The 115,343-nt window shown below is 50.1% G+C and carries 99 protein-coding genes; 33 read left to right on the top strand and 66 right to left on the bottom strand.

Going from position 1 to position 115,343, the window contains the following annotated elements:
* The first annotated feature begins 154 nt into the window (after window positions 1-154).
* Both SPL68_RS04410 and SPL68_RS04405 read left to right on the top strand, forming a co-directional pair.
* Window positions 155-766 (top strand): hypothetical protein, encoded by a 612-nt coding sequence (locus tag SPL68_RS04410; RefSeq protein WP_323813859.1) that lies wholly within the window; start codon window positions 155-157, stop codon window positions 764-766.
* Window positions 767-815: 49 nt separating this feature from the next.
* A complete protein-coding gene (locus SPL68_RS04405) occupies window positions 816-1,739 on the top strand; it encodes a hypothetical protein (RefSeq protein ID WP_323813858.1) in 924 nt (307 codons plus the stop codon).
* Window positions 1,740-1,776: 37 nt separating this feature from the next.
* Here the strand turns inward: SPL68_RS04405 and SPL68_RS04400 are convergent, their stop codons facing one another.
* The gene (locus SPL68_RS04400) at window positions 1,777-3,300 is read right to left on the bottom strand and encodes a S8 family serine peptidase (RefSeq protein WP_323813857.1); all 1,524 of its coding nucleotides are present in this window, start codon (window positions 3,298-3,300) and stop codon (window positions 1,777-1,779) included.
* Between the two features lie 209 nt (window positions 3,301-3,509).
* Between SPL68_RS04400 and SPL68_RS04395 the strand changes: the two genes are divergently transcribed.
* Both SPL68_RS04395 and SPL68_RS04390 read left to right on the top strand, forming a co-directional pair.
* The gene (locus SPL68_RS04395; RefSeq protein WP_323813856.1) at window positions 3,510-4,007 is read left to right on the top strand and encodes an RNA polymerase sigma factor; all 498 of its coding nucleotides are present in this window, start codon (window positions 3,510-3,512) and stop codon (window positions 4,005-4,007) included.
* Window positions 4,008-4,016: 9 nt separating this feature from the next.
* Entirely contained in the window at window positions 4,017-4,745 is a 729-nt protein-coding gene (locus SPL68_RS04390) for a hypothetical protein (protein ID WP_323813855.1), read from the top strand.
* A gap of 89 nt (window positions 4,746-4,834) precedes the next feature.
* Here the strand turns inward: SPL68_RS04390 and SPL68_RS04385 are convergent, their stop codons facing one another.
* The 3 genes from SPL68_RS04385 to SPL68_RS04375 all read right to left on the bottom strand — a co-directional run bounded on the left by SPL68_RS04385 (window position 4,835) and on the right by SPL68_RS04375 (window position 9,062).
* Window positions 4,835-5,716, bottom strand: coding sequence for an SMP-30/gluconolactonase/LRE family protein (locus tag SPL68_RS04385; RefSeq protein ID WP_323813854.1), 882 nt, complete (start codon window positions 5,714-5,716; stop codon window positions 4,835-4,837).
* 152 nt (window positions 5,717-5,868) lie between these two features.
* Window positions 5,869-7,596, bottom strand: coding sequence for a bifunctional protein-serine/threonine kinase/phosphatase (locus SPL68_RS04380; protein ID WP_323813853.1), 1,728 nt, complete (start codon window positions 7,594-7,596; stop codon window positions 5,869-5,871).
* Window positions 7,596-9,062 (bottom strand): MFS transporter, encoded by a 1,467-nt coding sequence (locus SPL68_RS04375; protein WP_323813852.1) that lies wholly within the window; start codon window positions 9,060-9,062, stop codon window positions 7,596-7,598. The genes SPL68_RS04380 and SPL68_RS04375 overlap by 1 nt, the downstream gene beginning before the upstream one ends.
* A 560-nt stretch (window positions 9,063-9,622) precedes the next feature.
* Between SPL68_RS04375 and SPL68_RS04370 the strand changes: the two genes are divergently transcribed.
* The 3 genes from SPL68_RS04370 to SPL68_RS04360 all read left to right on the top strand — a co-directional run bounded on the left by SPL68_RS04370 (window position 9,623) and on the right by SPL68_RS04360 (window position 14,502).
* A complete protein-coding gene (locus tag SPL68_RS04370) occupies window positions 9,623-11,101 on the top strand; it encodes an MFS transporter (protein WP_323813851.1) in 1,479 nt (492 codons plus the stop codon).
* A gap of 77 nt (window positions 11,102-11,178) precedes the next feature.
* A complete protein-coding gene (locus SPL68_RS04365) occupies window positions 11,179-12,897 on the top strand; it encodes a bifunctional protein-serine/threonine kinase/phosphatase (RefSeq protein ID WP_323813850.1) in 1,719 nt (572 codons plus the stop codon).
* Window positions 12,898-13,074: 177 nt separating this feature from the next.
* A complete protein-coding gene (locus tag SPL68_RS04360) occupies window positions 13,075-14,502 on the top strand; it encodes a response regulator (protein WP_323813849.1) in 1,428 nt (475 codons plus the stop codon).
* Between the two features lie 39 nt (window positions 14,503-14,541).
* Here the strand turns inward: SPL68_RS04360 and SPL68_RS04355 are convergent, their stop codons facing one another.
* Together SPL68_RS04355 and SPL68_RS04350 are read right to left on the bottom strand one after the other, a co-directional pair.
* Window positions 14,542-15,309, bottom strand: coding sequence for a hypothetical protein (locus tag SPL68_RS04355; protein ID WP_323813848.1), 768 nt, complete (start codon window positions 15,307-15,309; stop codon window positions 14,542-14,544).
* Between the two features lie 86 nt (window positions 15,310-15,395).
* Window positions 15,396-16,856 carry an alkaline phosphatase D family protein gene (locus tag SPL68_RS04350; RefSeq protein WP_323813847.1) on the bottom strand — a complete coding sequence of 487 codons (1,461 nt, stop codon included), beginning with the start codon at window positions 16,854-16,856 and terminating at the stop codon, window positions 15,396-15,398.
* Window positions 16,857-16,914: 58 nt separating this feature from the next.
* Here SPL68_RS04350 and SPL68_RS04345 point away from each other — a divergent pair, with 58 nt between their 5' ends.
* Window positions 16,915-18,237 carry a GGDEF domain-containing protein gene (locus tag SPL68_RS04345; RefSeq protein ID WP_323813846.1) on the top strand — a complete coding sequence of 441 codons (1,323 nt, stop codon included), beginning with the start codon at window positions 16,915-16,917 and terminating at the stop codon, window positions 18,235-18,237.
* Between the two features lie 41 nt (window positions 18,238-18,278).
* On the opposite strand, the gene SPL68_RS04340 is transcribed toward SPL68_RS04345, so the two are convergent.
* From SPL68_RS04340 to SPL68_RS04320, 5 genes are all read right to left on the bottom strand, one after another.
* Window positions 18,279-19,520, bottom strand: a complete 1,242-nt coding sequence (locus tag SPL68_RS04340; protein WP_323813845.1) for a glycoside hydrolase family 27 protein — start codon at window positions 19,518-19,520, stop codon at window positions 18,279-18,281.
* A gap of 167 nt (window positions 19,521-19,687) precedes the next feature.
* Entirely contained in the window at window positions 19,688-21,019 is a 1,332-nt protein-coding gene (locus tag SPL68_RS04335; protein WP_323813844.1) for a mannanase, read from the bottom strand.
* Between the two features lie 112 nt (window positions 21,020-21,131).
* Window positions 21,132-22,370 (bottom strand): AGE family epimerase/isomerase, encoded by a 1,239-nt coding sequence (locus tag SPL68_RS04330; protein WP_323813843.1) that lies wholly within the window; start codon window positions 22,368-22,370, stop codon window positions 21,132-21,134.
* Window positions 22,371-22,373: 3 nt separating this feature from the next.
* Entirely contained in the window at window positions 22,374-23,555 is a 1,182-nt protein-coding gene (gene mgp130 / locus SPL68_RS04325; protein ID WP_323813842.1) for a 4-O-beta-d-mannosyl-d-glucose phosphorylase Mgp130, read from the bottom strand.
* Window positions 23,556-23,696: 141 nt separating this feature from the next.
* Complete coding sequence (locus SPL68_RS04320) at window positions 23,697-25,568, bottom strand: sodium:solute symporter family protein (RefSeq protein ID WP_323813841.1); 1,872 nt, start codon at window positions 25,566-25,568, stop codon at window positions 23,697-23,699.
* 317 nt (window positions 25,569-25,885) lie between these two features.
* On the opposite strand from SPL68_RS04320, the gene SPL68_RS04315 reads away from it, so the two are divergent.
* Window positions 25,886-26,887 (top strand): LacI family DNA-binding transcriptional regulator, encoded by a 1,002-nt coding sequence (locus SPL68_RS04315; RefSeq protein WP_323813840.1) that lies wholly within the window; start codon window positions 25,886-25,888, stop codon window positions 26,885-26,887.
* A gap of 62 nt (window positions 26,888-26,949) precedes the next feature.
* Here the strand turns inward: SPL68_RS04315 and SPL68_RS04310 are convergent, their stop codons facing one another.
* A complete protein-coding gene (locus SPL68_RS04310) occupies window positions 26,950-29,394 on the bottom strand; it encodes a hypothetical protein (protein ID WP_323813839.1) in 2,445 nt (814 codons plus the stop codon).
* Between the two features lie 165 nt (window positions 29,395-29,559).
* Here SPL68_RS04310 and SPL68_RS04305 point away from each other — a divergent pair, with 165 nt between their 5' ends.
* Window positions 29,560-29,694, top strand: coding sequence for a hypothetical protein (locus SPL68_RS04305; RefSeq protein ID WP_323813838.1), 135 nt, complete (start codon window positions 29,560-29,562; stop codon window positions 29,692-29,694).
* Window positions 29,695-29,844: 150 nt separating this feature from the next.
* Here the strand turns inward: SPL68_RS04305 and SPL68_RS04300 are convergent, their stop codons facing one another.
* The 23 genes from SPL68_RS04300 to gspC form a co-directional block, all read right to left on the bottom strand.
* A complete protein-coding gene (locus SPL68_RS04300) occupies window positions 29,845-30,999 on the bottom strand; it encodes an AGE family epimerase/isomerase (protein WP_323813837.1) in 1,155 nt (384 codons plus the stop codon).
* Between the two features lie 434 nt (window positions 31,000-31,433).
* Window positions 31,434-32,414 (bottom strand): AgmX/PglI C-terminal domain-containing protein, encoded by a 981-nt coding sequence (locus SPL68_RS04295; protein WP_323813836.1) that lies wholly within the window; start codon window positions 32,412-32,414, stop codon window positions 31,434-31,436.
* 1 nt (window position 32,415) lies between these two features.
* Window positions 32,416-32,934: an ExbD/TolR family protein gene (locus SPL68_RS04290; protein WP_323813835.1), complete on the bottom strand. Its 519-nt coding sequence runs from the start codon at window positions 32,932-32,934 to the stop codon at window positions 32,416-32,418.
* On the bottom strand, window positions 32,931-33,479 hold the full coding sequence (locus SPL68_RS04285) for an ExbD/TolR family protein (RefSeq protein ID WP_323813834.1): 549 nt from the start codon (window positions 33,477-33,479) through the stop codon (window positions 32,931-32,933). Before SPL68_RS04285 ends, SPL68_RS04290 begins: the two co-directional genes overlap by 4 nt.
* 41 nt (window positions 33,480-33,520) lie before the next feature.
* On the bottom strand, window positions 33,521-34,198 hold the full coding sequence (locus tag SPL68_RS04280; protein WP_323813833.1) for a MotA/TolQ/ExbB proton channel family protein: 678 nt from the start codon (window positions 34,196-34,198) through the stop codon (window positions 33,521-33,523).
* A 65-nt stretch (window positions 34,199-34,263) separates the two neighbouring features.
* Window positions 34,264-34,638, bottom strand: a complete 375-nt coding sequence (locus SPL68_RS04275; protein ID WP_323813832.1) for a hypothetical protein — start codon at window positions 34,636-34,638, stop codon at window positions 34,264-34,266.
* Window positions 34,631-35,377 (bottom strand): tetratricopeptide repeat protein, encoded by a 747-nt coding sequence (locus tag SPL68_RS04270; protein WP_323813831.1) that lies wholly within the window; start codon window positions 35,375-35,377, stop codon window positions 34,631-34,633. Before SPL68_RS04270 ends, SPL68_RS04275 begins: the two co-directional genes overlap by 8 nt.
* Window positions 35,364-38,267: a tetratricopeptide repeat protein gene (locus SPL68_RS04265; protein WP_323813830.1), complete on the bottom strand. Its 2,904-nt coding sequence runs from the start codon at window positions 38,265-38,267 to the stop codon at window positions 35,364-35,366. The genes SPL68_RS04270 and SPL68_RS04265 overlap by 14 nt, the downstream gene beginning before the upstream one ends.
* Window positions 38,264-40,225, bottom strand: coding sequence for a hypothetical protein (locus SPL68_RS04260; RefSeq protein ID WP_323813829.1), 1,962 nt, complete (start codon window positions 40,223-40,225; stop codon window positions 38,264-38,266). Before SPL68_RS04260 ends, SPL68_RS04265 begins: the two co-directional genes overlap by 4 nt.
* Complete coding sequence (locus tag SPL68_RS04255) at window positions 40,213-40,740, bottom strand: AraC family transcriptional regulator (protein WP_323813828.1); 528 nt, start codon at window positions 40,738-40,740, stop codon at window positions 40,213-40,215. Before SPL68_RS04255 ends, SPL68_RS04260 begins: the two co-directional genes overlap by 13 nt.
* A gap of 300 nt (window positions 40,741-41,040) precedes the next feature.
* Window positions 41,041-42,030: an FAD:protein FMN transferase gene (locus SPL68_RS04250; protein ID WP_323814307.1), complete on the bottom strand. Its 990-nt coding sequence runs from the start codon at window positions 42,028-42,030 to the stop codon at window positions 41,041-41,043.
* Entirely contained in the window at window positions 42,030-42,824 is a 795-nt protein-coding gene (locus SPL68_RS04245; RefSeq protein ID WP_323813827.1) for a type II secretion system protein N, read from the bottom strand. Before SPL68_RS04245 ends, SPL68_RS04250 begins: the two co-directional genes overlap by 1 nt.
* 58 nt (window positions 42,825-42,882) lie before the next feature.
* Window positions 42,883-43,359 (bottom strand): type II secretion system protein M, encoded by a 477-nt coding sequence (locus SPL68_RS04240; RefSeq protein ID WP_323813826.1) that lies wholly within the window; start codon window positions 43,357-43,359, stop codon window positions 42,883-42,885.
* 37 nt (window positions 43,360-43,396) lie between these two features.
* A complete protein-coding gene (gene gspL / locus SPL68_RS04235) occupies window positions 43,397-44,668 on the bottom strand; it encodes a type II secretion system protein GspL (protein WP_323813825.1) in 1,272 nt (423 codons plus the stop codon).
* A 42-nt stretch (window positions 44,669-44,710) separates the two neighbouring features.
* Window positions 44,711-45,832, bottom strand: a complete 1,122-nt coding sequence (gene gspK / locus SPL68_RS04230) for a type II secretion system minor pseudopilin GspK (RefSeq protein WP_323813824.1) — start codon at window positions 45,830-45,832, stop codon at window positions 44,711-44,713.
* Entirely contained in the window at window positions 45,795-46,499 is a 705-nt protein-coding gene (gene gspJ / locus SPL68_RS04225) for a type II secretion system minor pseudopilin GspJ (RefSeq protein WP_323813823.1), read from the bottom strand. The genes gspK and gspJ overlap by 38 nt, the downstream gene beginning before the upstream one ends.
* A gap of 11 nt (window positions 46,500-46,510) precedes the next feature.
* Window positions 46,511-47,002 (bottom strand): type II secretion system minor pseudopilin GspI, encoded by a 492-nt coding sequence (gene gspI / locus SPL68_RS04220; protein ID WP_323813822.1) that lies wholly within the window; start codon window positions 47,000-47,002, stop codon window positions 46,511-46,513.
* Window positions 46,999-47,571 (bottom strand): prepilin-type N-terminal cleavage/methylation domain-containing protein, encoded by a 573-nt coding sequence (locus tag SPL68_RS04215; RefSeq protein ID WP_323813821.1) that lies wholly within the window; start codon window positions 47,569-47,571, stop codon window positions 46,999-47,001. The genes gspI and SPL68_RS04215 overlap by 4 nt, the downstream gene beginning before the upstream one ends.
* Before the next feature lie 16 nt (window positions 47,572-47,587).
* Complete coding sequence (gene gspG / locus SPL68_RS04210; RefSeq protein WP_323813820.1) at window positions 47,588-48,031, bottom strand: type II secretion system major pseudopilin GspG; 444 nt, start codon at window positions 48,029-48,031, stop codon at window positions 47,588-47,590.
* 68 nt (window positions 48,032-48,099) lie between these two features.
* Complete coding sequence (gspF, locus tag SPL68_RS04205) at window positions 48,100-49,338, bottom strand: type II secretion system inner membrane protein GspF (RefSeq protein WP_323813819.1); 1,239 nt, start codon at window positions 49,336-49,338, stop codon at window positions 48,100-48,102.
* Between the two features lie 12 nt (window positions 49,339-49,350).
* The gene (gene gspE, locus SPL68_RS04200; protein WP_416377414.1) at window positions 49,351-50,874 is read right to left on the bottom strand and encodes a type II secretion system ATPase GspE; all 1,524 of its coding nucleotides are present in this window, start codon (window positions 50,872-50,874) and stop codon (window positions 49,351-49,353) included.
* Window positions 50,875-50,904: 30 nt separating this feature from the next.
* On the bottom strand, window positions 50,905-52,980 hold the full coding sequence (gene gspD, locus SPL68_RS04195) for a type II secretion system secretin GspD (protein ID WP_323813818.1): 2,076 nt from the start codon (window positions 52,978-52,980) through the stop codon (window positions 50,905-50,907).
* A 7-nt stretch (window positions 52,981-52,987) separates the two neighbouring features.
* Window positions 52,988-54,022 (bottom strand): type II secretion system protein GspC, encoded by a 1,035-nt coding sequence (gene gspC / locus SPL68_RS04190; RefSeq protein WP_323813817.1) that lies wholly within the window; start codon window positions 54,020-54,022, stop codon window positions 52,988-52,990.
* 542 nt (window positions 54,023-54,564) lie between these two features.
* On the opposite strand from gspC, the gene SPL68_RS04185 reads away from it, so the two are divergent.
* From SPL68_RS04185 to SPL68_RS04160, 6 genes are all read left to right on the top strand, one after another.
* On the top strand, window positions 54,565-54,822 hold the full coding sequence (locus tag SPL68_RS04185; protein ID WP_323813816.1) for an exodeoxyribonuclease VII small subunit: 258 nt from the start codon (window positions 54,565-54,567) through the stop codon (window positions 54,820-54,822).
* Window positions 54,822-55,739, top strand: coding sequence for a (2E,6E)-farnesyl diphosphate synthase (ispA, locus tag SPL68_RS04180; protein WP_323813815.1), 918 nt, complete (start codon window positions 54,822-54,824; stop codon window positions 55,737-55,739). Before SPL68_RS04185 ends, ispA begins: the two co-directional genes overlap by 1 nt.
* A 93-nt stretch (window positions 55,740-55,832) precedes the next feature.
* Window positions 55,833-57,743, top strand: a complete 1,911-nt coding sequence (gene dxs, locus SPL68_RS04175; protein WP_323813814.1) for a 1-deoxy-D-xylulose-5-phosphate synthase — start codon at window positions 55,833-55,835, stop codon at window positions 57,741-57,743.
* A 78-nt stretch (window positions 57,744-57,821) separates the two neighbouring features.
* Window positions 57,822-58,712, top strand: coding sequence for a chemotaxis protein (locus SPL68_RS04170; protein ID WP_323813813.1), 891 nt, complete (start codon window positions 57,822-57,824; stop codon window positions 58,710-58,712).
* A gap of 50 nt (window positions 58,713-58,762) precedes the next feature.
* On the top strand, window positions 58,763-59,128 hold the full coding sequence (locus SPL68_RS04165) for a hypothetical protein (RefSeq protein WP_323813812.1): 366 nt from the start codon (window positions 58,763-58,765) through the stop codon (window positions 59,126-59,128).
* 2 nt (window positions 59,129-59,130) lie between these two features.
* A complete protein-coding gene (locus SPL68_RS04160; protein ID WP_323813811.1) occupies window positions 59,131-59,865 on the top strand; it encodes a hypothetical protein in 735 nt (244 codons plus the stop codon).
* On the opposite strand, the gene SPL68_RS04155 is transcribed toward SPL68_RS04160, so the two are convergent.
* The gene (locus SPL68_RS04155; protein ID WP_323813810.1) at window positions 59,859-60,779 is read right to left on the bottom strand and encodes a LysR family transcriptional regulator; all 921 of its coding nucleotides are present in this window, start codon (window positions 60,777-60,779) and stop codon (window positions 59,859-59,861) included. The two genes, SPL68_RS04160 and SPL68_RS04155, sit on opposite strands and share 7 nt — an antisense overlap.
* A gap of 231 nt (window positions 60,780-61,010) precedes the next feature.
* On the opposite strand from SPL68_RS04155, the gene SPL68_RS04150 reads away from it, so the two are divergent.
* The 4 genes from SPL68_RS04150 to SPL68_RS04135 all read left to right on the top strand — a co-directional run bounded on the left by SPL68_RS04150 (window position 61,011) and on the right by SPL68_RS04135 (window position 65,965).
* Entirely contained in the window at window positions 61,011-62,120 is a 1,110-nt protein-coding gene (locus SPL68_RS04150; protein WP_323813809.1) for an S-(hydroxymethyl)glutathione dehydrogenase/class III alcohol dehydrogenase, read from the top strand.
* Between the two features lie 25 nt (window positions 62,121-62,145).
* A complete protein-coding gene (gene fghA, locus SPL68_RS04145; RefSeq protein ID WP_323813808.1) occupies window positions 62,146-62,994 on the top strand; it encodes an S-formylglutathione hydrolase in 849 nt (282 codons plus the stop codon).
* 338 nt (window positions 62,995-63,332) lie between these two features.
* Entirely contained in the window at window positions 63,333-64,145 is an 813-nt protein-coding gene (locus SPL68_RS04140; RefSeq protein ID WP_323813807.1) for a formate/nitrite transporter family protein, read from the top strand.
* A gap of 83 nt (window positions 64,146-64,228) precedes the next feature.
* A complete protein-coding gene (locus SPL68_RS04135; RefSeq protein ID WP_323813806.1) occupies window positions 64,229-65,965 on the top strand; it encodes a protein kinase domain-containing protein in 1,737 nt (578 codons plus the stop codon).
* Between the two features lie 336 nt (window positions 65,966-66,301).
* Here the strand turns inward: SPL68_RS04135 and SPL68_RS04130 are convergent, their stop codons facing one another.
* The 7 genes from SPL68_RS04130 to SPL68_RS04100 form a co-directional block, all read right to left on the bottom strand.
* Window positions 66,302-67,516: an MFS transporter gene (locus SPL68_RS04130; RefSeq protein WP_323813805.1), complete on the bottom strand. Its 1,215-nt coding sequence runs from the start codon at window positions 67,514-67,516 to the stop codon at window positions 66,302-66,304.
* A gap of 49 nt (window positions 67,517-67,565) precedes the next feature.
* Window positions 67,566-68,711, bottom strand: a complete 1,146-nt coding sequence (locus tag SPL68_RS04125) for a Gfo/Idh/MocA family protein (RefSeq protein WP_323813804.1) — start codon at window positions 68,709-68,711, stop codon at window positions 67,566-67,568.
* 134 nt (window positions 68,712-68,845) lie between these two features.
* A complete protein-coding gene (locus SPL68_RS04120) occupies window positions 68,846-69,898 on the bottom strand; it encodes a sugar phosphate isomerase/epimerase family protein (RefSeq protein WP_323813803.1) in 1,053 nt (350 codons plus the stop codon).
* Window positions 69,899-70,159: 261 nt separating this feature from the next.
* Window positions 70,160-70,360: a CPBP family glutamic-type intramembrane protease gene (locus tag SPL68_RS04115; protein WP_323813802.1), complete on the bottom strand. Its 201-nt coding sequence runs from the start codon at window positions 70,358-70,360 to the stop codon at window positions 70,160-70,162.
* 12 nt (window positions 70,361-70,372) lie between these two features.
* Window positions 70,373-70,918 (bottom strand): hypothetical protein, encoded by a 546-nt coding sequence (locus SPL68_RS04110; protein ID WP_323813801.1) that lies wholly within the window; start codon window positions 70,916-70,918, stop codon window positions 70,373-70,375.
* Between the two features lie 29 nt (window positions 70,919-70,947).
* Entirely contained in the window at window positions 70,948-71,751 is an 804-nt protein-coding gene (locus SPL68_RS04105) for a hypothetical protein (protein ID WP_323813800.1), read from the bottom strand.
* Window positions 71,752-72,146: 395 nt separating this feature from the next.
* A complete protein-coding gene (locus tag SPL68_RS04100; RefSeq protein ID WP_323813799.1) occupies window positions 72,147-73,829 on the bottom strand; it encodes a RecQ family ATP-dependent DNA helicase in 1,683 nt (560 codons plus the stop codon).
* Between the two features lie 188 nt (window positions 73,830-74,017).
* Between SPL68_RS04100 and SPL68_RS04095 the strand changes: the two genes are divergently transcribed.
* The 3 genes from SPL68_RS04095 to SPL68_RS04085 are packed head-to-tail and all read left to right on the top strand — an operon-like array spanning window position 74,018 to window position 76,295.
* Window positions 74,018-74,842, top strand: coding sequence for an AraC family transcriptional regulator (locus tag SPL68_RS04095; protein WP_323813798.1), 825 nt, complete (start codon window positions 74,018-74,020; stop codon window positions 74,840-74,842).
* Between the two features lie 40 nt (window positions 74,843-74,882).
* Window positions 74,883-75,329: a carboxymuconolactone decarboxylase family protein gene (locus tag SPL68_RS04090; RefSeq protein WP_323813797.1), complete on the top strand. Its 447-nt coding sequence runs from the start codon at window positions 74,883-74,885 to the stop codon at window positions 75,327-75,329.
* A 27-nt stretch (window positions 75,330-75,356) separates the two neighbouring features.
* Window positions 75,357-76,295: a TlpA family protein disulfide reductase gene (locus SPL68_RS04085; protein WP_323813796.1), complete on the top strand. Its 939-nt coding sequence runs from the start codon at window positions 75,357-75,359 to the stop codon at window positions 76,293-76,295.
* 69 nt (window positions 76,296-76,364) lie between these two features.
* On the opposite strand, the gene SPL68_RS04080 is transcribed toward SPL68_RS04085, so the two are convergent.
* From SPL68_RS04080 to grpE, 6 genes are all read right to left on the bottom strand, one after another.
* Window positions 76,365-76,868 (bottom strand): RDD family protein, encoded by a 504-nt coding sequence (locus SPL68_RS04080; RefSeq protein WP_323813795.1) that lies wholly within the window; start codon window positions 76,866-76,868, stop codon window positions 76,365-76,367.
* 153 nt (window positions 76,869-77,021) lie between these two features.
* Window positions 77,022-77,354: a DMT family transporter gene (locus tag SPL68_RS04075; protein ID WP_323813794.1), complete on the bottom strand. Its 333-nt coding sequence runs from the start codon at window positions 77,352-77,354 to the stop codon at window positions 77,022-77,024.
* A 201-nt stretch (window positions 77,355-77,555) separates the two neighbouring features.
* Complete coding sequence (locus SPL68_RS04070) at window positions 77,556-77,951, bottom strand: Fis family transcriptional regulator (RefSeq protein WP_323813793.1); 396 nt, start codon at window positions 77,949-77,951, stop codon at window positions 77,556-77,558.
* Between the two features lie 72 nt (window positions 77,952-78,023).
* Entirely contained in the window at window positions 78,024-79,136 is a 1,113-nt protein-coding gene (dnaJ, locus tag SPL68_RS04065; RefSeq protein ID WP_323813792.1) for a molecular chaperone DnaJ, read from the bottom strand.
* Between the two features lie 212 nt (window positions 79,137-79,348).
* On the bottom strand, window positions 79,349-81,277 hold the full coding sequence (dnaK, locus tag SPL68_RS04060) for a molecular chaperone DnaK (RefSeq protein WP_323813791.1): 1,929 nt from the start codon (window positions 81,275-81,277) through the stop codon (window positions 79,349-79,351).
* Window positions 81,278-81,488: 211 nt separating this feature from the next.
* Window positions 81,489-82,055 carry a nucleotide exchange factor GrpE gene (grpE, locus tag SPL68_RS04055; protein ID WP_323813790.1) on the bottom strand — a complete coding sequence of 189 codons (567 nt, stop codon included), beginning with the start codon at window positions 82,053-82,055 and terminating at the stop codon, window positions 81,489-81,491.
* Window positions 82,056-82,484: 429 nt separating this feature from the next.
* Here grpE and SPL68_RS04050 point away from each other — a divergent pair, with 429 nt between their 5' ends.
* Window positions 82,485-84,104: a methyl-accepting chemotaxis protein gene (locus SPL68_RS04050; protein ID WP_323813789.1), complete on the top strand. Its 1,620-nt coding sequence runs from the start codon at window positions 82,485-82,487 to the stop codon at window positions 84,102-84,104.
* 140 nt (window positions 84,105-84,244) lie between these two features.
* A complete protein-coding gene (gene recN, locus SPL68_RS04045) occupies window positions 84,245-85,912 on the top strand; it encodes a DNA repair protein RecN (RefSeq protein ID WP_323813788.1) in 1,668 nt (555 codons plus the stop codon).
* A gap of 128 nt (window positions 85,913-86,040) precedes the next feature.
* Here recN and fur read toward each other — a convergent pair whose 3' ends face one another.
* Window positions 86,041-86,448, bottom strand: coding sequence for a ferric iron uptake transcriptional regulator (gene fur, locus SPL68_RS04040; protein ID WP_323813787.1), 408 nt, complete (start codon window positions 86,446-86,448; stop codon window positions 86,041-86,043).
* A 78-nt stretch (window positions 86,449-86,526) separates the two neighbouring features.
* On the opposite strand from fur, the gene SPL68_RS04035 reads away from it, so the two are divergent.
* Window positions 86,527-86,988, top strand: a complete 462-nt coding sequence (locus SPL68_RS04035) for an outer membrane protein assembly factor BamE (RefSeq protein WP_323813786.1) — start codon at window positions 86,527-86,529, stop codon at window positions 86,986-86,988.
* Window positions 86,989-87,066: 78 nt separating this feature from the next.
* Here the strand turns inward: SPL68_RS04035 and SPL68_RS04030 are convergent, their stop codons facing one another.
* Window positions 87,067-88,698 carry a diguanylate cyclase gene (locus tag SPL68_RS04030; RefSeq protein WP_323813785.1) on the bottom strand — a complete coding sequence of 544 codons (1,632 nt, stop codon included), beginning with the start codon at window positions 88,696-88,698 and terminating at the stop codon, window positions 87,067-87,069.
* Window positions 88,699-88,918: 220 nt separating this feature from the next.
* Between SPL68_RS04030 and SPL68_RS04025 the strand changes: the two genes are divergently transcribed.
* The gene (locus tag SPL68_RS04025) at window positions 88,919-90,142 is read left to right on the top strand and encodes an HD-GYP domain-containing protein (RefSeq protein ID WP_323813784.1); all 1,224 of its coding nucleotides are present in this window, start codon (window positions 88,919-88,921) and stop codon (window positions 90,140-90,142) included.
* 68 nt (window positions 90,143-90,210) lie between these two features.
* On the opposite strand, the gene SPL68_RS04020 is transcribed toward SPL68_RS04025, so the two are convergent.
* From SPL68_RS04020 to SPL68_RS03995, 6 genes are all read right to left on the bottom strand, one after another.
* Window positions 90,211-90,603, bottom strand: coding sequence for a response regulator (locus SPL68_RS04020; protein WP_323813783.1), 393 nt, complete (start codon window positions 90,601-90,603; stop codon window positions 90,211-90,213).
* Between the two features lie 64 nt (window positions 90,604-90,667).
* A complete protein-coding gene (locus tag SPL68_RS04015) occupies window positions 90,668-92,638 on the bottom strand; it encodes a PAS domain-containing protein (protein ID WP_323813782.1) in 1,971 nt (656 codons plus the stop codon).
* Window positions 92,635-96,624: a PAS domain S-box protein gene (locus SPL68_RS04010; protein WP_323813781.1), complete on the bottom strand. Its 3,990-nt coding sequence runs from the start codon at window positions 96,622-96,624 to the stop codon at window positions 92,635-92,637. Before SPL68_RS04010 ends, SPL68_RS04015 begins: the two co-directional genes overlap by 4 nt.
* Before the next feature lie 211 nt (window positions 96,625-96,835).
* Entirely contained in the window at window positions 96,836-97,171 is a 336-nt protein-coding gene (locus SPL68_RS04005) for an RnfH family protein (RefSeq protein WP_323813780.1), read from the bottom strand.
* Window positions 97,172-97,216: 45 nt separating this feature from the next.
* Window positions 97,217-97,651 (bottom strand): type II toxin-antitoxin system RatA family toxin, encoded by a 435-nt coding sequence (locus SPL68_RS04000; RefSeq protein WP_323813779.1) that lies wholly within the window; start codon window positions 97,649-97,651, stop codon window positions 97,217-97,219.
* A gap of 47 nt (window positions 97,652-97,698) precedes the next feature.
* Complete coding sequence (locus SPL68_RS03995) at window positions 97,699-99,081, bottom strand: sodium-dependent transporter (protein WP_323813778.1); 1,383 nt, start codon at window positions 99,079-99,081, stop codon at window positions 97,699-97,701.
* 223 nt (window positions 99,082-99,304) lie between these two features.
* On the opposite strand from SPL68_RS03995, the gene smpB reads away from it, so the two are divergent.
* Window positions 99,305-99,787 carry an SsrA-binding protein SmpB gene (gene smpB / locus SPL68_RS03990; protein WP_323813777.1) on the top strand — a complete coding sequence of 161 codons (483 nt, stop codon included), beginning with the start codon at window positions 99,305-99,307 and terminating at the stop codon, window positions 99,785-99,787.
* 97 nt (window positions 99,788-99,884) lie between these two features.
* Here smpB and SPL68_RS03985 read toward each other — a convergent pair whose 3' ends face one another.
* A complete protein-coding gene (locus SPL68_RS03985; protein ID WP_323813776.1) occupies window positions 99,885-101,057 on the bottom strand; it encodes a phosphoglycerate kinase in 1,173 nt (390 codons plus the stop codon).
* Window positions 101,058-101,172: 115 nt separating this feature from the next.
* Window positions 101,173-103,176: a transketolase gene (gene tkt, locus SPL68_RS03980; RefSeq protein WP_323813775.1), complete on the bottom strand. Its 2,004-nt coding sequence runs from the start codon at window positions 103,174-103,176 to the stop codon at window positions 101,173-101,175.
* Between the two features lie 395 nt (window positions 103,177-103,571).
* Here tkt and SPL68_RS03975 point away from each other — a divergent pair, with 395 nt between their 5' ends.
* The 4 genes from SPL68_RS03975 to metF all read left to right on the top strand — a co-directional run bounded on the left by SPL68_RS03975 (window position 103,572) and on the right by metF (window position 108,134).
* A complete protein-coding gene (locus tag SPL68_RS03975; protein WP_323813774.1) occupies window positions 103,572-104,585 on the top strand; it encodes an ArsR/SmtB family transcription factor in 1,014 nt (337 codons plus the stop codon).
* A 21-nt stretch (window positions 104,586-104,606) separates the two neighbouring features.
* Window positions 104,607-105,761, top strand: a complete 1,155-nt coding sequence (gene metK / locus SPL68_RS03970) for a methionine adenosyltransferase (RefSeq protein WP_323813773.1) — start codon at window positions 104,607-104,609, stop codon at window positions 105,759-105,761.
* A gap of 72 nt (window positions 105,762-105,833) precedes the next feature.
* On the top strand, window positions 105,834-107,204 hold the full coding sequence (gene ahcY, locus SPL68_RS03965; RefSeq protein ID WP_323813772.1) for an adenosylhomocysteinase: 1,371 nt from the start codon (window positions 105,834-105,836) through the stop codon (window positions 107,202-107,204).
* Between the two features lie 81 nt (window positions 107,205-107,285).
* Entirely contained in the window at window positions 107,286-108,134 is an 849-nt protein-coding gene (gene metF / locus SPL68_RS03960) for a methylenetetrahydrofolate reductase [NAD(P)H] (RefSeq protein WP_323813771.1), read from the top strand.
* Window positions 108,135-108,216: 82 nt separating this feature from the next.
* Here the strand turns inward: metF and rph are convergent, their stop codons facing one another.
* Entirely contained in the window at window positions 108,217-108,939 is a 723-nt protein-coding gene (gene rph, locus SPL68_RS03955) for a ribonuclease PH (protein ID WP_323814305.1), read from the bottom strand.
* Between the two features lie 151 nt (window positions 108,940-109,090).
* Between rph and SPL68_RS03950 the strand changes: the two genes are divergently transcribed.
* The gene (locus SPL68_RS03950; protein ID WP_323813770.1) at window positions 109,091-109,960 is read left to right on the top strand and encodes a YicC/YloC family endoribonuclease; all 870 of its coding nucleotides are present in this window, start codon (window positions 109,091-109,093) and stop codon (window positions 109,958-109,960) included.
* A gap of 58 nt (window positions 109,961-110,018) precedes the next feature.
* Here the strand turns inward: SPL68_RS03950 and SPL68_RS03945 are convergent, their stop codons facing one another.
* The 6 genes from SPL68_RS03945 to SPL68_RS03920 form a co-directional block, all read right to left on the bottom strand.
* A complete protein-coding gene (locus SPL68_RS03945) occupies window positions 110,019-110,615 on the bottom strand; it encodes a YceI family protein (protein WP_323813769.1) in 597 nt (198 codons plus the stop codon).
* 34 nt (window positions 110,616-110,649) lie between these two features.
* The gene (locus tag SPL68_RS03940; RefSeq protein WP_323813768.1) at window positions 110,650-111,210 is read right to left on the bottom strand and encodes a cytochrome b; all 561 of its coding nucleotides are present in this window, start codon (window positions 111,208-111,210) and stop codon (window positions 110,650-110,652) included.
* A 293-nt stretch (window positions 111,211-111,503) separates the two neighbouring features.
* Window positions 111,504-111,908 (bottom strand): acyl-CoA thioesterase, encoded by a 405-nt coding sequence (locus tag SPL68_RS03935; RefSeq protein ID WP_323813767.1) that lies wholly within the window; start codon window positions 111,906-111,908, stop codon window positions 111,504-111,506.
* 37 nt (window positions 111,909-111,945) lie between these two features.
* Window positions 111,946-113,316 carry a TRAP transporter large permease gene (locus SPL68_RS03930; protein WP_323813766.1) on the bottom strand — a complete coding sequence of 457 codons (1,371 nt, stop codon included), beginning with the start codon at window positions 113,314-113,316 and terminating at the stop codon, window positions 111,946-111,948.
* Window positions 113,310-113,870: a TRAP transporter small permease subunit gene (locus SPL68_RS03925; protein ID WP_323813765.1), complete on the bottom strand. Its 561-nt coding sequence runs from the start codon at window positions 113,868-113,870 to the stop codon at window positions 113,310-113,312. The genes SPL68_RS03930 and SPL68_RS03925 overlap by 7 nt, the downstream gene beginning before the upstream one ends.
* Before the next feature lie 131 nt (window positions 113,871-114,001).
* Window positions 114,002-115,273: a M48 family metalloprotease gene (locus tag SPL68_RS03920; RefSeq protein WP_323813764.1), complete on the bottom strand. Its 1,272-nt coding sequence runs from the start codon at window positions 115,271-115,273 to the stop codon at window positions 114,002-114,004.
* Between the last annotated feature and the right edge of the window lie 70 nt (window positions 115,274-115,343).

Here is a 115,343-nt window from a genome sequence, read left to right as displayed (position 1 = left end):
CCGCCCTGAAGGGATTCATGGGCGGTTTTTCTTTTTCTAAAAAATATTTTCATCCTGCGGGAATAAAACCAAATCCTCATGCGTTAACAAGATGAGAGTTGCAGATACACCTCAGCAACTGACCATACATAAACCGATCATGAGGATCATTGCCATGAAAAACATCATTCAATTAATCGCCATTTCGTCTTTAATGTCCAGCGCTGTTATCGCCACACCATCCTTGGCAAACGACTTGAGTGTCGCCGTCAATACCAACGCAAATGCAGCTGCGCAAACATCAATTTCTATGAATACAGCATCAGCAAGCGAAGCAGAAAGCAACCTGAATTCAGTAGCTGCTACTACCGCAGGTTTTGCGGTGCAAACCAATGCGAATGCACAACAAGGAGTAGCAGCAACAACCGATGCGGTGAATACCACTGTTGGCCAAAAATTAAACTCTACTCTGGCATTGGCAGCTGACAGCAGCTTACAAAATTCGGTGCAGCAATCTGTCGCCAGCACAGTAAACGCAGCGATCAATAACGGCCTCGATTCATCTATTGCCGCAACACTGAACAGTACAGTCGATGGAGCAGTGAATGGTGCGGTAGATGAAGCTATAGAAGGTACAGTAGCTAGCACGGTACAAAGCACTCTGGATGCAGCGGTAAACAATGGCGTTCAGACTAGCATTGCGAATAATATTGCCAGCACAATTGAATCGACGGTGGATAGCAATATCACCTCGGCCTTGAATGACAGCCTTGATCTTGGCCTGTAAGGATTCACGGCGCTTCGGCGCCGATTTTTTATTTTTGTGGAGAGCGATTATGCCAACCAAAAATCTTTATAAAAAAATGCTGCCCACAGCGCTATTTATTGGCCTTTCAAATATTGCCGCTAATGCGATGGCAGCGGCACCCGAGTTCAAGTTTGAGCTGGAAACCGGTACTGAATATGATTCGAACCTAGCGGTGATCGAACTCGATCAATATTCTGCCGCAAGCGATTGGGCGCTAGTCGCCAATGCCCGCACCACTGTTCAATGGAAACCAGATGACAAAACCAATCTGAAAGCGGGCGCAAGCTACAACAGCAAAACCTGGCAAGAACTCAGCAGCTATGACTTGGCAATTCCGCAATTTTTTGTCGAGGCCAATCGCGCATTTTCCTGGGCGACACTCGGGGCTAGCTATCACTATGCCGATGCAAAATTGGATGGCACCGATTTTTTAACCTTAAAACAAAGCAGCCTGTACGTATCGCGCTTATTTAATAAACGTGTTTATTTACGTGGCGCGGTTAATTATCAGGAAAAAGACTTTCCCACCAGCGCCGAACGCAACGCGCATAACCTGATGCTGGCGGGCGATATGTTTATTTTTTTCAACAACGCCAAAACTTTTTTCGCACTGGGTTTTAATATTGATGATGAGCAAGCCAGAGCTGATTATTTTGGTTACGACGGATTCAGCATCAGAACCAGTATTAATCAACGTTTTTCACTCTGGAGCAAAAGCAACAAAATACAATTGGGAGCAACCTATGAGGATCGCGACTACGCCGCGGTCAATCCGGAGCTGGATGCCGTGCGCCGCGATACACGCAATATCGTTAACCTTGAGTGGCAAATTGAAACAACCGACTGGCTGACGCTGTCCAGCAGTGTGGAGCGAGGAAATTATCAATCCAATTATGATGCTGCTGACTACACCGAAACCCGCGCATCACTCACATTAAAAGCCAGCTTTTAAACTGGCTTTTAATATTTTGCTTTTATGCATTAATTTTTTATTTGGATTGCACTTGTAAAAGCCCATAACCAAAAACGGTGTCCCGCCCTTGTTTACCCAAATCCACACTGCGCTCGATTAATTTTTGAAACACCCTTTGGTGTAATGCGTATTTTTGCACATCGCTTTTTTGAAAAATCTGCTGCGCAAGCTCACAGGCAAACAATGCTGAAACCACAGGTGCTGCCATAGAAGTGCCGCTTTGCTTTGCTAAATTACCATTTGCAGCTGCACTCAACACATCAACACCCAGCGCTGCAAAATCGATGTAGGCGCCTTGGTTTGCCCAGCGATACACGCGCTGTTGATCATCCACCGCCGTTACGGCAATCACTTTCTCATAAGCAGCTGGATACACAGGCGATGCAGCTGGCCCTTCATTGCCCGCTGCGGCAATAATTGCAGTACCGGAATCTATTAATTTATTCATCACGCTCGCTAAAATTTTGTTATCCGGCCCAGACAAACTCATATTAACTATCGCTACTTTTTCCGCCGCCATCCAATTAAGTGCACGCACTAAATTCATCATAGTTGCGCCCTGCGACTGGGTTGTGCGCGAGTAAAATACCGATGCAGCATACAGAGTTGCCGAAGGCAGTAATGGCGTTAGCTGATCATTTTTTCCCACCAATAATCCAGCAACAGCAGTCCCGTGGTTAGTCGGAGCATCGATTTCGTATTCAATAAAGTTTTTGGTTTTGATGTTGCTCTGCCAAAATACCGGGTGATTGGTATTAATGCCGGTATCGATCATGCCGATCTTCAGCTCGGTATCGCAGGCATAAGATAAGGGTATTTGTGTATGCGGCACGGGTTTTTCCGCTGCGCGAGTTTGGGGAATATAAATGTGATTGCGATCCAGTTGATCGTGCAAATGCGCAGGCAGCCGCTTTTTTAACTCATCAATAGAATCCATTTTTGCCGGCACGCGAAAGCGAACTAAACGCATGCCAAGATCAGTGAAGTTTTGCTGCTCGATAATTTCGGCGTTTAACGCGGTGAAATTTACATCGCTTTGCTCATCAAGCATCAGCAACCACTCATGCTCTACCGCATACCAATCCTGTTCAACTTTCACTTCAACAAAAACGGTTTTTCCGGTGCGATCCAGAATCGGCAACACATCACTCAGGGAATCCGGTAGCAATGCAAGCGCATCGGCAATCGATTTGGTTAATGCCTCATCCACTTTTGTGTTTGGCAACAGATCCTGATTGCGCAGCTGAGTCTCTAACTGATCATCAACTGAATCCAAACTTTGCAATGCAGACTCCACCCCATCCAACTCAGTCTCCAAACTATCGGCAACTGCATCCATTTCGCGGGTTGCGCCCTCAAGCTGATCAACCACTGCATCAACTTCCTGATTAACGCTTTCTTCAACCACATCAATCACATCGTCCAGCTCGCTGGTAATGCTGTCCAATTGCTGATCCAGCACTATTTGATCCGGCAACTGCGCATAGGCAGCCGGGCACAGACAAAGCAACAAAAATAGCCTGATGTAAATCGATCGCATAAAACACCCTACAACAAATTAGCTGATAGCATACCGACAATAGCCGGATAAGATTAAATACAAAAACATCTTTTTATTTATAGAATAACGTTTGAACCGCTCAAAAATTCCCTAAAAATTTTTTACCCTGCAGGGAATAAAATCTCAGCTGATCCGTTAACCAGATAAGAACCTGATCATCTACCCCTTGTGGAACCGCTATCACACTTATGAAACAGGAATTAACCCAACTGGCGCCCATGCTGCGCCGCTTTGCTTACTCGCTCACCGGTTCAGCCGCCGACGCCGACGATTTGCTGCAAAACACACTGGAGCGCTTGCTCAGCCGCGACATACCCGAAGATATAGATTTAACCAAATGGGCATTTCGGGTCTGCCGCAACTTGTGGATTGACGAATATCGCGCGCGCAAAGTGCGCCAACGCAATGTGTATTCGCTCGATGATACTGAAGAGCCTGCGGTAGATGGCGAACAGGCGATACACGACCAGATTGCACTCGCGCAGGTGGATGCCGCCATGAACCAATTGCCCGACGAACAGCGCTCGATTATGGCGCTCATCGCCGTGCAGGGAATGTCGTACAAGGAAGTCGCGCAGACATTGGGCATACCGGCAGGCACAGTGATGAGCCGCTTGGCGCGTGCGCGTGTCGCCTTGGCCAATTTTTTACAAGCAGGCACTAATGCCGCACACAAGGGTGCCTAGGAGCTATTTATGAGAATCTCTGATGAACAATTATCCGCATTTCTGGATGCAGAATTGCCCGAGCATGAAATGGAAAAAATTCGCCAACACATTAGCGAAGATGAAAGTCTCGCCAACCGCTTGGCTGAATTAGCCTTGGTGGATACCCAAGTGGCAAACCATTATGCGCAAATCGACCAGCGCCCCATGCCCGCAGCTATCACACAATTATTAAATGAAGAAAAAACGACTGCCGACAAACCAGAAAATGTGATTGCGTTTCCCTTGTGGAAAAGACTGCAAAACCAACTGCGAGAACATGCCGCTATAGCTGCGTCTGTTGCATTGGTGATTGGTTTTGGCGCTGCGCAATTGCTACCCAGTCAAAACACTCACAATAACTGGAACGCGATTGCACAAGTGCTCGATCAAACGCCCAGCGGCAGCGAGCAACAACTGGACGATGGCAGCCAGATAAAACCACGCTTGAGTTTTATTAATCAGGAGGGAAATATCTGCCGCCAGTTTCAAGTTATTGAAAATAAGCGCAGCGCAGAAAACATTGCCTGCAATGTGGATAATCAGTGGCAATTAGCTATGAGTGTTTACACACAAGAAACTATTCAGGTGAATGAATACCAAACAGCAAGCGGTGGCTCGGTGTTAGATGCTGCGCTGGATGAAATGATGCAAAGCAATGCGTTTGATGCAGAACAGGAAGCCGCGGCGATTAAAAATAGCTGGAAGAGTCAGAAGTAAAAAACCCAAGCGAAAAGCCAAGAAAAAACAAAAAGAAAAATAGCCCGTATTCAGGGCTATTTTTATTATTCAAGTAATAATTTTTAAACTTACTGCAACAGTGCCCACTCGCGCCCTGCACGTTCAGTGCGGAAGGTTTCTATCGCGCCGCGATCTTGCAGAGTTACGTAAACGGTTTTTCCATCCTCACCGCCAAAAGCGACATTAGTTGGCTTTTGGCCGGTTAATTTTATGCGCTCGATCAGTGTGCCATGTTGCGACACCACAACAACTTCACCGGCAGCGTAGCGCGCGATATACAAATTGCCGTCGACATCAGAGCGCATGCCATCCATACCGTGATCGGGAAATTGAATCAGCAAACGCTTGTTTTTTACCGCACCGGTTTTTGCATCTATATCGTATTTCCATACGTTGCGCTGCACGCTTTCATTGACGTACAAATGCTTTTCATCCGCACTTACTTCAACGCCATTGGTGGTGCCCATATTGGCTTCCAATAAAGTCACGGTGCCATTGGTGCCGATCATCCATAAATTGCCGGTGTTATCTGCCCACTTGGGATCGCTCGCGTAAATCACGCCGGATTTTGCGATGGCAATATCATTGGGCTGATTCATTTTATCGCTGTGTGCATGTACCGAAATCGCTTTGGTTTTCGGATCGATTTTCAATACATTGTGGCCGGTGTAATCCGCCACATACATAAATCCTTTGCGATCAAAACGAATACCGTTGCCGGTGCTACCTTCCGGTAACTGCACAAACAATTGTGCATTGTCTTTTTTATCGACTATACCAATGGTGCCGTCTTTACCAAAACTTACCGCATATAAGTTGCCCTTTGCATCTACAGCAGGCCCTTCAATACCCTGAGTGAATACATTATCGGCAACGTAATCTGTTGTTTGTGCATAGCTGTAACTGCTCAGGGCGCCAAGCAAGGCCAGCAATAATTTTTGTTGATTCATAACAACCTCGTGTGCAACTTATTGAAATTCATCGCATGAGCGCGCGTTTGGCACCATGTAAGCAATTGAGGTGTATTAGTGGTGGAATGTTTGCAGTCTGCCGCTGGCAGCCGCAACTCTTATGAATGATGGGGATACTACACCAAGGATCATTAAAAATACAAAGCAGCACATAGAGCAATAAACAACACCGCCGAAAGGCCCTGCCAAAAACGCAGTGGGTTTTTCTCCATTAATAGGCTGCGATACTGCTGTTTGTATTTTGGATTGGGATGTTTTAGCTCGTACAAAAATTCCGATATATCGCCGTGGCGCCGCTCGGGATCATACCTTAGCCCTTTGCGCAGTGCGCCGTCCATCCAGAAAGGCACTAGCGGATTCAAATCATAACTTGCGGTGTAGCGCGTATTTAAATAAGCCGACTCGGTTCGACACTGGGCTAACTTGCCATCAAACGGCATATTGCCGGTAAGCATTTCAAACACAATAACCGCGAGCGAAAACTGGTCAGACTTTTCATCACCCGCGCCTTGCAAAATCGCCTCCGGTGCTGAGTATTCGGCTGTGCCTAAAATTTTATCGCGCGCGATGGGCGACATAATTTCTGCCACACCTTTTACCAGGCAAGAACCAAAATCGATTAGTTTAATTTCACCATGACGATCAATCATGATGTTGGCGGGGCGCAAATCCTGATGCAGGGTTTCGCGGCGGTGAAACGCGCGCAAGCCTTTGCAAATTTGCTCGACTATATAAATAACATCCTGCACCGGCGGCGCTGGATGCTGTTTGATCCACTGTGCCAAGGTCTGGCCATTTACATATTCCATTAAATAATACAGGCAGCTTTTACTTTTATTGGGCGCGATGACTTTAACCACATGGGAATTGTTAATTCGGCTGCCGACCCAGCTCTCTAAAATAAAACGTTCAATGTAGGCCGGATCATCCGCATAATTCATTGACGGAGTTTTCATACACAGTGATTTGCCTCTGCTGGTATCGGTAACCAAATACACCTGACTGCGGCTACTCGCATGCAATTCTTTTTCGATGCGATAACCATCCAAAATCATGCCCGGCTGCAAGTGCGGCGGAAATGGCAAGGCGCTGAGTTTTTGGCAGGCATCATCAATGCTCTGCGCGGGCAGAGTTTCAATGCGCAAAATTTGGCAGCTGATATTGTCATCACTTTGGTTAGCCTGCGCGAGAGCAACCAACTGCTTGCTGAGCGTTTCAAAATCATCGCCCGCTAATTGCAGATAGGATTCCAATTGTGCGTCGCTGATAAAATCGTGCAGGCCATCGGTGCTCAAGAAAAAAATATCTTTTTCTTCAAGTTCAACTGCGCGGTAATCTACATCAAGCGAAATATCCAAACCCATCGCGCGCACCAAATACGACTGCTCGGCGCTGATCACGGTGCGGTGATCGCGCGTTAATTGTTCAAGCTTTCCTGCACGCAAACGATAGATGCGGCTATCACCCACATGAAATAAATGCGCAGTGTGGGATTTAAAAATAATGCAGCTGAGCGTACTGACAAAACCTTTTTGCGCATCACGCAAGTGTTGTCCGCGCGAATAGAGCCAGCGATTTAATGCGATCAAGACCTGACTGGTGGATTTTTTTACAGTCCAGGTGTCGGGCGTAGAAAAATAATCGCTGAGAAAATTGCGTACGCAGGTTTCGCTCGCTTCTTTCCCCGCTTCTGCTGCACTTACACCATCAGCGATAATCGCGGCGGCGCCTTTGGTATCCAGCAACATGCCTTCGGGAATGCGGATGCCGAGCGCATCTTCATTTTGCGCTTTTACACCTGCCGTCGAATGTTGCCCGACAGTAAAACTGAGGCTGCTCTGCAAGTGCCACTCGTTCATTAGTGCAACTCTACCAATTGCACACTGCCATCGGGCAAGACTTCAAACATGCTGTTTTTAGGCTCATCCAAAAACATTGCCGCTACAGCTGCTACCGCGATACTCGCGGCGATAACGAGAAAAAATACCGGCGTGCTAACAAACGAAAATACCGTGAGAAAAACCACCGCACCTATATTGCCGTAAGCGCCCACTATGCCTGCGATTTGTCCGGTCAGGCTGCGGCGAATTAAAGGTACAACGGCAAAGACACAGCCCGCTGCTGAACCTAAAAAGAAAGAGCAGCCCATCATCGCCAATACCGCCAACGCAATTGGCCACTCAGCGGTGATGGAGGACAACATCAAAAAGCCCATGGCTGCGCCGGCAAGTAATACCACCAAGGATTTTTTGCGCCCGAATTTATCGCTGATGCTGCCACCAGCGGGGCAAGAGGCAACATCCACCGCAGCAAAACAAGCGCCCAACACACCCGCCAAGGCCACAGGCAACGCAAAGGTATTGTGAAAAAACATTGGCAACATCGACACTACCGCCAATTCCGCACCAAAGGTGACGGCGTAGGCGATACTTAAAATCGCCACTTGTTTGAATTTATATTGTTGTAATTTATCAACCGGGCGCGAAAAAATAGTCGCATTGACCTGATAAATTTTTCTGCATTGAAATGCGAATAACGCAAATAACAACGCGAGCACCCCATAAAAAGCAAGCGTGGAGATCAACTCCAATTCACGCACCTTCCATGCAAGCAATGCCAGCGCGCCATACATGGGGATGTTAACGAGCAGATAGAGAATAAAATCTTTTTTGCTGGTGACTTCCAAACCGCCCGATTTATTTGGTTTGAAATAGGTTGAACCGGCAGGTGTATCCGTCACCGAAAAGTAATAGACAAATGCGTAACCAAATGCGATCAATCCAGTCAGGGCGACCGCGTAACGCCAGCCATCATCGCCGCCCACCCAGAGTGCAATCATCGGCAAACTAACCGCAGCAGCAGCCGAGCCGATATTGCCCATGCCTTTATAGATGCCTTCGGCCAAACCCATCTGGCGCGCGGGGAACCACTCGCTGATCATACGAATGCCAATCACAAAACCGGCACCGACAAAGCCTAATAAAAAGCGTGCAAGGGCGAGCATTTCAAAACTGTCGGCCAAGGCAAAAAACCAACATAGCAGCGCACTGAGGATTAACAAAACGCTGTAGATAATGCGCGGGCCAAATGAATCCACCAGCATGCCCACCAGAATGCGTGCGGGGATTGTGAGCGCGACATTCAAGATCAGCAGCGCTTTTAGCTGCTGATCAGTCAAGCCAAAACTGGCTTGAATCGATAGCAATAATGGAGCGTGGTTAAACCACACCAGAAAGCTGATGAAAAATGCCAGCCATGTCAGATGCAGAATCCGGGTTTTGCCGGTAAACGACAGCAGATTCAATTTTGCACTATTTTTACTCACTCGTTTTGCCTCAACGCCAATTTATAAAGCGCGAAGAGCAATATTTACGCCACCCTGTACAAACCCAATGAATTCATGAGGTAAAACTTTGCACCAGAGTTTTGCACAAGCCAAAAAACACCATAAACGCACAATATAAATGCACATTGCACCAACCAAATACATACATTTGGTGCAAATACACAAAGCAAAAACGCACAAAATAAGATCAATAAAAAGACAGCCACTAACAAAATCAGCCGAATTTGGCATGAAAGCTCGCTGATTTTTTATTAGCCCGCTCCATTTTTTAGCATCATCCACTTGGTGATAAGAATTTTTTATCGCGCGACTCACCAAAATCGCTCATCTGCAACAAAAGCTAAAAAAATGCACCACCAAAAAACAAATCATTGTTTTTCAGTACTCAATTAGCGCACAAAGATCGCACCAAAAACCATCAAAGCCAGTCTGCAGCGTTAAATCGCGCGCTTTTAGCAGGCAAAACGACCTTGGCATAGCCGTTGCAAAATCAGTTTTGAAATTACCGTGTTGAATTCCATCATTTTCGGACACTCGCCATGAGCACACTTCGCTTAAACCTGTTGGACTTTTCCAATAAATCTGTCGCGACCCTGCACTTCACCTGGTTCGCGTTTTTTCTCACCTTTGTTATGTGGTTCAGTTTGCCCTCGCTAAAACCACTGATTACCGCCTCTATAGCAATGACCCCGCAACAATGGGCTGCGCTGTTAACGCTCAACGTGGCGCTCACTATTCCCGCACGTATTGTGGTTGGCAGTTTGGTGGATAAATTTGGCCCGCGTGCGATTTACTCTGCGCTGTTAATCGTCTCAGGCGCGATTCTGATTGCCTTCGCCTCCGCGCAAACTTACGAACAACTCGCACTTTTCCGCTTTTTATTAGGCTTTGTCGGTGCCGGTTTTGTGATTGGCATTCGCTTGGTAAGTGAATGGTTTCCAGCGCGTCAGGTTGGCTTGGCAGAAGGTATCTACGGTGGCTGGGGTAACTTTGGTGCAGCAGCGGCTGGTTTTACCCTGCCCTTTTTAGCAATTCACGTTTTTGGTGGTGACGACGGCTGGCGCTATGCGATGAGCACCGCAGCGATTATCGCGATGGTATACGGCGTTGCCTTTTATCTCACTGTGCGCAACACACCTAAAGGCTCGACTTATTTCAAACCGAAAAAATCGGGCGGTTTGGAAGTCAGCAATAGAAAAGATTTTATCTTTTACGTGATGATGAACGTGCCTATGTATTTAATCCTTGCGGTACTCGCTTGGAAAATGTCACCTACTAATTTAGGTCTGTTGAGTGCGGGCATGACCTATGTGATGTACGTAATTTTGTTGGCGCTCTTTGCATTTCAATTTATGCAAATTTATCGCGTGAACAAAGAGATGCTGCAAAAAGGCAGTGTTGCCGAGCACGATAAATACGAGTTCAAACAAGTAGCGATTTTGAGCTGGGCCTACCTTGCGACCTTTGGTTCGGAAATCGCAGTGGTATCGGTACTGCCTGCATTTTTTATGACAACCTTTGCCGGATTAAGCGTAACCCAAGCGGCAATGCTGGGCGGTTCCTTTGCGTTTATGAACTTGGTGGCGCGCCCCGGCGGCGGTTGGGTGAGCGATAAATTTGGTCGCCGCTTCAGCATGAGCATTATCCTCGCAGGCGTATCTATGGGCTACATAATGCTGTCGCAAATCAATGCCAGCTGGCCGTTGTATTTAGCATTTGCCGCCGTATTTATCTGCTCCTTGTTTGTACAAGCGGGCTGCGGTGCAGTGTTTGCGGTAGTGCCTTTAATCAAACGCCGCATGACTGGTCAAATCGCCGGCCTTGCGGGTGCTTATGGCAATGTAGGCGCACTCTTCTTTTTAACCATGAATACCTTTATCGATATTCAAACCTTCTTTTATATGCTCGCGATTACCGCTGCAATCGGCTTGGTGTTTGTGCAATTTTTGAAAGAACCCAAAGGCCATGTGGTTGAAGTGAATGAAGATGGTTCGCTGCACAAAATTGAAGTAAGTTAATTATTTAACTCCTGCGCGACAACACAATTGCCGACCGCTATGCTGTCGGCAATTGTTTTTTTATTGAATGAAAAACTATGGATCACCTGCAATCAACACTGCAAATTAGCTTCGCGCAAAAAAGTGAAGCCGGGCGCAAACCGGAAAATCAGGACACGGTAGGCGCACGCATTCCCGAAGGCAATTTGCTCACCGCAAAAGGCATCGCCATTGCCATTGCCGATGGCGTAAGCAGCAGCAAGGCCGCGCGCGATGCGAGCCAGACGGCTATTGCCGGTTTTCTCAACGATTATTTCGCTACACCCGATACCTGGCGCACCCAGCAATCGGCCATGCGCGTGATCCAAAGTTTAAATTCCAGCTTGTGGGGGCGCAGCCAAAATTCCATTTATGGCGAAGGTTATCTCACTACTTTTTCGGCGCTGATTTTAAAAGGTAATAGCGGATTTATTTTTCACGTAGGCGATACTCGCGTCTATCGCCTGCGCAATAACTATCTCGAATTACTCACCCGCGACCACACCCAGCGCATCGACAAACACACCACCCATTTAAGCCGTGCTATGGGCGCCGACCCTTATCTGGAAGTGGATATGCACAGTTTGGAATTGGAGCGCGGCGATATTTTTATTTTGACCAGCGATGGTATTCACGAACATATTCCCGCCGCCGATTTCAAACAACTTGTGCTTCAACAACAGCAGGATTTGGAGGCACTGGTGAATCAAGCGTTGCCGCTCGCGCTACAGCATAATAGTGAAGACAACCTGAGCATTCAGGCGCTGCGAATTGAACAGCTTGGCACCGCCGCGCAGGATGATGCTGTGCAAGTATTGTCGCGCCTGCCATTTCCGCCGGTGCTATCGCCGGAGCAAATGCTGGATGGTTTGCGCATTAAAAAAATCATGCACGAATCCAATCGCAGCCAAGTTTATTTAGTTGAAGATGAAAATAATCATCTGCTGGTAATGAAAACGCCGTCGGAATTATTTCAGGATGACAAAGCCTATATCGAACGTTTTGTGATGGAAGCCTGGATAGGTGCGCGCATTCACAGCCCCGCTGTTGTGCGTGTGGTACCCACGCCCGAAGCGCGCTCTTGCCTCTATTATTTAACGGAATATGTGCCCGGCCCAACGCTGACGCAATTGTTAAAAGAGCGCGGTCTTTTATCGATTCTGGATGCAGTGGAATTAATTGAAGGATTGATTCGCGGCATACGTGCATTTCATCGCAAGGAAACTCTGCATCAGGATTTAAAACCCGACAACATAGTCATCAGCAGCAAAGGGCCAGTGATTGTCGATTTCGGCTCCTGCTGGGTTGCAGGTGTGCAGGAAGTGGGGGCGCCTTTTGCGCGCGACCGGGTACTCGGCACACTCGATTACTCCGCGCCGGAGTATCGCTATCAAGGCAGCGTTAGCGAAGCCTCAGATCAATTTTCCCTCGCCGTTTTGCTCTACGAAATGCTCACCGGAAAATTGCCCTACGGCAGCCACTACAGCAAGGCGATGGAGCTAAAAAGTTTTCAGCAACTGAAGTACATTCCCGCCATGAAGCACAATCCGCTGGTGCCCTACTGGCTCGATAAGGCACTGGAAAAAGCGCTCAGCATAAACCCCGCCAGCCGCTACGAGGCGCTCTCGGAATGGTTGCAGGATCTAAAACGCCCCAACCCCGCATGGCTCAGCCCGCGCGCGCAGCCACTGCTGGAACGCCACCCGGATAAAATCTGGAAACTGCTGGCAGTGAGCGGTTGGATCGCCGCCGCGTTTGCGTTTTTCTTTCGCTCGTAAACAGTCGCTTACACGTTTGTGATTCCGCGAGCTTGTGAATCTGCAAGCTTATGATTCTGCGAGCTGTGAATCTGCAAGCTTGTGATTGTGATAGCGCCCTGGATCATTATTTTCTGTTAGGCTTGCGCAAATAATAACCGCGCTTATTTATTTGCCGCCCGACGACAGGGAATTATCATGACTATCCAACGCGCCCTCATTGTGGACGACTCCTCCACTGCCCAGTATCGACTCAAAAAAATGTTGCGCCGCTATCCGCTCGATATAGATATTGTCGATTCCGGTGAGGCCGCTCTGCGCTACCTCTCCCGCCATGCACCCGCGGTGATTTTTATGGATCATCTGATGCCCGGCATCGATGGCTTTCGCGCGCTGCAAATTATTAAATCCAACCCCGACACCGCCATGATTCCGGTAATTATGTACACGTCCAAAAGTGGTGATGTGTACACCGGCCAAGCGCGCGCACTGGGGGCGATGGATGTGATGAGTAAAGATCACATCAATGCCACGGATTTATCCAAAGTGCTGGAGGCGATTCATATTTATCCCAACGCGTCCGCCGATAAAAGCGAGCCAGTTGAAAGCCCGGAATTAATTGCTGCCGCCAATCAAGTGACTGACATCGCCAATCAGGCTGCGGGTATCGGTGGTGCGCAACTGGAGCGGCGTACGGCATCGCTGGAACAGGCGCGCAATTTGGAGTTGCGTCTCAGCCATATGGAACACAGTTTGGAAGACAACCGTCGGTTTATTACTTCGCGCGTGGTGCGTGAACTGCAAAGCCTGCGTAAAACCATGCGGCAGGAATTTAGCGAAATTTTGCAGCAACAACCCGCCGCCACACCACCAACACTCCCACCACCTGAAATTCAAACAGCGCCAACCAGTTCGGGCTCAGGCTGGTCGCTGGCAACTTTTTTTTGTACCTGCGCAGCATTAATTGCGGCGGCTTACCTGTACACAAAAATGGACAAACAGCTTGAGCAAAATCACCAACAGCAAACACTCATCAGCAAACAACTGGACAAACTCGATGCGCAAGCAAATGAAGAACCGGAATTAATTAGCCCGGCCATGATGAACGCGCGCGCGGTGCAGCCGCCGCAATTTGTAGTGCCTGCACCCGAGTTAATTGAAGAATTGGCCTGGACATTTAATCAAACCGGCGCGCTGCAATTTCATCAAAACAGCATTGACCCTCAACCCTTGCTGCGCCTGCATGAACTGTTGCATCGCTTGGCGAATAAAGGCTTCAAAGGCACAGCGACGATAAATATTTATGTGGGCGATTTTTGTGTAGTTATCGATAACATGGGTATGGCGCAATTGGCGGAGGACAGCAAAACCCTCGGCGACTGCATGCTCTCCAACGAGATTTACACTATCAATCGCCTCATGGATGACTACAGTCGTGAAGTCACTATGATGCTCGGCAACCTCACACGCGATGTTAATTCCACATTGCAGATTTCGATCAATGCCACGCCCGGTATAGAGCCATACCCGGAGCGAATTCCCACGGTAAATGCCGGCGAGTGGAACCGACTGGCGCAGATGAATAACCGTATTGAATTATTGTTGGATACTGATCCGGATTTATAAAATCCGGATCAGTTTTTTACTTTTCCTTTAGTGCACTGATTATTTCTCATCAATATCGTACATATGATCGATAGCAAAACGCATCTTGGGCAATAGGCCATTTTGTTGCGTTTTGCTGTAGTAATCCTGCCAATGTTTTGCGCCGCTCCAAAAAGTTTCCGGTGCCGATAAGCTGGCATTTACACCCGGTGCCAGATCAAAACCATTTGCGGCAAACACCTGATTGAGCATCATCGCTGACGGAAAACCAATTTGTTGCATCAGGGGATTAGCTGCATTGCCCGCCCCCCAAACATAAGCCAACCATGGCAAAATATTTTCAATCGCGTCGTAGCTCACGCGCGATTTTTCATATTCCTTGATAGATGCTAAAACTTTTTCCTGTGGCACCGGAATCGCGAGCAATGCAATATTCGGCAGTGTTTTTTGATCCGATAACGCACTCAGAGCCAATCTAATTAAGCCATTGCGCGTAGGTGCATAGGAGGCATTTGCAGGTTGAAACAACGGCAGATTGAAAAACTCTGCACTGGAAAAATCATCATCCTGAACCGAAAACAACGCACACTCAGACCAAAATGACGGCAGCATATCGCCGCGCAAATGGGATTGCGCTACGCGAATACGAAATGAAGCCACATCTCTCCCGCCCGCTAACACAATGAAACTCCATTGCGCTCTATTATCCAGCTTAAAACTATCGTAAGCGCGCACCAACCATTTTGTATTGGTTTCCGCTTTAGTGCGTTTTAGTTTTTTAATATCACTTTTCACCCGCGATTGCACCGAGAGGGTTTGCTTGATCATGTTCCTTTCCTCAATAAATATCTGACATCATTTTGAAAATAATTAATTCATTTATGACTAGCCAAGTACTTAAGAATAGCTAGCAGTTATGAATAGCTAAGCAGTTTGAATGGCCCTTGCGTCGATGAATAAAGGCGCCGCTTTTTTTCATCCGGATCGGTACAGATATAATCCACACTAAACTCAATTCCGCCCGGAATTGCATGGAAACGCAAAAGCGCAACGTGATCGCCCTGCTGGCGATGCAGAGTTTGCAGTTTTAAATTGGCTAACTTGATGCCCGCCAAATCAGCGGGGGCATCCGGATGCAAGGGAAAGGGTTTTGGATTAGCGCGAAAGCTATTTTTCAGGCTATTAATTTGATCGCTACCAGCGGTATCAATCAAGCGCGATGGCGATGCAATCACTTCATAAAATACATTTTTTCCACGCGGACTCGCGCCTTCAACTATGCGCCCCCAGTGCACATCACCGGTGATGTACAGCACTGGAACTTCTGCCGCTAACAATTTAGCCAGCGCATTGGTCAAGATAGAAAAATCATCATAATTTGGCATTTCCATATCGGCCAATTTGCGCGCCCAGATGCCCGGTTTTTCCATCAGTAATGCCTGACCGGAACTTAATAAACCCACCGCCGCTTCATTATTTTTTTTTCGCGCGAGTAAATCCTTCGTCCAGCGATCAATTGCGCTGTGAGTTTGCGCATTAAACATCTGTTTGCCGCTGTCATCGCGGCAAGTGCGGCCATCCAAAAACAACATACTGAGCGGTTGCAAATCCTGCCGAAAAAAACCATCAGTTTGCGCGGGCGACATTTGATAGCGCTCATACAAACGCAGCGCGACATCTTTCCAATTATTTCGATCTTGCTCTGCATATGTATTGTTCAGCTGCACTTGAAACAGCGGAAAGTTATTCCAGAATTCGTGATCATCCGGTACACAGAGCACCGGCCCGTGGCGCAACACTTTCGCCAGCCCCGGCTGTTGCAAATCAGCACAAAACCAATTGGCCTGATACTTCTTCCCCAATGTTTGGGCGAGCTGATTTTTATTGCGCGGCAAATTTTGCTGCGAAGGCAAATCGAGATAGACCTGATCGCCAGCGAGCAGCGTAAAGTCCGGAGCAGGCTTGATGCCCGCAATCACATCCGCAAGCGCGTAGCTTTTGTCGTTGGGTTGGTAGTAACAGGATGACAGCAACAGATTAAAACTTTCGGTCGCCTTGGAAGGTAAATGTGCGGGTGGGCGGCGACTGCTAAGCGTGGTTTTGATGCCCGCAGCAGGAATGGATACACAGATGTGAAAACGCTCAGTCGTCGCCGGCCAATCCAGACGAAACAAAGCGCGATGATTGAGCGGATTGCCGCGCGCATCGCGTACCTCATCGCCCAAGGGTTCAAAACCGGGCGGCAGCATTTGCGCCTCAACCGGCGCGCCCTGAACTTCAAAGCGGATTTCGGGCGGCGGATTGGCTGCCATCACCCCGACCCAGATCAATAAATCACCGGGCTGCCCAACTGGATTGTACGCAAACAACTGCACCTGAATTCTCCCCTGAACATGGTCTACACTTGAGATAATAATATTATTGGCGCTTAAAATGGCTTTTTCCGACCAGCACTCAGCACTTATTCCACTCTACCGGCAACTGGTGATTTCTACCTTAATAGCACTGGTTGCGATATTGGCTTACTTCATCTTGCCCGAGCACCGGGATCGAATCCTGCCCGATTTGGTTGGCAGTGAATACCATTTATTTTTTGATGGCCAAAGCGGCGGGCAAACCAAAGCGGAGTGGATCGACAAGAGCAGTTTCAAATTTACATGCACAGTTGCTAACGAAGGCCTGCCTGCGCCCTACTGCGGCATGAGTATTAACATCGGCAAAAGTCCTACGGGTAAAGATTACGCGAGCTACCAACGCATAGAGATAAAAGTGGATTATCAGGGCGGCAACCAGCGCTTGCGCCTGAGCATGCACAACTTTAACCCCGCCAATTCTGCACTTAACAATCGGGAAATTCTAAAAGGTCTTGATGTCACTTTTTTAGCCAATGAAACAGCCAATCCAATCATTGTTCACAATTATGGCTGGCGCGAACCCGACAACAGAAACCGGAACCCTTTGAGCTGGCTCAACACCGATTCGCCCGAGAATCTGCTCGACATAGGCATAGATTTAGCGCCGCCAATAAGCGCTGGTGAGCACCTTATTCAAATCGAATACATAGATCTTTACGGCAAACTATTGTCCGCCGAAGCTTGGTACCTCGGGGTTGCGCTCATCTGGCTGTTGTTCAATGTATTGTTGTTTGCCCGCCACCTGATGATTCAGGCCCGACGCATTCGCAATGACTCACAACGCCTTTCGACCTTGTTGAATTACTCTCAGGATTTGCAGCAGGAATCCCAGCACTACAAATGGCTCTCCCATACTGATCAGCTTACCGGCGCGCTGAATCGCAATGGTTTTGCAACCGCGATGAGCCAACAAAGTCCCGATGGCAAAATGCAATCCAATACCAGTTTACTAATCATTGATCTGGATAATTTCAAACGCATCAATGACACACTAGGACACGACACAGGCGATATGGTGTTGCGTGAAACAGCGCAGATCATTCAGAAAAATATTCGCGTTAGCGATAAATTTGTTCGCTGGGGTGGCGAAGAATTTATTTTGCTTTGCGATGCAACCAATGTGAAACAAGCACTGTTGATTGCCGAAAAAATTCGCGTGTCAATTGAAGCAGCCAAGATGACACACAATGATGGCAATATTTCGATCACCGCCAGCATAGGTATTGGCGTCGCCAAGAGCGATGAAAATTTTGATGATTTATTCCAGCGCACCGATCAGGCGCTTTATCGCGCAAAAAATATGGGGCGCAATTGCGTGGCACTGTCAGAGTCAGACAGATAAAAAAATACCCGCACGCAGCGGGTATTTTCATCTGGAGCAAATTATCGCGGAGTTAAACGCAATACAACTACATCGTTAGCAGGAATTTTCAGCTTGATGGGTTTTAAAGTATCGCCTTTGGTTCCTTTCCACAAATCGCGGTAGTTAAATTTCTTTTCAGAGAAATTTAACGATACGCCTTTATCATCATCTTTCATTGGGTAATATTCCCAATCGTGGGTGTAATCCATGGTGCTATCGGTGCGATTCAAAAAGAGCACCGCCCACTCATTGTTTTCCAATTGCTTGATAAATACGTTCAACTTGCCGGTGTCCAACATGCGCAGCGCTTCGTAACCAAGCTTGTCCTGATTAAGTGCAATGATCTCTTTGTTGGTGAGAATTTTGCGCGTGGTTTCGCTCATTGAACGCAAATCATTACCTGCAATCAAGGGTGATGCAAGCATCGCCCAAAGGCTAAAGTGTGAGCGGTCTTGCGCTTCAGTCATGCCATTACCCACTTCCATCATATCGTAATCATTGAAGTGGCCGGGGCCTGAGTACTTGCGAATATTTTCACGCCTATCAAGAATTTTCAGAACACCTAACGAAGCCCATGAACCATGATTGAAAGCACAATCCCAGCAGTTGTAAATATCGCCGGTTGCGCGCCATGAGTGACCAAGCTCTTTGCCCCACAACCATGGATCATTGTCACCCCACTCGCACATGCTGAATAAAATTGGACGTTCCAATTTAGCCAGCGCTTGACTCATAGTCGTGTAAGCACCAATGGGATTAATATTTTCCGTGTTACACCAATCGTATTTCAGATAATCAATACCCCACTCAGCAAAGGTGAGTGCATCCTGATATTCAAACCCACGCGAACCGGCGTAACCCGCACAGGTTTTATTGCCAGCATCGGAATAGATACCGATTTTTAAACCTTTGGAATGCACATAATCTGCAACCGCTTTAATACCATGAGGGAAGCGTTCAGGGTGCGCAGTTAAATAGCCACGCGCATCGCGCTCGCCCTGCCAGCAGTCATCGATATTGATGTATTCGTAACCCGCGTCTTTCATACCTGTGGCGATCATCGCATCGGCCATATCGCGAATAAGCTGATCATTCAAATTACAGCCAAAGGTATTCCAGCTGTTCCATCCCATTGCGGGCGTGTGACCTATATCGTGCTTGGGCGGAAATTCCGAGCTGGTTTTAAATTGTGCTTGCACACCCACACTCATCAAGAGTGATGAGGCAAGTATGCCGAGAGCGATAAGTATTTTTTTATTCATCGTTGTAGTTCCTCTTTAGTTCTAGAGCTCAAGTGTTGCAGTAAAAACTCGTTATTAAATTAATGCGTAATACTAATCAGATAAATTAAATGATTTTCAAAAAAAACTGCAATGCTGATTGCAGTTTTTCCTGCGCACGTTTGTGCGTCTGTTTATAACCTCATCACTTATTTAATTTGATGAATCTGCGTATTGAACTTTTTAATGATGGCGATGGTAGATGTATCTGTATCAAACACACCGTACATTCCCTGCTCTTCTTGTGGTGGGTCGCCATTTAAATCGTCGCCTTCCTGCCACCAATAATTACTGCGTGTAGTGCGACCAGCGCCATTCCATGCCCAGAAATTGTAGCCAGCAATCGCTTCGCCTTTTTGCATACGTGGCAGCAACACATCAAATACTTCCTGATAAAACGTATCGCGGTACTGTGTAGTTGATTTGATATCGTATGAACCCATATCACGATCCAAACCAAATTCTTCCAGCACAATTGGCTTATTTAATTTATTCGCCATTTCAATGTGAGATTTCAAATAATCGTCGCCTTTTGCCCATGCTGGTGCCCAGGTTTCTGCTGGTTTGGTTTTATCAAACCAGCCCCAGTTTCTGATCCACATGTGAACAGTCAAATAATCCACGTTCTCTGATGAGTGAGCATCAAAAAACAACTGTGCATCTTCCACCGAACCTTTTACACCCTCACTACCGGTACTAACCAAGTGATGGGGGTCGAGGCTTTTGATATAGGCAGTTACACCGTTAATCCAATCGATATAAATTTGTTTTTCTTTCACAGTTGTTTTGGAATTACCAGGGCGAGGCTCATTCGCCAATTGCCATGACATGATAGTCGCATCATCCACATAGGCTTTGCCGTTGATGGTATTTACGCGAGTGATAATTTTTTTGATAGTTTTGCGATATTCCTGCTGCGCTTTTTCGCTTTGGTAGAAGCTGGCAGATTTCGCCATAAACACTTCCCACTCATTAGTCACATTCGGGTCTTGCACTGGCTGACCATCGATCCAACTCATGTACTGAGTAAAGCCGCCCGACCACTGCCAGAAATTGTTGAAATACAGCACCACGGTCATATCGCGCTTGGCGAGTTCAACCAATAAATAATCCAGACCTTGCAATAGGCTTTCATCGTAATTACCGAAGCCATTCGTTGTTGCAGGTTTTACTGCAGAATTGATATCGCTTTTTTCCGATACCGCCAGCACGCGCAAATTGTTTACACCCATAGATTTGAGTGTATCCAATTCTTTAGCCAAGCGTGCGCGATCACCCACTGCGCTGGGCGAGCCCAAATAGGCGGCATACCACATATTGGTACCGGCAATAAAATAGGGTTTACCATTTTTTTGAAATTGCTTGCCGGAGACTTTGACAAAATCCTGCGCAACAGATGCGGTATTTTTTGGGCTGCTACAACCGGCCAAAAGTGAAGCAGCGACGGCGATACTCGCCAATAGAGCTGTTATTTTTTTCATAGTGTTTTTCCCAAAAAGAAAATAAAAAATCATTGTTATTATAAAACCTTATCTTTAGTTGTAATAAAAAGCAGCCGAGGTTTTACCCTCGGCTGACAATTCAAAACATCACTCAAACAATTCTTTGCAGTGAGCCTTCAGCTTTCTGTAAATAACGCGCGGCTTCAATCATAGCGCGCCCATTGTGATAAGGGCATTTCCAAAAACCAACTTTATAGTTGGCGTTAATGTCTTGCTCATGCACGCGCGACATCCAAAACCATTCCCCATTTTTATGATCGATTTGATAAGTTTTAATAAACTGCCAACTATTATCTGCAGCGTGATAAAAACTTTCTTCACCCGTAGTTGAATATGCATACAGGAAACCAACCAGTGCTTCTGCCTGTACCCACCACACAGTGTCGGTATTGATTGAGCGAGTTGCAAAATCGTAGGAGTCGATGACTTGCCCATGCTCACCAATAGCTTCATTTACTGTTACTTGTGCAATTTTGATCAGCGTTGGCGTCAACTCTGTGGTGTAAGCATCATCACCCAGAGATTCAAGTGCTTTGGCGATCAACCAACTGGCTTCAATATCGTGACCGTAAGTATAGCCGGGCGAAAAATCTTTCCAGTCCAGATCCATAAACATACGCAGGTGATACGTATCTCTATCGATCATATACTTATCAAACATTTGAATATTGTATTTAAGTGCTGCTCTTATTTCGGCAGAAGGATGAGCCAAATACAAAGTAGTGTAGGCTTCCAAAATATGCAGATGAGTGTTTTGCGATTTTGGATAATTCAGATCCTTATCACTCAAACGCAAATCTTCCAGCGCGCCCCACTCACGCGTAAAGGCTTCAAGATAGCCTTCACGCTCACTATCTATTCCATATTGCTCAACCATTTTAAAGCAGTCCAGCGCACGAGCGAGAGCTTGCTCATCGCCTGTGAGCTGGTGATAAGCAACCAATGCGTAAATGGTAAACGCCTGTGCGTAGACTTGTTTTTTGGTGTTGATGGGTTGTGCTGCCGCATCCAGCTCCCAATAAAATCCGCCGTGTTCTTTATCGAAAAAATGCGCAATCACATAATCATATGCGCGCGTTGCACAGGTGCGATAAACAGGATTATCCACTTGCTGCGCGGCTTCACTAAAAAACCACAAAATGCGCGCATTTAAGATAATGCCTTTGCTCGCATTTTTAACAGGCTTATTGTGCACATCAATTTCACCGTAAAAACCACCCTGCTCCTGATCGACCGCATGCGCAGCCCACCAGTCAGCAATGGCAATTAATTCTGCGCGAAATTCTTGCTGCAAAGATGCAGAAGTTACTGGAAGACTTGCGACACTCATGCGTTACACCAAATCCTTCAACACAGCCAGGTTAGCGCTGATCAATTCATTGCGCACCGCAACAGAAGCCGCAGAACGCAAACCATCTTCTGGCGTGTTTTTGCAGTAGTCGATCAGTTTGTCTACGGTTGAAGTCGCAACGTGCATACGCGTGTCGGATGAAGCGTAATAAATAAACACTTCGTTTTTCTCATTCACAATCCAGCCGTTTGAGAATGCAACGTTAGACACATCACCCACACGCTCTGCGCCGTGCGGTGCAATAAAGTGACCAGCAGGACGATGCGAAATCACCCAAGGGCGCTCAAGTTCAGTCATGAACATGTAAAGCGTGTAACGCAAACCAGCAGCGGTATTACGCACGCCATGTGCTAAATGTAACCAACCTTCAGCAGTTTTAATTGGCGCAGGACCCTGACCGTTTTTCACTTCTTTAATGGTGTGATAGACCTTTGGATCAACAATCACTTCAGATTTCACTTCGGCATTGGTCATAGTATCGGTCAAGCCCCAACCTACACCGCCACCACCACCTACGCTGATAAAGCCATCTTGCGGACGAGTGTAGAGCGCGTATTTGCCATCCACAAATTCCGGGTGCAAAACCACGTTGCGCTGCTGACCAGAATAGGTAATCAAATCGGGCAAACGCTCCCAAGTCACCAAATCTTTGGTGCGGGCTATACCGCATTGCGCTTCAGCAGCAGAGGTATCAGCTGGGCGAGTTTCGTCTTTGCGCTCGGTGCAGAACAAACCGTAAATCCAGCCATCTTCGTGCTGGGTTAAACGCATATCGTATACATTGGTGTCGGGGCGCTCGGTTTCCGGCAGAGTGATGGGGAAATCCCAGAAGCGGAAATTGTCGACACCGTTAGGGCTTTCAGCGATGGCAAAAAATGATTTTCGATCAACGCCTTCAACACGCACTGCCAGAATATATTTGCCATTCCACAGCATGGCACCTGAGTTAAACGCGGCGTTAACACCTTGACGCTCCATCAAAAATGGATTGGTTTTTTCATTCAGATCATAGCGCCAGAAAATTGGAGCATGCTCCGCGGTAAGAATCGGATTTTCATAGCAATCGTAAACACCATTGCCCGATGCTCTTACTGTATTTTTTTTAGTTACCAGTGCTTCGTGCTGTTGCAACAGCGCTTTTGCTTTTTCTTTAAAACTACTCATGCTTCAAATGCTCCAATGAGTTTTTGTTTTTTGTCTGTCTACTATGCATTTCATCGCACAGCGAACGTAAACCGTAATCGATTACAACGACGTTAAAAATTTTTTCGCTGCAGCAGTTAGCTGCAGCGAAAAATGAACTACTTAATTCTTCGCCAGCAAATGCTCGTCATTAGTACCTTTAAGCACTTCTGCCGGAGTGTCTGCCGGATAGTCTTCCAGTTTTTTGTACCAGTTAAACCAAAGGAAAATACTGGTAGCCACAGCAATTGCCATTGCTATCGCAAATTCTTGCCAGTGTTGGATCACCATAAAAACCGGTGCGGCAGTGAGCGAGGTTTGCCACACAACACCAACGACTACGTTGATAGCATCGCGCGAGAAATCTTTATTGCGCCCAACTGCGGGATAATCTTTCTGTACTTCGGCCAGCACTGGTGCCCAGAAGCCCCAAGGGCGAACCTTGAGATAAAACTTTTTCAACACATCCATTTCATCAGGTTTGGTGACGAGCGAGCCGATCACACAAGCCAACAAACACGCAAGGAACATAAATGGAAATGCTTTGATCGGGGTGATGTCGGTAAAAATCAGCGGAAATGCAATCGCAAAACCGGTCACCATGCCCCAGAAATATCCAAAGCCGTTGAAGCGCCACCAGTACCACTTGAGCAAATTTGCTGCGGTGTAGCCGCCGTAAAGTGCGCTCACAATCCAGCCGATAATTTCATTCAAACTGGGGATGAAAAAACCAATCGCCACACCGAAGATCACAAACAAAACTGAAACCAGATAACTCATCTTCACGTAGGTGTTAGCTTCGGCATTGGGGTTGATGTAGCGCTTGTAGATATCGTTAATCACGTAAGCTGGAGCAGCGTTTACCGTCGCGGCAAAAGTAGACATAAACGCAGCAAGCAGACCGGCAATCAACAAACCTAATAAGCCGCTTGGCAGAATATCGCCCGCCAATACCATCGGCAGAATTTGTTCAAAATCGACATCTTTGCCCATGCCGTTGAGTTGCGGCATAAACAAACCTATCGCCAAAACAGCGAGGCCAGCAATCAACATGTAGCGAGGAAACAGCAATACCAGCGAAACAAAACCGCTCATTTTTGCGGATTCTTTTGGTGTTTTCGCCGAGAGTACACGCTGCATGTCGTAGGTTGGTTGCGGGCCGGCGAGGCTTTGCAAAATACCTTTAAACAACACCAACATGAAAAAGATCGCGAAAGGCGAGTAACCATCGGCGGTAATTTTGTCATTCGCCGCCGCCAACTGCGCCGACCAATCCAAATCGAAATCGCCGCCTAACCACAACTGATCCCAACCGCCCGGCACTAGACTTGCCAGCAATTCTGGCGATATACGTTGCATCGCAATAATGCCCACGGCGATACACGCAATCGTCATGATGATGAATTGTAAAACTTCAGTGAACACCACACTGAACATGCCGCCTTTCACAACATAGATAGTTGTCACCAGCGTGATGATCAAACCGTAATACACATCGTTCATGTGCGAGTCGGACGACAATTCCCAAGGCATAAATACCGCGGCGAATTTGCCAATCCCGATAAAGCCGTAAGCGATAAAACCGATCACATTGACCAGTGCAAAGAGCACCACAATCATGTGTGATAAGCGCGCGCCCTTGCCCTCACCAAAGCGGAAAGTAATCCACTCTGCACCCGTCATTACGCCGGAGCGGCGCAGCCAGGTGGCAAGAAATACCATCAGAAAAATCTGATTGAATACCGGCCATAACCAAGGGATGTAAACACTGCTAATACCGTAAACAAACAGCAAATACACCATCCACATGGTGCCGGAAATATCGAACATGCCTGACGCATTGGATAAACCCAGTTGCCACCAGGACAACTTATTTCCGCCAAGGAAGTAGCTTTTAATATCTTTGGACGCGCGACTGGAAATCCAAAAACCCACAACCAAGGTGGCAAAGATATAAGCGAGGATGATGGCGACATCCAGCAGAGGAAGATTCATGAACACATACCAAATTATTATGTGGAGCGACCGCGATCGCTTGTAATCTGACCCTTTCACATCCGTGCTGCACCTCGCTACCACTGATGAGGCAACAGGCAGAGACTCAGGGTTAAACCTCAATTGATAAAACTGAATTCAATTGAGCATATATTGCAGCCGACCATAAGGCTCAACATAGTCAGCTAATGTAACCGTTTACATTTTATTTTTCTAGTCTCTTAGGGCGAGCTGTAGTAAATTTTCGGGCAAATAACCATATCTCCAATAAATTCAACTGCCATTTATATCCATATCGGCTCCAAAAGGTCGTTCTTATGTCCAATATTCGCGATGTCGCCCGCTTGGCAGGTGTATCGGTAGCCACAGTTTCACGCGCCCTGAGCAACCCCGAAAAAGTCTCTGACGACAGCCTCGAAAAAGTCCATAACGCCATCGCCCAAGTGGGTTATCGCCCCAATATGCTTGCGCGCAACTTTCGCTCGGCACGCGCCTATGCCGTGGTAGTACTGGTACCGGATATCGCCAACCCCTTCTATTCCCTCTTTATTCGCGCGCTGGAAGATCGCGCGCAGCAAAAAGGCTATGCCGTACTGCTGGGCGATACCCGCGGCACCCCTGAGCGTGAAATGGATTACATCCGCCGCGTGGAAACCCGCTTGGCCGATGGCATAGTGCAACTGCGCCCCAGCTCGGAAAAAAGCCAAAACAATATTCCGCCCGATATCCCCTGCGTAAACGCTTGTGGCTGCGAGTACACCACCGGCCCGGCGATCCGTATCGACAACCGCGCTGCCGCCAAAACCATGGTGAATTATTTGATTTCGCTCGGACACAAGCGCATTGGTGTTATCTCCGGCTTGAAAGACAACCCGCACGCCATCGACCGCCTTGAAGGATATAAAGAAGCATTAGCTGAAGCGGGCATTCCGTTTGAAAAAGACCTGATCGCTGAAGGCGACTTCACCATGTGGTCAGGCCTCAACGCCGCCTTCCAGTTCTGCAATATGAAAGTTCGCCCAACCGCGATTTTCTCGATGAACGATGAAATGGCGATTGGCGCTATGCAGACGCTCAAAAATCAAGGTATCCGTATCCCAGAAGACATCTCGGTTACCGGCTTCGACGATATTGCCTACTCCAAATACTCCGACCCAAGCCTCACCACCATTTCGCAACCCGCAGAAGAAATGGGCAAAATGGCGATGGACATGCTGCTGAAAGTGATTGAAGGTGAACCCCTAAGCCAACGCGAATGCGTATTGCCGACTGAATTTATTATTCGCAAAAGCACTGGGCCGGCACCGGGTAAAAAGTAATTTCAATTCAAAAAATAACCCTCCCCCTCAAAAGGGAGAGGGCACCAACTCAAGCCCCAGCCTTATTCCACCGCAGGCCAAGTCCGCAAGGTCACATGCGTCACATACACATAACCATCTCCAGTATCCGGATCTGTCCCGTAGGTCACATAAGACAACTTGCCATTGATGACCTGTAGACTTTGTTGGCCAAGAACCTTGCCCGGCACGTCAAACATCACCTCACCCTTATCGCCATTAGAGTCCACGTTGACTAGATATTCCTCCGAACGGAAGGCGCGGCGATAGATGCTGTAAAGGTGACCGTCATGATCGAGATCGACGGTAATAGGGGTATAGTTACCGGCGGTGGTGTAATTAAGGGGAACACTGTTAAGGGTTTTTGCCATACCAGCCTCCAGCGTAGTGTAGAGAATCTGTGCGCTAGTATCGTCATCAAAGATGTAGGCGTAGTGGTATTGGTCGCTATTGCTAAGTGTGAGCTGCACATGGCGTGCATCGGTATAACCGGACGGCCCCTCCATGACTGCCTCTGTCCAATTGGCACCGCTACCACTTAAAAAGCGCGGGCGGTAGTCAGAGATGTCCATTAACGCTATGTGATTGTAGGACAGTTGACGCTGCGGCAATTTTACCGAGCCAGTGCCATTCGTCGCGTAGGTTTTGGTGGCGCCAAATGTCTCGCCAAGCTCATCCAAATTAAACGCCCGCTGATAACTCCAGGAACTGCCTGCGTTGGTAGCCAGGATTAGCCAGTTGTCGTAACTGGTGAGAGTGTTGGCATCAGCATAAAAGGCGACGGTGGCATTGTTGCCGTTGAGCATAATTTGCGGCCTGTCGTTAACGGAGGCGTTGTAAAGGCTGTCCGTATCCAGTGTTGGATCTGTGGGGTTTGCGCTCACCTGGCTGACACTAAAACCACCAGCGCCGCCGTAGGCGTAGTAAACCGCGTAGTTGCCACTGCGAGTGCCGCCGCTCTTTTGACGCTTGGCAAAGGCGACAATATGGACACCACCGCTGCTATCCACTTCGATATCCGTAGGTTTAATTAACTCCGCGACCAGCTCCGGTATCGCGCGTTTGCTAATCACGCCATCCTCGGTAACGCTTGCGTAATAGAGCACTTCGCCGGTGTCGCTGTCTTCGTGCCACGCAATATGGGTTGTGCCTTGACTATCAAAGGTGGAGGTAAGGTCAGCATTGGGTAATTCGCTGCTATCAACGATATTGGCAGCAACGCGATAAACCTTTTCCCCTAGTACAGCGACATCACAGGCGTCGCCTATGCCGTTGTCGTTGTAATCGTTTTGATTGGGGTTGGCGGTAGTGGGGCAGTTATCTTCAGTGTCGCTGACACCATCTGCATCACTATCGCTAGCGGCACTACCTGCACTGGAGCTGGAGCCAGCAGAAAGACTACTGCTGGAAACGGCAGTACTTGAAAATGAAGCTGTTTGACTACTATCACTGGAACTTTGGCTTGCACCAGAACTGGCGCTGGAGGATTCGCTGGAAGCCGCCAAACTGCTTACAGTACTGGCGCTTGAGCTGCTTGGTACTACTATTGGCGCGCTGGAAACGCTAGCCTCACTCGCGACACTGCTTTCACTGCTGCTTTCACCGAGACTAGAACTGCTTTCGCTTTGACTACTTGAGCTATTGCTGGAGGAGCTGCTGGCGGGACTTTGGCTTTTGGGCCACGCGCGCAGGAAGAGCTGCGGCTGACTGTTGGTCGGCTCGTGACAATCGACCCACGGGGAAAACTCGTGATCGTAATAAAGGCTCGCATTGGTGGAGAATTGGCAGAGCAACTCAAAATTCGCTGGCCAAACCGGATTGCTGTAGATGGTGGTGGCGCTTTTGGTGCTGTCAGCCATCAGCGTCACCGTAAAACTACCGTTGAGCTGCGCCGGACACTCTTCGCTGGCGTAGAGCAAATCTGTGGCTTGGTAGCTAAGTGCATACCCGCCCTCTGCCGCGCTCACGGTTAGCTCAAGCTGGCGGTATTCGCAGTACTGGGTGAGCGAGCCAGCCTTAATAACCTTGAGGTAATAATTACTGGCCACATCCCAACTATGACCTGCACCACCGCTAAATTGGCCAAGGAAAGGATCTGCAGCTGACCCACTGGAACTAGCTTGACTGCTGAACTGATCCGAGCTGGATTGCCCTGAACCTGATTGTCCTGAACTAGACGATTCAGCGCTGCTCACGAACACGGATGAGCTGCTCGCCAGCATAGAACTTGCTGTAGCGCTTATCCCTGAAGAGTTTCCCCCCATAGCCTCAGACGATGAACTGCCCTGTACCTGCGAACTAACAGCATCCGAGCTAACCGCTTGTTCCGAACTGGAAACAGCCACGCTGGACACCCCAGCAGCCAAGGAGGATGCAGGGACTTGTGAAGACTGCACCGCCGCTCCTCCACCTCCGCTTCCGCCGCCTCCACCACCACATGCGGTCAAAAAAGATACGGCTATTATGAGTGCACTTAGAGTGTATTTCATGTCAAGTTCCATTAATAATAAAAGCCAGCATTATGAATACCCCTTTTTGTGGCCTCATCCTCCATATGGGGGATGCGTAATTGTAAAAAGAGATTCACAGGGAGGCTAAATCCTCATACTCAAGCTGAGACAGAGATTGCAATCCGCCTTTGCCACGGCGACAGCTTGGCCGAAATTGCCTTGCAGCGCGGCTCATCCCTCACCACCGTGCGCCAACAGGTAAAAACCTGTATGCACAAAGCCCTAGTGCGCAGTCAAGCCGAACTGGTGGCGAAGTTATTGTCGTTTGCAATGGGATGAGGGATGCCCCCCTACTGCAACCAACAACCTAAACAAAGAGCGTTACCAGCAATCACGGGCAACTTAAAACCTAATAAAAAAGCGCGCCGGGATTTAATCGCGGCGCGCTTTTTTATTTCAACCAACAATTTATTTGTTAGCTGCTCGCATTTATTTTTTTGCAGCCAACTCAAAATGATCAAGCAACTCCATCGCTGCCACAATCAAATGGTAGAGGGTGCTGGCAGGAGCGACATCGACGACGACTTCGTCATTTTTTCCGCGTTGATCCACGTAAGAACCCGGTGTTGATGCGCAGAGATAGTAGGTAAATAAATCTTCCACACCTTTCACTGCAATCGCTTCGGCATCGGCATTGCCTTCACGGATCTGCACCAAGCTGGCTTTGATTAATTCGGTGATGCCCCAGCAGCGTTTGTTGTGGTCGATAACTTCTCCGGTATAGGAAACAGCATCAAACAACAGACCGGATTTATCCATGCCGATTTCCAAGCCGCGCGCGTAGAGCGCTTTGGTGTAATGCGCCACCGGGCGACCAGTGCGGCGGTGATACCAATCGAGCAACCAGACCCACTCCATCATATGACCCGGCTCTACGGTATCGCCTTTGGCATTGGGCAAACGCGCCCAGTTATCGTCGAAGAATTCAAACAATACACCGTGAGTTTCATCAAAAAAGTGTGATTGAAACAGCGCAAACAATTCGCCCACGCGCGCCAAATATTTTGCATCGCCGGTTGCATCGTAAAGCGCAAGAAAGGCTTCGAATAAATGCATGTGCGGGTTTTGGCGGCGACAGGCGTAGTCGTAGTCGCCTTCAATCCAACCGCCCACTGCAGAACCAAAACGCGCGTCCAAATGGGCGATTAATTTATCTGCCGTTTCCAAATAGGATTTTTCATCAAAGGCGCGATAACACCAGGCATTGGCCAGCAAAAAGAACGCGTGGTCGTAAAGATCTTGCTTGGTATCAACCACTTCCCACTGGTTATTGAGCAGATGGGTATAACCGCCACCTGCGCTTGGATGAGCCGCAGTCTTTTGCACGAAATCGAGCAAATTTTTGGCAACGTCTTTGCCCTCTGGGCACCAGCCGCGATGGTAAGCAGCCGCAAAGAAAAACGCCTGACGCGCCTGTACACGCACGCGGGTGCTGGATTCCAGATCCGGGACGCCCTCTGGCGTTAAACGTTCGTAGTTGGCTTTAGTGGTGGGTTCAATGCCGCGCGCTAACCAAAGTGGCAGGGCATCGTTTTTGATCCAGTTTTCGAGGCGACTGGCCGCCGCACGCAATGCTTGTGTCATAGAGATTCCCAAATCGCAGCGCCGCCCCTGGCGAGAAAGTAATGATCGGATTGATTGCGGCTGATGTGGCAGAGGCATTTTGCGGGAGGATTTAAGCAGGCGCAAATAAAAAACCCCGGCGAACCGGGGTGAAAAAAACACAACAGCGGGCTATGGCTTAACAATGCATCACGGATGACAACAAGCAGACTTCAATGATTAGCATCTATCACGGAAGGATAAAATGTAATCGATTACCGCTTAATCACGATGATTAAAAGGCCTTAGCTGAAGGGCATTATCCATATAAATGTAACCGATTACAACAATTGTACGATTATTTTTTGAAATTACCCAAAACCAGAATTCGCTCCAGCGCTTTATTTCCGCCCCAAAAGCAAAACCCCTGATCGCTCAGGGGTTTTGCAAGGTCTAGCTGGTTTGTGAGCCCAATCTTATTTTGGGAAGAAATCAAAACTTTGATTAAGCGTAAAACGCGCCACATTAGCCGCAGGGAAACTGATCAGTTTGATACGCTGCAAAATCTTCGCTTCCAGTTCCGGGTCGCCCAATTCACTCGACACCATGCTCGCCTCAACAATTTTACCGCTCGGGTCGATGACAATTTTCACCACCATCTTGCCCTGCAGCGATGCATTTTGGCGCAGTGCACGGTTGTAGATAAGGTCAATCGCGCCCTTGTGCTGGTTCATGACTTTGCGGATATCTTCTTCACTGCGCGCCGCGCCACCCGCACCATTGCTATTGCCTGCGGTAGCCTGATTTGCCTTTTTAGTGCTATCGGCAAGCGTGCTAGTCACTTTGGTGGTCTCACGGCCAGACAATGCTGTACCGCCTGTATCGCGGCTGAGCGCAGCAGTATTGATGCCGCCACTGGCTTTTTTAGCACCACTGGTGATCATCGCCCGATCCAGCTGTGCGGCTTCACCGCTACTGTTGGTCACTGTAGTGGCAGCAGTTTCGACGGCCGAGGTTTGCATCATCTCGCGCATTTCAGCCAAGTCATCTTTAAATTGCATGACACCACTGTTTGATGCCTGCTCGCGTGCTTTTTCGACAGCCTCTTTGGGCGGAGCTTTAACCGGCTCTTTGGGTTTTACCACCGGCTTAGGTTCCGGTTTTTTCTCTACCGGTTTCGGCTCTGGCTTTTTCTCTTCCGGCTTGGGCTCAGGCTTTGGTGGTTCAATGGGTTTAGGCGGCGGTAGCTCTTGTTTTTCCAACACCACGCGCGCCAACTGCGGCGGCAGCTTTTCTTTTTCTGCACGCGGGACATCGGGCAGATTCACCAAGGTTACCACTGCACTCACCACCAGCATCGCCACCAAAAATCCGGAGACGATTTTCGTAAAGCGCTTGTCATCATCAATCGATGAACTCCAAGGCAATTCCAGGTTAGGCATTAATACACTTGCCATCTCAACCGCCCTCCGCATCAGCGCTATTTTCTTTTTGCGTCACCGCAAGTGAAATCGCGCGATACTCTGCCGCTGCGCAGGTTGCCATGATTTTTTTCAGCAGCGTGTAGGGCAGTTTTTGATCCGCCATGATAGTAACTGGGCGACCAGTAATCTGATCCTCGGCCTTTAATGGCCCTGCTTTTTCTGCCTGATACTTTAACTCAGTTTCCAGCGGGACAAATTTATCGCCAGTGCTTTCCAACAACTCACTGATCTTGCCTACACTGCGCCCACCGACGAGCACATCGGTTGCACTGACCACCACCAGCAAATTATTTTCTGGAACTTGCTCCGATACAGACGCGGGCAGCTTGATGCTTTTATCCGCCTGCAACACTTCTACATCGCCAGAATTTACCAATAGGAAAAATACCAGAATGGTAAAAATATCCATCAGCGAAACCAGGTTCAGCTTGGGCACCTGATTCAAACGGCGATGATGTTTTGCCATGCGTTTTGCGCGCAGAGATTGCTTCATTGCGCACCTCCTGCCGCTGGCGCTACTGCACCGGTAGAGGCACCGGGTGGTGGCGCATCGCCCAGCGAAATCTCTGGAAATAATTCAGCCTCAACCACTGAAGTAGCAACAACCGCTTTAAATGAACGCGCGGTATCCATAGTGCTGACCAGTGTTTGATAGTCAGTATCTTTTTCCGAGAGAATATAAATATCTTTTTTCTGGATGCCCTGATTTTCCAAGGTGAGTTTTATTTGCTGTAAAAACGTGGCAAGTAATTTGTAATCAAATTCTCCATCGGATGTTTTTCCAATTTCTTGTCTTGTCACGCCCGAAGGATAATTGATAACCAGCTTATCTGCGCGAATAATTACTTCTAATTGTTGCGGCGGCTCATCGGTCATGGGTGTGCTTGAGTCGGCCATATCGGGCAACTTCAAATCCAATACCGTCGTGCGCGCCAGCACCATGCTCATCAACAATACCGGCACCAATATGATCATCAAATTCATAAAGGAGGTAATGTCGAGATCAGCATCTTCTCTAAATCGCCGTTTAATGCGCATAGGTAAATCCTAGTCTTTAACTTGGCTTTGCTAACAAACGCTTATTGCGCAACCTGTGGTTTTGCCGCGGCATCTTGTGTGCGTGTGCGCGGTACATCTTGCACGTGCGAAATAATATTCAGGCACTTCACGCCGGCCATTTCCAAGCTATCGATAATTTCGGTGGTTTTACTTTGCAGCATTGAGTGAATCAACAACAGCGGAATTGCTGCGATCAAACCAAAAGCGGTGGTATTCATCGCAACCGCAATTGACGATGACAAAAGCGCAGCCTTTTCTGCCGGGTCAGCGCTTGCTACCGCGGTAAAGGCTTGAATCAAACCGATAATGGTTCCGAGCAAACCCATCAGAGTTGAGATGTTCGCCAGCGTTGCCAAATATGCTGTGCGTTTTTCCAAGCGCGGCATGGCTTCCATCACACCTTCTTCCATCGCCAACTCAATATCATCGCGACGTGGTGATTGCGCCATACGTGCAATACCAGATGCGATGATGCGAGCGATAGGTGCACTGCTGCTTTTACCTACATTCAACACACCGTTGTAATCTTTTTTCTGCAATAACGGCAGAATGCGATCAAACGCTTGGCGGTTTGCGCTTTTCGCTGCAGTCAACACCAACCAACGTTCAAGCGCGATTGCCAAACCAATCACCAACACCACGGCGATGGGGTACATAAACGCGCCGCCATCTTGAAAAAAACGAATCAGAGTATCCATAATCTTATTAACCTCGACATCTACAATAAAATGAAAATAAAAAGAGAAAACATTAAATAAAAAACTTATTCGTCATCCACATCCAATTCACCTGCGGCTTCCAAACTGCGCTGCAATTCGTCGCGTTCAACATGGCCGAACACGGCGTCTTCCTGACTGCTTAACATTTCCATTTCCAACTCAGGGCTCAATGGCGACTGCCAAGGCAAAATATACATAACCCGCGGCTGCTCCTGATTACCTGTCACTGTTGTTTGCAAACTGATGCTGCCTTCACTCACCATTTTATTGTTGGCTGCTTTTGTTTCATCCGCTGTGGTTGTTGTTTGCGTAGCTGATGGTGCAGTTGCTTGTGCAGATTCAGCAGGCACATCTGCATCCTGCGCTAATACATTGACTGCAGATAAACACAGACCGACTAGCAAATAAAATTTATTCATCACTCACATCCTCCACAGCTTCTTCGGTAACAGGAGTTTCAGTGGCTGCTTCGGTAGCAGGTGCAGCTTTGGGTTTTGGTGTTATCCCCAAACGGCGCTGCAAATCGGCGATCCAACTCAACGCTTGTTTATCGTTACCACCCATCAACTGTAAATAGGCTTCGTAATGAGGGAGTGCTTCGGCACTTTTGCCCATATACAAATCGTAAAGTATGGCGATATTTTTATGACTGTCTGGATGAAATGGCCAGAGGCTTATCGCCTTTTTGTAGGTGGCTTCGGCTGCAGAAAAGTCGCCCTGTTCGCGCTGCAAAATAGCGAGCTGGTTGTAGGCATCCAGATTGGTGTGGTTAGCGGCTATAGCATCGTTAAACGCTTGGGCAGCGCGACTGTTTTCATTTTGCGCGCGATACACCAACCCCAAATTCAAATGCGCGCCGGATAATTTTGAATTTTCCGCAATCACTTTTTGCAACAGAGTTTCCGCTTGCGCCCACTGCTTATTGCGCATAGCGCGGGTGGCGTCATTAAAATTTTGTTGCGCTTGACGGCTAACCGAGGTTTTGTTTTGCAAATAAGGGTTAGGCGTAACCGGCCCAGCTGGCAGTATCGATTCGCCAGCAGCTGCCACCGCTATTGGTGCATCTTCATTTTTGCCCGCTGCTTTTTTTGTGGGTGCGGATGAACAGGCAACCAACATCAATACATGTATACAGAGAATGAGCTTAATGAATTTCATTGCTCACCTCCAAGCGCGATTCAGATTTGTTGTAACGCGCGGGCAGTAATTTTGCGAGTGCATCAAAGCTGCGCTTTACACCTGCATCGTAAGTGCCTTTCCAACTGCGCTGGGCGTTGGCCTCATGAATCTCAATCGCTTTTTCCTCAAAGGGATAAGCCTGTTCTTCCAATAGAATTTCGTACTGTTCAAGCGCCAGCTCATCCAGTTCTTTTGGCCGCTGTGAATTCATTAAGTCGCGACTGAGTTGTGCGTAGATTTCACCAATTTTAAAACTTGCCTCGGTAGTAAATTCACTCACACCAAACGCCAAAATTTGCTCCTGCGCTTTTAAAGCTTTTTCCAGTGCGGCGCGTTTACGCTGCAAACTGTTTTTCAACGGCAGCGTCAGTTGAATGCGCGAGAATTCGTCATAGGCTGGTTGCGCCAGTTCAGTTTGTGCACTCGCCGCCAGATAAGTCGAGCGGTCGGTTTTTGCCGCACCGGCGCGATTGTGGGTGTTTACAATATTTTGCAGCCAGTACAAGCGCTTATCTTTTTCTCCACTCGCGGCATACAACTCGGTCAACTTAAATTGTGCTTCCATATTGTTTGCCAACGGGCGCGGATAATCCGTTGCGTAGCGGCGATACTGTTCAATCGCCTGCGCGCGTTTACCCGATTTTTCGTAAAGCTCGGCGCCCATGTAGAGCGACTGGCGTTTTACATCCGGGTCGGTACTGGTGCGCTCCATAACCACCAATTCATCGGCCGCCTGCTGCCATTTATTTTGGTTTTGATAAATCAATACCATTTTTTCCGGCAGAGTAGCGGCAAGTGGATTTGAAGGATATTTTTTGCGGAAGCCAAGATACACATTTTCTGCCTGCGACCATTTTTCTTGATCCATCAAATAGACACCGGCGTCGTATTGCGCCTTGGCCGCGATTTCAGTATCGGGTGTGACTTGAGTGATACGCAGCAATTGCGCGATGGCGGCATCTTTATCGCCAAATTCCAAACTGGCTTCAGCCTGGCGATAAATACTCGCGGCCACTCGCTCGCGCACTTGTTGCGCGCTAGGTGCACCGGGATTTTTACCGTAAGCGGGCAAGAGCGCTAACACCTGCATATATGCCTGCTCAGCCGCAGCATATTCTTTGGTTTCAAAACGACTGTGCCCGAGAATCAGCCAGCTTGAAAACAATAACTTTCCTTCAGCAGGCGGTTGCCATTCGATCACCCGCTCGGCAACCATTTTTGCATCCACATAGCGATTTTGTTGCAGCAAATCATCGGCGGCTTCAGCAAGCACCGCAACAGCACGCGGATCGGTGTTATACACATCGGCAAAATTTAATGCGTTTTGAATTTTGCGATTTTGCCATTCGGGCAAACGATTATCGGGCAGACTGCGCGCCGATTGAATTAATTGCTGCGGCAATAAAATCGCGGCATAACCAGCATCGGCGCCGCGCAATTTATCCATATAGCCGTAAGCGACTTGTTCGTAGGCATCCATAGCAGCGGGCAAGTCTCCCGCTTCGTTGAGGCATTCGCCCAGCAGGAAAGTCATCTCCGCAACCTGTGCATCCTGAGCAAAGGTTTGCACAAACTCGCGATACCATTTTGCTGCGCGACCAAATGCCGCTGTTGCTTCCGGACTTTTTTTCGCACGTAAAGATTGCGCTTGTGCATGTTCAAATTGTGCGAGTTCTTGTAGCGATTGGTGCAAATAGGCCAGTGCATTATCGCCAATTGCGCCTTTGCGCTGCGTCCAGTAATTGCTGCTAATACCGTAGCGCTCAATAAAATCTTGTTTCGCTGGCAATATTAAACTGGGGAAATTGCCCTGCTGATACACATCGATGACTTTAATACTAAAACTGGGCGCAAAATCGGAATTGGCATTGTGCTGTACATAATGCTGATAGGTTTCGGCGCTATCGGTGTAATTTTTTTGGTCGAGGTACAACTGCCCGAGCTGTTGATAGAGCAGGTATTCGTAAGCGCGACCACCACCCAACTGGGTTTGTAATTCGCTGATGGATTTTGCACCTTCAAGATAAGACAGCGACAGCGCCATTACGCGCAAAGTATCTTTCACCAAATTGGTTTTGGATGCGCCTATATCGCCCAAGGCAGCATCCACATCTTTCGCATCGCTAGCGTGACCGATTAATTGATCGAGCACCTGTGCAAATGAAATCAGTGCGAGGTCGTAATCGCCGCGTTTGAATTGCGACCAGCCTTTCATATACAGGGCATTTTGCTGCAAGTCAGGATTGTTGCCTTTTACGACGGCATCGTAATTGCGCTCAGCCGCGGCGTAGTCGCCATCGGCAAAGGATTTTTCGGCGCGGCGAAATTGTGTCTCCGCCATAAATTCAGAATTGGGATTAGTGCCTGCTAACTGATCCAACACAACTCCCGCCTCGGCAGTGCGACCATCGAGCGACATCGCCTTGGCAAGCTTATAACGCAGCTGATCAGCTTCGATTCCTTTAACGGGTTGCGCACCGCTCTCCTGCATTTTTAACAGCTCGCTATACATAGCGACTGGCTTGTCGTAGAAGCGATGAACTTCGCTGGCATTCAACTGATTTTTTTCACTGCGCGCCATTTCCAAGTCGGCAAGGCGCACCATAATTTGTTGGCGTAAAGCGGGATCTTCTGCAACCGCTAAGGCGCGCTGATAACTTTGTTCGATGCGTGCCATATCCAAAACGGCTACCGGAGTTTTGGCATTGGGCATAGTCGCAACAGGCAAATCAGCGAGAGTTTTACCGCGCCCGTCATCGCCCAATTGCATCACACTACAGCCTTGCAATTGCATCACTGTAGCTACCGCTAACGCGAGTAGACTGCGCGAAATCATACTGTGATTTAGATTGCGCTTAAGGTGCATCATTCGGGTTGCTTCCTTAACTCGGCGTCGTACAAACGCGCTACGGCAAGATGCGCTTGCGCCAAATAATTATTCAACCGTTTTTCATGTGCGGCCAATTGCAGATCCACCTGCTTGCGCAATTGCTGGCTTTGTTTAGCAATGAGTTGATCGGTATTAGCTAATTGCGCACTGACGTCTTTGTTCAATACTTGCAAGCGCGCCAAAGTCGGCTGGATGTCCATGCTGGTCGCAGTGATGTCCGCAATGTTTTGCCGAGTCTTGGCGATTTGCGCGAGATTTTCATCAATCACTTTTAATTCGGCTTGCTGCGCAGCAACTTGCGCAGGATAGTTTTGCGCGGCGCGCCACAATAAAATTCCGCCAAACATATTGAGGCGAATCTCCAGCTCACGCGTATCCTGACCTGCTGCTTTCATACGTGTGATAGTTTGCTCACCACGCTCAATACGCGCGTAGAGCGCACGGGTTTCTTCATCGGCCAGTGCAATCACATTTTCATCGCGCTGAATTTGCTCCAAACGCTGTGCAAATGCATTGCGCTCTGCGGTTAATTGTTGCTCGCGCTGAGCGACCGCAATTTGTGCCAATTGTTGTTCTTGACGGCCGCGCGCGGCTTGTTTTTGCAACAGCAAGTCATGATAGGCATCAAGTTTCGGCTGCCAGTTTTGCAACAGTTTTTGCAGGCGCAACAGATCGCGCAAATCCAATACGGCAGTTTGAAAAGCATTTTTTGCGAATAATTCGTTGAGATAAGCCGAGCGGGTTTTGATGATGCTGGTGTTATCCAACTTCAACCAGTTTTGGCCATCGTCGGTCACTACTGCCGTGAGTGCGGCATCGCCCGCAGCATCCGCGCGCAACACTTCTTTTGCATCTTCAGCGGAGAGCGGCTCGCTGCCAATCAACGTCAGCAACTCACCTTCGGTGAGCGTTGCGCGCATATCGCGAATTAATTGAATTTCACGCGTAAGCAATTCTTCTGCGGTGTGATACGCGCTCACCGCCTCGCCTTGTGCCGCCAATTTTTCATAGGCGTAGGGCACAGCGAGCAGCGACTCCTGCACGGCGGGATACATCAAGCTGCGCTGCTGTAACAACTGCCAGGGTCTGAGCGCATGCGCATATTCTTCTTGCGCAACCGCTGCCCAACCGTAACCCAAAAGTGCTTGATTGGCGAAAATGCCATCGAGGCGCACCTTGGTAAATTCGCGAATCGCGGCGGCGTATTTTTTTTCGGCCAGATAGCTGTAACCCAGCGCGGTATAGGCTTTGTCTTGCAGCGCCCACTGCTCTTTGCGGCGCGCGGGGCTGTCTGCAATATCGATATTTTCCAGCTCGCTAAAAAATGTTTGTGCGTTGGAAAAATTGCCTTCACGCGCGTGAGCTGCGCCCAAATTGTAAAAGGTGAAAGGGCTCCAGGAACGCAGAGCGTCTGCATCGATATTATCGAGCGTCAGATCGGCATAATTGTTATTGCGGATGCGAATATTGATTTGCAGGGATTGCATCTGCGCGCGCAATGCAGGATTAAATTCACTGCTGACGCGTGCAAAACTTTGCTCAGCGGCAGCCCAATCGCCGCGCGTGTAATGTAACTTGCCAAGATAAAACCATGCCGCGTCGCGCACCGATTGCGGGCGGCGCTCATCTTGCAAAATGCGAGTAAAAACCGCTTCGGCATGTTGCTGCATACCAAAGGCGAGGCTGACGCCGCCGGCGATTAACTCAGGGTTGTCACTGTGACCCTGAATGCCGTCGCGCGTATCGGCAACCATCAATTCAGCGAGCGCGGAAATGTAATCTTGTTGATAGTAATGATAAAGCGCGACGCCGTAGCGCAAATCCGCCACGGCAGTTTTGGGTTCCTCTTGCGCGGCAATCGGCAAAGGAGTGACAGCCACCCCCAATGCCAATAGATAAGACCGTATCGACATCGCCAAACGCATTACATCTGCCATTGTTTGATTTCAAATACCGGCTGCAATTGCGCGGTGGAATCCACTATGCGCAACTCCAGCACCAGCGGCTCCTGCGCTTTGGTAATGATCAACTTGGCGCCGCGCTTGTAATCCTGCTGCGGTCCACGCCCGGTAAAAAATGCGCTGATCTCATGTTCACCGGCTTTTAAATTGCCGATATACAAACGCTGCACGCCGCCGCGATACAGCGCCTTGGTCTGTTTGTCGGTATAGAGTTCGCTCGCGACCAGTTTGTTATCGATTTCCAACTTGATCGCATCGAGCGTAAAAAACTCGCCCAAATCCATAGACACATACACCGCCACCTGACTGCTGGCGGGGTAAAGCAACTCTTCTTCGAGAATCAATAAATCGCGATTGAGAGTAAGCACCGATTCTTTGAGGGATTCCACTTGCCCAGCGGTTTTGTCACCCGTTTGCGCAAACGCTAGCGATGAGATAAGCAGGGAAAATACAAAAGCCAGACAAAAACCCTGGCGCAGGGGGTGAAGCATGGTCTTTCTCCAAAGTATTAATGGACGGCCAGCATGGCCCCGGCAACCGAATGCAGTTTGCATTTTGCAGACCAATTCGCTCTGAGTGCCAAAAGCGGCTTATTTGTATATTTTTTGGCACTTAGAGTGTGATGTTGAACACACAGAAATCAAACCGGGATTCGTTTTTATGTCGTGTTATGTCGTGAATTAACAATTTACGCGCACGCAAAAAGTCACTTTTGCTTGAGCTCGCGCATAGAAGCTTAGGACGCTTTTCGCAAATTGCTATCTTCTAAATGTGTCGCTTAAAGCAGATGGTTATTCAGGCGGCATCAGCCCTTTGCTGTAGGACACCTTGCCGCTGCTGTTGATGATAACCGCATCAAAACCCGGCAACTTATTGATCAGCGCCAGCCCCTTTTCCTCGCCCAATACAAACACAGTCGTAGAAAGCGGGTCAGTATCAAAACCCTCGGGGCCGATGATGGTGACGCTGTTAATACCGTTAGTAGATTTGCCGGTGCGCGGGTTGATGATGTGATGCACCCGCTCGCCTTTGTCGTCGATAAAGTAGCGCTCGTAATCGCCCGATGTGGAGACGGCAACATTTTCAAGCGGCAGAGTGATGGCAACGGCATCGGCGCGCGGATTTTTAATCCCGATCAACCAAGGGCGGCCGAATTTATCGCCAATCACGCGGCTGTCGCCACCGGCAGTAATACTCGCGTGTTCGACGCCAAACGACTGCACAATCGCCATGGATCTATCCACCGCATAACCTTTGGCGATACCACCCAAATCGATATACAACTTCGGGTGCCCAAACCAGACAGTGTTGTTTTTGCTATTCAGGTGAATCAAACGGTAGTTGATTGCAGGCAATAAGTCCGCGCGCTGCTGCTCGCTAGGGGAGAGCTTGTTGCGGTAATCGTAATAGCGGCCAATGGAGGCGAAGGTGAGGTCAAAAGCGCCGCCGCTCAGTTCGCTGTAGCGATTAGCCCTAGCGATAATTGACGCCAATTCAGCGGAGATACTGATGGGTTCTTCAGCGCTAGCTTTAGGGGCTAGTTGATTGACGCGATAAAGTTCGCTGGTTTCGATATAGGGGCTGAACTGCTCATCGATACGGCGCATTTCCGCCATCACCGCCGCTATGGCCTGCTCGGCTTTTTGATCGTCTTCCAGCCAGAGAGTCACACTGACATTGGTACCCATGATGTCTTGCGCATCGCCGTGCCATTTGGCCAATGCCAATGGGCTAACTGCCACCAGTAGGGCACAGATAAGCAGTTGGCGCGCGCGCGTCATCACAGGTTTATATCAACGCGATAATGGGTTTTACCCTGCTCGTCCACGCGATCTTCTTGCGCAAACATCGCGAGCATATCGATGGCATTGGCTGATTCAAAAAAGGATTTGGGTGCCGCCAGTTCGCCCGTCACTTTGCCACCTGCCGGAGCGGCCAGTTCGATCTGCAAGTTCACATCCACCGGGCCTGCCAACTGAAAGAGTTTGGCATTAATACCGTTGTTGCCGTTATCGCTCAATTCAGCACCGAAGCTGCCAACATCCAACCAGCGGCTACCGGTATTCACCATAGCGCCATTCCAGGTGAGATTACCTTTGAGTTTCAGCAGCACATTGCCGCGCAGCTCCAGCTCATCGATGTGGGTTGAAAATTGCCCCTGAATCGGCACCGGCACCTTGGATTGCAAGAGTGCTGCAGGAAGAGATACATCGGCCTTGCGCACCTTGAGTACGCCACTCAGACTGCTGCACACCTCGCCTTCAAATTGCTGCATGGGCATATTGGTGGTGACTTGGGCGCAAGGACTAAGAGTTAGCAGCGACAGCGGGCTGAGCGTCCAGTTAAGTTGCCCGAGCGAAATCTCCTGTGGCCCATTTCGCACACTGACCAGACTCGCGCGGCCATTCCAAAGAGTGCCGGTCACGCCATTCATCGCAAGGCCGGTGCCACGCGTAAGCACATAGGCGCCCCAAATCGCCGGAATACTGGTAATCACAAACACCAAAAACAGGACTATGCCCAGCGGAATCCAGAGTTTTTTATAGGATTTCAAAATCAGGGGTATACGGCTCATAAGCGGGTTTCAATCATCTTCTAGGTGGTATCGATTGATCGACAGGAGTTGTTATTGATTAGTTTTTTTGCAGGCGCAGATTCACCGTCACCTGACCCGGATCATTGGTGGCGGCGATGGATAAATCGCTCACTCGAATGCCCTGATTAACTTCAATTTCGTACAGCCATTGCATCAGTGGGCCATAGGCAGCGCGATCCAAACGCACGCGCACTTCACCATTGGCGCCCGGTTGGAAACCGTTCATCGACAAGCCATTAGCGCGCAAGGTGCTGTCGATCAGGCCATTGATATTTTCATTGCTCAAGTTCACCCCCGCAGCGCGCGCCTGCTGGATTTGTGCGGCAGCTATCTGCACTCGCCCAAGGGTTTGGGTGGTGGCGACATTGGCCGCGAGCAGTTGATCGCGCTTTTTCTGGATGGGCACAAACACCAGCAGCCACACTAGATAGAGTGCGACAGCCAAACCGCAGCCGAGGATGAGCATCTGCTCGCGGCGGTTGTATTTATTGAGAAAATTCAGAAGCTGATTCATAGCGGCTACCGATTAAAAACCTGTTGGCAAAATTCAATTAGTTAGGATTTTTCGTCACTTTCAGGCGCGCAGTCTGCACATTGCCTTGAGCGTTAAAGCTGGAAGTCTCCGCATTTAAGCCCTGATTGCGAATATTCTGACTCACGGTTTCAAAGTCATTAAAGCTGCTGGCCTGAATATTGAGGTTCAACTCACCCGCTTCACCCGCAAAGGCAATGCCTTTGATGCTCACATTGGGCACCTGCGAAATTTGCGGCAAAACCAGTGTCAGCAGCTCAATCACGCTGGTCGATTGACCGGCTGGTTGATGCTGTTTCAGCATGGTATTCAATTGTTTTTCGGGATCGACAATACGGCCTTGGGTGATAACACTGCGCGCGGTCGTCTCGATTTGCTGGCGGATTTTGAGGTTTTCGCCGCCCAGTTTGCTGATTTCAAACAGCAGACTGCCCAGATAAACCGCCACACAGACACCGGCAAAAATCGCCACTGACTGCCAGAGTTTCCACCAGCGTTCGATTGGCAAGCGCTGGGAAAAATCGCCTTGGCACAGATCGATAGCGCTGTTGCTGTAATCCAGCATCCACTCATCGGCCAGTGTCTGGCTGGCGATGGAATCTTGCAGCTCGACGGGAATCAATTCGCCCAATGTTGCCAAATCAGCTTCGCTTGCGGCGCGCAAATGCAGATTGGGCAGACGATCCGCTCGCTCCTGATCGCGTAGCAACAATTGCAGCGCCATGCGCGCATGGGATTGGGCGATGCTAAAACCGAGGCTGTTGCTGTAGCGCAAATACACCTGCTGTTGATACAACCCCAGCGACCAGTGATTGCCAAGATCGCTTGCAGCCTCTGCTGCCAACGGCAGGGTCAGAGGCGCAGCCCAGCAGCGGGTGACTTCAATACCCAGGGCCGCCAATTCGGCAAAGGCCGCTTGCAGCCAGACCTTATCGGCAAAAGCGACGACGACTTTGCCATCGGCCGGTGTGCCCAGCGCAAAGTGCAGGTCTTCAACATCGCCCACCACCGAATCTTCCAGCTGATAAGGCAAAAGATTGCGCAGGTGCTTTTTTTCTTTATCGCTGTATTCCAGCTGACGGGTATTCACCCGGCTGCCGGGCAGGATTAACCACGCCGATTGCGGGTTGCCCGGCCGGTCGCCAAGCGCAGCGCGCAGTTGATCGCGGTTGCCGCTGGCACCTTCATCGGCGGGCAGGCCATCGGCGCCCAGCCAACACCAGCGGAAATGATCCGCGAGGGTTTTGCCATCATCAGAAGTGGATACAGAGAGCACCAATTGCATGGACATAATTTGCTCTAACTCTTTGCTCAATCAGATTGGTTTTAAGGCTTATTCAACGAGTTCCGAATCGCCATCTTTATCATCTTTGCCCTGATCTACATAGGGCAGCTCAAATACATCGTCGCGGCGGATCACCTTGAGGCTGCTCGCCTCCGAGCCGCGCATCATCAGGCTGCGCATACTGCGGCGCTGATCAACCAGCTGCACCGTGGAGTTCAGCCAGAAATACTTGGTAGCCGTATTCAGACCATCGATATCCAGCGGCTTGCCCGCAAACATGGTGTCCCACGCCGTGGAGATAGCGGTTTTATCCGCAAAACCAGCCACCGGACGCAACTCAATAAACTGCGCAATTTCGGTCGGATTGGACGGCACTAGATCATCTTTGCCATTAATGCACAGCAACAGATTATTGATCTCTTCGCCGTAGGGGCCAACCACATCCAGCGTATTGATATTCAACCCCGCGTCGGCCACCGGCAGTGCGGTGATAAACGGCTGCAGGCGCGTAACCAGCATCGGGCTTTCATTAAAACCGCGCACAAGACGCAATTCATCTACCGATTTAAACAGCGCATTGGCTGCGCGATAGGGCTCTTTCATGCCCTGATAAAAATTGGATTCGGCGCCGCCAGGACCCGATTCGGCATCGTCTGCATCCACCCAGTCCACTACCCCGGCAAGCAGCATCTCGGCCTGATTTTGGTCGAGCGGCAGATCGGGAAAAGTCTGCAACAGGCGGATAAAGCGCCGCTGTGGCTCACTGTAGCGGTCGGGCGTGCCCTCCGGCTTGGTCAGGTCAATCGGCCGCGCCAAGTCATTCAAATTCAACTGGGTAGTGGCATCGGTCAGCTTGGCAAAACCAGACACACCCTCATCTTCAATGGGTACTTCACCTGCCCAAGGCTCTCCCAAATAGTCGATATTCGGGTCTATATCTGCCTCAGGAAACATCAGTTTGGCAACTTCTTCCGTTCCCTCCAGAAACGCGCGCGCCTGAGCGCCATGCCAGCGGGTTTCCGCGCGCGCCAGCCCCAACTGATATTGGGCGGCAAACTTGACGCTCAAACCGGCGACCAGCGCGACTATCAGCAGCACCAGCACCAGCACTGTACCGCGCTCGCTCGCCGGCTTATTGCTGCTGTTCAGGCATGGCGAAGAGACGCACACTGCTGCCAACTCCTTTAAGTTCAAGGGTGATTTCTACCGCCAGCGGCAAATCCTGCGCGGTGGCGCCCGCTTGATTATTGTCTGGCCATTTTTGCAGCCAATCGTCCGAATAATCGCGCTCTTCGAGCGCTGACTTGCCCTTGGCACTGATCGCGCCCTGGAACAACATGCGCAGCTGAAAATCCTCAACACCTTCGAGCAATAGTTGATGAAAGCCATCTTCATCTTCCAGATCTATATCACCCAAATCGAGATTGCGCTCGGGGGCAAAATCGCGCCAGAGTTTGCCGTCCTCGACCCGATAACTCACCATCTGCAAATCGCTGCGCGGCAAATTAGAAAAGTTGACCCAGCCGCGGCGTTTAAACAGCAGCACCAGCTGGTCGGCATCCTCGCCTGATGAGCGCAGGCTCTCGGCCTGAAAAACGGTATTTCTATCGGACGACGCGGGCGGAATCACATGGCGCAAATCCGCCGCGATGATTTGCCAGGCGCGATCGATGCGGTTGATCTCGGTCAGCACCTCATTGGTACGAGTGGCGCCGCTATCAGCTGCGTTGAGCGATTCAAATGCCATAACCGCGATAAGCGCCGAGATCACCAACGCAATCAGCACTTCAAGCAGAGTAAAACCCTGCGCCCGTTTCAAATTCAGATTCAGATTCAAAGCCCGGTTCATCATTGCACCCGTACAGTTTCAGGGTCGCTGATATAGCCGGTTAAGCGCGCCATTACTGGCTCATCCTCATCAACCGCCGAATTGCCGAGGCTCATGCCTTCGGCTGTGCCTAACAGGCGCACACTAATTTCAATGCGTTTAAAACCGGGTACCGGCATGGTTTCCATTTCGATGGTTTTGAGCTGCCACTGCCAGCGCAGGCCAGCCATATCGACCACACCGGCTTCTTTTTCCGGAATCTTGTAATTGCTCAGCGCTTTTTTGGCCTTCTGCTGTTGTAGCAGGCGATAGCGCGTCAGTTGGTTTTCAGCCACCCAATAGGCGTAGGTTTTATCGCGAATGGCCGCTGAACCATCCAACTGGGTCATCACCAAAGTGATCAGCGCCGGCAGTGCCATGGCGACAATCATCAGCGCGATCATGGCCTCTAACAGGGTAAAACCGCGCTGTTTGGCAACTGTGCGGGCGCGCTTTAATGAGGAGATATTCATCGCCCACGCTGCTCCGCTTCGACCCGTTTTTCTTCGCTAAGCCAGTGTAGTTCTCCGGCCAAATCCAGTTCAAATTCTTCCGGTTCAACCGCTTCATCGCTTTGAAGCTGATCGGCGTGGATCGAGATCTCGACCAAACCTGAGCCATCGCCGCTGGGGAAAAACCCCATCACCGGCTCCTGAAACTTCAGCTCCGGGTCAAATTCCCAGAGTTCTTCATCGACTACAAACTCAATCACCTGGCCTTCAGCCAGACAGTGTTGCGCCAATTCAGGTAAGTCCTGCCATTGACGGTCGCGCACACGGCGCCACTGGTAGCACCACTGCTGTTCACCGTCGATGTCTTGCGCCTGTTGCGGCGTCACAAATAAACCGTGGGTTTCCCCTTTGAGCACCGACTGTTCGGCGATGTAATTCGCCTGCAACATAAACTCTTCGGCCTCTTTGCGCGATTGGTCGGCAGCGGCATTGCCACCGACCGCAATCGAAATCACTCCCACCGCCATGCCGATGATGAAGACCACAAAAATGATCTCGATCAGGGTAAAGCCGCGCTCGGTGGGTTTCACGGGTTATACCTGTCGTTTACTGCTCGTCCCAGACGCTGATATCAGCATTCTGGCCTTCACCGCCGCTCACACCATCGGCGCCCAGACTGTAAATATCGTACTCTTTGCCTTCACCCGGGCTCATGTACTGATAGTCGTTGCCCCATGGGTCTTTGTTCAGGTTATCGATGTAACCACTAGCCTTAAAGTTGCGCGGAATAGGCGCGATTGAGGTTTTGGTCACCAGCGCTTCCAGACCCTGTTCAGTGGTTGGGAAGTTGAAGTTGTCGATGCGATACAACTTAAGCGCGGTTTGCAGCGAGCTGAAGTCAGCGCGCGCTTTTTGCACGTTGGCTTTATCGAGGTTGTCCATCACGTTGGGCACCACAATACCGGCCAGCAAGCCGATGATGATTACCACCACCATGATCTCAACCAGCGTAAAACCGCTCTGGCGGGTTTGCATTTTTCTTGTTTTCATTTTCAGGTTTCCTCCATATTAAAAGTTTGCATGTCGCACCCGGCTTAGGTGTAGATGTAGGTTCAGGCTTAGCCGAGTTTGGTCATTTCGAAAATCGGGGTCAGGATCGCCAATACGATTACACAGACAGCTCCACCCATAAAAATAATGGTCGCGGGCTCAAGCAAGCCCATGGCTACTCCCAGCATCATCTCCAGCTCGCGCTCCTGATCTTTGGAGGCGTTGTCCAGCTGTTGCGGAAGAGTACCGTTAGTCTCACCACTAGCCACCAATTGCACCAACAAAGGCGGAAAGTGGCCGGTATTTTCCATCGCGCGACTCAAACTCATCCCCTCGCGCACAGAGGCAGCGACTGTATCGCAGGCCTCTTGCAAGAGTTTATTGGTCATCACCTGACCGGAGATATTGAGCGCCTGTAACAGCGGCACACCACTGGCAGACAAGAGACTCAGAGTCGCAGCAAAACGCGCCGAGTTGATTTGTTTTACCAGCTCGCCAATCACCGGCAACTTGAGTTGCACTACATGCCAGGCGCGCAGACGTTTGGGGTCGCGCATCATGCGTTTAATCAGGTAGTAGGCGCCGATCAAGGCGAAGAATAAATAGATGCCGTAGTTCATCAAAAAACTACTGGTGGCGATCATTCCCTCGGTCAGCGCGGGCAGTTCGCGTTTGCCCTGCTCGAAGATTTTGACCAGCTTGGGGACTACCAACACCATAAGCGCGACAATTACCGCAAGGCTCACCACCAGCATTACCATCGGGTAGATCATCGCCATTTTGATGCGCTGTTGCAGCTGCTGGCTGGTCTGGGTGTAGTCGGCCAGACGCTCCAGCACCGGGCTCAAATAACCCGAACCTTCGCCGGCGCGCACCAGTGCGCGGTACATATCGTTAAAGGCAGCGGGGTTGTCGCCCATCGCCTGCGCCAAACTGAAACCTTCCAATACCCGTGTGCGCACTTGCAGTACCACACGTTTTACATTGGCTTTTTGCGATTGTTTGGCGGTAGCGTGCAGGGCTTCATCAAGCGGCAGACCGGATTTCACCAAAGACGCCAACTGGCGGGTGATCAGACTTAAATCGCGGGTACTTAATTTAGTCGCGCGGCGGCGAAAGCTGGCAGTAATGCTGCCGTTGTCACCACTGGCGGCAGATGAGGTATCGCCAGTGGCACTGACAACTTCCAACGGCTTGAGCTTTTTGGCGCGCAGCTGGGTGCGAATATGGCGCTCGGAATCCCCTTCGAGAATCCCTTTGACAGTTTTCCCCTCGTCGGTCAGCGCCTTGTAACTAAATGCAGCCATGAGTTACACCCGCTACAGCTGGGTGGTCACACGCAGCACTTCTTCAATGCTGGTGATACCGTTGAGTACACACTGACGGCCATCGTCGCTCATCGACGGGCTGTGTTTGCGCGCTTCGGCCAGCAGTTCCTGCTCGCCCGCTTGTTCGTGAATCAGGTGGCGCAAACGCTCGGTGATCTCAATTAATTCGTAAATACCCTTACGGCCGCGATAACCCTGTTGATTACAGTGTTTACAGCCGCTCGGCGCGGGGCGCCAGATAGGGGTATCGGCGGGTAACTTGAGCATTTCGCGCTCGGATTCCACCGGCAAATACTGCTCTTTACAGTGGCTACAAAGCAGGCGCACCAAGCGCTGCGCCATCACCACCTCAAGGCTCGACGCCAACAGGAAAGGCTCAACGCCCATGTCTTTCAAACGCAACACCGCACCAATCGCGGTATTGGTGTGCAAGGTTGATAACACCAAGTGACCCGTGAGCGATGCCTGAATTGCAATTTCCGCCGTTTCACCGTCGCGAATTTCCCCCACCATCACCACATCCGGATCTTGACGCAAAATCGCACGCAGACCGCGCGCAAAGGTCATATCCACCTTGGCATTTACCTGCGTCTGGCCGATGCCGGGCAGCAGGTATTCCACCGGATCTTCAATAGTGAGGATGTTGCGGCTGCGGGTATTGATATGGCTCAAGCCCGCATACAGGGTGGTAGTTTTACCGGAACCGGTCGGCCCCGTAACCAGGATAATGCCGTGCGGCTTGAGCAGGTTTTTGGTCAATCGCTCATATACCAACTGCGGCATTTGCAGCTGCTCCAAACGCAGCTGGCCAGCGGCCTGATCGAGAATACGCAGTACGATACGCTCGCCAAACGCTGAAGGAATGGTCGATACACGAATATCCACCGCGTGACCGGCAAGGCGCACGGTGATACGGCCGTCTTGCGGCAGACGTTTTTCGGCGATATCCAAACGCGCCATAACCTTCAAGCGCGATACCAGTACCGGTGCCAATTCTGCTTTGGGTGAGAGAACTTCGGTCAGCACACCATCGATACGGAAGCGCACCGATACGCGGTCTTCAAAGGGTTCGAGGTGAATATCCGAGGCGCCTTCGCGCACGGCTTGCGAGAGAATCGCGTTGATCAGGCGAATAATCGGCGCATCGTCATCGCCCGCGAGCAAATCAGTGCGGTCAGCCAAGTCATCAGCCATAGATGAGAGATCAAACTCATTGCCCAAGTCTTCGGCGGCGCGCTGCGCTGCGCCATCGCCACTTTGATACTCACGCGTTAAGCGTTTTTGGAAGTCATCGGATGGTAATTCTTCCAGCTGCAAATCGGTTCCCAGAATCCGCTGCAATTCAAGCAGCACATCCAGTGTAAGACCGGGGCGATGCAGTACACGCGGCATTAAACCGGGCGCCAGCTCCTCCAACATCACGCCGTGAGTGGAGGCGAAACTGAATGGCAGACGCTCATAGACTGGCGGCTCTTCGGCGGCCGGTTCATCGAGCACGACTTCCGTCAGCGCCAGCGGCTCATCCAATACTTGCTCGCTCACAGGTTACTCCCCAGCCGCTTCTACAGCCGGTGCTGCATCGGTTTGTTGGGTTTCGTCCATATAGCGTTTGATTTGCTCTTCCCACTCGGGCAATACCGAAACATCGCGCTTGCTCTGTAAAATACCGCGCGAGCGCTGGAACTCTAGCTGCTGGTCGCGAATGAGGCGGTACTTCTCAGCGGTGGCGCCGGTTAATACATCATTAGTGCGGATAATGGTCGGTTTAAGGAAGATCAGCAGGTTGGTTTTACGCTTGCTCGCGCTCTGCGAACGGAACAAGTGACCCAATACCGGAATACTGCCCAGCACAGGTACGCGCTGATCACCTTTATTGACCTGATCTTCAATCAAGCCACCCAGCACTACGGTTTGGCCATCGCCAGCCAAGACTTGAGTTTTGATCTCACGCTTACTGGTCGTCGGGCCGTTGGGCGAGTTTTGAGTGTTGCCAATTACCGAGGAAATCTCCTGCTCAATATCCAGAATCAGGCTGTCACCTTCGTTAATTTGAGGGGTAACTTGCAGCTTGATGCCCACATCTTCGCGGTTAACGGTATTGAATGGGCTGGTAAAAGACGAACCAGTAGTAGTACCTGTAGTAGCACTGGTGTAAGAACCTGTCACAAACGGAACCTGTTGGCCAACCAAAATCGAGGCTTCGTTGTTATCGGTAGTCAGCAGGCTTGGTGTGGAGAGGATGTTGGATGATTCAGTGGTTTGCAGCAGTTTTAACACTGCAAGAAAATCCACATTACTACCCAAGCGACCTATTCCAAATACCGGTGCAGATACCGAGTTGATACCCGTAGCCAATGCCCCCAGAGCATCGGTATTGCTGGCGTCATCCAGCAAGCTCAGCGCAGGTGCACCAACACTTCCCATAGCGCTACCCGAGGTAAAACCGCCAAAGCCGGAATCTTCCGAGGAATACATCCATTCAATACCAATTTCCTTGGCATTGTTACCGGTGATTTCCACAATAATTGCTTCAACCAACACCTGCGAACGGCGAATATCAAGACTGTCGATAATCGACAACATGGTATCCATAGTGTCGACATCAGCAGTAATCAGGACGGAGTTGGTCGCCTCATCGGCCTGCACCGCCGGAGCTGCGGCATTGGCCGGTGCACCCTCGGCAGCCTTACCTTGACCAAGACTTTGCAACATACCCGAGAGCACCTTGGCCACTTCTTCAGCCTTGGCGTATTGGAGATAAATCACGCGCACATTACTGTTTTTGGATTGCGGGCGATCCAAGTCATTCACCAGCAGTTTAAGGCGCTGGCGCGTCAGGTCGTCGCCGCTAATCACAACGGCATTGGTACGTTTGTCCGCCACTATTACTGGTGGCGCAGTAGTCATGCCACGGTTGGGATCGGGCTTTTCCAATTGGGTCAGCATCGCCACCACATCCGCCGAGTTGGCGTAGCGCAGCGGGATTACATCGGTATGGGTTACACCGATTTTATCCAGTTGCACTACTAACTCATTCATACGCGCGACGTTGGCGCGGGTATCGGTAATGATCAGCGCGTTGCTGGGTTCATAAGTAGTGAGATGGCCGTACTGCGGTACTAACGGACGCAAGGCGGCAAGGATTTTGGCGGCGCTGGTGTTTTTGAGCGGGATAACCTGAGTGATATAGAGGTCATCTTTATTTTTGACGTTGTTTTCGGTCGGGATCGGCAGGTTGCGCGCGTCGCGATTCATCACAATTCGCACAATATTGCCGCTCTCTACCGCAGTAAAACCATGCACATCGAGCGACGCCAAAAACAGCTCGTACAGTTCTTTGGCGTTGAGCGGTTTGGAGTTGATCACCTTGATCGGGCCACGCACTTTCGGGTCTATGATGAAGGTTTTACCGGTCAAACCCGCGATGGATTTGATCACATCCTGAATGTCGGTATCGTTAAAATTGACTGCCCAGCGAGTTTCGCCTTGTGCATCCACGGGTTGCGCTTCCACTTGGGCGAGGGCGGCGCCGCTCATTCCCATCAGGGTCGCCAGCAACAGGCCGCCGATGATCTTGTTGTCGAAGATCTTTTTATTGTTACGACCATAAAACCGGATCACAAAAACCTCACTTGAGCATTATGTCTAGGTTAACTGTACCGCCGCCGCGTCTGATCTCCAGATTCGCCGATGTGGCAGTACCCATACTTTTATAAATTTCCATAATTTTCCCGGGGCTGCTCAGCGGCACGCCATTGACCGCCGTGACTATGTCATCTTTCTGCAAACCCAGCGAATCAAACATTTCTGCATTGCGCCCGGGGCGAATTTTGTAGCCCACCACCTTGCCTTCCTCGCGATAAATACTCATCGCCACTACATCAGCAAGGGTTTTACTGGCCGCCTCAGGCGTAGCTCCGAAGCGCGGCGAATCGACTACCGGGCTTTTATCGACCGGCAATTGCGACTGTTGTTGGTAGGGAGGATTGGCGTAACCGCCGGATGCGGCCGGATTGTTCGCTGCTGGAGGTGGCGCAAAACTGGTCGCCAATTTGGGCGCGTTAGGATCTTCTTTAAACAGCCAGAGCGACTCAAACGAGCCGTTGTTATTAATAATGACGCGATCCTCAAGCACCTTGGCGAGGGTCACTTTGTTGCCTATAGGCAGGGTATCACCCACAGCAAACACATCAGCGCGATCATTCACTACGATAATCGCGCGCCCGGCCTGTTCTTTATTGCTGCCCAAGACTCCACGCAGAGTCAGGTTGAGCTGGGTATCGGCGGCATCATTTTCGATGCCTTGGGTAGCAGCCGCCTGAGGCATTGCATCTGCGGGCGCAGGCTCCTCGGCGGTATCACCAAAGGGCGTCAAGGCGGTAATTTGTTGAATGTTTACAGAGCCGGGGGATGCGCCAGTCGCTTGCGAACCAGCAGAAACTATAGACACAGTGGCAGGCGGAATAGCAGGACCGGGAATCACCAGCCAGAACAGGCGCGCAAGGCTGTGACTGAGCCAGATCACCAGCAGCAACATCACCAGCCACTGCCAGCGCTGGAGCGATACCTGATTTAATAGCGCAGCAAGCTTACGCAGCTGGATTTCCAACTGGGCAGTGCGCTGCTCAAAGGCGGCTCTGTGGCTAACTGATCTTTCCTGCATAGGTTTGATAGGTTCCCCATCCGGGCGGTACAACGATATTTAGCGAGGCGGTAAATGTAGTCGTATCAAAAGCTTAGTGCGTTATGTTTATCAAAGCCGTGAGATTCTACTCCATCCATATTACAAAAGCGAAGCACTGCGGCCGCTCATAGAATCACGTGGAGCGCGAGTTTCGGCGCTTTTTGGATAGTAGAACAGCCGAGAAGTTGCACAATAAACGAAATATGCGACAGGTGCCGCAAAAATAGGCTGGCAAAACGCAAAAACCCTGATCGCTGGAGGGGGCGATCAGGGTTTTTTCAGGATGAGTGGCCATACCTTGGCGGTAGATGTGCTCGATTCCGTTATATTCCTTGCGGAGTCGCATCCTGCGACAAGTTCCAATGGCGCCATTATTGATAATTTCGACGCCAAGCAACCAGTGGCAAATCTCGCTAAGTTTTGTAGGAAATATCGCACACGCTTGCCAGCCAAAACGACTGCAGTTTTGGGCGCACGGGTTTATAATCCGCCGCCTTCTTATTATCCAGCGAGAAAACACCATGCCGCCAAAGACCTCTTCATCTAAAAAGAAAGGTGTCGATTTTGAGCAATCACTCAGCACCCTTGAAGCTCTGGTAACGCGCATGGAACAGGGCGACATGACCCTCGAAGAATCGCTGCAAGCATTTGAGGCGGGCATAGCACTAACGCGCGAATGTCAGGCGCGCCTCGCTGCTGCCGAACAACAAGTCACCAAACTGGTGGAGCAGCAGGGCAATATCCAACTGGAAGCCTTTGATGACGAAGGCGATATCTAATGCGCGCTGACTTAACCCAAAGAGATTTGATCCAAAACGATTTCAGCCAATTCAGTAAAGAGTGCCGCGCTCGTGTTGATGCCGCGCTCGACGGCTTTTTGCCACAAGGCGATGACCCAACCCAAGTGCGCGCTGCCATGCGCTACAGTCTGTTCAATGGCGGCAAGCGCGTGCGCCCGATCCTCGCCTATGCCGCAGCGCTGGCGATAAAACCGGAAATCAATCTCGCATTAATTGATCCCATCGCCGCCGCACTTGAGAGCCTACATTCATATAGCCTTGTGCACGACGACCTGCCCGCAATGGACGATGACGATCTGCGCCGCGGCAAACCGACGTGCCACATCGCCTTTAATGAGGCGAGCGCGATACTCGCGGGCGATGGATTACAAACCCTCGCGTTTGATTTACTCACCCAAACCGATTTGCCAAGCCAAATTCAAATCCAACTGGTGCACCAACTGGCCTTGGGTTCAGGTGTGGATGGCATGGTATTAGGGCAGGCGATTGACCTTGCTGCGGTTGATCATCAGCTCACGCTCGCACAGCTCGAAACCATGCATCGCCACAAAACCGGCGCCTTGATTCGCGCCAGCGTTGCGATGGGCGCTACCGCTGCGGGTGCTGATAAAGCGCAATTGGCAGCGCTGGATACTTACGCCGCAGCCATCGGCCTCGCGTTTCAGGTGCAGGACGATATTCTCGATGTGACCGGCGATACCGCCACCATCGGCAAACAGCAGGGCGCCGACATCGCACGCAATAAACCAACCTATGTATCGCTGCTCGGATTGGATGCAGCCAAGGCCAAAGCAGCCGAATTACATCGCCAAGCGCTGGATGCTTTGAGCGAATTTGGCGCGAGTGCAACACCGCTGCGCCAGCTCGCAAGCTACATAATTGAACGATCAAACTAGCCAGCAGAAAGCTCAAACTAGCCAAGAGTCCGGCAAGCTGCCTACAATAACCCACCGTGGCCGCTTGCCGCACAACGATAATTGATGACTTGCATGCATAACGAAATCCCCACCAGCCGACCGCACACGCCACTGCTGGACAGCATCGACTCCCCCGCCGAGCTGCGCGCATTGGATGAAAAGCAACTGCCACAATTGGCGGATGAACTGCGCGCGTTTTTGCTCTATTCCGTGGGGCAAACTGGCGGGCATTTTGGCGCAGGCCTGGGCGTGGTCGAGCTAACTATCGCCCTGCATTATGTTTATGAAACCCCCGCCGACCGCTTGGTGTGGGATGTTGGCCATCAGACCTATCCGCACAAAATACTCACCTCGCGCCGCGAACGCATGAACAGCATTCGTCAGGGTGATGGCCTATCCGGCTTCCCCAAACGCGAAGAAAGTGAGTACGACACCTTTGGCGTTGGCCACTCCAGCACCTCCATCAGCGCCGCCCAAGGCATGGCGATCGGTGCCAAAATGGCAGGCATTGACCGCAAAGTTGCGGCGATCATCGGCGATGGCGCCATGACTGCCGGCATGGCATTTGAAGCACTTAACCACGCCGCGCACACTGCCACCGATATGGTCGTTGTACTCAATGACAACAACATGTCCATCTCGCCAAACGTGGGCGGCTTCTCGACTTATCTATCCAAAATTTGGGCGAGCAAGTTCTATAACTCGCTGCGCGAAGGCAGCAAACAAGTACTCGAAAAAATCCCGCCCGCATGGGAAATCGCCAAGCGCACCGAGGAGCACTTCAAGGGCTTTATGTCTCCCGGCACCCTGTTTGAAGAGATGGGTTTTAACTACGTCGGCCCGATCAATGGCCATGACTTAGGCGATTTAGTCCGCTGCTTGCGTAACCTGCGCGAGATCAAAGGCCCCAAGCTGCTGCATATAATCACCAAAAAAGGCAAAGGTTTTGAACCAGCTGAGCTAGATCCAGTGGGCTATCACGCGCTCAACAAAATCGAGCCGAAAAAAGCGGCGATTGGCGCGGTAGATGCCCCGAAAAAGCCCAAATATCAGGATGTATTCGGCCAGTGGCTGTGCGATATGGCCGCGCAGGATGACAAACTTATCGGCATCACCCCCGCCATGTGCGAAGGCTCGGGCATGGTGGAGTTTGCGCACCATTACGCCGAGCGTTTTTACGATGTCGCCATCGCCGAACAACACGCCGTGACCTTCGCCGCCGGTATGGCCTGCGAAAGGCAAAAGCCTGTTGTCGCGATCTACTCTACCTTTTTACAGCGCGCTTACGACCAGCTGGTACACGATGTCGCCCTGCAAAACCTCGATGTAACCTTCGCTATTGACCGCGCTGGCTTGGTCGGTGAAGACGGCCCCACTCACGCGGGCAGCTTTGATATCAGCTTTTTACGCTGCATCCCCAATATGCTGATCGCCGCGCCGAGCGACGAAAACGAATGCCGCCAACTGCTTTACACCGCCTACCAACATCAGGGCCCGGCCGCAGTGCGTTACCCGCGCGGCACCGGCACTGGTGTTGCGATTGAAAAAGCCATGACTGCCTTGCCGATTGGTAAAGGCGTAGTGAAACGCGAAGGCAAACAAGTTGCGTTGCTGTGCTTTGGCACATTGCTGCCAGTTGCCCAACAAGTGGCCGAGCAATACGGCTACAGCCTGTGCGATATGCGCTTTGTAAAACCGCTGGATACCGGACTGATCGAGCAGATGGCCGCCAGCCATGAACTGCTGGTGACGCTGGAAGAAAATGCCATCGCCGGCGGTGCGGGCAGCGGCGTATGCGAATACCTCAACAGCCGCGCACTCAATGTACCTGTGCTGCAACTGGGCTTTGCCGACGAATTCGTCGAACACGCCAGCCAAAAACAGCAATTAGTCACTCAAGGATTAGACGCAAAATCCATTGCCGAGCGCATTCATCAGCGCCTAAGCAGTGCCAAGTCCGACACCAAACTGGCCGCGAACTAAATCCTTTTGGGCGATATGCTTCTACACTGAAAGCATGTCGCCCATTTCAACCGCGTTAATCTGCGAGGAGCCATCACCTTGCCATCCACCAAAGCCGATCACTCCCAAGGTCTGTTACTGTTCCGCCTGCACAACCAGCAGGTGTTTGCGCTAGGCACACTCAAGATTCAGGAATTAGTGCCCTTCCAACCTGTCACCCCCATGGTCAACCAACACGCCGGTATTTTGGGCGCGCTCAATGTGCGCGGCCAGACCATGCCAATTGTTGACCTCGCCGCCGCTGTAGGCAAAGGCGCTACTCCCAAAGATCAGCTCGCCAGTAGCTTTATCATCATCACCGATGTACAGCGGCAGAAAGTCGGCTTTTTGGTGCGCCAGATTGAACGCATCGCCGACGCCAACTGGCGCGATATAAGCGCGCCGGACAAGTTTTTGGGCAACAGCACCTACATCACCGGCGTCACCAAGGTGGATAACCAGCTGGTGCAACTGCTCGATGTAGAAGTGATTATGGCGCGCCTCTTCCCGCTCGATCCGTCCAAAGCCACCGCAACCATTACCGATGTGGAGCGCGAGCAATTGCGCCCGATGAATATCCTGCTGGTGGACGACTCGCGCACCGCGCGCAAGCAACTGAGCGACTCGCTCGATGCCATCAACGTACGCTATCAGGTCACCGACGACGGCCAAAAAGCGCTCAACATAATGCGCGCCGCCGCCAACAGCGGGCAGCCCATCGACATTTTGGTAAGCGACATAGAAATGCCCGGCCTCGACGGCTACGAACTCGCCTTCGCCGTGCGCGACGACAAACAACTCGCCAGCGCTTACATCATCCTGCACACCTCGCTATCAAGCAGCATCAGCGTAAGCCAAGCCCGCCAAGTCGGCGCCGACGAAGCCCTCACCAAGTTTGATGCGCGTGAACTGATTGATGGGATGTTGCGCGGGGCGGGGAAGAAAGTCTAATTATGTAAAGTAAAACCGATTCATAAACTAAAGGAGATTAAAACAAAACGATGGCATCGATAATTTTACCAATTGCACTTTTGGTGCTTGCATTCACAGTAAAAATGTCAATCGAACGGGAAGTTGATCTACCCAAAGCACTTCAAAGTGTCATAGAACTTCCAGCAGATATGATGTTTTTATCCTCAAGCTTAGTAATAGCCCACATACTCGCGAACGCACCCAATACAGGGGAGGGCTTACTCTGGTTTATTGGATGCGTTGTTTTGTCAATAGTAGTTGTTCTACTTTGGAGAAAAGCTGAAACACAACTAGTAAAAAAATCATGGCATGCCGCATGGATTTCATTTTCTAGCTATCTAATTGCAATCCCAGTTCTTGTCTTATCTGTAACGATTAATTTACCTAAGGAATAGTCATGGATTATCAAAATGTGCTGATGGCAATTCTAATCATGTCAGTATTTGCACTCATTTCACTGCTATATCTTTTTGCAAAGGTTTACTTAAGAAAATCTGATCTAAATTTTGAAAAACAAAAAATCGAACTTGAAATGTTCAGAAAGTCATTAGAGAACTCCATTTACTCAACAACCGAAAAAATAGCATCCAATAAAGAGCGCTGGGAAGATGTAAATCACATGCTCTTTGAGTCAGCAAAAAGAAGTTTTATTAATTTAGAAGCTTCCGATAATCAGTTTTTAGAATCACTCTCGATTCACAGACAATCAATTGAAATTGACCGAAACAAAGCATTCCTTCTTGCACCAATAAACCCACGATTTGCCGAACAAGTAAAAATAATAAAAAGAGCTTGCCATGACATCGGTATCAATTGTGAAACTGCAGATGAAGAGTTTATTTCTGGCCCGATTCTTTCGGTCATCGTAAAAAAAATGCTTTCTGCAAATCTAGTAATAGCAATTATTGATGGACGAAACCCAAACGTTTTTTATGAACTCGGCCTCGCGCACGCATTTGGAAAGACAGTTGTGATGGTCACCGGAGGGTTAGAAGATGTTCCATTTGATATTCAGAGCCAGAGAATGGTCATTGTCGATTGGGAAAGCCAAACTAGTGCTGACAAGATACGCAAATCTATCGCTGAGTCCATGCGCTGGGCCAACAAGGCATACCTAAGGTCAAATCATTGAGCAAAAAAAGAATACGCAGTTATTTTTTCGCTCTTCGGCACCCCACCCGCAAACCTTTCCGCTAGAAAATCAATAAACAACCTTACCTTGGGCGCTAAATGGCGCTGCTGGGGGTAGACGACCCAGACGCCGGCGTCTTTGAAGCGGTGGTGGTCGAGTACGGCGATGAGGCGGCCGCTGGCGATATATTCATCCACGTAGTAATCCGGTAGTTGCGCCAAGCCCAAGCCTTTGAGTGCGGCGTCTACCAATGCGGGGCCGGAGTTGGCTTGCCAGTTGCCGTGGACGACTAAATCTTTGCGCTGCCCTTGGTCTTGCAGCAGCCAGTAGCCGCGGGTGCCGACCAAGCAGTTGTGGCGCTCCAGTTCGGTGAGGGTTTGCGGGGCGGAGATGCGCGCGAAATACTCGGGCGAGCCGACGATATATTCTTGCCGGTCGCATAGGCGTTTAGCGACGAGCGTGGATTCGCGCATCACCCCCATGCGGATCGCTAGGTCAAAGCCCTCTTCGATCAATTCCACCTGCCGATTGCTGAAATACATATTCACTTTGAGCTGCGGGTGCAACAGTTGGAAGTCGTTCACTAGCGGGGCGATATAGCGATCGCCAAAGGTGGTGGCGGCGGTGATTTTGAGTAGGCCGGTGGGCTGACCTTGGTGGTGTTGCAGTAGCGATTCTGCCTCGCGTAAGCCATCGAACAGGTGGCGGCAGCTCTCGTAGTAGAGCTGGCCTGCGTCGGTCAGGCGGATTTGGCGGGTAGTGCGATAGAGCAGTTGGGTGCCGAGCTGTAATTCCAACTGGCTCACCAAGCGGCTCACATGGGAGTTGGATACCTGCAACTCGCGCGCTGCCGCCGCAAAACTGCCAAACCTAACCACGGCGATAAACGCTTCCACCCTTTCCCAATGCTGCATTGTTGCTCCAGTGCAATAATTAAGTGATTTTTAGACAGCTTATTGCCATTTGATCAATAGTCTACACTTCGCCCCCAGAAATTTTCACCCAGAACTTTCCACCTAAAACTTTTTACTCAGGGGAATGACAACGGATCTGAACTAGTCTTGTAGCTAGCTTTTATCGACTACAGATCGAATCCACTTGTCTATCACCGCAAAATTTTCTTAAAACCGGAATCAGGAGCCTTTATGAAATCACGCGCCGCTATTGCCCTCTCCGCTGGCAAACCATTGGAACTCGTTGAGATTGATGTTGAAGGCCCAAAGGCCGGTGAAGTGCTGGTGCGCATAGTGGCGACCAGTGTGTGCCATACCGATGCCTACACCCTCTCGGGTGCTGACCCGGAAGGCGTATTCCCGGCGGTGCTCGGCCATGAAGGCGCGGGCATTGTGGAAGCCGTGGGCGAAGGCGTGACCAGCCTGCAAGTGGGCGACCATGTAATTCCGCTCTACACCGCCGAGTGTGGCAAGTGCAAATTCTGCCTGTCGGGCAAAACCAACCTGTGCGGTTCGGTGCGCGCCACCCAAGGCAAGGGCTTGATGCCCGATGGCACCACCCGCTTCTCATTTGAAGGCAAACCACTGTTCCACTACATGGGCACCTCGACCTTCTCTGAGTACACAGTACTGCCAGAAGTGTCGCTGGCCAAAGTATCCAAAGAGGCGCCGCTGGATAAAATCTGCCTGCTCGGCTGCGGCGTGACCACCGGTATTGGTGCAGTAATCAACACCGCCAAAGTCACCCCCGGCTCAACCGTGGCGGTATTCGGCTTGGGTGCTATCGGCCTTGCGGTGATTCAAGGTGCGCAGATGATGAAAGCCGCGCGCATTATCGCCATCGACATCAACCCGGATAAATTTGAACTCGCCCGTCAGTTCGGCGCGACCGATTTTGTAAACCCCAAAGACCACGGCGCGCCTATCCAACAAGTGATTGTGGATATGACCGACGGCGGCGTGGACTTCTCGTTTGAATGTATCGGCAATGTGAATGTGATGCGCTCGGCACTGGAGTGCTGCCACAAAGGCTGGGGCGAGTCGATCATTATTGGCGTAGCGGGCGCAGGTCAGGAGATATCTACCCGTCCGTTCCAGTTAGTGACTGGTCGCGTATGGAAGGGCTCGGCGTTCGGCGGAGTGAAAGGTCGCAGCCAATTGCCCGGCTATGTGGATCGCTACATGAAAGGCGAGATCAAGATCGACGAATTTATCACCCACGACATGCCGTTCGACAAGATCAATGAAGCCTTTGATTTGCTGCACGAAGGCAAAAGTATCCGCACCGTTCTGCATTTCTAATCCGCATTTCTAATAAGGAGTGGAGATGAGCCAACTAACCGAAATCGCCGCCAATAAGAGCTTTGGCGGCTGGCATAAGCGTTTCAAGCACCAGTCCAGCACCCTCGGCTGCGAGATGATTTTTGCGGTCTACCTGCCACCGCAGGCAGAGACGCAAAAAGTGCCGCTGCTTTGGTGGCTATCCGGCCTGACCTGTACTGACGAAAACTTTATGCAGAAGGCGGGCGCTCAGCGCATCGCGGCGGAATTGGGCATTGCGATTATCTGCCCGGATACCAGCCCGCGCGGCTTTAACTTCTCCGGCGAGCACGACAGCTACGACTTCGGCTCGGGCGCCGGTTTTTACGTCAACGCCACGCAAGAGCCTTGGAAGACCAACTACCAGATGTACGATTACATCACCCAGGAATTGCCTGAGTTAGTAATCACAAACTTACCGGTAAACGGCCGTGAATCCATTAGCGGCCACTCTATGGGTGGCCACGGCGCACTGGTTCTGGCACTGCGCCAACCGGGTCGCTACGCCTCAGTATCGGCCTTTGCGCCTATCGTAAACCCGAGCAATTGCCCTTGGGGAATCAAAGCCCTGAGCGGCTACTTGGGCGATGATCGCACCACCTGGATGCAATACGATGCCTGCGAATTGATTGCAGCGGGTCAATCCAAGCAGGAGTTGTATGTCGATCAGGGCGAGGCGGATAACTTCAAAACCGAGCAGCTCAAACCCGAACTGTTACAGGCGGCGTGCCATGCGGCGGAACATCCGTTGATCTACCGTGCGCACGGGGGTTACGACCACAGCTATTACTTTATTGCGAGTTTTATCGAAGACCATTTGCGCTATCACGCAAAACATCTCGGTCTCACTGCCTAACCGGAATGCGATGGCAGTTCCAGTTTGCTGCCATCGCCCCCACCAAGCTTCCATCACGCAAAAAGACCCACTTAAGTGCAAATAAAATTATTTGGTGCAAACCAAGGCACCAAATAAGAACACAAAATAGTTTCACGATTTTTATGTGAAACAACATAGATCACACAAGCACAATAATAGCGCACAAACCTCGTTCCATAACTTTCATCCAGCTCTCGCAATTTCATAAATATTCAATAAATTCATAAGCTTACAAACCATATTTTGCGGTAGGCGCGGTTATTGCTGTAGTCAGGTTTCCAAACCCTAATCTCCAGCAATAAAAGCGAGAAAATCCTATGGCCTACCTACTACCCTCTGAATTTGTCACCAAAATGGTGGATTCCGGCGAATCCAAAATCTACATGTCCACCCGCGACACCCTGATCCGCGCCTTTATGGCCGGTGCAATTCTGGCACTGGCAGCGGTATTTGCAGTAAGCGTTGCGGTCGCTACCGGCTCGCATCTGGTCGGCTCCATCCTCTTCCCGGTCGGTTTTATCATGCTCTACCTGATGGGCTTTGACCTGCTCACCGGCGTGTTTGTGCTCACCCCACTGGCGTGGCTGGATAAACGCCCTGGCGTAACTATCGGCCAAATCCTGCGCAACTGGGGCTTGGTATTCCTCGGCAACTTCGGCGGCGCACTGACTGTCGCCGTGATGATGTCGTTTATGTTTACCTATGGTTACAACGTGGATGGCGGCGAGATTGCCAAGAAAGTCGCTCATATCGGCGAAGCGCGTACACTGGGTTATGCCGCTCACGGTTTTGACGGCTGGCTGACCATTTTCCTGCGCGGCATGCTGTGTAACTGGATGGTATCTATGGGTGTGGTAGGTGCGATGATCTCTACCACCGTTTCCGGTAAAGCTATCGCCATGTGGATGCCGATCATGCTCTTCTTCTTTATGGGCTTTGAGCACTCGGTAGTAAACATGTTCCTGTTCCCCTTCGGCCTGATCATGGGTGGCAACTTCTCTATCGCCGATTACTTCCTGTGGAACGAAATTCCTACCGCCTTAGGCAACTTGGTGGGCGGCTTGGCGTTTACCGGCCTGACCCTGTACAGCACTCACGTGCGCACTGCCGCCAAACGCACTATCGGTTAATCGCTAACCTTGAGGTTAATCTGGCACGCCGACACCAGCATTGTGAGTGTCGGCGTTTTCTTTTTCGGACGGGCAACTGACATATGAATAATCCGCTGCGCTTCAATTTTGGCCAGTATTCTGATCGCGGCCGCAAAGAGGTTAATCAGGATTTTCACGGTATTAGCACGCCCGATACCACGCAACTGGAAAGCAAAGGTTTGGCGCTCGCCATCGCCGATGGCATCAGTACCAGCAACCTCAGTCATATCGCCAGCGCCACCGCCGTAAACAGCTTTTTTAGCGACTACTACTGCACATCCGACGCTTGGTCAGTCAAAAAATCCGGCCAGCAAGTTCTCGCCGCCACCAATTCCTGGCTGTACTCACTCACCCGCCAAAGCCAATTTCGCTTTGATAAAGACCGCGGTTATGTATGTACTTTTAGCGCGCTAGTGATCAAATCCGCTACGGCGCACGTCTTTCATGTGGGCGATTCACGTGTGTATCGCCTGCGCCATAAACAGCTTGAGCTGCTCACCGAAGACCATCGCCAGCAATTGTCGCAACATGAATCCGTGCTTAGCCGTGCCTTGGGCATCGACCAGTTTGTCGAGATGGATTACCGCGCAGCCAGTGTGGAAGCGGGCGATGTGTTTATCCTCTGTACCGATGGCGTTTACGAACATCTGTCGCTCGATGAGTGGCTGGCGATTATCGACCAGCATGGCCAGTCGCTCGATACCACAGCGCAACTGCTGGCTCAGCGCGCCTTTGATAACGGCAGCGACGATAACCTCACCGTGCAACTACTGCGTATCGACCAACTCGCCGATCAAACCGCACCGCAGGTTTACCAACAGCTGACTGAGCTGCCCTTTGCCCCTGCGCTGGATGCGCGCTCAGTGATTGACGGTTACCAGATCACCCGCGAGCTGAAGATCACCAGCCGCAGCCATGTGTACCTCGCCAGTGACATGCAGACCGGCGAAAAAGTCGTGCTCAAGTTTCCCTCGGTGGATCAGCGCGATGATCCGGTTTATCTGGAGCGGTTTTTATTAGAGGAGTGGATTGCACGGCGGCTGAACTCGGCGCATATCCTCAAGCCCTGCAGCATCACCCGCCCGCGCAACTATGTGTATGTGGCGATGGAATATATTGAGGGGCAATCGCTCGCCCAATGGCTGGTGGACAACCCATCGCCATCGCTGGAAACCGTACGTAAACTGGTGGAGCAGATTGCCAAGGGCTTGCAGGCGTTTCATCGCATGGAGATGTTGCATCAGGATCTGCGCCCGGAGAACATTCTGATCGACCCTACCGGCACGGTAAAAATTATCGATTTTGGCTCCACCCGTGTAGCCGGTTTGGCGGAAATTGATAGCCCACTACAGCGCAGCCATCTGGCAGGAACAGCGCTCTACTCGGCGCCGGAATATTTCCTCGGCGAAGCAGGTTTACCGCAATCTGATCAGTTTTCACTGGCGGTGATTACCTATCACCTGTTGTCTGGCCGCTACCCCTACGGCACTCAAGTGGCGCAGGCGAAAACCCGCGCGGCGCAGAAGCGCCTGAATTACCAATCGGTATTGGATGACGAGCGCGAAATTCCGGCGTGGATCGACCATGTGCTGCGCAAGGCATTGCATCCCAATCCTTACAAGCGCTATACCGAGTTGTCGGAATTTGTGTACGACCTGCGCCAGCCGAATCAGGTGTTTATCGCCCAACACAAACCGCCGCTGATTGAACGCAACCCAGTGGGGTTCTGGCAGGGAGTGTCGTTGATTCTGCTGTTAATCGTTATCGCCCTGACGGTGGAATTACTGAATAGAACGTAATTTTGAAGGCGACACAGAACCAAAAGATAAACATGAAACATGGTTTTTTGGAGAGGGGAAAACGAGGGGAGGGGGTTGAGGTTTAGAGGTGGAAACTCAAATCCTTTTGAGTTCATTACCACTCACTCAATCATGGTCATGCCCGTTCTTTATACGCTTGGTTTTTTTAAAAACCTAGTTCCACAGCAGCAAGTGTGACGCAGTTCCAATCTTTGTCACACAAGTCTTCTCGATATTACACAGCATTACACCAACCATTTTTTCTTGCGCCAGATAGCGATAACACGTGGCCATAAAAAAAGCGCCCGAAGGCGCTTTTTGCAAACACTTCAATGTTTATTCAGCGTGAGCAAAACGCTTGCGCAGTACAAACAAGATACCAAACGCAATTATCAATACACCCGGAATCATCGCCAAACTTTGCAGAGTTGCCTGACCGGCAACCAGTTCAACTGCATCGCCGGTAACGCCGCTTGCAATCGCTTCTTGCTTGGCAGTATCCAACCAGCCGCCAATAACCGGATTCCACATACTCACCGAGAACATACCTGCACCGCCCATCAGCGACATCCCCAATGCACCGGTTTTCGCCGTGTATTCGCTGGTAAAGCCGATCATGGTTGGCCAGAAGTAGGTGACGCCCAGCGCAAATACCGCAGCTGATACATAAATCATAAAACCTGATGCCTGACTCAACAGCAGCAAACCGATGGTGGTCACTATAGCTGAGATCACCAATACACCCGCCGGATTAAACGCATGCACGAGCGGGCCAGCAAAGAAACGCCCGAGCGCCATCAGACCTGCGGTCAGCGCCAGAATCATCATTGGATGGACATCGGAAGATTCGAAAATGCGGCCTACCCATTGCTGCGCGCCAAACTCTGAAATCGCCGTCATGGTCATGCACACGATCATGAACAGGAATAGCGGCGAGAAAAGCGCTTTGATATTGGTCGAGGTTGATGTCTCGGAGTTGGCCATACTTGGGAAAGCCTGACCGAAAATCATGAAACCGTAGATCAGCGTTGGAATGATCATAATCGCAATTTGCATCTGCCAGCCCAAACCAAGTTTGGTCATAAGCGCCGATACCAAAGAGCCAATCACAATACCGCCAGGAAACCAGACGTGGAATTTATTAAGCATCGCCGTTTTCCGCGTGTGATAAATATCGGCGATCAATGGATTACAAGCAGCTTCGACTGAGCCATTGGCGAAGCCGATAAAAAAGCTCGATAGCAACAACGTCCAGAAACCACCGGCCGTAATGGTCAAAATCAAACCGAGCAAATGGCAAGCAAACGCCAAATACATTAGCGTGCGTGCGCCGACATAGTTGTAAATCAAGCCGCCGAACATCATGGCAATCGGGAAACCCAAAAATGCCATGCCGTTGATCCAACCCAGCTCGGTATTGTTGAAATTAAATTTAACGCTGAGCTCACTCAAAATACCGGCGCGAATCGCGAAGGTCATTGCCGTTACAATCAGTGCAATACAGCAGGCGGTAAATAACCGCTGCGGATTCATTGTCGAAGAGGTGGTCATAAAATCTGTTCCTATTCTTATGGGGCTGTTGTTATTGTTGATAGTTGTTTTAAGCCAATGGCGTCCAGACACCATCGCGCTGACTTGAGGTTAGCACAGCGTTAATAAAGCGCATGCCTTCCACACCTGTGTCGATATTCGGCACCCACTCCTGCAAGAGATGCGATTCACCTTGCTGACGCGCAACCAAAATATCGGCGATGTCTTTATACAAATTCGCGAAACCTTCGAGATAACCTTCAGGATGGCCACCCGGGGTGCGCATACCACGCGCGGCTATGTCGCTGCCGATATCGCCGCGACGAGTGATGCGCTGACGCGGCTTGTTCAATTCACAGAACCACAATTCATTCGGATTTTCCTGCGCCCATTCGATACCAGCTTTATCGCCGTAAACGCGGATGCGCAAACCGTTTTCGCAGCCAGGAGCAACTTGGCTCGACCACAACATACCTTTGGCACCACCATCAAAACGCAATAACGCATGCACGTTGTCATCCACCAAACGGCCATCGACAAAACTGGTTAAATCCGCGCTCACCGCGCTGAGTTTTTGTTGCGTAATAAAACGTGCAAGTTGAAATGCGTGAGTGCCAATATCGCCCAAACAACCGGCTGCGCCCGAACGCGCGGGGTCAGTGCGCCATGAGGCTTGTTTGTTATCGTCACCCGCCGCTTCAGTCAGCCACTCCTGCGGATATTCCACTTGCACCACGCGCACTTTTCCAAGCTTGCCCTGCTCAACCAATTCACGCGCATAACGCACTAATGGGTACGCAGAATAGTTGTGGGTAAGCGCAAAAAAGCAGCCGCTTTTTTTCACGATCTGCTCAAGCTCTAAAGCTTCTTCCAGCGTGCGCGTGACTGGCTTATCGCAAATCACATCTATGCCCGCTTCCAAACAGGCTTTGGCAACCGGAAAGTGCATATGGTTAGGCGTAACGATTACTACGGCTTGAATACCATCGGCGCGCGTTTTTTCTACGCGCAGCATTTCTTCATAAGAGGTGTAAGCGCGATCAGCAGCGATATGTAAATCAGCAGCTGAGGACTTTGCATTTTCCGGATTGGACGAGAGCGCACCGGCAACCAATTCAAAACGATCATCAAGGCGTGCAGCGATTCTGTGTACCGCGCCGATAAATGCACCGCGACCACCGCCGACCATTGCATAACGAATTCGTGGACTTGTCATTGTTGGAATTCCTGAATTTTTTCTAATGGAATCCCCTCTCAGTCTCCCCTTTTTCAAAGGGGAGAAGCTTTACTCCCTCCCTTTGCAAAAGGGAGGGCTGGGGAGGGATTTATTTTTTAATTACAAACCCGTTATTACAGGCCTAAAATCCGACGATTCTTCGCATCATCAACTCCGCTTTTGGCGAAGTCATCAAACGCGCGCTCAGTCACTTTAATGATGTGCTGCTGAATAAATGGTGCACCTTCGGCGGCGCCCACTTCCGGATGCTTCAATGCGCATTCCCATTCCAGCACTGCCCAACCGTCGTAATCGTAGGCGGCGAACTTGGAGAAAATTTGTTTGAAATCCACTTGACCATCGCCCAGAGAACGGAAGCGACCTGCGCGATTTACCCAGCTCTCATAACCGCCGTAAACGCCTTGCTGCGCGCTCGGATTAAATTCCGCATCTTTCACATGGAACATTTTGATGCGTGCGTGGTAGCGGTCGATAAAGGCTAAATAATCGAGTTGTTGCAGGACAAAGTGCGATGGATCGAACAAAATATTCGCACGTGGATGATTATCTACTGCCGCCAGGAAGCGCTCAAAAGTCGCGCCATCATGCAGGTCTTCACCTGGATGGATTTCGTAACACACATCCACACCGGCTTTATCAAATGCGTCCAGAATTGGTAACCAGCGATTCGCCAACTCTTCAAAACCTTTTTCCACCAAACCAGCAGGGCGCTGTGGCCAAGGGTACAAATACGGCCACAAGAGTGCACCGGAGAAAGTCGCATGGGCATTCAGGCCGAGGTTTTTACTCGCCTGCGCAGCAAACAGTAATTGCTCAACCGCCCAAGCCTGACGCGCTTTAGGATTGCCGCGCACAGACTCAGGCGCAAAGCCATCAAACATATCGTCATACGCTGGATGAACCGCCACTAATTGGCCTTGCAAGTGGGTCGATAACTCTGTCACCACCAAACCGTGTTTGGCCAAAGTCGCTTGAATTTGGGCGCAGTATTCAGGGCTTTTTGCGGCCTGTTCCAAGTCAAACATACGCTTATCCCAAGTCGGGATTTGCACGCCTTTAAAACCCAAACTCGCCACCCAACCGGCGATCGAATCCAAGCTGTTAAAGGGAGCTTCATCGCCCGCAAATTGGGCGAGAAAAATGGCGGGACCTTTTAATGTTTTCATGCGGTTCTCCTAAGTAGTAGGCCGAATAGCAGGCCAATCAGCAGCGGCAAGACGATATGTTGTTATGTAATTCGGCAGCCTCGCTGGGGGCGAAAATGCCGATAAATGTCGTATTTATTGTTTCAGGCGCAAGACTTTATGTCATGTGGACTATAGGCGCGATACAGCAAACAGTTATTTACACTTCTTATAGCACTGATAACGCAAGACCGCAGAAGCCATGCTTAGGAAGGGATAGGAAACTCTGTGGAACGAGAAAATCTAGTTCGCCGATGAATGCCCAAGCGCCAGGACAACACCGATCATCGCCCAATCATTAATGATATGAGCACCAGTGGATACCAGAATATTTCGGGTTGCAAGATAGGCTATAAACAACACTATTCTGGCACTACCGATAACCACAATGCACTGCACCCAATTCCAGTTATAGGTCGGCAAATGCGCCATACCGAATAGCAACGCGGAGCCGAGTCACGCCAGAATCAATGCCAGTTTGCGGCTCATCCCGCACCAGGTATGAAGCAGCCACATAATGGCTAAAAAGGGAAAAATAGTTATTAGTTCTTCACCAAAAAGCTGGGGAATAGTGCGCAGTAGAAACAGTATTTTTTTCCAGGAATCCTGCTCGCGCAATAAACCAAACACCGGATTTGCTGCTGCGCCCGCGGTATCCATTACCAACTTTCCAATCGATATACTCACAATGATGTTAAGCAGTGCGATGAGAAACATCCATCCCACTGCTTTTGCATCAACTTTCGCAAAAATAAGTCGCCAGTGTTCACCTACAAGATAAATAAACACCAGCATTGGAATACCGGGAAATAGGAAAGCACTAATCCACTCCCGCCCCGGATACTGCCCAAAGGGGAAAGGGGATGCGAGAGCCATAAAGCCCAACGCAACTCCCAGCATTAGCAACAACCAATTTCCAGCAGATAAGCCGATAGGCTTCCCGTTATAAAAAGGAAAATCATCCATCTCGTAACCTGCCGAATATTGCCTATTGCCGGACATGACTCCCTCCGCCTTAATACATCGACTTACTATTTATGGTTACAGTCAAACGCGGGAGAGTCGGTAATCGAATCGTAACGGCCATCCAGTGTTACAACGGTGATACATTTGCGATGCGAACTATTCCACCAGTTGCTCCAGACTCGGTCTTCACCCTTGCTGGATTTGATAAATTTGTAACCCTTATCCTCCAACTGTTTTTCGCCACTGCTCGCCTTCATGCCAACCAAGCTATTCAAGCCAGCGCCACCACCGTGTTGTTTTCCTGAGTCGACATATTTGTCATCGCATAAATTTTTGTTTTGCTTGTTATAAGAGGTATAACGCCCATTTTTTGTGGTGACTGCAATACAGCGTTGTTCACTGGGGCTCCACCAGTAGGTAATAGAACTACTACCGGATTTTTTGGAATAGCGTTCAAAATAGCCCATATCAGTCAGCTGCTTTTCACCACTACTGGCACGAGCACCAACAATACCCTCCAATCCTCCAGAGTGGCCGGAATGATGTTCATGATGGTCTCTGGACTCATTATGTTTATCATCGGAGGCGCCTTCACACATTTTCTCAGGCTGATTAACTATGGAGCTGTATTTCCCTTCCTTGGTTGTTACGGCAATACACTGCTCACGGCTCTCACTCCACCAATAAGTAATAGAGGAACTGCTGACTTTAATGGTCTTGTGATAGGTGTAACCACGATCTTCCAACTGCCGCTCACCGCTGCTTGCACGCACATCGATCAGATCCTGCAAATGTGATGTCGATGCTGCTATCGCGCCTAAAGAAAGAAAAACCAAACTATTGAAAGTGAATATATTTACATGGCGCATAGAACGTTTCCTTATATTGCAAATAAAAGAGTGAATTTTTTATTTCCGTATGGCGCGAAAATGATAAAAAACAATAAGCAAATAAATTTCCGCTTACAGCAAGCTGGTTAAGAATCAAAAGAAAATTATTTTCAATTATCCAATAGGGTTTAGCTTCATTGCTGTGAATTTTCCAGCGCAATCAAAAAAGATACATCCCCCAACGCACCAAAAGCAGAGTGAGCTTTCAAACTTGAGCGACTGGTAGCCGGGCTGGGCAAACCACACAAAAATCTGGCCAACTGGCGCGGTTGGCGCAAAGCCGCATGGTTTTCCTTCTTGAGATTAGCAATGGTATTTTGCTGCCCTGCATTCAGCGGCACAGCATCGGGCAGATTAACTTGCGCAGGATTTTGTTACCGACAGTGATTACAAATACCACAGGGCTGCGCACTCGCCTCGCCAAAATACTGCATCAACTGCTGACTTAAACAGGCGGGATTATTGGCAAATGAAAGGATACTGTGAATTCGTTTTATATCGCGCGCCTCACGCTCGGCAAATAATTTGTTTAAGTAATCGCACAATGCATTAAATTGCTCCGCAGACTTTATCGTTTGATTATTTTTATAACCCTGGCGCAAATTGGCGACACTTAATTCAATCCAATTTTTTTCTGCCAAATAATCCAGTGCTTTGGTGATGCGTTCTTTGCTTTCATTTAGTTGCTGCGGTGCTGTGAGCATATCGATAGACAACCATTTTCTACCCATGCGCCCAACGGCAAATAACTGCTGCAAAAACGCAGCGCGATTTTCATCAAACTGCGCGAGGATATAATTTTTATCCTGCACAAAATTGATTTTGTATTCGGTGTAAAACGGACTTTGCGAACTGATCACATTTTGTAATTCGAGATAAGTCAGCGCGGTATTTAATACTAGCGGGCGCAGATCAAACTGATTGGATAACTCGTAAGTGGAAATATCAAACACATCATCATGAGCAAGCAAGTGTTGCACTAGGGCACGCAAGCTTTCATCTGTAGGCGTATCGGCGTAAGTAAAATTTTCCAGCACGCGAATATCATCACCCACCGCCAGCATTTCACACAGCGATGGATTTCCATCGCGACCGGCGCGGCCAATTTCCTGCACATAGTTTTCAATCGATTTAGGCAAGTTGAAATGATAGACCGCGCGAATATTGCTTTTATCGATCCCCATGCCAAACGCAATAGTCGCCACCACAATCGGCACTTCGCCGCTCATAAATTGGTTTTGCACTTGCTCGCGCTCATCGTCTTTTAACCCCGCGTGATAATGCGCTGCGCGTAAACCGGCAGCATTAATTGCCGTAGCAACTTCTTCAGCGGTTTTTTGCAAAGTGACATAAATAATGGTCGCGGCATCGCGCGGGTGTTTGTGCAAACGCGCAAGCAATAATTCCATGCGCGACTCAGCGGTGCAGGGTGTTACGCGCAATTGTAAATTGGGGCGAGCAAAGCTGGTTTGAATATGATGTTGCGGCTGAATTGAAAATTGGCGGCAAATATCCGCAGCCACACTCGGTGTTGCTGTAGCAGTTAATGCCAGTACACGCCCTACACGCAATTTTTTTGAAAGATCAGCGAGCAATAAATAATCCGGCCGAAAGTTGTGACCCCACTCGGAAATACAGTGCGCCTCATCAATCGCCAATAAACTTATTTTCAGTTGGCTAAGCCGCTGTACAAAACGCTCGTTCTTCAACCGCTCAGGCGATACGTACAACAACTTCAAACTACCGTTTTGCAGCGCTGTGTAAATTGCTTGAGTTTCGTCTTTACTCAATGATGAATCCAAGCGCGCCGCATTAATTCCCAATTTTTGTAATGCATCTACCTGATCTTTCATCAAGGCAATTAGCGGCGAAACCACCAATGTCAGACCATCAAGCATTAATGCAGGCAATTGATAACACAAACTTTTACCACCACCAGTGGGAAATACGGCGAGTGCAGAATTTCCTTGTAACAATGCATTAATTACCGCTTCTTGACCGGGGCGGAATGTGGTGAGTTTGAATCGGGTATTTAATAATTCAGCAGGTTTATTCATATCTGGTTTCATCTAATCACCCATCATCCCTAATTGGTTAAAAACAAAAACTATCAACCGCACATCATAGTCGTTTTGATATTCGATGCTATTTATTAAAAGAACCAATAAGAGCATTCGTGAAATAAATAATAATCGGCATTTGTGCAGTGTACTATTACCTGATTGTATTTATTGATGGATGAGCCATGCCTGCGCAGTTGCTGCCCAATGTCAGTGATGCCCTGTTTGCCAGCCTCAGGCATTTGGGCTTCCAGCGTTTTGCGCCTCACCCACAGCTAATGCCTTGGGTGCAATGCTACTGGGTGGCACAGCAAACACAGTTGCCCGGAAGCTCTGTGAGTGAAACAGTCTATCCGGATGGTGGCACCACGCTGATCTTCAATTTTACCCCTAGTGATTATCCCGACATTATTTTCAATGCCACCCACAGCACCAGCCAAATGCAGTTTTCAGGGCAAATTAATCGATTGGGGATACGCTTCCATCCCGGCGGTGCATTTCAATTGCTCGGTGTTGATATGCAGGATGTGATCGAAGGCGATTCCGCTGCCGATGAATTTGCGCCGCGATCCCTGTTGCAATTGCGCGAACAACTGACCGATTTCCCGTTGATAGATCAGCGTCTGAATCTGATTGATCAATGGCTACTCAAGCTTGCTGATAATGCCAAGAGCGGGCTGATCCAACGGCTGTTGCCGCCTTTGATGCTCGCGCATGATTCTATCGATGGGTTGAGCGCGCAGCTGCCTATCAGTCGCCGCCAACTGGAGCGAAAATTCCAGCAGGAAGTCGGTTTTAGCCCGATCCAGTTAAAACAACTGCATCGCATCAAATTGGCCCGCACGCTCATCAGCCGTCACCCGGAGCAATCGCTGAGTCACGTAGGGCAAGATGCCGGTTTTTACGACCAACCGCACTTTATCCGCCAATTCCAGAAAATTACCGGACTGACACCCAATCAATATCGCCAGAAAAAGATGTCGCAAAAATACAATCCAGCAGCGGATTAAAAACGCATCATCAGTGCTCACATATTCTTAGGAGCACATCATGAGCAAACGAATTATTCAAAGCGATGTCTACAAATTACAGCCTGCCATTGTCAAATCCTTAATCGGTTTGGGCGATGCAGCCGCACACGAATTGGAGCATTCGTTAATCCATCTGGTAAAGCTGCGCGCCTCACAAATTAACGGCTGTGCCTTTTGCCAGCATATGCATGCCAATGAAGCGCGCAAAGATGGCGAACAACAGCACCGTTTGGATGTATTGCCCGCATGGAAAGAGGTGGATATTTTTTCTGCCCGTGAACGCGCCGCGCTAGCTTGGACAGAAGCCATGACACTGGTTGCCAATGAGGGCATTAGCGACGAAATTTACGCAGCCACCGCACAACACTTTACGGAAAAAGAGCTGATCAACCTGACTGCCGCTATAGTTACCATTAACGCGTGGAACCGCATTGCGGTAGGCTTTCATTTTGCGCCTGCATTTTAGTTTTTAACACTGTAAGGGAGTTAACTTATGAATGTACGTCATCTGGTTTTGGGCTTATTGCTCATTGCTACACCGCTAGTCAATGCCGCACTTCCACCCTTCGGAGAAAAGGCCCTTAAGTTCGACGCCAGCTATGAAACCTTTGAACATCAGAAAGTGGATCTGCAATCCCTAATCGGAACCAAGCCGGTCTATTTAAAATTCTGGGCAAGTTGGTGCCTCGATTGCCGCCATGAATTACCAAGCCTCGAAAAAACTTATCAGAAGTATCGCAATCAGATGGCAATTTATGCGGTGAACTTAAACATTAATGAAACAGATGAGGCGATTAAAAAGCTTCAGCAAAAAAACAATCTGACCATACCTATCCTGATGGACAACAATGGCACTATCGCCGGAAACTTCGAATTCAAAGGCACACCATTTCATGTGCTCATCAACCGTAAGGGCGAAGTCGTCTACACCACCTATAAAGACGATGAACAATTGGCAAGCCAGTTAGCATTATTGGCCAAAGACTCAGCCAAAATAGAAGCGACAACGGAGGGAGTAAAACAGGCAGACACCGCAAATACACCTTTACCAAATGGAGTGTCGCTTGTGTATTTCTCTGCGACCTGGTGTGATTCTTATATGAAAGACGTTGAGCCAGAAATCAGCACCAATTGTGTCAATGCTATACATACCATCGATAAACTTTATCGCGCGCAACCGACGCTGCAACTCATCGCCTATGTGACACATCTGTGGACGGAGCAAAGCGATTTGACAGATTATCGCAAACGTTTTTCAGTTCCCTACAAAGTCAACCTGGACGAAAACAATGAGAAATTCCGTCACTTCAAAGCCAATGGTTATCCAACATTAGTTGTATTCAATAACGGCACAGAGATAGCACGTTTTACAGAGTTTTCATCCAGTGATAAAACGCTAAAAGAAATTGAAGCAGCTATAAAAATACAATAAAAAAGATGACCAACAATAAAAAAGGGCGCAACCTTCGTAAAGACTGCGCCCTTTTTTATTTATGCCTTATTAGCACTTGACTACTTTTGTTTTGGCAATCAAGTCGTGAATGCAACGTTTATCTTTGGTAAAAATAAACAGAATGTTCACAAAACTGAAAATGGTACCGGCAATAGGGATTTGACCAGACAATGAATAAACCGCATAGCGAATCAATAACTGCGGCTGAAATGATGGAACATTTCCACTCAAGTCAACGATTTTAATATCCAGTACTTTTTTGCCAATCGTCTGGCCATTCGCAACCAGCAATCGATAGTTAATCGCAAAGAAAACAATAAGGCTCAGAATACCCATGCCGAACATGTAAACAAAACCTGGTTCACGCCCCTCCATAATACTGTCGAAGCCACCGGTAAAATACATCACCGGCACTACGACCACCATCATAATCACCGAATCGATAATTGATGCGCCCAAACGCGCCCAACGGGAGGCCAAAGGTTTTTCACTATCGTCAATTTGATCAACCAATTGCGATTGCGGTGTGCTGTAAACATTGTTATCAGTCATATAAAGCTCCTGCTTCTATCTTATTCGTTTTAATAAACCTACATAGTTTTAATGCATGGAAACTATAGCGACAAAAGCAAGACTTGAGAAGACATCAAAAAATCCGTAGGTTAGCGCTGAACGCAGCGATGCCCAACATTTTAAATCTGCAAGTTAATGCGCTACCGACTTTGAAAACACATTCATAATCAGCACGCCAACCAGAATGAACGCCATACCCAACAAGGCAGGAAAATCCAACTTCTGTTTGAACACCAGCCATCCAATAATACTGACGCCCACAATACCCACACCTGACCAGACTGCATAAGCAACACCGACGGGAATTGTTTTTAAGGTAAGCGACAAAAAATAAAACGCCAAACCATAACCCACAAGCACAATCATGGACGGCGTTGTTTTGGAAAATCCGTCACTCGCTTTTAATGCTGATGTTGCTATGACTTCTGAGAAAATTGCCACCACTAAAAACAACCAACTTTTCATCGCCTGCACCCCATCTGCTTATCAAGCCTGATTAATTGTCGCACTTGCAACAGACAAGAAACAGTCTTGTGCAATTTGTAAAAGCCTGCGCACAAATGAAAAAGGCCGATCTTTTCATCGGCCTTTTGAGTTACTCGTTAAGAATTTTCTTCACTCCAGTGAGCCAGCTCAATTGTTTGGTGCCCACTCAGCAGTTTTTTATCAATGCTTAGTGGACACACTTTCCCAAGGTTTGTACTTGGGGATATTTAACGCCAAACGATCTGACCATTGCCCACCATGCTGACGCTCACACGCTTGCTCACTATCAAAACGCACACATTGTTTAATATTTTTTACGACTATGCCCACCTTAAGTAGTTGTTTTTGTATGGTTGCACGCAAGACTTCATCTTGCTTAAGCGCCAACATAGCCTCAATATCTTCATCCGTATTAAAAACACAAGTGACCACTAAACTTCCAGGAAAGTTGGTGTAATTCACGCGATGCGTCAACCAAGAAAATCCGACAATATCACCCAAAAAGGATTCGCAAGCAGCAGTTAACGACTTGCATATATTGTCATCCAGCTTTTGATTCGTTTTACTTAGTTTCATCGTATTCTTGCATTTAAATTTTCACCTTCATAAAAAAAGCCGACCTTATCGAGTCGGCTTTTTCAACATCAATTACTCATTAAAAAACTTCTTAACACCATCGAACCAGCTCGATTGTTTGGGCGAGTATTTTCCGCCCTTCATGGTCGATTGGAATTCCTTGAGCAGCTCTTTTTGTTTGTTGGTGAGGCCGACCGGTGTTTCTACTACTACTCGGCAAAGTAAATCACCAACTCCACCACCACGTACTGGCGTTACACCTTTTCCACGCAGTTTGAATAGTTTCCCAGTTTGAGTTTCTGCCGGGACTTTTAATTTTACGCGACCATCGAGCGTGGGAACTTCAAGCTCGCCACCGAGTGCTGCATCAACAAAATCAATCGGCACTTCGCAGTACAGATCAGCACCGTCGCGCTTAAAAATATTGTGTTCGCGCACATGCACTTGCACGTACAAATCACCGCTTGGGCCTCCATCTGCACCCGCTTCACCTTCTCCGGATAAACGAATACGGTCGCCAGTGTCCACACCCGCAGGCACTTTCACAGAAAGAGTTTTAGTTTCTTCTACGCGACCTTGGCCGTGACAAGATTTGCATGGGTCAGAAATAATAGTGCCGCGACCACGACAACTTGGGCAAGTTTGCTGCACAGAGAAAAAACCTTGCTGCATACGCACTTGGCCATGGCCACCACAGGTGGTACAGGTCACAGGTTTGCTACCGGCTTTTGCACCTGAGCCATCACAGGTTTTACAGGAGACCAATGTAGGCACTTTGATTTGTACGCTGGTGCCTTTAACGGCATCTTCCAAACTCAACTCAAGGTTGTAGCGTAAATCGGAACCGCGCGCTGGGCCACCGCGACCACGGCCACCGCCGCCACCAAAAATATCGCCAAATACATCGCCAAATATATCGCTGAAGTTATTAAACCCTGCACCACCCATGCCAGCTTGACCATCAACACCCGCATGGCCGTGACGATCATAAGCTGCGCGCTTGTTTTCATCGGAAAGCACTTCGTAGGCTTCGTTTGCTTCTTTGAATTTTTCCTCTGCAGAGGCGTCATCCGGATTTCTGTCCGGGTGAAATTTCATCGCCACGCGACGGTAAGCTTTTTTCAATTCTGCTGCGTCAACATCTTTTTTGACGCCGAGCACTTCGTAGTAATCACGCTTTGCCATAATGAGACCAGATAGTTAAATCAGTTAGTCAATCGCTACCAGATTGAGCGATTTTCTTTACGATGCCTTTTTGTTTCTGAAAATATTGCCAGTAAAAAATGAGCTGTTTCTTACATGACAAATGCGGGCAAGCCCGCATTTGTGTTTGGATCCTTAACGCGAACCCGAATCGCAATAAATGAGTGCTGCTTACACAGCACTCATCTAGCGACTTACTTGTCTTCTTTTACTTCTTCAAACTCTGCATCCACTACGCCATCATCAGCTACGTTGTTGCCGCCTGCTTGTTGTGCACCAGCGCCACCAGCTTGACCTGCCGCTTGTTGCTCAGCGTAAAGTTTTTGTGCCAGTGAGCCAGAAGCTTCGGTCAACTTGGTAGTCGCTGCTTCGATTTTTGCCAAATCTTCAGACTTGGCTGCATCGCGCGCTTCAGTCAAGGCTGCTTCGATTGCAGACTTCTCATCGTCAGTCGCTTTATCGCCTGCATCCTTCAGGGTTTTTTCAGTTGCGTGAATCAAACCTTCCAGGGTGTTGCGTGCAGTTACTACTTCAGCAAATTTGCGATCAGCATCGGCATTAGCTTCAGCATCTTTAATCATTTGCTGGATTTCGTCATCGCTCAAACCAGAAGACGCTTTAATTACGATTGACTGTTCTTTGCCGGTTGCTTTGTCTTTTGCACTTACGTTCAAAATACCGTTAGCATCGATATCGAAGGTTACTTCGATTTGCGGCATACCGCGTTGCGCCGGTGGAATATCGCTCAGGTCAAAACGACCGAGTGATTTGTTTTGCGACGCTTGCTTACGCTCACCCTGTACCACGTGAATAGTTACCGCAGTTTGGTTGTCATCCGCAGTCGAGAAAATTTGCGATTTCTTGGTAGGAATCGTGGTGTTTTTATCGATCAGCGGAGTTGCAACGCCGCCCATGGTTTCAATACCAAGAGTCAACGGAGTTACGTCCAGCAACAATACGTTGGTGGTATCGCCTGACAATACGGAACCTTGAATTGCCGCACCGATGGCCACCGCTTCATCAGGGTTTACATCTTTGCGCGCTTCTTTGCCGAAGAAATCAGCAACGGCTTTTTGCACCATTGGCATACGGGTTTGACCGCCTACCAGAATTACGTCGTCAATTTCGCTCAGGGATTTACCTGAATCTTTAATCGCTTGTTTTACTGGCTCCATTGAGCGAGTTACCAAATCTTCAACCAGCGATTCGAGTTTCGCGCGCGTCAATTTAACAACCAAGTGTTTTGGACCGGTTGCATCAGCAGTGATGTACGGCAGGTTCACTTCGGTTTGTTGGCTTGATGACAATTCGATCTTGGCTTTCTCGGCCGCTTCTTTCAAACGTTGCAGCGCTAAAGGATCGTTGTGCAGATCAATACCAGTGTCTTTCTTGAAAGTATCCGCAAGGAATTCAATCAAGCGCATATCAAAGTCTTCACCACCGAGGAAAGTATCGCCGTTGGTTGAAAGCACTTCGAATTGGTGTTCGCCATCAACGTCAGCGATTTCGATAATTGAAATATCGAAAGTACCACCACCCAGGTCGTATACCGCGATAGTGCGATCACCCACACCTTTATCCAAACCGTATGCCAAAGCAGCAGCAGTTGGTTCGTTGATGATGCGTTTTACGTCCAGACCAGCGATGCGACCGGCATCTTTGGTTGCTTGACGCTGTGAATCGTTGAAGTAAGCCGGAACGGTAATTACCGCTTCAGTTACTGACTCGCCGAGATAATCTTCAGCGGTTTTTTTCATTTTCTTCAGCACTTCAGCAGAAATTTGTGGCGGTGCTTTTTTATCGCCCTTCACTTCTACCCATGCATCGCCGTTATCAGCGGCAGTAATTTTGTAGGGCACCATTTTGATGTCTTTCTGCACAACATCATCTTTGAACTTACGGCCGATCAAACGCTTTACTGCAAACAAAGTGTTGTGAGGGTTAGTAACTGCCTGACGCTTGGCAGATTGACCAACCAGAATTTCATCGTCGTTGGTGAATGCAATAATCGACGGAGTGGTGCGATCGCCTTCTGCGTTCTCGATCACTTTTGGTTTGCCGCCTTCCAATACAGATACGCAAGAGTTGGTGGTACCCAAATCGATGCCGATAATTTTGCCCATGGTGGTGCTCCTGAAAATGCTATTTGTTACTAAGTACAAGCGCTAAGTGCAAATGACTAACTTGTACTGAATTGTTGGTTTCTTGCCTTAGTTACCGCTGATCTGCATGGATCTGCGTTTTGTTGGCAGTTGTTTTCTATATTGGCGCGGGTGAAATTAATTCAAGTCCAACGCACAAAAATTCCTCAAACTTTTTGTGGTTTCTCGCCCATCAAGGCGCTTTGGAAACCACAACCATTGCCGGGCGCACTAAACGGCCATGCAGGGTGTAACCTTTTTGGAAACAGTTGAGCACGGTATTTGGCTCTACATCCGGATTAGGAACGGCAGAAACTGCTTGATGCAGATTCGGATCAAATGGCTCACCTTCCGGGCTAACTGCAATCACTTGATGACGAGCAAGCGCATCAACGAACGACTTGAGAGTCAATTGAATACCTTCAGCTACAGGCGCAAAAGCTTCGTTGCTGGCGTCGATTGAGGTGAGCGCACGCTCAAGGTTATCGACTACCGGCAAGAGGTCATTGACGATTTTTTCCAAGCTGAATTTATGTGCTTTTTCCACATCCTGCTCAGCACGACGACGAGCATTTTGCGCATCAGCCTGCGCGCGCAGGGATTGTTCTTTGGCTGACTCATAAGCCGCCGCAAGACTTGCCAGCTGCGCCTGCAAGGTTTCAAGGCTAGGCTCGCTACCAGCTTCAGCCTGCTCGGTTACGTCTTCAGCCGGACTTGGCTCGGCCGCATTTTGAATATCGCTATAGTCTTGAGTTGACACTGTTATCTCCAATCGCAGGTTGGCAGAACCGGCCGAATGCTTGGCACGGTTCCCGCTTTATTAACTGTGGGGGCTATATGGGGCTGGCACAGGGGGATTCAAGTTTTTATCGCCAAAGTTTTTCCCCAACCGGCCGCTATACCTAGGTGGGGGCACGAAAAGCAGGCAAAAATCGATTTCTGCCTATAATCAATTCAGGACGCCACACCGGTGCTAACTCATCATCAGCACCAGAAAACACCCATCACGGATGCGCAATGCAGGTGCACTTTATGTTGAAAAATGCGCCATAATAGTGAACTCGAACCCTAATACCCGTTTTTATCCAAAAGTCGAACTTATGCATTTAAATATTATTTGACAACGTTGTCTCTCAAACCTAAGGTTCAAGGTTGTCTGTTCATAACTTAGCCACTCCCAGGGGGCACAATGTCTTTACGCACCAAAATATGGATCGTCTCCGCTCAAATTCTAATCGGCCTACTGGGAATTATGCTGATTGGTCTCTACACCGTTCGCCACTCCAGCAATCAGGATAACGCGGCGCGCGTCGAACAATTGCTAAACAGTACCTACGCCACCGTAATCCAAATGGAGCAGATGGCTGCACGCGGTGAAATGGACGATGAAACGGCTAAAAAAATCGCCACAACGCTGCTGCGCAATAACATTTATCACAAGTCGGAATATGTGTACGTCGCCGATGAAAAACTTAACTTTGTCGCCGCGCCGCTCGACCCACAAATTCACGGCACCAGTTTTCATGAATTTAAAGATGGCAAAGGCCGCAGCGTAGGCGAGATCATGCAAAAAGCCGTTGATAAGTCCAACGGCCAGCTCGCTCGCTACAAATGGACGCAAAAACAACCCGATGGCTCGATTGAGGAAAAACTCTCCATCGCCAAACTTTCGCCGCGCTGGAAATGGATAGTCGGCACTGGAATTGGTTTTAACGAAGTGAACGCGCGTTTTTGGGAAACCGCCAAGTGGCAATTGACCATTTGTTTGCTGGTGACATTAATTATCGTGGTGCCCGTGGTGATGTTCGCGCGCAAACTCGATAGCGGCCTGGGCGCTGAATTAAAAGAAGTACTTGCTCTGGTGCGCGCGGTTGCGAGCGGCGATCTGACCGAACGCAACGGACATCAAGCCCCGGAAGACAGCATCTATGGTTCGGTAGTACGTATGCGTCATGCGCTGCGCGATGTGATTGGCGGTATCGCCCAGATGGTGTCGCGCCTACATGCCATCAGCGACGACATTGTCCACAAAGCCGAAACTAGCACTGCGATGGCAGAAGACCAAAGCGTCAACACCATCAAGATCGCCTCCTCTGCCGAAGAATTCAACATGCAGACCAAAGATGCGATGCAGCAGGCAAAAGTAGCAACCAACCAGACTGATCACGCCTCCAAAACCGCGCATGAAGGCCAGAAATTTATCTCTAATGCGGTGAAAAGTTTTGTCGAGATCGACAATAGTGTGACCCAAACACAGGGCAGCATTGATGACCTCGCCAACCGGATTAACAGCATCTCAGCAGTTATTTCGGTGATCAGCGAAGTTGCCAACCAGACCAATCTGCTCGCACTTAACGCCGCGATTGAAGCCGCCCGCGCCGGTGAGCAAGGGCGCGGATTTGCAGTGGTTGCAGATGAAGTGCGCCAGCTCGCCCAGCGCACCACCAAGGCGACCACCGAAATCAGCGAGACAATTACCGCCGTGCAGAACTCCAGCCGCGTCGCTAAGCAAAATATGGATGACATGGTGATACAGCTGAAAGATGGCATAGGCCAAACCCGTCAGGGCGGCGAGATTGTTGAAAGTGTGCGCTTGGAAACTGATGAGGTGGCCAAGATGGTTGCGCACATTGGCAACTCACTGATCGAACACGTACAGGCAAGCAGCTTGATTTTGGAATACGTCAGTCAGGTCGAACAGTCATCGCTGGGGACGAAAGATGCCGCGCGCGGCACCCTCGTGGCATCGCAGCAAATTCGCGATGCGTCCGATGAACTCAGTAGGCAGCTGGATGGCTTCCGCCTCTAATTAGAGGGCTTCCGCCTGTAATTGTATTTTTAACGCACTGGGTCGCTTGCCTCACCCAGCATCAATACTGTATAAATAGCCAGACAATTAATGCACATATTGTCTGGCTTTTTTATTGCTGCAAGGCTTGCGAGGCGCCCATGTTGACTCACCTGAATATCCAAAATTTCACCTTGGTGGACAAGCTCGATCTGGACATCAAACCCGGCATGACGGTGATTACCGGTGAGACAGGCGCAGGCAAATCAATAGTGCTGGATGCTCTCGCGTTAACGCTGGGCGACCGCGCCGAAGCCGATCGGGTGCGCGCCGGAGCCAGTCGCGCCGACATCACCGCCACTTTCGATACTAGCGCCATTCCCAGTGCGCAGGAATGGCTACTGAATATGGATTTGCAGCAGCCGGACAATCCACAGGAATGCCTGCTGCGCCGTCTGATCAACAACGAAGGCAAATCCAAATCCTATATCAATGGCCAGCCGGTCACCCTGCAACAGCTGCGTATTCTGGGTGAGATGCTGATGGATATTCACAGCCAGCACGAGCACCAATCTCTACTGGTGAAAGAAACCCATCGCCGTTTGATCGATGAATTTGCCGGCCAGACTGATCTTGCCAAACAGGTACGCCTCGCCTTTCGCGAATGGCAGAGCCGCCTCGAACACTTTATTCACCTGCGCGATAACGCCGCCGATGTGAGCGCGCGCTTTCAATTGCTCAGCTATCAATTTAACGAGTTGGAACAGCTGGGATTACAAGCAGGTGAACTGACCAAGCTGGAAGCTGAACAGCGCAGCCTCGCCAATGCCGAAGAAATTCTGCACGGCAGTCAACAATTAGCGGCATTTTGTGGCGATGATGAACAGGGCTTGAGCGTAAATCTGCATCGCGCGCTGCATATTTTGCGCAGTCTGCCGGAGAAGACTGCAGCGCTACAAACTGCTGAAGAATTGCTGACCAGCGCGCAGATCCAAGTGGAAGAAGCACAACACGAAATTGATCGCCATATCGACAACTTCAATCTCGATCCAGCACGTCTTTCGGTAGTCGAAGAGCGGCTTTCCGCGATTTACGATCTCGCGCGCAAACACCGTATCCAACCGGAAGAATTGCTCGCCTTTGTTGAAAAGCTCAGTGCCGAACTTGAGCAACTGCAAGGCGGCGATGCCAAACTCGATCAACTTGCGCAGCAAGTTGCGCAGGCGGAAAAAGCCTATCGCCAATTGGCAGAGCAACTATCCGCCAAGCGCAGTAAAGCAGGCACCAGCCTCGCCAAACAGGTCAATGAACAACTCAAATTGCTGGCGATGAGCAACGCCAATCTCAGCGTCAGCCTGATTCCTCTTACCGACAAACCCGGTCCCAATGGTTTGGAAGATGTGGAGTTTTTAATCAGCACCAACCCCGGCCAAGCGCCGCGCCCACTCGCCAAAATTGCTTCAGGTGGCGAACTGTCGCGTATTAGTTTGGCGATTCAAGTCATCACCGCGCAAACCTCGGCCACACCGACATTGGTATTTGATGAAGTGGATGTGGGCATCGGCGGCGCCACTGGCGATGTCGTCGGTCAGTTGTTACGCCAATTGGGCGAACGCGGGCAAGTTATTTGCGTCACTCACTTGGCTCAGGTGGCAAGTAAGGGCCATCAGCATTTGAAAGTGGTAAAAACTGCGAGCAAAAAAAGTGCGGAATCTACGCTAGTGGAATTGGCAGGCGAGGGCAAGGTGGAAGAGATTGCGCGTATGCTCGGCGGCTTAAAAATTACCGAGCAGTCATTGGCACATGCACGCGAAATGTTGGAATTCTAGCAAGCCATCGAATCAGACTGATTTATTCTCAAGCATAAAATTCACAATAATAAAAAAGGGCGCGATCACTCGCGCCCTTCTTTATTCAACCAAAACTGCAGCTAACCGACATAGATCAGCCTGCATCACTAGCGCTTTTTTCTAACGTACAGCACCAGACTATGACCGGTTAATTCAAAACCATGCTCTTCGGCAATACGGTGTTGCAATTCTTCAATTGCGTCGTTATGGAACTCAATGATGGAGCCGGAGTCCATATCGACCATGTGATCATGATGATCGCCGCGCGCCACTTCAAATACTGAATGACCGCCGTCGAAATTGTGGCGCACAACCAAACCGGCACTTTCGAACTGGGTTAATACCCGGTACACAGTAGCCAAACCTACATCATCACCCTGTTCCATGAGCGCTTTGTACACATCTTCCGCGCTCATGTGATGCTGCTCAGAGGACTCTAGCATTTGCAAAATTTTCACACGAGGCAAGGTCACTTTAAGACCCGCTTTGCGCAGTTCGTGGTTACCGTCTGCCATTATTTCCCCCAAACTCTTCTCAGTGTTCCTGTGGTTCGGGTATTATCCGCGTTCATTTTCGTTAGTGGAAGCCCTTGTATGAAATTAGCCAGCCGCGTTTTTCTGGCCCTTGTCTTAGCATCCAGTCTCACCGCTTGCTCCAGCTTCCGCTTTCCCGGTGTTTATAAAGTCGGCATCCAGCAGGGTCACATCATCACGCAAGAGATGGTAGAACAACTGAAACTGGGCATGTCCAAACGTCAGGTTCGCTTTGTGCTCGGCAATAGCCTGCTCCCCGATACCTTTAACGATGACCGTTGGGATTACCCCTACAGTGTGCGTCGTGGCTCTCAGGGCGAAATCACCCAATACCTTTATACCGTGTATTTTGAGAACGATAAGCTGGTGAAAACCGAGGGCGATTATTTGCCCGGTAAAGCACCTTTGACGGGCGACAAGTCGAAAAAATATCTGGATGATATGAACCGCGATGTACCCGTTCCTACCGATGACAACGGCGCATTGCCACCACAAGCACCAAATTCTGAAGACGTTGAATAATCTCGCATAGCAACAAACAAAAACGCCCGGTCAAGCCGGGCGTTTTTGTTTGTGCGAGACAGAAACCTTGAGCTTGATTTAGGTGTTAAGACAAATACGATTACGCCCTTCGGATTTGGCGCGATAGAGCGAGATGTCCGCCTCCTGCAATAACTGCTCGGCGCGTTCAATCCCCGGGCGATAGGCAGCGATACCCGCGCTGAGGGTGACATTAAATGTGCGCTGATCAACGTTGAAAGTAATATCGCGCAATCGCTGACGCACATCCTCCATTAACGCCTGCGCCTCTTCACTGCTGCAGCGCGGCAGTACGGCGACAAACTCCTCACCCCCATAGCGGCCAACGGCATCGGTTTTACGCAGACGCTGACGCAGCAAGTGAGCAACCGCTTTGATCACCTTGTCGCCCGCAGGGTGGCCGTAGGTATCGTTCACTTGTTTGAAGTGATCGAGGTCGAGCATTACCACACTCAGGTTTTCACCGGTGCGCGCAGCGCGACTCAGTTCAGCATCCACCAGCTCTTTAATGCGCGAGTGTTTTAGCAATCCAGTGAGGCTATCGCGATCCAATGCATCGCTCAGTTGGCGACTGCGCGCTGCGCGCACCGATACCGCAGTAATCAGTTCACGATCACTCAGAGGTTTACTCAGGAAGTCATCACCCGCACGCCCCATGGCCAGTGCACGCTTTTCGATGTCCTGCTCTGACGACAAATAAGTAATCGGCACCCGCAGCCAATCCTGATTGAGGCGAATCACCTGCGCCAACTCTATGCCATTGCAGCCGGGCATATTGATGTCGAGCAAAATCAGCTCAGGGTGAAATTCCTCAAGCACATCAAAGATTTCATGGGGATTATTGCTTATCTCGGCGCGAATATCGGCTGTGCTCAGCACCAGTTTGTAGTGCTCCGCCAGTGCCAGATCATCATCGATAATCAACACCCGATGAGGTGCACTGCGGTGGCGGTCGAGATAGTATTCAAAGCATTCGACCAAGCGGATGATGTCCAACGGCTTCACAAAATAACCCACCGCACCGGCGCGCACCGCGGCGTGATAGGCATCAAAGTCGGTGCGGGTCGAGACAAAAATCACCGGAATAGGGGTGGGTAAATGCTGCTGCAAGTTAGCCACTGCCGCAGGCGTTTCGCGCCCCTCCTCAGTGAACATGATGTCGCAGATCATAAAATCCGGCGGGCGGCGCATAACGGCAACTTCAGCTGCAGCAATGTTGGAAAAATGCACCACCTCATGACCGAAATGGCGCAGAGTCATACAAACCTCATCTGCTACATCTGGATCATCTTCCAGAACATAGATCAGCGTGTTGGATTTGAGCGGCGCACTTTGTGATACCAAGGGGATTTTTTTATCGCCGATGTTTTGATCTTGCCCTTCAAGCGAGGCCACCGCGACCGCAAACACCCGCAGAATTCCCGGGTCGATATGCTGGCTGACAAGCCAGGTCTGCGCCTGAATTTCCAGTTTTTTGGCCTGCTTCCCCAACTCCGCAAAACCAAAACTGCCAGCCGAGCCAGCCAGTCGATGTAGCTTTTGACTCATCTGGTCGAGCGTTTCCTGCTGGGTTTCCGGCTCGGATAATTTCTCTGCCAGATCGCTCAGACTCTGGAGTTCCTTTGGCAAACGCGCGGCGTAATCGTCGCGCAACGCCTGAAGCTTTTGTGCAATTTCTGCGTGTTTATCCATGGATACCAAATTTATGAATAGGAAAGTTTTTATTCTCGCACACAGACGTAATTACGCGACGTTTATCGTGTCAATTAGCCTCAATAATAGATCTTAAAATGAGTTTAGCCAGCCCTCATATCTGCACAAATTTTATCCACCCTTGCTCCGTACAACCAAAATTCCCTGTCTATACTCACAGAATCACACGCACTGCATTTCACTACTAAACTGAGTCTACATGCTTAAACGAATTGCTGTCACAGATCTCCAGATCGGCATGTTCATTTGTGAGTTCTGCGGCTCCTGGATGGAACATCCCTTCTGGAAATCCCGCTTTTTATTGACCGACCCGAAAGACTTGCACGCCATCCAAACCAGCGGGGTCAAAGAGCTCTGGATTGATGCGAGCAAGGGTAGCGATCTGGATGCCAGTATCCCTGCGCAGTCAGAGGAAGAGGTCGCCCGCCAGACCGACGCCGTATTATTAGCGACAACCAAGAGCAATCTACGAGGAAAAGTCACGATTGCGGACGAAATAGAAACTGCAGCCAAGCTCTGTGCCAAAGCCAAAGAAGCCGTAATTGAAATGTTCAGCGATGCACGTATGGGCAAGGCGATTCAGATTGAGCAGGCGCGCGAGCTGGTCGAGGAGATTTCCAGCTCGGTTATGCGCCAACCCCACGCACTCATCAGCCTCGCGCGCCTCAAAACCGCTGACGAGTACACCTATATGCACTCTGTTGCGGTCTGTGCTTTGATGATCGCACTCGCCCGCCAACTAAACCTCACCGAAGATCTGGTACACGAAGCGGGCTTTGCTGGCCTGCTGCACGACATCGGCAAAATAGGCATACCTATGGAGGTGCTCAATAAACCCGGCAAGCTCACCGACAGTGAATTTGCCATTGTGAAATCCCATCCGGATGTAGGTGCGCAGATTCTGATCGACAGCTATAAGGTCAGCCCCTTGGTGCTCGATGTGTGCCTGCATCACCACGAAAAGGTCGATGGCACCGGCTATCCGCACGGCCTCAAGGGGGAGAACCTGAGCCTGTTTGCAAAAATGGGGGCGGTGTGCGATGTCTATGATGCAATTACGTCCAATCGCCCCTACAAAAAAGGCTGGCCCCCGGCCGATTCGATTCGCAAGATGGCAGAGTGGAGCAAGGGGCATTTCGATGAAGCTATTTTCCAGGCCTTTGTGAAAACAGTGGGCATTTATCCCATCGGTTCGCTGGTACGTTTGGAGAGCGGGCGTTTAGCGGTGGTGGTAGAGCAACATGAAACATCGCTGCTCAGTCCCAAAGTGAAAGTCTTTTTTTCTATCAAGGCAAAAATGCCCATCAAGCAGGAGCTTCTGGATCTAGCCAAACTGGTGGGCAAAGATAAAATCCTCGGGCGTGAATCACCCGAGGATTGGGGCTTTAAACATCTGGATAGCCTCTGGTCGGGCATCAACTAAGGTTTTTCCAAGACAACTCTTTCTAGCTCCAGCGCTTGGGCGAGCGCCATGATCTAGAGTAAATCATTTTACTCAACAATTTTTCGCGCCCAGATATCGCGCAGCTCCTGCGCCAGCGTCATGGGGTCAAAGGGTTTCGCGATCACGCCGATTGCGCCCAGATTCAGATAGTCCTCCACCTCTTGCGGTTGCACTTTGGCGGTCATAAACACTACCGGCGTGGTCGCAAGTTCGGGAAAGTTGCGCAACCCCTTGAGCGTTTCCGGCCCGTCCATGCCCGGCATCATCACATCCAGTAGAACCAGATCCGGTTTGAAGGCGACGGCTTTTGCGAGCGCATCGCTGCCGCAGATGCAGGCCTCTACGGTAAATCCATTGATGGTTTCCAGCACCATCATGGCGATGGCTTGGATATCCGGGTCGTCTTCAACATAGAGGATACGGGTTAACTCGTGTGCCATTCGCGATGTCCTGATAAGAAGTCAATAGTGCGCCAGTACTCTGGCAGTTATAGCAAACCTGATACTAGTCCACCGCCGGAAAGCGGGCAAAAAAACGTGCGCCTTGCCCCGGCTCTGATTCAAAACCAATGCTGCCCTGCATCCGCTCCACAAAGGCTTTGCTGATCGCCAACCCCAAGCCAGTACCACCGCGTTGGCGCGAATCAGAGGCATCAGCCTGGGCGAACTTCTGGAAAATATGCGCGCGGAATTCTTCGCTGACGCCCGGACCGTGATCCACCACCGCTATCTCTAACCATTGCCCTTCGCGCAGCAGATGCACATCCACCACGCCATTGGGCGGGGAGAACTTGACCGCGTTGGAGATGAAATTTGCCAAAACCTGCTGGATGCGCCGGGCATCTACCTCGGCGTAGGCATTCGTGCCGGCATTCTGCGCATGCAGTGCCAACCGCACCCCGAAGGTATCTGCATAGGCTTGATTGGCGCTCAACGATTGTTCGACCAGCGGTAGTAGCGGCTGCACATGCACATCAAAGTCCATTTTGCCCGCTGCCAGTTTTTCCATATCCAGCAGGTCATTGATCAGCAGGGTCAGGCGCTGGGCATTTTTGTAGGCGATACCCAACATATCGCGCATTTTATCTGGCAGTTCGCCGAGCATTCCGCCAGTAACTATGCCCAACGCGCCGGAGATAGAAGTCAGCGGAGTGCGCAATTCGTGGCTGACCACGGAAACAAATTCGTTTTTGAGCTGTTCGATGCGCTTGCGCTCGGTGATGTCCCAGATAAAACCGTCGATGTATTTCAACTCACCATCGCTATCGTAAACACCGCGCCCCACTTCCTCCACCCAGCACCAGCGGCTATCGGCATGTTGCAGGCGATAGGTCATGTGAAAAGTGTCTTTGCGCAGCAGGGCGGCCTGCACGGTTTCATAGATGAGCGACACATCTTCCGGATGGGTGATGTCGCTCAGGCTGAGCGCGTCCTTCCCCATAAACTCCGCAGAGGAATAACCGGTGAGCTGCTCGACCGCTGCGCTCAGGTATAGCATGGTCCAGCGCGGATTGTTTTCGCAGCGGTACACAGCGCCGGGGAAATTGCTCACCATCGTCTGCAAGCGCTGCTCGTTTTCCTGCAGGAGTTCGCGCGAATGGTACAGCTCGGTGATATCGCTATGAGTACCCGACATCCACAACGGATTGCCGTCCGGGGTAAAGCTGACTACCCGACCGCGCGCAAACACCATAATCCAATGCCCATCTTTGTGTTTCATTCGGCACTGGTTTTCGTAAAACTCCAACTCGCCGCGAAAATGCTGCTCCAGCAGCGCTTGGGACTCAACCACATCATCGGGATGGGTTAGCGACAACCAGGTGTTGATAGAGATAGGCGCCAGCTCAGCCAGACTGTAACCGACCATATTCGCCCAGCGCTCGTTAAAGATGGCCTCGCCCGTCTGCACATTCCAGCGCCAGGTGCCGAGATTGGCGCCCTTGAGTACGTCGTCAAACTTCTCGCGCTCATAGTCGAGCGCGACATTGGCTTCGCGCAGCTCCAGCAGTTGCATCACCTGCTTGGCCAACAGCCGCAGCGAGTCGAGCTGAGCGGCGGATAATCGGCGCGGCACTGTGTCTATCACACATAGTGTGCCCAAGGCATATCCACCACTGGTTACCAGCGGTGCTCCGGCATAAAACCGAATATACGGTTCACCTACGACCAATGAGTTATTGCAAAAGCGCTTATCCAAAAGCGCATCTTCCACCACAAACAACTTGTTAGGCGAGAGGATCGCATGGGCGCAAAAGGCAAGCTCGCGCGGTGTTTGCGACGCATTCAATCCGAGGCAACTTTTGAACCACTGACGCTCACTGTCGATCAGCGATACCAGTGCGATTGGTGTCTCGCAAAAATGGCTAGCCAGCGTGGTGATGTCATCAAAACTCTGCTCGCGCGGGGTATCCAGCACATCCAGTCGATGCAGGTGCGCCAACCGCTCTGCTTCTGTTAATGGCAGTGCTGCTTTCATTTGCCTGCTTCCTGTGACGGGCTAATTGGTTGATCTGATGGAGGCAACTGCGCCAATGCCTGTTTAATTACCATTTCCAGCTGGCCAGTAACCAGCGGCTTTTGCAGCCAGAATACATTGTCGCGCCCAACCAGCGAAGGCAGGCGGGTTTTGCCTTCATCAATAGTGCCGGTGATGATGATAATCGGCAGCTTGGGTTCAGGGTTCTGTGCACTGCTTTCGCGCTGCTGTAAATGCGCTACTATGTCGGTGCCATGCATGTCGGGCAGATGCAGGTCAAGAGTGACAAGGTCGTAATGGCGCAATTGCAGGTGTTCCAGTGCTGCTTGGCCGGTGAGCGCACAATCCACGTCATACTGCTGCGCCGCCAGCGCGGCCACCAGCACTTCGGCAGTTTCAGCATCATCTTCCACCACCAGCAAATGGGGTTTGGCCGCAATTGGCTCGGTGCGGGAGGATGGCGATTTTTGGCGCACATCCTCGCAGGGCAGCTCGAAGTAGAAACTCGCCCCTGCGCCCGGAGTGGACTCCACACCGACGCTGCCGCCCATGCGTTCGATAATCTCTTTGCAAATCGCCAGCCCCAGCCCGGTACCGCCTTTTTGGCGTGAATCCGAGGCATCGGCTTGGGAGAATTTCTGGAATAAACGCGCTTTAAAATCCTCCGGCACGCCCGGCCCCTTATCCGTCACTATCACACGCACACTGCAGCCATTGGCGCTGACTTTTGTCGCCAGATGAATGCTCACTACATCGTCCACCGGCGAGAATTTGGCCGCATTGGAGAGGTAGTTTGCCAACACCTGCAGCAAACGCTGCTGATCGACCGAGATTTTAACGTCGCTCGCGGGCGCAATCAGTTCGTAGGTCACCCCATACTGCTGCGCAAAGGCGGCGTTGGATTCGATACTCTGCTGGATCAGCGGTAGCAGCATTTGCGCGCGTATATCAAAGTGCATTTTGCCCGCGACCAGCTTTTCCATATCCAGCAAATCATTGACCAAGTGGATCAGGCGCTGCGAATTGTTGTGCGCAATGCGAATCATGCGCACCGACTGCTCGGGTAGTGCGCCCGCCAAACCGTTTACGACGATTCCCAGCGCGCCGCTGATCGCGGTGAGCGGGGTGCGCAACTCGTGGCTGACGGTGGAGATAAACTCGCTTTTCATGCGGTCTATACGCTTTTTCTCACTGATATCGCGCGAAATTCCCAAGTAACCAGTGATTTCTCCTTCAGCATTCTGCAAGGGGGTTACCGTTAACATCACAGGAAAGCGAGTCCCGTCTTTTTTAACGAAGGTGCACTCTTTTTCCAAACGATCATTAGTTCGCGCCTGAGCCACAAACAACTCAAAATAATCATCCACATTGTCATGCCCTGCGCGCGCTGCAAATACCCGCGCCTGCGCAGCCAATTCTTCGGGCTCATGCAATACCAGCGGGGTCTGACGGTCGATCATCTCCTCCGCACTGTAGCCACACATCACCTCAGCGCCGCGGTTAAAGGTTTTGATAATGCCCTGCTGGTCGGTCGAGATAATCGCAATATTAGCGGCATCCAGAATCGCCTTGCGCAGAGCATTGGTCTCTTGCAGCTGCAGCTCCGCTGTTTTCAACGGCGAAATGTCCGAGACATAACCATTCCAAAGCACGCTGCCATCGTCCAGTTGCTCCGGCATCGCCTGCACATGGGTCCAAATCAGCCCGCGATGGGCGTGGTTGACTCGCACCGTCGCCACCCAAGGCGTGAGGTTGGCGGCGGAGTAGGCGATGCTTTGACTGACCCAGCCGACATCATCCGGATGAATCACACTGAAAATTTTCTCGGCACTGGATGCCAGCTCCTCCGCGTCAACATCGTAGATATTATTTATACCGGGGCTGGCGTAGGGGAAAAACGAGCTGCCGTCCGGGCGCATCTGGAATTGATAGAGGAACCCGGGCAGGCGCTCGCTGAGTTTTTGGAAGCGTTGCAGGATGACTTTTTTCTCGTTGTCTTGCTGCCAGCGCTCCACCACCGAGCTGATCCAGCGCGCGAGCAGGCGCACAAAGTCGCGGTCGAGCGAGTCGTATTGGTGATGACGTGTCTTGCGCGAGTTAAAACTAAGAGTGCCGAATATCTCCCCACCTACCCAGAGCGGAGCGCCTATATAGGTTTCAATCTGGCTTAATGGGTATGCAGGATGGCGGCAGTATTGGCTCGCGGGAATATCATCTTCTGCAAACACATCCTGCTGGTTAAGCGTCAGGCTGCAAAAGGTTTTAGCGAGGGAAGTTACAACTGATTTATCACCCTCGGTCTGTGCCGAAAACTGAATGTGCACCCGATAGTCCTCGCCGCTGATCTGGCTGATAACACCGTTACTCAAGCCCAGATAGCGCGCCCCCAAACTCAACGCCCGCTGTAACTGCTCGGCCGGTTCAACCGAAGAGAGCGAGGCAATTTCATTGAGCGAGTGCAGCGCCGCCTGCTGGCGAATACTGATCAACTCGGTGTTTTTGCGCTCAGTGATATCGGTGTAGACACCCACCATCAACGACGATTTGCCATCGGCCGCCCACTCCACCACCTTGCCTCGGGTAAAGATCCACTTGTAGCTGCCGTCGTGGGTTTTGATGCGATATTCGTTTTCGTACATCGGGGTTTCGCCTTTGATATGGCGAATAATGTCCCCGTAACTGAGACGTTTATCTGCGGGATGAACGCGGCTCATCCACTCGTCCAAATCGAGCGAACTGGGTGATTCCGGGCCTATGCCGCACAGCTGCCGCCACTCGGGTGAAAACTCAGCTTTGTCATTGATGATGTCCCACTCCCAAAAGCCCGAGTCGCTGGAGCGCAACGCCAAGGCCAAACGCCGCCGAGCCTGTTCACTTGCCGCATGTTCTTCACGCAGCTGTTCGCCGTGTTCGGTAACCAAGCGCTGGATGTAGTGGCGATTGAGACGAATAAAGAGCAGTAGTAACAGCTGCGCACACACCAGCGCCGCCAGCCATTTGGCGATCACCCGTTCGCAGATGAGTTGATACTCGTCGTAGGCCGGGCTGATATCCGTCCACACCAGTATCGCCAGTGGCGAATCCTCAAGCGGCGTACCTACGTAAGGCAGTGGCCACCAGGAAGCAAGAAAGGTTTTATCTTCGTTGTGCAGCAATTGGCCTTGTTTGTTGATCGGAACCAGACCGCGGCTCCACCAATGATTGAGCTGCGAATCGGTTGAATCTTCCAAGCGCCAATCATCTACCGTGGTCGGGCTTTGCTGGTTGAGTTCGCGTCGGGTCTGTTCCCAGAGCACTTGCTCGACCGCACTCTTACGCAAGAACACTGCCATCTGCATAGGCGCCAACTGTCCATCTACCTGCTGCGGCAGCGATGACATGCCCACTTCCAATACCGCAACCACACCACCTGTGGCATCGGCATTAGCCGGAATAGGCAATATGGCGCGATAACCGGTGCCTTGGCGGGCAACATCCATCCCCCAAGTAGGCAAACCAGAAGCGAAAGCTTGGGTGATAAGCGGCCGCACGCCGTTGAGGCTGTCGCCGTAGCGATCCGGCCGTTGCATACGCAAAAAATTCACCGCGCCCGGCGCCAGAAACACGTTCAGCTGCTGCACCCCCAGCTCACTCATCCCGCTCCAATAATCCTGCAGCAGCGCCTGCACATCCTGTCGCTGCTGACGCAAGTGTTCGAGGCTGTCAGCCTCCTCGGCAACAAATACCTTCTGTGCCTCACGCAGCTTATCGACCAGCTGCTGATTACTGCCCACCAGCTGCGCCAGCAACATCGCCTGCTGGGTGAGATCGCGCCCGGTGCTGTCAAGATGGTCTTTTTGCGTTTTGGTATTCCAGTTCAATCGCTCATGCCACACCCGCTCATGCACACGCAGATCGGCATTCATAAACCACACAAAGACCACCGCCAGCCCAAGGGCAAAAAACCAGGGCAGCCAGCGATAGGGGCGTTTGTAATTCAGCGACATGAAAACTCTCAATTGTTGTTATAGCTGCTGCTCATCAGCAAAAGCGCAGCATTACACCAGTGTAGTGCAAATTTTTGCGCGGGCAGCTCGGATGACCGACCAGAGCGATAGTCTGGTCGGAGAATCCCAGTTGGGTAAACAGAGCAGGGAGATCAAATTAGAGCAGAGGCTAAATCAGGGAGGGAAAGAGAAACGCAACTGGCCGATAAGCTTATTCGGCCGCGTCAGTTTTGGCACCATCGGTTTTTTCTGCGCGTTTGCGGCGCGCATCTTTGGGGTCAGACGCCAGCGGACGATAAATCTCCACCCGGTCGCCCGCGTGCAGCACGTGCTTGTCGGCGCTATCCAGCCCTTTGGTGCCGAGCGATTGGCCGAAAATGCCCATCTTGGCGCTGGTGATGTCCAGGTCGGGAAAGTGATCGGTAATTTTGGAGCGCTGCACTGCAGCCAGCGCCGTGGTGCCCGGCTCTACTAAAATTGCGATGATTTTTTGTTTGTGCGGCAGTGCGTAAGCCACTTCCACGCGGATCAGATCAAAATCGGCCATGCTTTACATCCATCAATAAAAATAAAAACCAAAACAAAAGAAAGCTTATTGATACACCTGTTTGGCGCGCGCGCAGAGTGCATCCACCTGCTTGTTACTTACGCCTTCAAACAACTTGCCCACCGCCATACCCAACAAGCGGTTTTGCAATTCAAATTCCAATTCAAAACTCACTTTGCAGGCAGTTTCCGCCAATGCAGTAAAACGCCAGACACCGCGCAAATACTTAAACGGGCCATCGACCAGATTCATGGTCATGCTCTGTGGCGCCTGCAACTGGTTGCGCGTGACAAAACTCTGAGTCACACCGGCTTTGCTCAAATCCAACCGCGCCTCCAGCCAGTCATCGCCACGCGCCAGAATTTGCGCGCCCACGCAGCCATCCATAAATTTGGGATAGGCTTCAATATCATTGACCAACTCAAACATTTGCGCCGCGGAATAATTTACCAGCGCCGATCTTTCTACCCGATGTGCCAAATGCCTTACTCCAGCGAAATCAATTTATTCAACAAACACGCCGCGTGCTATTCAACAAATACGCCGCGTAGCACTGGGAAAATACCGTTAATCAGCACGATCAACACCGCAATGGGCGATATATAGCGCAGGATCGGCCGCCAGATGCGCATCAATAGCGCCGATTCCGATACCAGCTCATGCAGTATATGGTGGTCGCGCAGCTTCCAGCCCACAAACAGGGCGATCAGCACCCCGCCGAGCGGCAGCATTATATTAGTGGCGATAAAATCCATGCTGTCGAAAAAGGTCTTGCCCCAGAGGAACTGCTTGTCTGCCCAATCGTTAAACGACAGCACCGACCCTAGCCCCAGCGCCCAGGAAATACCGCCCAATAGTAGACTGGCCGCCACGCGATTAAACCCAAAGCGCTCGGTCAGATAAGCCACACCCGGCTCCAACAGCGAAATTGTCGAGGTCCAAGCGGCGAGCATCACCATCACAAAAAACACCGAACCCACGACCACTCCGGCGCTCATATTGCCGAACGCGACCGGCAGGGTCACAAACATCAAACCCGGGCCACTGCCGGGCGAAATTCCCGGCGTGGCAAATACCAGCGCAAAAATCGCCACACCCGCGACTAACGCGATCAGCGTATCCAGCAGTGCAACCACCAACACCGTCTTCCCTACCGACTGCTGGCTCGGCATATAAGCGCCGTAAGCCATGATCGCGCCCATGCCCAAACTCAGGGTAAAAAACGAATGACCCATCGCCGTTAGCGCCGACTCCCAAGAGATAGCCTCAGGGTTAAAACTGAACATAAACCGCAGCGAGGTGACAAATTCGCCCTCAACCATCGCATAACCCAAAAGCACTAACAGCAGTACAAACAGCAGCGGCATCATCCAGCGCACTGCCGCCTCCAGCCCGCGCGTCACACCCAGCGCCAGCACCGTAACGGTCATGCCGATAAACACTGAATGCCACTGCAATAGCTGGCCTCTATCGGCCAATAAGCCATCAAACAGTTGCTGGGATGTATCGCCATTCAGGCCAGTAAATTCACCGCTCACAGCAGCGCTGATGTATTCCAATGTCCAACCGGCGATCACCGCGTAAAACGACAAAATAATCAGCCCGGCGAGGGCGCCCATCCAGCCGATACACATCCAGCCCTTACTCGCGCCGGAAAGCTCACACAGCTCTTCGGTCGCCATAATCGGATTGGCGCGCGCGCGCCGCCCCATCAAAATCTCCGCCATCATGATTGGAATCCCAATCACCGCGATACACACCAAATACATCAATACAAACGCACCACCGCCGTTCTCGCCGGTGATGTAGGGAAACTTCCAGATATTACCCAAGCCCACTGCCGAGCCGGTCGCGGCCAAAATAAAGCTGCCGCGCTGCCCCCAAATTACGTGTTGCTTGAGTCGTTTCATCTGATCCCCTCATTGTCTTTGCAGAAATTATTATTAGCCAAGCACAGACCGCACCAGATTCGGTGCGCAGCTGCTGATTGTACCTGCCGCCAACCGATAAGCCCAATCCCGCCGGTATTGGGCGATGAGATAGCAGCCTCAAGACATAGCATCGACTTTGCCGATATAATGCCCGCCCGTTTTTTGATCCTGTTTTTGATCTTATTGGAAGTAGCGTCCGCTCATGGCAAAAAAATCACAAAAAAACCAAGGCAATACCATCGCCCTCAATAAAAAGGCCAAGTTCGATTACGAACTCCATGACCGTTTTGAAGCTGGCATTGCACTGACCGGTTGGGAAGTTAAAAGCCTGCGCGCCGGTAAAGGCAATATCACCGACTGCTATGTGATTTTTAAAAATGACGAAGCCTGGCTGCAAGCCGCGCAAATCCAACCGCTGCTGAGCGCCTCAACGCACTTCGTCACCGACCCATTTCGCAACCGCAAACTGCTGCTCAATCGCCGCGAAATTAATCGCCTGCAAGAAGCCGTGAATCAAAAAGGCTACACAGTAGTGCCAACCGCACTCTACTGGAAAGAGCACTTGATCAAACTGGAAATCGCCATCGCCAAAGGTAAGCAACTGCACGACAAACGCGAAACCGAAAAAGAACGCGACTGGGCACGCGATAAACAGCGTTTGTTCCACAAAGATCAAAAGGGTTAAGCAACCTTCGCGATTAAGCAGTTTTAAAAAATCCCTAATAAAAAATGCCGGTACTTTTCAGCACCGGCATTTTTTATACAACAGAAAAGCTAGCGAATTAGCCTTTAGCGCGCTCTTCCAGAATCGCAACTGCGGGCAATACTTTACCTTCTACGAACTCAAGGAAAGCGCCGCCGCCGGTGGAAACGTAAGAGATTTTGTCGGCCAGATTCCACTTATCGATTGCCGCCAAAGTATCGCCACCGCCAGCAACAGAAAACGCAGCGCTATCAGCGATTGCGCGAGAAATGGTTTCAGTACCCTGCGCAAACGCATCAAACTCAAACACGCCGCATGGGCCATTCCACAGAACGGTTTTAGCGTTTTTGATGATCTCGGCAACGCGCGCAGCAGTTTCAGGACCGTAGTCGATGATTTCTTCGTCAGCAGCAATTTCGCTAGGCTTTTTCACAGTGGCAACTGAGTTGTGATTCCAGGATTTAAATCCTTCTTTGGTCACACGTACATCAGTCGCAAACACCACTTCGGTGGTTTTGCACAGACGCTGAGCTTCCGGAATCAAATCTTTTTCGTACAACGAATTACCGACTTGGTTGCCAGCAGCAGCCACGAAAGTGTTAGAGATACCACCGCCTACTACGAGAATGTCAGCAATTTTTGACAATGCATCCAACACGCTCAGTTTGGTAGAAACTTTTGAACCACCAACGATGGCGACCAACGGACGAGCAGGATTGTCGAGCACTTTTGCCAGCGCTTCCAATTCAGCCGCAAGCAATGGACCTGCACAAGCGACGGGAGCGAATTTCGCAACACCGTGAGTCGATGCTTGCGCGCGGTGCGCGGTGCCGAATGCGTCCATTACAAACACATCGCACAGCGCTGCCATTTTTTTGCTCAGCTCATCAGAATTTTTACCTTCGCCCACATTGAAGCGAACGTTTTCGAGCAGAACCAAATCGCCTTGATCAGCGAAACCATCTACCCAATCTTTTACTAGCGGAACATTGCGACCCAATTTTTCGCTCAAGTATTTTGCAACCGGAGCCAATGAAGCTGCTTCATCATAAACACCTTCATCAGGGCGACCCAAGTGCGACATCACCATTACTTTTGCACCAGCAGCCAGCGCCGCTTGAATGGTAGGAATAGATGCGTCGATACGCACCGCAGAAGTGATACGGCCACCGTCTAAGGGCACGTTCAGATCCTGACGAATCAATACACGCTTACCGGCGAGATCCTGGTCTTTCATTAATTTTACAGTCATGGCTTTACTCCGAATAAAAACCTAATGCCTTTAGTGAATTCTCCAGCTCTGCTTTTTAGAACGAATACAGAGCGATAAAACAAAACACCCGACTCGCGCCGGGTGTTTTTCTTGCTTAGTCTTCCAGCAATTCTTCAGCAGTGGCGACAATGTTGTCGACAGTGAAGCCGAAGTGTTCGAGCAGTTTGTTGCCTGGCGCTGACTCACCGAAGGTGGTCATGCCGACGATGCGACCATCGAAACCAACGTATTTGTACCAGTAATCAGCGTGTGCAGTTTCTACTGCAACGCGCGCGGTAACATTGCTTGGCAATACGGATTCTTTGTAAGCCGCATCTTGTTGGTCATACACAGAAGTAGAAGGCATAGATACAACGCGTACGTTTTTACCTTTTGCTTTCAGCGCTTCTGCCGCTTTCACAGTCACGCCAACTTCTGAACCAGTCGCGATCAAAATTAATTCTGGCTCGCCTACTGAATCAACCAATACGTAACCGCCTTTGGCGATATTGGCAACCTGTGCTTCGCTACGTGCGAAGAATTCCAGATTTTGACGGCTGAATACCAACGCCGCTGGGCCATCTTTACGCTCAACAGCTGACTTCCAAGCCACTACTGACTCGGTGCTGTCCGCTGGACGCCAGGTTTCCAAATTTGGAGTCAGTCGCAGAGTGCCAAGCACTTCGATTGGTTGGTGGGTCGGGCCGTCTTCGCCTTGACCGATAGAGTCATGGGTGTACACAAACACGTTGCGCAATTTCATCAATGCCGACATACGCACAGCGTTAGCCGCGTATTGTTGGAACATCAGGAAGGTTGCGCCGTAAGGAATGAAACCGCCGTGCGCAGACACGCCGTTCATGATCGCGCTCATACCGAATTCACGCACACCGTAGTACACGTAGTTACCGCTTGCATCGCCCGCTTCAACGCCTTTGGATTTTTTCACCAAAGTCAGGTTAGAACCGGCCAGGTCAGCTGAGCCGCCGAGAATTTCTGGCAACCACTCAACGAATGCAGCAATAGTATTTTGCGATGCTTTACGGCTCGCGATTTTTTCGCCTTTGGCTTGAGTTTCAGCAATTAAGGCTTGTGCTTTTGCAGCGAAATCAGCAGGCAAATCGCCCTTAACTACGCGGCGCTCGAATTCAGCAGCCAGTTCTGGATGAGCAGCTTTGTAGGCAGCGAATTTTTCGCCCCAGGATTTTTCTGCCGCAGCGCCTTTGGTTTTTGCATCCCAACCGGCGTAAACATCATCAGGCACCACAAATGGCTCGTAATCCCACTTGAGGGTTTGACGTACCAGTGCAACTTCTTCCAAGCCCAAAGGTGAGCCGTGGCAATCGTGTGATGCTTGCTTGTTTGGTGAACCGAAACCGATGATGGTTTTGGTGATGATCAGCGTTGGCTTTTGCGTTTCAGCGCGTGCGGTTTCGATGGCAGTTTTGATCTCTACTGCATCGTGACCATCAACGGCGCGGATTACTTGCCAGCCGTAAGCTTCAAAGCGTTTTGCCGTGTCATCGGTAAACCAGCCTTCAACATGGCCGTCAATCGAAATACCGTTGTCATCGTAGAACGCGATCAGTTTGCCCAAGCCCAGAGTACCAGCCAGAGAACAGGCTTCGTGCGAAACACCCTCCATCATGCAGCCATCGCCGAGGAAGCAGTAGGTGAAGTGGTCAACTACTGAGTGGCCATCGCGGTTGAATTGTGCAGCCAATACTTTTTCGGCCAATGCCATACCTACGGCGTTAGCGATACCCTGACCCAATGGACCAGTGGTGGTTTCAACACCAGGGGTGTAACCCAATTCAGGGTGGCCAGGAGTGTTGGAGTGCAATTGACGGAACTGTTGCAGGTCAGCCATAGACACTGCATAGCCGCTCAGGTGCAGCAAAGAGTAAATCAGCATAGAGCCGTGGCCGTTAGACAGTACAAAACGGTCGCGATCAGTCCAAGCAGGGTTTTGTGGGTTGTGTTTTAAGAAGTCGTTCCACAGAACTTCAGCGATATCCGCCATGCCCATTGGGGCGCCCGGGTGGCCTGAGTTAGCTTTTTGAACGGCGTCCATCGAAAGGACACGGATGGCATTAGCGAGATGTTGACGAGTTGGCATGAAACTCAAGGCTCCTTACGTATAAGTTGATTGCTGTTGTAGGTGGGCGCGTTCGCGCCTGATGCGGTTTACGCTCAGGACGCCCTGGGGTTGCAAAGCACTAATGGGCAATTGCCACTTATTACCAGCCTCTAAGATGGGCTTTTGTGTCGTTGGGTTCCAGCCGCCGTCGCTGGGGACAAAATGGGTTGGCATTTTCGCCCAGCGGGCGCTGGCCGTAAAGAAATAACCATCGAAATAGCAGTAATTAATGCCGATTGCGGCCAGCAACTAGCCAAATTGCCCCATATCAGAACATTTCTTCACTAAAACCGCCAAAACCTATATCAAAATATTTTGATATAGGTTTTTTTGGCTGCTAGACTGCACAGCACTTGTCATACCCCGGTTAAAAAATGAACCAATCCCTGCTTAATACATCCGTGCTAACCGATGTGGTCGAACTCGACACCCCGCTCAGCCCACTGGCCAACCTGCTCAAAGCGGCGGGCGATCCACTGCGCCTGGAAGTTCTACGGGTGCTCAGCCAGGATTCGTTCGGCGTATTGGAACTGTGCCGGATTTTCGGCCTCAAGCAATCGGGCATGAGCCATCACCTGAAAGTGCTCACCAGCGCTGGCCTGCTGAGTTCACGCCGCGAAGCCAATTCGATTTTTTATCGCCGTGCCTATTTAGCTCCGGATCACGCACTCGCCGCCTTGCAGCAACAATTGTTTGCAACGGTAGATACCCTGCCCATCGCAGAACATATGCGCGCACCGATTCAAGAGTTGCAGCAAGAGCGCAGCCAAGCCGCGCAACAATTTTTTAGCGAGAACGCCGATAAATTCCGCGCGCAGCAGGATTTGATTGCTAGCTATCCGGTCTATGCCGAGCAGATGACACAATTGCTCAACAACACACCGCTACGCGATAAACATCTCGCGCTTGAAATCGGCCCGGGCGAAGGTGAATTTTTAGCGGTTATCGCACAGCAATTTACCCATGTGGTCGCGCTGGATAACGCCGTAAACATGTTGGATAAAGCCAAAACATTTGCGCAAGAAAATAATTTGCGCAATATCGAATTTATTCACGGCGATACGCAAAGTTTGCCTGAGCACAAAGTCTTGGCCGATTGCATTGTCGTCAACATGGTATTGCACCACACCGCATCGCCCGCCGATATTTTTCAGGATTTAACCAATGCGCTCGCACCCGGCGGTGCATTATTGATTTGCGATTTGTGTCGCCACGAACAAGCTTGGGCGCGCGATGCCTGCGGCGATTTGTGGCAGGGGTTTGAACCGCAAGATTTTTCACGCTGGGCGCAAGCAGCGAAATTAGAGGAAGGCCAAAGCGTGTATTTCGCTTTGCGCAACGGCTTCCAGATTCAATTGCGCCAATTTTTTAAACCATTAAATTTTTGATGTTTATTACAGGAACTCACCATGTCTGAATATTCCGTCTTTACGTCCGAATCCGTTTCTGAAGGCCATCCCGATAAATTAGCCGACCAGATTTCCGATGCGGTGCTAGATGCAATTTTAAAAGATGATCCCAACGCACGTGTTGCAGTAGAGACGCTGGTAAAAACCGGTATGGCAATTGTTGCCGGTGAAGTGCGCACCTCTACTTACGTCGATTTGGAAGATCTGATTCGCCAAGTGATTTTGGACATCGGCTACGATTCCAGCGATGTCGGTTTCGACGGTGCTTCTTGTGCGGTATTAAATGCAATCGGCAAACAATCTGCTGACATCGCTATGGGTGTTGATGAAGCCGATGAAAAAGATTTGGGCGCAGGCGATCAGGGTTTGATGTTTGGTTTCGCCACCAATGAAACCAGCGTATTGATGCCAGCACCAATTTATTACGCACATCGTTTGGTAGAAAAACAAGCGCAATTGCGTAAGAGCGGCGAATTGCCCTGGTTGCGCCCCGATGCAAAAAGTCAGGTGACTTTGCGCTATGAAAACGGCAAGCCAGTTGCTATCGACGCAGTTGTTTTATCGACTCAACACAGCCCAAGCGTGCAGCAAGCGGAAATCCGCGAAGCTGTGCGCGAATTGATTATCAAAAATGTATTGCCCGCTGAATGGTTGCATAAAGATACGCAATATCACATCAACCCAACCGGCCAATTTATTATCGGCGGTCCAGTAGGCGACTGCGGTTTAACTGGCCGCAAAATTATTGTAGATACCTACGGCGGCATGGCGCGTCACGGCGGCGGCGCGTTCTCTGGTAAAGACCCATCAAAAGTAGACCGCTCTGCGGCTTACGCCGGTCGCTACGTAGCAAAAAATATTGTTGCCGCTGGCCTTGCTGACAAATGCGAAATTCAAGTGAGTTATGCGATTGGTGTTGCCGAGCCAACTTCTATTTCGATTAACACTTTTGGCACCGGCAAAATTTCTGACGACGCCATTGTTGCATTGGTGCGCGAACACTTTGATCTGCGTCCACGCGGCTTGATCGAAATGCTGGATTTGAAACGCCCGATTTATCGCCAAACTGCAGCATATGGTCATTTTGGTAGAGAGCTTCCCGATTTCACTTGGGAAAAAACCGATAAGGCTGATGCATTGAAGAAAGCGCTGTAATTTTTAATACGCATTGCGCACGAAATTGATTGATGTGACAACACACAATTTTTATTAAACAGGATTCGAATTATGAGCTTCACCGACTATAAAGTTGCCGATATGTCCCTTGCTAACTGGGGCCGCAAAGAAATTGAAATCGCCGAAGGTGAAATGCCTGCATTGATGGCGCTGCGTCGCAAATATGCCGCAAGCAAACCTCTCGCCGATGCAAAAATTATCGGCTGTATTCACATGACCATTCAAACAGCCGTGCTGATTGAAACTCTAGTAGATCTCGGTGCAGAAGTGCGCTGGTCATCGTGCAATATTTTCTCGACCCAAGATCACGCCGCTGCTGCAATCGCCGCTGCTGGCATTCCGGTATTTGCGTGGAAAGGTGAGACTGAAGAAGAATTCTGGTGGTGTATCGAGCAAACCATCAATAAAGATGGCAAGCCATGGGCTGCTAACATGATTCTCGATGACGGCGGCGATGTAACGCAAATCGTGCACGAGAAATATCCGCAGATGCTCGACAGCATTCACGGCATTTCCGAAGAGACCACCACCGGTGTGCACCGCCTGCTCGACATGTTGAAAAAAGGCCAATTAAAAGTGCCTGCAATCAACGTGAACGATGCAGTGACCAAAAGCAAAAACGACAACAAATACGGTTGCCGTCACAGCTTGAACGATGCAATCAAACGCGGCACCGACCATTTGCTCGCAGGTAAAAAAGCATTGGTTATCGGCTACGGCGATGTAGGTAAAGGCTCTGCAGCTTCGCTTCGCCAAGAAGGTATGATCGTTAAAGTTACTGAAATTGATCCAATCTGTGCAATGCAAGCTTGTATGGATGGTTTTGAGGTTGTGTCTGCGTACAACGACGGCATCAACACCGGCAAATACGAAGATATTAATCACGCAGTATTGGGCACCACCGATTTGGTGGTCACCACCACTGGTAACGTCAACGTGTGCGATTCCGCCATGTTGCGCGCGCTGAAAAATAGCGCCGTAGTTTGTAACATCGGCCACTTCGATAGCGAAATCGATACTGCCTTTATGCGCAAAAATTGGGAGTGGGAAGAAGTTAAACCCCAAGTGCATAAAATTTATCGCGACAAGGCAACCAACAACCATTTGATTCTTTTATCTGAAGGTCGCTTGGTAAATTTGGGCAACGCTACCGGTCACCCATCGCGCATTATGGATGGTTCTTTCGCCAACCAAGTTCTTGCACAAATCTATTTGTTCGAGCGCAAATTTGCTGACCTGCCCGCTGAACAAAAAGCTGAGCATTTGTACGTGCGCGTACTGCCGAAAAAACTCGACGAAGAAGTCGCTAAAGACATGGTGGAAGGTTTTGGTGGTGTCATCACCAAACTCACCGCGCAACAAGCTGAATATATCGGCGTAGAAGTGGAAGGCCCATTTAAGCCGGAATCTTATAAGTATTAATTTGAATTAACGTAGGTTGGGCAGCAATGCCCAACATGGCAATTATGTTGGGCATTGCTGCCCAACCTACAGGAATACACAATGAACGATTCACAACTGCGTTTGAGCTTTGAATTTTTCCCGCCCAGAACGGCGGAAGGAAAAGAAAAACTCATTAAAGTGCGCGACGAATTAAATTTTTTTAATCCGGATTTTTTCTCTGTCACCTACGGTGCGGGCGGTTCAACGCGCGATAACACCAAAGGTTTGGTGAATAAATTTAGAGATGACGGCATTAGTGCTGCGCCACACTTGTCATTTGGTGGCGATGATGAAGAAACTGTCAAAGCCTTGATTCAAGAATATAAAGATGCCGGTGTCGATCGCATAGTCGCACTGCGCGGCGATATTCCATCCGGTATTGGCGGCGGTTTCCAGTTGGTTTACGCCAATGAATTGGTTGCGTTTATTCGCAAGAATTTTGGCGATCATTTCCAGTTGGAAGTGGCGGCCTACCCGGAAATTCATCCGCAAGCCAAAAGCTACAGCGATGATATTCGCTATTTGAAAGGTAAATTTGATGCGGGCGCCAACAGCGCTATTACGCAGTACTTTTTCAATCCGGATGCGTATTTTTATTTTGTGGATCAATGCCGCAAAGAGGGCATTACCCAGCCGATTTACCCTGGCATTATGCCCATCATCAACTACAAAAATTTAATCCGTTTTTCCGATGCCTGCGGTGCAGAAATTCCGCGCTGGTTGCGCAAAGCATTGGAAAATTACGGCGATGATGAAGCCAGTTTGAAAGCCTTCGGCGTAGAGTTGGTAACTGAACTCTGTGAAGTGATGCTGGAAAATGAAGCGCCCGGTTTGCACTTCTATACCATGAACCAGACCGAACCCACCGCGCAGATTGTGAAAAATTTGGGGCTGATTCCAGCCGAATAATTTTGCGATTTAATCTGTGATTTAAAACAAGAAAGGGCGCAGTGATTGCGCCCTTTCTTGTTTTAGCAAATTGAACAAAAATTTAATTTGTACTCAACGCCTGCTGTTGTAACTCATGTAATTGCGCAATTCCTTTCTTCGCCAATCCCAACATGGCTGCAAATTCTGCCTCAGTAAAAGGTTCGGCTTCGGCAGTGCCTTGAATCTCGATAATACCGCCGTCATTGCCCATAACCACGTTCATATCGGTATCGGCCGATGAATCTTCCGGGTAATCCAGATCCAATACCGGCACACCTTGATAAATCCCCACCGAAATGGACGCAATCGCGCGTTTAAGTGGCTCGCCGGTAACTTTGCCCTGTGCTTTTAAAAAATTAATCGCATCAGCCAAGGCCACCCAAGCACCAGTGATAGATGCAGTGCGAGTGCCTCCATCAGCTTGGATCACATCGCAATCGATATGAATGGTGTTTTCACCGAGCGCAGTTAAATCTACCGCCGCGCGCAGTGAACGGCCGATCAAGCGTTGGATTTCTACTGTGCGGCCTTGTTGTTTACCGCGCGCCGCTTCGCGATCCATACGAGTGCCAGTTGAACGCGGCAACATGCCGTATTCTGCGGTGAGCCAGCCTTGACCTTGGCCGCGCAAAAAGGGGGGAACGGAATTCACTACACTCGCGGTGCAAATCACTTTGGTATCACCAAATTCCACCAACACTGAACCTTCCGCGTGCTTGGTGTAACCGCGGGTGATACGAATAGGGCGTAATTGGTCAGGGTTGCGACCGCTAGGGCGCTGCATGTCAGAATCTTGCATAAAGGGAATCCTTACTACTGAAAATCGATCTCTGGGAAGGTGTGATACCATCCCTCATCTGTTAATAAATTATCGTTGCCGGCGAACTCTACCAGCTCTAGCGCGCAGACGTAACCGCCAATCGTGAGGAGTATTTATGCCACGTAGTATGACCGGATTTGCCCGCCGTGAAGCCAAGCTGCCCTGGGGCACGCTGGTATGGGAAATCCGCAGTGTGAATCACCGCTACCTCGAACCCAGTTTTCGCTTATCGGAAGATTTTCGCGAGCTTGAACCCAACCTCCGCGACGCCATGCGCAAAGCCTTACAACGCGGCAAGGTCGAAGCCAGTCTGAGTGTGCAATGGGAACTGGAAGGCGAATCCGACCTAGGCATCAACCTCGATAAAGTTACGCAACTAACTAAGGCCGCCCAGCAAATCAACGGACTGCTTGGCATCTCTGCAGCTCAAGTAAATGCACTGGAGATTTTGCGCTGGCCGGGTGTGATTCAAAAGCAGGAAGTGGATCGCGAGGAAATACACAAAGCTGCACTGGATTTATTTGAATCCGCACTTGAAGGGCTGATCGAACATCGCACCCGCGAAGGCGCAGAATTGGAACAATTAATTTTGCAGCGCCTCGACGGCGTATCAGCACAGGTTGTCGCGGTACGCGCACGCATGCCGGAAATTCTCGCAGCACAACGCGAAAAATTGCAGGCCAAACTGGCTGCACTGCAAATTGATTTAGATCCTGAGCGGTTGGAACAGGAAGTCGTTTTGCTCGCACAAAAAGCCGATGTCGATGAAGAACTTGATCGCTTGGACACTCACGTGATCGAAGTCAAACGCAGCCTCAAACAAACCGACTCGCTCGGCCGCCGTTTGGATTTTTTGATGCAGGAATTAAATCGCGAAGCCAATACGCTTTCATCGAAGAGTATTGTGAGCGACACCACGCAAGCCGCAGTGGAATTGAAAGTGCTGATTGAGCAAATGCGCGAGCAGGTGCAGAACATCGAATAAATTTTTGCAAAAAATAAGGAGGCCGCGGCCTCCTTATTTTTATTACTGAAGCAATAATTTACTTCTTGATACCTTCAACTTCCAATTCCAATTCAACGGTTTGCGACGCTGGGCCCAAATCCATTTTGATGTTGAAGTCTTTCATATTGATTTCAGTGTCGCCTGAAAAACCTGCGCGGTAGCCGCCCCACGGGTCTTTACCTTCGCCAACTTTATCGACTTCGATAGTGATGCTTTTGGTTACGCCGTTAAGAGTCAGGTCACCTACGATATCGAACTCATCTTTATCGTCATCCAATACGATTTTCTTGCTTACGAAAGTCGCTTTAGGGAATTTTTCTACGTTCAAAAAGTCGGCGCTACGCAAATGCTTATCGCGCTCGGCGTGATTGGAGTTAACACTGCCAGTGTCGATAGTCACACTCACAGTGCTCGCTTCTGGTTTTGCCGGATCGTAAGTGAATTCACCGTTGAAGCTATCAAAGCGACCGGTTAATACGCTGTAACCCAAGTGTTTGATTGAAAAATTGATAGAGGCATGTGCGCCTTTGGTATCAATTTCATAAGTGTCAGCCAGTGCGGGCAAGCTCATTACACCAATGCTGCTAACGGTTAACGCGAGTAAAGATTTTTTTAACGAAAATGGTTTTAACATAGTTAAGCTCCTTTAGAAGAAATCAAACAAACGTTTAGGGTAAATCAGATTTTTTTACCGGTTTAAACATACGCACCAAAGTGCGATCGCGAAAAACAAAGTGATGAAATAATGCACCTGCGATATGAAAGACAACCAGTATGACAATGCCCCACGCAAAATATTCGTGCAGTTTTCCGGCGAGATCGACATTTTGCGAACTCAGTTCGGTTAACACCGGAAATTTAATCAGGTTAAACATACTCGCTGGCTGGCCTTCGGCAGTGGTAATCAAATAACCAGTGACAAGAACTACAAAAATAAATCCATACAAGCCAAGCTTGACGAGTTTTGCGGCGATGTTTTGCACTGGTTTTGCCACCAAATCCACCGGCGTTGGATTAATAATTCGCCACACAATTCGCACCAGCATCAGCAACAAAACCACCAAGCCCAAGCTGACATGTAATTCAGGGCCTTTGTGATACCAGTCATCGTAGTAGCTCAACCCGACCATATAAGTGCCGAGGCCGAACAAAAACAAAATGAGCAAGGCGCTAATCCAGTGAATCAAAATAGCAATCAAACCGTAACCGTTTGGTGAATCTTTTAACATCCTTTGCCTCTGGCTTCAGAGCCTATTATTAATTCGGTCAACACGGGAATGGGGTACAGGCAGCGAGTGCCCGCAATTGCAAAAACAATACAGGTTAACGCCCCCTGATCACAAGCTGGCTTAAGTGTAGTGAAGCAAAACTGAAATGACAGAGGTGCGTGGGTAAAAAAGGGTTTAGACGAATAAGTTATTTGTTTTCAGTGGGTTGAAGCATCTCTTGGGAATTAAACACACAGATGCTGCAAACGAATCAATCAGTTTTTTCGTTTCTTATTATCAATATTTCAATCCGATCAAACTGAAATTTGCTTATTTTTTAACACTGGACGTTTGCGCCCAAACTCATCCAGCGCAACATAGACATACTCGCCTTGAGTGACTTGGCTGATTTGATGGGTAAGAAAGTCTTTGATCCAAACTTCGACCTTCACCCGAATAGAAGTGTTGCCGATGCGCAGGGTGCTGGTATAACAACTGATAATCGCGCCCACCGGCACCGGCCGCATAAACACCATACTACTCACCGCTACCGTCGTAACCCGTCCTTGCGCTACTTCGTTAGCATGAATTGCACCAGCGATATCCATCTGCGCCATCACCCAACCACCAAAAATATCGCCGAAGGGATTGGTATCGGCCGGCATAGTGATGGTTTGTAACGCGATAGTGCCGGTGGGCTGCGAATTAAAATTTTGCATGACTCACTCCAGAACAGATTGAGTCATGAGTATAGACCTACATCTGCTCCGGCAACCAAGTCACCATACCCGGCCACAAGGCTATTGCGCAGAGCATCAATAGTTGCAGCAGGATAAACGGAATGACGCCGCGATAAATTTCGCTGGTTTTAATGCTGGCAGGTGCGACGCCGCGTAAATAGAAAAGCGCAAAACCGAAGGGCGGGGTTAGGAATGAGGTTTGTAGATTAATGGCGATCATAATTCCCAGCCAGATTGGATCCACCCCCATTGCTAGCAATACCGGTGCAACTATAGGCACGACAACAAAAATAATTTCGATAAAGTCGAGAATAAAGCCCAGTACAAACATCACCAGCATTACCAATAAAACAGCGGTAAATACGCCGCCGGGTAATTGGTTAAAAAAGTGATGCACCATTTCTTCGCCGCCGAAGCCGCGGAACACCAGTGAAAAAAGTGATGCGCCGATGAGAATCATAAAAATCATCGAGCTGATTTGAATAGTCGAGCGCGATACTTCGCGAATGCGGCTTAAGCACAATTGTTTTTTGCCCAACGCGAGCAAACAAGCACCCAAGGCACCTACACCTGCCGCTTCGGTTGGAGTGGCGGCGCCGATTAAAATTGAGCCGAGCACCAAGCCAATTAATAATAAAACCGGCAGCAAACTGAAGAGCACTTTGATAAGTGAAACCTTTTCTGTTTCATCCACCACTACGCGCGGAATAATCTGCGGGCGAAAAAATGCAGTGAAAAAAACATAGAGAATGTAGAGCAAAACCAGCACCATGCCGGGCACTATGGCGGCAACAAATAAATCGCCCACCGAAATAGTTTTGGGGTTAAACACACCGAGTTTTAACTGCGCCTGCTGATAAGCGCTGGAGAGCACATCGCCCAACAATACCAACGCAATTGACGGCGGAATAATTTGCCCGAGAGTTCCGGTTGCACAGATAGTCCCGCACGCAAAACTCGGCGCGTAACCGCGTTTGATCATCAGCGGCAGCGACATCAAACCCATAGTCACCACTGTCGCGCCGACAATCCCAGTGCTGGCCGCGAGCATTGCGCCAACGATAACTACAGAAATTCCCAAGCCACCGGGCAGGCGGCCACAGGCTTTGGTCATGTTTTCCAGCAAGTCTTCGGCAAGGCGGGATTTTTCCAATACCGTGCCCATGAATACAAACAGCGGCACTGCGACCAGTGTGTAATTATTCATAATGCCGTAGAGGCGCGCAGGAAAACTTTTTAATAAATTGGGATCAAAAATTCCGCCGACAATTCCAACACCCGCAAAAGCCAAGGCCACTCCGCCGAGCGTAAAAGCAACGGGATAACCGAGCATTAAAAAAAGACAGATGGCCGCAAACATAAGCAGCGGAATTAATTCAATTAGCATGATGCGCTCTCCTGCTCGTCAGATTCAGGAGCGATATTCATCAATACCAATAAACTGCGCAGCAACTCAGCAAGTGCTTGCAAACTCACACTGACTGCCATTAACGGCAATAAACTTTTTAATAAATACACACCACCTAAACCGCCAGAGTCAGTCGAGCCTTCATTGATTCGCCAACTTTCCTGCACAAAAGCCAAGCTGCTCCAACCGATAAAAATCATCAGCGGCAAGGTGAATAACAAACTGCCCAACACTTCTACCCAAGCGCGACCGCGCGGCGATAATTTTTTATACACAATATCCACGCGCACATGGCCATCATTTTTTAAGGTGTAAGCCGCACCCAACATAAACACCATCGCGTGCATATAGGTCACTGACTCTTGCAGGGCGATGGAACCTATATCAAACAAATGGCGCAAACCAACGACTATGCAGGCGATGACAACCATAATGCCGGTGAGCCAAGCCGTAGTTGTGCCGGTGAATTCAGCGATGGCATCGAGCCAGCGCACAAGCGCAAAGGAACTAACAGAAGTCGGGGAGGGATTCATGGTGTATTTATTATCAGAAGTAAATCTGTTTTCAGAAATCGGGGGCGGCGATTATACGTAAACCCTATATCGCCGCCCCAATTGTTATTGTTGTAAGCCGAACAAAAACTCAGGCAGAAAAGCCATCAGCCTTACTGCAATTTGCCTAACTTGCCTTTGGCCGCTTCACCAATTTCGCCACCACCTTGCGCTGCTTGTTGGTAGTACTGCGCCGCTTGCGACTTATTGCCTTTAGCCGATGAAACCTCACCTAAATAGTAAGCTGCCAATTGCGTTGGCAAATAGCGCTGGCTGGTAAGCAGGTCTTTTTCGGCCATATCGTTTTTGCCCAGTTGGTTATAGGCGATGCCGCGGAACACATAGGGTTTGAAGTACTGTGGATTCGCTTGCACTGCGCGATCCAAGGCGGTTACCGCTTCGCTGGTTTTATTCTGCTGCAATAACAGCTGGCCTTTCATTTCCCAAAACAGGTTTTCTTTTGGCTGCGCAGCGATAGATTGATCAACATAGGCCAGCGCATCGATATATTTTTTCTCGCCCGCCAACTTCTGCGCTTTTTGATAATTGGCGTAGGCTTTTTGGTCTTTGTTCACCTGTGCCATAGCGCGTTGGAAAGCTTCTTTGTTGCGCACACCACCGGGGTATTTTGCCGCAGTCGCGCGGTTGCGATTCACACGCTCTTGCGAGGGTGGATGGCTGGCAAACAGGCCGTCGATAAAGCCGGGGTTGTTGCCCTCCGACAACTTCACAAAAATCTCCTGCAGCTCCACTGCTGCCTGAGCGTCATAGCCCGCTTTGGCCATGTATTTAATGCCCACCTCATCCGACTGCAATTCATGATCGCGGCCATATTTGGCCTGCCATGCCTGTGAACCGACCGCCAAGGCGCCTACACCCAGAGCACCATAAGCTGGCTTGTCTTTGGCAATCGCCACACCGGCAATCAAGACCCCTGCACCCATCAGCACATTATTGGTTTGCTGCTGGGCACCGTGGCGCGCGGCGGCATGCACAATTTCATGCCCCATCACCGCTGCCAGCTGGGCTTCATCTTCCAGATACACCAACAGGCCGCGGTTGATCGCCAGCTTGCCGCCGGGCATCGCCCAGGCGTTGGGCACATCGTTATTGAGCACTACGAATTCATAGGGCAGGTCAGGGCGGTCGCTCACTGCCGCCAGCTTTTTGCCCACTTTCTGCACATAGGTAGTCAGGCCGGGATCTACCACATATTGGCCGCCCTGCGCCTGCTGCGCTGGCACATAGTTTTGCGCGCCTGAGGCGATCTCTTGCTCGGGCGACATAAGGGAAATCTGGCTTTTGCCAGTCACCGGATTGGTCACACAACCGGTCAGCGCCCACGCTAGAGCACCCAAAGTGATAAGTTGCGAAAGCATTTTCATAAACGGACTCCTTGAGATGTAGACGGGTATAATGCCACAACTTTTAGCAGACGCTGTTTAATAGAAGGTG

The organism is Cellvibrio chitinivorans, assembly GCF_035117775.1.
Taxonomy (GTDB): Bacteria; Pseudomonadota; Gammaproteobacteria; order Pseudomonadales; family Cellvibrionaceae; genus Cellvibrio; species Cellvibrio chitinivorans.
Note: the sequence above shows the minus strand (reverse complement) of the source record. Positions and strands in the feature narration are given on the sequence as shown.

Coding starts and splice junctions, on each gene's coding strand:
- SPL68_RS04405 (WP_323813858.1), top strand. CDS start 816: ATGCCAACCAAAAATCTTTATAAAAAAATGCTGCCCACAGCGCTATTT.
- SPL68_RS04250 (WP_323814307.1), bottom strand. CDS start 42,030: ATGACGCGCGCGCGCCAACTGCTTATCTGTGCCCTACTGGTGGCAGTT.
- SPL68_RS04340 (WP_323813845.1), bottom strand. CDS start 19,520: ATGAATAAAAAAATACTTATCGCTCTCGGCATACTTGCCTCATCACTC.
- recN (WP_323813788.1), top strand. CDS start 84,245: ATGTTGACTCACCTGAATATCCAAAATTTCACCTTGGTGGACAAGCTC.
- mgp130 (WP_323813842.1), bottom strand. CDS start 23,555: ATGAGTAGTTTTAAAGAAAAAGCAAAAGCGCTGTTGCAACAGCACGAA.
- SPL68_RS04390 (WP_323813855.1), top strand. CDS start 4,017: ATGAGAATCTCTGATGAACAATTATCCGCATTTCTGGATGCAGAATTG.
- SPL68_RS04110 (WP_323813801.1), bottom strand. CDS start 70,918: ATGTCCGGCAATAGGCAATATTCGGCAGGTTACGAGATGGATGATTTT.
- SPL68_RS04285 (WP_323813834.1), bottom strand. CDS start 33,479: ATGCGCATTAAACGGCGATTTAGAGAAGATGCTGATCTCGACATTACC.
- SPL68_RS04160 (WP_323813811.1), top strand. CDS start 59,131: ATGGATTATCAAAATGTGCTGATGGCAATTCTAATCATGTCAGTATTT.
- smpB (WP_323813777.1), top strand. CDS start 99,305: ATGGCAAAAAAATCACAAAAAAACCAAGGCAATACCATCGCCCTCAAT.
- SPL68_RS03975 (WP_323813774.1), top strand. CDS start 103,572: ATGAACCAATCCCTGCTTAATACATCCGTGCTAACCGATGTGGTCGAA.
- SPL68_RS03995 (WP_323813778.1), bottom strand. CDS start 99,081: ATGAAACGACTCAAGCAACACGTAATTTGGGGGCAGCGCGGCAGCTTT.
- SPL68_RS04135 (WP_323813806.1), top strand. CDS start 64,229: ATGAATAATCCGCTGCGCTTCAATTTTGGCCAGTATTCTGATCGCGGC.
- gspG (WP_323813820.1), bottom strand. CDS start 48,031: ATGAAAACAAGAAAAATGCAAACCCGCCAGAGCGGTTTTACGCTGGTT.
- gspF (WP_323813819.1), bottom strand. CDS start 49,338: ATGGCTGCATTTAGTTACAAGGCGCTGACCGACGAGGGGAAAACTGTC.
- SPL68_RS04090 (WP_323813797.1), top strand. CDS start 74,883: ATGAGCAAACGAATTATTCAAAGCGATGTCTACAAATTACAGCCTGCC.
- fghA (WP_323813808.1), top strand. CDS start 62,146: ATGAGCCAACTAACCGAAATCGCCGCCAATAAGAGCTTTGGCGGCTGG.
- SPL68_RS04020 (WP_323813783.1), bottom strand. CDS start 90,603: ATGGCACACGAGTTAACCCGTATCCTCTATGTTGAAGACGACCCGGAT.
- metF (WP_323813771.1), top strand. CDS start 107,286: ATGAACGATTCACAACTGCGTTTGAGCTTTGAATTTTTCCCGCCCAGA.
- SPL68_RS04300 (WP_323813837.1), bottom strand. CDS start 30,999: ATGACACAAGCATTGCGTGCGGCGGCCAGTCGCCTCGAAAACTGGATC.
- SPL68_RS04025 (WP_323813784.1), top strand. CDS start 88,919: ATGCTTAAACGAATTGCTGTCACAGATCTCCAGATCGGCATGTTCATT.
- SPL68_RS04320 (WP_323813841.1), bottom strand. CDS start 25,568: ATGAATCTTCCTCTGCTGGATGTCGCCATCATCCTCGCTTATATCTTT.
- SPL68_RS04120 (WP_323813803.1), bottom strand. CDS start 69,898: ATGAAAACATTAAAAGGTCCCGCCATTTTTCTCGCCCAATTTGCGGGC.
- SPL68_RS03935 (WP_323813767.1), bottom strand. CDS start 111,908: ATGCAAAATTTTAATTCGCAGCCCACCGGCACTATCGCGTTACAAACC.
- SPL68_RS04015 (WP_323813782.1), bottom strand. CDS start 92,638: ATGAAAGCAGCACTGCCATTAACAGAAGCAGAGCGGTTGGCGCACCTG.
- SPL68_RS04255 (WP_323813828.1), bottom strand. CDS start 40,740: ATGCTTCACCCCCTGCGCCAGGGTTTTTGTCTGGCTTTTGTATTTTCC.
- SPL68_RS04380 (WP_323813853.1), bottom strand. CDS start 7,596: ATGAACGAGTGGCACTTGCAGAGCAGCCTCAGTTTTACTGTCGGGCAA.
- SPL68_RS04290 (WP_323813835.1), bottom strand. CDS start 32,934: ATGAAGCAATCTCTGCGCGCAAAACGCATGGCAAAACATCATCGCCGT.
- gspI (WP_323813822.1), bottom strand. CDS start 47,002: ATGAATATCTCCTCATTAAAGCGCGCCCGCACAGTTGCCAAACAGCGC.
- SPL68_RS04185 (WP_323813816.1), top strand. CDS start 54,565: ATGCCGCCAAAGACCTCTTCATCTAAAAAGAAAGGTGTCGATTTTGAG.
- SPL68_RS04280 (WP_323813833.1), bottom strand. CDS start 34,198: ATGGATACTCTGATTCGTTTTTTTCAAGATGGCGGCGCGTTTATGTAC.
- SPL68_RS04315 (WP_323813840.1), top strand. CDS start 25,886: ATGTCCAATATTCGCGATGTCGCCCGCTTGGCAGGTGTATCGGTAGCC.
- SPL68_RS04085 (WP_323813796.1), top strand. CDS start 75,357: ATGAATGTACGTCATCTGGTTTTGGGCTTATTGCTCATTGCTACACCG.
- SPL68_RS04010 (WP_323813781.1), bottom strand. CDS start 96,624: ATGTCGCTGAATTACAAACGCCCCTATCGCTGGCTGCCCTGGTTTTTT.
- ahcY (WP_323813772.1), top strand. CDS start 105,834: ATGAGCTTCACCGACTATAAAGTTGCCGATATGTCCCTTGCTAACTGG.
- SPL68_RS03985 (WP_323813776.1), bottom strand. CDS start 101,057: ATGACTGTAAAATTAATGAAAGACCAGGATCTCGCCGGTAAGCGTGTA.
- SPL68_RS03945 (WP_323813769.1), bottom strand. CDS start 110,615: ATGTTAAAACCATTTTCGTTAAAAAAATCTTTACTCGCGTTAACCGTT.
- dxs (WP_323813814.1), top strand. CDS start 55,833: ATGCATAACGAAATCCCCACCAGCCGACCGCACACGCCACTGCTGGAC.
- SPL68_RS04070 (WP_323813793.1), bottom strand. CDS start 77,951: ATGAAACTAAGTAAAACGAATCAAAAGCTGGATGACAATATATGCAAG.
- SPL68_RS04240 (WP_323813826.1), bottom strand. CDS start 43,359: ATGAATCAGCTTCTGAATTTTCTCAATAAATACAACCGCCGCGAGCAG.
- SPL68_RS04270 (WP_323813831.1), bottom strand. CDS start 35,377: ATGAAATTCATTAAGCTCATTCTCTGTATACATGTATTGATGTTGGTT.
- rph (WP_323814305.1), bottom strand. CDS start 108,939: ATGCAGCGCCCTAGCGGTCGCAACCCTGACCAATTACGCCCTATTCGT.
- SPL68_RS03930 (WP_323813766.1), bottom strand. CDS start 113,316: ATGCTAATTGAATTAATTCCGCTGCTTATGTTTGCGGCCATCTGTCTT.
- SPL68_RS04365 (WP_323813850.1), top strand. CDS start 11,179: ATGGATCACCTGCAATCAACACTGCAAATTAGCTTCGCGCAAAAAAGT.
- SPL68_RS03940 (WP_323813768.1), bottom strand. CDS start 111,210: ATGTTAAAAGATTCACCAAACGGTTACGGTTTGATTGCTATTTTGATT.
- SPL68_RS04165 (WP_323813812.1), top strand. CDS start 58,763: ATGGCATCGATAATTTTACCAATTGCACTTTTGGTGCTTGCATTCACA.
- SPL68_RS04075 (WP_323813794.1), bottom strand. CDS start 77,354: ATGAAAAGTTGGTTGTTTTTAGTGGTGGCAATTTTCTCAGAAGTCATA.
- tkt (WP_323813775.1), bottom strand. CDS start 103,176: ATGCCAACTCGTCAACATCTCGCTAATGCCATCCGTGTCCTTTCGATG.
- gspL (WP_323813825.1), bottom strand. CDS start 44,668: ATGTCCATGCAATTGGTGCTCTCTGTATCCACTTCTGATGATGGCAAA.
- SPL68_RS04370 (WP_323813851.1), top strand. CDS start 9,623: ATGAGCACACTTCGCTTAAACCTGTTGGACTTTTCCAATAAATCTGTC.
- SPL68_RS04150 (WP_323813809.1), top strand. CDS start 61,011: ATGAAATCACGCGCCGCTATTGCCCTCTCCGCTGGCAAACCATTGGAA.
- SPL68_RS04095 (WP_323813798.1), top strand. CDS start 74,018: ATGCCTGCGCAGTTGCTGCCCAATGTCAGTGATGCCCTGTTTGCCAGC.
- SPL68_RS04275 (WP_323813832.1), bottom strand. CDS start 34,638: ATGAATAAATTTTATTTGCTAGTCGGTCTGTGTTTATCTGCAGTCAAT.
- SPL68_RS04335 (WP_323813844.1), bottom strand. CDS start 21,019: ATGAAAAAAATAACAGCTCTATTGGCGAGTATCGCCGTCGCTGCTTCA.
- fur (WP_323813787.1), bottom strand. CDS start 86,448: ATGGCAGACGGTAACCACGAACTGCGCAAAGCGGGTCTTAAAGTGACC.
- SPL68_RS03925 (WP_323813765.1), bottom strand. CDS start 113,870: ATGAATCCCTCCCCGACTTCTGTTAGTTCCTTTGCGCTTGTGCGCTGG.
- SPL68_RS04245 (WP_323813827.1), bottom strand. CDS start 42,824: ATGAGCCGTATACCCCTGATTTTGAAATCCTATAAAAAACTCTGGATT.
- SPL68_RS04080 (WP_323813795.1), bottom strand. CDS start 76,868: ATGACTGATAACAATGTTTACAGCACACCGCAATCGCAATTGGTTGAT.
- metK (WP_323813773.1), top strand. CDS start 104,607: ATGTCTGAATATTCCGTCTTTACGTCCGAATCCGTTTCTGAAGGCCAT.
- SPL68_RS04395 (WP_323813856.1), top strand. CDS start 3,510: ATGAAACAGGAATTAACCCAACTGGCGCCCATGCTGCGCCGCTTTGCT.
- SPL68_RS04295 (WP_323813836.1), bottom strand. CDS start 32,414: ATGGCAAGTGTATTAATGCCTAACCTGGAATTGCCTTGGAGTTCATCG.
- gspC (WP_323813817.1), bottom strand. CDS start 54,022: ATGCAGGAAAGATCAGTTAGCCACAGAGCCGCCTTTGAGCAGCGCACT.
- SPL68_RS03950 (WP_323813770.1), top strand. CDS start 109,091: ATGCCACGTAGTATGACCGGATTTGCCCGCCGTGAAGCCAAGCTGCCC.
- dnaK (WP_323813791.1), bottom strand. CDS start 81,277: ATGGGCAAAATTATCGGCATCGATTTGGGTACCACCAACTCTTGCGTA.
- SPL68_RS04330 (WP_323813843.1), bottom strand. CDS start 22,370: ATGAGTGTCGCAAGTCTTCCAGTAACTTCTGCATCTTTGCAGCAAGAA.
- SPL68_RS04260 (WP_323813829.1), bottom strand. CDS start 40,225: ATGGCAGATGTAATGCGTTTGGCGATGTCGATACGGTCTTATCTATTG.
- SPL68_RS04125 (WP_323813804.1), bottom strand. CDS start 68,711: ATGACAAGTCCACGAATTCGTTATGCAATGGTCGGCGGTGGTCGCGGT.
- SPL68_RS04035 (WP_323813786.1), top strand. CDS start 86,527: ATGAAATTAGCCAGCCGCGTTTTTCTGGCCCTTGTCTTAGCATCCAGT.
- SPL68_RS04050 (WP_323813789.1), top strand. CDS start 82,485: ATGTCTTTACGCACCAAAATATGGATCGTCTCCGCTCAAATTCTAATC.
- SPL68_RS04100 (WP_323813799.1), bottom strand. CDS start 73,829: ATGAATAAACCTGCTGAATTATTAAATACCCGATTCAAACTCACCACA.
- SPL68_RS04310 (WP_323813839.1), bottom strand. CDS start 29,394: ATGAAATACACTCTAAGTGCACTCATAATAGCCGTATCTTTTTTGACC.
- SPL68_RS04345 (WP_323813846.1), top strand. CDS start 16,915: ATGGCTTTTTCCGACCAGCACTCAGCACTTATTCCACTCTACCGGCAA.
- SPL68_RS04105 (WP_323813800.1), bottom strand. CDS start 71,751: ATGCGCCATGTAAATATATTCACTTTCAATAGTTTGGTTTTTCTTTCT.
- SPL68_RS04400 (WP_323813857.1), bottom strand. CDS start 3,300: ATGCGATCGATTTACATCAGGCTATTTTTGTTGCTTTGTCTGTGCCCG.
- SPL68_RS04355 (WP_323813848.1), bottom strand. CDS start 15,309: ATGATCAAGCAAACCCTCTCGGTGCAATCGCGGGTGAAAAGTGATATT.
- SPL68_RS04385 (WP_323813854.1), bottom strand. CDS start 5,716: ATGAATCAACAAAAATTATTGCTGGCCTTGCTTGGCGCCCTGAGCAGT.
- dnaJ (WP_323813792.1), bottom strand. CDS start 79,136: ATGGCAAAGCGTGATTACTACGAAGTGCTCGGCGTCAAAAAAGATGTT.
- SPL68_RS04155 (WP_323813810.1), bottom strand. CDS start 60,779: ATGCAGCATTGGGAAAGGGTGGAAGCGTTTATCGCCGTGGTTAGGTTT.
- SPL68_RS03920 (WP_323813764.1), bottom strand. CDS start 115,273: ATGAAAATGCTTTCGCAACTTATCACTTTGGGTGCTCTAGCGTGGGCG.
- SPL68_RS04410 (WP_323813859.1), top strand. CDS start 155: ATGAAAAACATCATTCAATTAATCGCCATTTCGTCTTTAATGTCCAGC.
- ispA (WP_323813815.1), top strand. CDS start 54,822: ATGCGCGCTGACTTAACCCAAAGAGATTTGATCCAAAACGATTTCAGC.
- SPL68_RS04360 (WP_323813849.1), top strand. CDS start 13,075: ATGACTATCCAACGCGCCCTCATTGTGGACGACTCCTCCACTGCCCAG.
- SPL68_RS04030 (WP_323813785.1), bottom strand. CDS start 88,698: ATGGATAAACACGCAGAAATTGCACAAAAGCTTCAGGCGTTGCGCGAC.
- SPL68_RS04005 (WP_323813780.1), bottom strand. CDS start 97,171: ATGGCCGATTTTGATCTGATCCGCGTGGAAGTGGCTTACGCACTGCCG.
- SPL68_RS04265 (WP_323813830.1), bottom strand. CDS start 38,267: ATGATGCACCTTAAGCGCAATCTAAATCACAGTATGATTTCGCGCAGT.
- SPL68_RS04140 (WP_323813807.1), top strand. CDS start 63,333: ATGGCCTACCTACTACCCTCTGAATTTGTCACCAAAATGGTGGATTCC.
- SPL68_RS04130 (WP_323813805.1), bottom strand. CDS start 67,516: ATGACCACCTCTTCGACAATGAATCCGCAGCGGTTATTTACCGCCTGC.